At 66.6% G+C, this 83,078-nt stretch carries 58 protein-coding genes and 2 pseudogenes (1 of these 60 running past the window's edge); 38 read left to right on the top strand and 22 right to left on the bottom strand.

Annotated elements, in window-relative coordinates; all coding sequences use genetic code 11:
• Positions 1–127: 127 nt before the first annotated feature.
• From AC3A6F_RS12945 to AC3A6F_RS12920, 6 genes are all read right to left on the bottom strand, one after another.
• Positions 128–1,537: an FGGY-family carbohydrate kinase gene (locus AC3A6F_RS12945; protein ID WP_487681281.1), complete on the bottom strand. Its 1,410-nt coding sequence runs from the start codon at positions 1,535–1,537 to the stop codon at positions 128–130.
• A gap of 14 nt (positions 1,538–1,551) precedes the next feature.
• Positions 1,552–2,604 carry an ABC transporter permease gene (locus tag AC3A6F_RS12940; RefSeq protein WP_487681279.1) on the bottom strand — a complete coding sequence of 351 codons (1,053 nt, stop codon included), beginning with the start codon at positions 2,602–2,604 and terminating at the stop codon, positions 1,552–1,554.
• Positions 2,601–3,620 carry an ABC transporter permease gene (locus AC3A6F_RS12935; RefSeq protein ID WP_487681277.1) on the bottom strand — a complete coding sequence of 340 codons (1,020 nt, stop codon included), beginning with the start codon at positions 3,618–3,620 and terminating at the stop codon, positions 2,601–2,603. Before AC3A6F_RS12935 ends, AC3A6F_RS12940 begins: the two co-directional genes overlap by 4 nt.
• Complete coding sequence (locus tag AC3A6F_RS12930; protein ID WP_487681275.1) at positions 3,617–5,176, bottom strand: sugar ABC transporter ATP-binding protein; 1,560 nt, start codon at positions 5,174–5,176, stop codon at positions 3,617–3,619. Before AC3A6F_RS12930 ends, AC3A6F_RS12935 begins: the two co-directional genes overlap by 4 nt.
• Before the next feature lie 73 nt (positions 5,177–5,249).
• Complete coding sequence (rhaS, locus tag AC3A6F_RS12925; RefSeq protein ID WP_487681273.1) at positions 5,250–6,269, bottom strand: rhamnose ABC transporter substrate-binding protein; 1,020 nt, start codon at positions 6,267–6,269, stop codon at positions 5,250–5,252.
• On the bottom strand, positions 6,266–7,126 hold the full coding sequence (locus AC3A6F_RS12920) for a DeoR/GlpR family DNA-binding transcription regulator (protein ID WP_123068358.1): 861 nt from the start codon (positions 7,124–7,126) through the stop codon (positions 6,266–6,268). The genes rhaS and AC3A6F_RS12920 overlap by 4 nt, the downstream gene beginning before the upstream one ends.
• Positions 7,127–7,487: 361 nt before the next feature.
• Here AC3A6F_RS12920 and AC3A6F_RS12915 point away from each other — a divergent pair, with 361 nt between their 5' ends.
• From AC3A6F_RS12915 to AC3A6F_RS12905, 3 genes are all read left to right on the top strand, one after another.
• The gene (locus tag AC3A6F_RS12915) at positions 7,488–9,596 is read left to right on the top strand and encodes a bifunctional rhamnulose-1-phosphate aldolase/short-chain dehydrogenase (protein ID WP_487681270.1); all 2,109 of its coding nucleotides are present in this window, start codon (positions 7,488–7,490) and stop codon (positions 9,594–9,596) included.
• A 125-nt stretch (positions 9,597–9,721) separates the two neighbouring features.
• On the top strand, positions 9,722–11,017 hold the full coding sequence (rhaI, locus tag AC3A6F_RS12910; RefSeq protein ID WP_487681268.1) for an L-rhamnose catabolism isomerase: 1,296 nt from the start codon (positions 9,722–9,724) through the stop codon (positions 11,015–11,017).
• Between the two features lie 2 nt (positions 11,018–11,019).
• Positions 11,020–11,343: an L-rhamnose mutarotase gene (locus tag AC3A6F_RS12905; RefSeq protein WP_487681266.1), complete on the top strand. Its 324-nt coding sequence runs from the start codon at positions 11,020–11,022 to the stop codon at positions 11,341–11,343.
• A 50-nt stretch (positions 11,344–11,393) separates the two neighbouring features.
• Here the strand turns inward: AC3A6F_RS12905 and AC3A6F_RS12900 are convergent, their stop codons facing one another.
• Entirely contained in the window at positions 11,394–12,743 is a 1,350-nt protein-coding gene (locus AC3A6F_RS12900; RefSeq protein WP_487681264.1) for a TolB family protein, read from the bottom strand.
• A gap of 156 nt (positions 12,744–12,899) precedes the next feature.
• On the opposite strand from AC3A6F_RS12900, the gene AC3A6F_RS12895 reads away from it, so the two are divergent.
• Entirely contained in the window at positions 12,900–15,182 is a 2,283-nt protein-coding gene (locus tag AC3A6F_RS12895) for a DUF6250 domain-containing protein (RefSeq protein WP_487681262.1), read from the top strand.
• Positions 15,183–15,197: 15 nt separating this feature from the next.
• Positions 15,198–16,622: a glycoside hydrolase family 88/105 protein gene (locus tag AC3A6F_RS12890; RefSeq protein WP_487681260.1), complete on the top strand. Its 1,425-nt coding sequence runs from the start codon at positions 15,198–15,200 to the stop codon at positions 16,620–16,622.
• Between the two features lie 169 nt (positions 16,623–16,791).
• Here the strand turns inward: AC3A6F_RS12890 and AC3A6F_RS12885 are convergent, their stop codons facing one another.
• Genes AC3A6F_RS12885 through AC3A6F_RS12865 form a run of 5 tightly spaced genes read right to left on the bottom strand, consistent with a single transcriptional unit; the run spans position 16,792 to position 24,920 of the window.
• Positions 16,792–17,766: a glycoside hydrolase family 43 protein gene (locus AC3A6F_RS12885; RefSeq protein ID WP_487681258.1), complete on the bottom strand. Its 975-nt coding sequence runs from the start codon at positions 17,764–17,766 to the stop codon at positions 16,792–16,794.
• On the bottom strand, positions 17,763–19,064 hold the full coding sequence (locus AC3A6F_RS12880) for a rhamnogalacturonan acetylesterase (protein WP_487681256.1): 1,302 nt from the start codon (positions 19,062–19,064) through the stop codon (positions 17,763–17,765). The genes AC3A6F_RS12885 and AC3A6F_RS12880 overlap by 4 nt, the downstream gene beginning before the upstream one ends.
• 19 nt (positions 19,065–19,083) lie before the next feature.
• Complete coding sequence (locus tag AC3A6F_RS12875; RefSeq protein ID WP_487681254.1) at positions 19,084–21,798, bottom strand: exo-rhamnogalacturonan lyase family protein; 2,715 nt, start codon at positions 21,796–21,798, stop codon at positions 19,084–19,086.
• A 4-nt stretch (positions 21,799–21,802) separates the two neighbouring features.
• Positions 21,803–23,035, bottom strand: a complete 1,233-nt coding sequence (locus AC3A6F_RS12870) for a DUF4861 family protein (RefSeq protein WP_487681252.1) — start codon at positions 23,033–23,035, stop codon at positions 21,803–21,805.
• Between the two features lie 10 nt (positions 23,036–23,045).
• Entirely contained in the window at positions 23,046–24,920 is a 1,875-nt protein-coding gene (locus AC3A6F_RS12865; RefSeq protein WP_487681250.1) for a rhamnogalacturonan lyase, read from the bottom strand.
• 250 nt (positions 24,921–25,170) lie between these two features.
• Here AC3A6F_RS12865 and lldD point away from each other — a divergent pair, with 250 nt between their 5' ends.
• Complete coding sequence (gene lldD / locus AC3A6F_RS12860) at positions 25,171–26,304, top strand: FMN-dependent L-lactate dehydrogenase LldD (RefSeq protein WP_487681248.1); 1,134 nt, start codon at positions 25,171–25,173, stop codon at positions 26,302–26,304.
• Positions 26,305–26,322: 18 nt separating this feature from the next.
• On the opposite strand, the gene AC3A6F_RS12855 is transcribed toward lldD, so the two are convergent.
• The 5 genes from AC3A6F_RS12855 to AC3A6F_RS12835 form a co-directional block, all read right to left on the bottom strand.
• Positions 26,323–27,315 (bottom strand): site-specific integrase, encoded by a 993-nt coding sequence (locus AC3A6F_RS12855; protein WP_487681246.1) that lies wholly within the window; start codon positions 27,313–27,315, stop codon positions 26,323–26,325.
• Positions 27,316–27,516: 201 nt separating this feature from the next.
• On the bottom strand, positions 27,517–28,932 hold the full coding sequence (locus tag AC3A6F_RS12850; protein WP_487681305.1) for an MFS transporter: 1,416 nt from the start codon (positions 28,930–28,932) through the stop codon (positions 27,517–27,519).
• A gap of 47 nt (positions 28,933–28,979) precedes the next feature.
• The gene (locus AC3A6F_RS12845; RefSeq protein WP_487681244.1) at positions 28,980–29,576 is read right to left on the bottom strand and encodes a TetR/AcrR family transcriptional regulator; all 597 of its coding nucleotides are present in this window, start codon (positions 29,574–29,576) and stop codon (positions 28,980–28,982) included.
• Positions 29,577–29,680: 104 nt separating this feature from the next.
• On the bottom strand, positions 29,681–31,522 hold the full coding sequence (locus tag AC3A6F_RS12840) for a DEAD/DEAH box helicase (RefSeq protein WP_487681242.1): 1,842 nt from the start codon (positions 31,520–31,522) through the stop codon (positions 29,681–29,683).
• A gap of 98 nt (positions 31,523–31,620) precedes the next feature.
• On the bottom strand, positions 31,621–32,562 hold the full coding sequence (locus AC3A6F_RS12835; protein WP_487681240.1) for an alpha/beta hydrolase: 942 nt from the start codon (positions 32,560–32,562) through the stop codon (positions 31,621–31,623).
• A gap of 263 nt (positions 32,563–32,825) precedes the next feature.
• Here AC3A6F_RS12835 and AC3A6F_RS12830 point away from each other — a divergent pair, with 263 nt between their 5' ends.
• The 6 genes from AC3A6F_RS12830 (at position 32,826) to AC3A6F_RS12805 (ending at position 43,464) form a co-directional block, all read left to right on the top strand.
• Positions 32,826–35,024, top strand: a complete 2,199-nt coding sequence (locus AC3A6F_RS12830) for an OsmC domain/YcaO domain-containing protein (RefSeq protein WP_487681238.1) — start codon at positions 32,826–32,828, stop codon at positions 35,022–35,024.
• Positions 35,025–35,128: 104 nt separating this feature from the next.
• Positions 35,129–36,733, top strand: coding sequence for a phytoene desaturase family protein (locus AC3A6F_RS12825; RefSeq protein ID WP_487681236.1), 1,605 nt, complete (start codon positions 35,129–35,131; stop codon positions 36,731–36,733).
• 334 nt (positions 36,734–37,067) lie between these two features.
• Positions 37,068–39,353 (top strand): TonB-dependent receptor, encoded by a 2,286-nt coding sequence (locus AC3A6F_RS12820; RefSeq protein ID WP_487681234.1) that lies wholly within the window; start codon positions 37,068–37,070, stop codon positions 39,351–39,353.
• A gap of 11 nt (positions 39,354–39,364) precedes the next feature.
• Complete coding sequence (locus AC3A6F_RS12815) at positions 39,365–41,212, top strand: glycoside hydrolase family 2 protein (protein ID WP_487681232.1); 1,848 nt, start codon at positions 39,365–39,367, stop codon at positions 41,210–41,212.
• 32 nt (positions 41,213–41,244) lie between these two features.
• Complete coding sequence (gudD, locus tag AC3A6F_RS12810; protein WP_487681231.1) at positions 41,245–42,585, top strand: glucarate dehydratase; 1,341 nt, start codon at positions 41,245–41,247, stop codon at positions 42,583–42,585.
• Positions 42,586–42,741: 156 nt separating this feature from the next.
• Entirely contained in the window at positions 42,742–43,464 is a 723-nt protein-coding gene (locus AC3A6F_RS12805) for a GntR family transcriptional regulator (RefSeq protein ID WP_487681229.1), read from the top strand.
• A gap of 10 nt (positions 43,465–43,474) precedes the next feature.
• On the opposite strand, the gene AC3A6F_RS12800 is transcribed toward AC3A6F_RS12805, so the two are convergent.
• Positions 43,475–43,912: an FKBP-type peptidyl-prolyl cis-trans isomerase gene (locus tag AC3A6F_RS12800; RefSeq protein WP_487681227.1), complete on the bottom strand. Its 438-nt coding sequence runs from the start codon at positions 43,910–43,912 to the stop codon at positions 43,475–43,477.
• A 249-nt stretch (positions 43,913–44,161) separates the two neighbouring features.
• On the opposite strand from AC3A6F_RS12800, the gene AC3A6F_RS12795 reads away from it, so the two are divergent.
• Both AC3A6F_RS12795 and AC3A6F_RS12790 read left to right on the top strand, forming a co-directional pair.
• A complete protein-coding gene (locus AC3A6F_RS12795; RefSeq protein ID WP_487681225.1) occupies positions 44,162–45,064 on the top strand; it encodes an MBL fold metallo-hydrolase in 903 nt (300 codons plus the stop codon).
• 239 nt (positions 45,065–45,303) lie between these two features.
• On the top strand, positions 45,304–48,222 hold the full coding sequence (locus AC3A6F_RS12790; protein ID WP_487681224.1) for a TonB-dependent receptor: 2,919 nt from the start codon (positions 45,304–45,306) through the stop codon (positions 48,220–48,222).
• Positions 48,223–48,276: 54 nt separating this feature from the next.
• Here AC3A6F_RS12790 and AC3A6F_RS12785 read toward each other — a convergent pair whose 3' ends face one another.
• Positions 48,277–49,005: a GntR family transcriptional regulator gene (locus AC3A6F_RS12785; protein WP_487681222.1), complete on the bottom strand. Its 729-nt coding sequence runs from the start codon at positions 49,003–49,005 to the stop codon at positions 48,277–48,279.
• A gap of 633 nt (positions 49,006–49,638) precedes the next feature.
• Between AC3A6F_RS12785 and AC3A6F_RS12780 the strand changes: the two genes are divergently transcribed.
• Genes AC3A6F_RS12780 through AC3A6F_RS12770 form a run of 3 tightly spaced genes read left to right on the top strand, consistent with a single transcriptional unit; the run spans position 49,639 to position 53,559 of the window.
• The gene (locus AC3A6F_RS12780) at positions 49,639–50,367 is read left to right on the top strand and encodes a gluconate 2-dehydrogenase subunit 3 family protein (protein ID WP_487681221.1); all 729 of its coding nucleotides are present in this window, start codon (positions 49,639–49,641) and stop codon (positions 50,365–50,367) included.
• 6 nt (positions 50,368–50,373) lie between these two features.
• Positions 50,374–52,149 (top strand): GMC family oxidoreductase, encoded by a 1,776-nt coding sequence (locus AC3A6F_RS12775; RefSeq protein WP_487681219.1) that lies wholly within the window; start codon positions 50,374–50,376, stop codon positions 52,147–52,149.
• Between the two features lie 12 nt (positions 52,150–52,161).
• On the top strand, positions 52,162–53,559 hold the full coding sequence (locus tag AC3A6F_RS12770; RefSeq protein WP_487681217.1) for a c-type cytochrome: 1,398 nt from the start codon (positions 52,162–52,164) through the stop codon (positions 53,557–53,559).
• A 134-nt stretch (positions 53,560–53,693) separates the two neighbouring features.
• Here the strand turns inward: AC3A6F_RS12770 and AC3A6F_RS12765 are convergent, their stop codons facing one another.
• Positions 53,694–54,764 (bottom strand): ABC transporter substrate-binding protein, encoded by a 1,071-nt coding sequence (locus tag AC3A6F_RS12765; RefSeq protein WP_487681215.1) that lies wholly within the window; start codon positions 54,762–54,764, stop codon positions 53,694–53,696.
• 211 nt (positions 54,765–54,975) lie between these two features.
• Between AC3A6F_RS12765 and AC3A6F_RS12760 the strand changes: the two genes are divergently transcribed.
• Positions 54,976–56,166, top strand: coding sequence for a sigma-54 interaction domain-containing protein (locus AC3A6F_RS12760; protein WP_487681213.1), 1,191 nt, complete (start codon positions 54,976–54,978; stop codon positions 56,164–56,166).
• A 16-nt stretch (positions 56,167–56,182) separates the two neighbouring features.
• On the opposite strand, the gene AC3A6F_RS12755 is transcribed toward AC3A6F_RS12760, so the two are convergent.
• A complete protein-coding gene (locus AC3A6F_RS12755; RefSeq protein WP_487681211.1) occupies positions 56,183–57,223 on the bottom strand; it encodes an ABC transporter substrate-binding protein in 1,041 nt (346 codons plus the stop codon).
• A 233-nt stretch (positions 57,224–57,456) separates the two neighbouring features.
• On the opposite strand from AC3A6F_RS12755, the gene AC3A6F_RS12750 reads away from it, so the two are divergent.
• Positions 57,457–58,524: an ABC transporter substrate-binding protein gene (locus tag AC3A6F_RS12750; protein ID WP_487681209.1), complete on the top strand. Its 1,068-nt coding sequence runs from the start codon at positions 57,457–57,459 to the stop codon at positions 58,522–58,524.
• Here AC3A6F_RS12750 and AC3A6F_RS12745 read toward each other — a convergent pair.
• Positions 58,521–59,111, bottom strand: a complete 591-nt coding sequence (locus AC3A6F_RS12745) for a malonic semialdehyde reductase (protein WP_487681207.1) — start codon at positions 59,109–59,111, stop codon at positions 58,521–58,523. The two genes, AC3A6F_RS12750 and AC3A6F_RS12745, sit on opposite strands and share 4 nt — an antisense overlap.
• A gap of 213 nt (positions 59,112–59,324) precedes the next feature.
• On the opposite strand from AC3A6F_RS12745, the gene AC3A6F_RS12740 reads away from it, so the two are divergent.
• The 19 genes and pseudogenes from AC3A6F_RS12740 to AC3A6F_RS12650 all read left to right on the top strand — a co-directional run.
• Positions 59,325–60,338 (top strand): LLM class flavin-dependent oxidoreductase, encoded by a 1,014-nt coding sequence (locus AC3A6F_RS12740; RefSeq protein WP_487681205.1) that lies wholly within the window; start codon positions 59,325–59,327, stop codon positions 60,336–60,338.
• A 27-nt stretch (positions 60,339–60,365) separates the two neighbouring features.
• The gene (locus AC3A6F_RS12735) at positions 60,366–61,523 is read left to right on the top strand and encodes an LLM class flavin-dependent oxidoreductase (protein ID WP_487681203.1); all 1,158 of its coding nucleotides are present in this window, start codon (positions 60,366–60,368) and stop codon (positions 61,521–61,523) included.
• A 216-nt stretch (positions 61,524–61,739) separates the two neighbouring features.
• The gene (locus AC3A6F_RS12730) at positions 61,740–64,127 is read left to right on the top strand and encodes a TonB-dependent receptor (protein ID WP_487681201.1); all 2,388 of its coding nucleotides are present in this window, start codon (positions 61,740–61,742) and stop codon (positions 64,125–64,127) included.
• A 135-nt stretch (positions 64,128–64,262) separates the two neighbouring features.
• On the top strand, positions 64,263–65,012 hold the full coding sequence (locus tag AC3A6F_RS12725; RefSeq protein WP_487681199.1) for a class II aldolase/adducin family protein: 750 nt from the start codon (positions 64,263–64,265) through the stop codon (positions 65,010–65,012).
• Positions 65,013–65,022: 10 nt separating this feature from the next.
• Positions 65,023–66,102 (top strand): ABC transporter substrate-binding protein, encoded by a 1,080-nt coding sequence (locus AC3A6F_RS12720; protein WP_487681197.1) that lies wholly within the window; start codon positions 65,023–65,025, stop codon positions 66,100–66,102.
• Complete coding sequence (locus tag AC3A6F_RS12715; protein WP_487681195.1) at positions 66,099–66,992, top strand: ABC transporter permease; 894 nt, start codon at positions 66,099–66,101, stop codon at positions 66,990–66,992. The genes AC3A6F_RS12720 and AC3A6F_RS12715 overlap by 4 nt, the downstream gene beginning before the upstream one ends.
• A 13-nt stretch (positions 66,993–67,005) precedes the next feature.
• Complete coding sequence (locus AC3A6F_RS12710; protein WP_487681193.1) at positions 67,006–67,776, top strand: ABC transporter permease; 771 nt, start codon at positions 67,006–67,008, stop codon at positions 67,774–67,776.
• A complete protein-coding gene (locus AC3A6F_RS12705) occupies positions 67,776–68,972 on the top strand; it encodes an MFS transporter (protein WP_487681192.1) in 1,197 nt (398 codons plus the stop codon). Before AC3A6F_RS12710 ends, AC3A6F_RS12705 begins: the two co-directional genes overlap by 1 nt.
• Complete coding sequence (locus tag AC3A6F_RS12700) at positions 68,969–69,802, top strand: ABC transporter ATP-binding protein (RefSeq protein ID WP_487681190.1); 834 nt, start codon at positions 68,969–68,971, stop codon at positions 69,800–69,802. The genes AC3A6F_RS12705 and AC3A6F_RS12700 overlap by 4 nt, the downstream gene beginning before the upstream one ends.
• Positions 69,803–69,951: 149 nt before the next feature.
• Positions 69,952–71,058, top strand: a complete 1,107-nt coding sequence (locus AC3A6F_RS12695; protein WP_487681188.1) for an acyltransferase family protein — start codon at positions 69,952–69,954, stop codon at positions 71,056–71,058.
• A 334-nt stretch (positions 71,059–71,392) separates the two neighbouring features.
• On the top strand, positions 71,393–74,059 hold the full coding sequence (locus AC3A6F_RS12690) for a TonB-dependent receptor (protein WP_487681186.1): 2,667 nt from the start codon (positions 71,393–71,395) through the stop codon (positions 74,057–74,059).
• 97 nt (positions 74,060–74,156) lie between these two features.
• Complete coding sequence (locus AC3A6F_RS12685) at positions 74,157–76,073, top strand: MFS transporter (protein ID WP_487681184.1); 1,917 nt, start codon at positions 74,157–74,159, stop codon at positions 76,071–76,073.
• Positions 76,074–76,090: 17 nt separating this feature from the next.
• A complete protein-coding gene (locus AC3A6F_RS12680) occupies positions 76,091–77,314 on the top strand; it encodes an ABC transporter substrate-binding protein (RefSeq protein WP_487681303.1) in 1,224 nt (407 codons plus the stop codon).
• Positions 77,311–78,324: pseudogene (locus tag AC3A6F_RS12675) on the top strand (glycoside hydrolase family 20 zincin-like fold domain-containing protein); the annotation flags it as partial. The gene AC3A6F_RS12680 and the pseudogene AC3A6F_RS12675, both read left to right, overlap by 4 nt.
• Positions 78,310–79,548: pseudogene (locus AC3A6F_RS12670) on the top strand (family 20 glycosylhydrolase); the annotation flags it as partial. The pseudogenes AC3A6F_RS12675 and AC3A6F_RS12670, both read left to right, overlap by 15 nt.
• Entirely contained in the window at positions 79,522–79,914 is a 393-nt protein-coding gene (locus AC3A6F_RS12665; protein ID WP_487681301.1) for a chitobiase/beta-hexosaminidase C-terminal domain-containing protein, read from the top strand. The pseudogene AC3A6F_RS12670 and the gene AC3A6F_RS12665, both read left to right, overlap by 27 nt.
• A 77-nt stretch (positions 79,915–79,991) precedes the next feature.
• A complete protein-coding gene (locus AC3A6F_RS12660; RefSeq protein ID WP_487681182.1) occupies positions 79,992–81,278 on the top strand; it encodes an ABC transporter substrate-binding protein in 1,287 nt (428 codons plus the stop codon).
• Positions 81,250–81,957, top strand: a complete 708-nt coding sequence (locus tag AC3A6F_RS12655) for a response regulator (RefSeq protein ID WP_487681181.1) — start codon at positions 81,250–81,252, stop codon at positions 81,955–81,957. The genes AC3A6F_RS12660 and AC3A6F_RS12655 overlap by 29 nt, the downstream gene beginning before the upstream one ends.
• A protein-coding gene (locus tag AC3A6F_RS12650) for an ATP-binding protein (RefSeq protein ID WP_487681179.1) crosses the window boundary here: on the top strand, positions 81,920–83,078 show its 5' portion. The gene runs 353 nt beyond the window's last position; 1,159 of the gene's 1,512 nt are visible here — the first part of the coding sequence; the start codon lies at positions 81,920–81,922; its stop codon lies beyond the right edge, outside the window. Before AC3A6F_RS12655 ends, AC3A6F_RS12650 begins: the two co-directional genes overlap by 38 nt.

Below are 83,078 nucleotides of genomic sequence, written 5' to 3'. Positions count from 1 at the left end.
GAAGTTGTAGTGTCATCCATAGGACGTATTGTCTCCTATTTTGGATGTCCACCAAACCCGGGCTATCTCAGAGTCGAATTGTTTGACAACTTCAGTAAATCAATTGGTCAATAATTTTACTCTGACCCTAATTGTTGGGTTGTTGAGCGTCGGATAGTTGCGGGGTGAGTGTGGCAAGGGCGGTGCGCCAGGCGGTGCGGTAGGCGGGAAGGCCGATGACGGTGCGCGGGGGCTTGGGGTGGTGTTGGGTGGTTGGGGTGGCGTCGCGGTAGCGCAGGAGCCAGCCGCCGCAGGTGGTGCCGCTGGCGTCGTCGGAATAGGCCAGTGACTGGTGAGGGCGGAGGCTGGCCAGCAGGGGGCCGAACCAGGGGTTGGCGGTGAAGGCGCCTTCGACCGTGATCGGGCCGCGGGCGCCGAGCGCGTCGAGGCAGTAGTCGGTCATTAGTACGCAGTACAGTGTGGCGAGTGCGAAGCGTTCGCCGACGTCGAGCGGAGGCGGTCCCTTGATATGGCCTTGCCGGCCTGCGAAAGGGCCGCCGCCGTCGGCGAAGCAGGGGAGCGCCATCGTGCCGCGTGCGATCAGCCGTTCGAGTTGTTCGAACGAGCAGGAGGCCGGCTGGTCGCCGGCCAGTGCGCCGAATTCGCGTCCACCCATGAAGCGCATGCAGGCTACCGGCTGGCCGAGTGCGTTGGTATTGGCCAGCATGTCGGCATCCTCGCGCAGGCCATCCAGGCTGGCGCCGAAGGCGGCTGCGATCAGCCAGGTGCCGGTCGAGAGCACGGTGCGCGGCGCCGAGGCCCCATCGCTGCCCAGATGGCGCAGCAGCGAGGCATTGCTGTCGTGGATGCCGCACAGGACTTCGCAGGATGGCGCCAGCCCGGTGGCTTGCGCAACCTCGGGACGCAGCACGCCGAGCGTGGCCCAGGCCGGCGCCAGCGGCGGCAGCTGCGGGTCCCAACCCATGCGCGTCACCAGCGACGAATAGTCCTGGCGTACCGGGTCCCACATATCGGTATGGCAGCCGAGCGAGGTGGCCTCGCCTGCCGCCACGCCGCACAGGCGCCAGGCCCAGTATTGCGGGTACATCAGGATGTGGCGCGTTCGCGCGAAGGCTTCCGGGTGTTCCTGCTGCAGCCAGGCCAGCTGGCGGCCGAGGTTCAGGCCAGACGGCAGCAGCGGCGAGTAGGTCTGCGCATAGGCAGGCCGCAGCGCCGCATAGTCAAGCTCCGGCAGCGCCGCCTCGTAGTCGAGCACCGGCAGCATCAAACCGTCGTCGTCGACCAGGGCGGCGGTGGCGCCGTGAGTCACCGGAACGATCGCCGTCACCCGCGCCTGGCCGGCGAAGGCGCGGCAGGTCGCCAGCATCCAGTCCCAGATGCCTTCGGTATCGTGGTGCGGATAGGGGCCGTCGTGCAGGATCGCATTTGGCCGGCGCCGTTCGGCCAGCAGCCGTCCGGCGGCATCCACCAGGGCCAGCTTGACGTTCGTCTTGCCGATGTCGAGTACGATCAGGGCGTCGTCCGGGGTCGCTTGCATGGGTTCGCGCTCCATCAGTGGCGGGTCGGCTTGCCGCGCAACAGGCGCGACAGCGCGATGGTCGCCAGCAGCAGCACGCCCACCACGATCGTCATGTAGATGCCGGGCACGTTGGCCAGCGCCAGGCCATAGGTGACCGCGCCCATCGTCAGCACCGCCAGCAGCACGCCGCCGATGGTGCCGGCGCCGCCAGCGATGCTCACGCCGCCCAGGATCACCATGGTGATGATCTCGAGCTCCCAGCCCGTGGCGATGTTCGGTCGCGTGCTGCCGATGCGGCCGGTCAGCAGGAAGGCCGCCAGGCCCGCCATCGCGCCGGTGAGCATGAACAGTCCCAGGCGGTAGCGGTCGACCGCGATGCCCGAGAAGCGCGCGGCGTCAGGATTATTGCCGATGGCGTAGATGCGGCGGCCCGCCGTGGTGGCATGCAAGACCACGGCAAACAGCAGCGCGAAACCGAGCAGGATCACGAAGGCCCGAGGCACCACGCCAAAGAACGTTCCCTGTCCCCAGTCGGCCATTAGCTGCGGGTAGTTGGTGAAGGCCTGGTCGCCCAGCGCCACGCTGGCCAGGCCCCGGTACAGGGCGATGGTGCCGATCGTGACGACGATCGAAGGCAACATGAAGCGGGTGACCAGGAAGCCATTGAGCCAGCCGCAGGCCAGGCCGGTGCCGACCGCCACGAAAAGCAGGGCCCCGGCCGGCATGCCGGCGCTGTGCGCCAGGCCCATGGCCACCGACGACAGCGCCAGCGTGCCGGCCACCGAGATGTCGATCTCGCGGCAGATGATCAATAGGGCCATCGGCAGCGCGATCAGGGCCTTCTCGCTGAAATTGACCGTCCCGTCGAGCAGGTTGTAGGGATCGAGGAAGTGCTCCAGCGTGACGCCGCCAGCGACGAACACCGCCAACAGCAGCAGGGCGAGCAGGGTCTCCCAGCGCGCCAGCACGTGGCGCAGGGCGGGCCGCTGGCGATCGAGGATCGTATAACGCGAGGTGTGGCTGGATTCGTTCACGGTCTTGGTGTCAGGTGGGGTTTCGACCTCGGCGACGCTGGTCGCATTCATGCTGCGCTCCTTGCGGCATTGGGTTCGCTCTGGTGCAGCGGCAGGATCTGGCGGCTGCGCTTGCGGTTGCCGCCGGCATTGAGCAGCACGGCGACCAGGATCACGGCGCCGGTCAGCGCGCTTTGCCAGAACGGCGAGACCTGCAGCACCGGCAAGGCATTGCCGATCACCGACAGGAACAGCGCGCCGAGGACGGTGCCGAGCACCGAGCCGACGCCGCCGGCGATGCTGGCTCCGCCGATCACGCAGGCGGCGATCACGGTGAATTCGAAACCATAGGCGATCTCCGTATAGGCGACCGCGTAGCGCGCCACCCACAGGTAGCCGCACAGGCCCGCCACCATGCCCGACAGGCCATAAGTCCAGAACAGCCGGCGCGCGGTCGGAATGCCGATGTAGGCGGCGCATTGCGGCGCATTGCCGATCGCGTACAGGTCGCGGCCGAAGCGCGTGTGACGGGCCAGGAAGGCCATCGCGAGCACCGCCCCGAGGGCGATCCACACCAGGTGCGGCAGGCCGAACAGGCGCTGCAGCGGAAAGCCGATGAAGTTGGCCGGCATCTGGTGCGCCGATACCCAGGCGCCGCCCGAGATCACGAACACCAGCCCGCGGTACACGCTCATGGTGCCCAGTGTGACCACGATCGGCGGCAGCGCCAGATAGCCGATCAAGCCGCCGTTGACGAGGCCCAGCGCCAGGCCGGTGCCGGCCGCGGCCAGCATCACGAACAGCAGCGGCAGTTCCGGATTGTTCGACGCCAGCATGGCCGCGACCATACCCGACAGGGCCAGGTTCGAGGCTACCGACAGGTCGATGCCGCGGGTGACGATCACCAGCATCTGGGTCAGGGCCAGCATCACGAGCAGGGTGCTGTCGGTGAGCAGATTGGCCAGCGAGGCGGTGGTCAGAAACACCGGCGCGCGCACACCGACCAGCAGCACCAGCGCGACCACCATCACGGCCAGCAGGGCTTCGCGCTGCTTCACGATGTCCAGTAAGGCGAGTCGCTTGTTCATGGCGCGGCCTCCACACCCAGGTCGACCCCGGACGCGGCCGCGACCACAGTCTCGGGCGTGGCCAGCCCGCGCGTGAATTCACGCACGACGCGCCCTTGGCGCATCACGACCACGCGGTCGGCCAGGCCCAGCACCTCGGGCAGTTCGGACGAGACCAGGATCACCGACAGGCCGCGTTCGACCAGGCCGCTCACGAAGCGGTGCACGGCGGCCTTGGAGCCGATGTCGATGCCCTTGGTGGGTTCGTCGAGGATGATGACCTTGGGATCGGTGGCCAGCCACTTGCCGAGCACCACCTTCTGCTGGTTGCCGCCCGAGAGCTCGTCGACGTTCTGGCTCAGGTAGGCGGCCTTCAGCTCCAGCTGTTCGGCGAAGCGGCGCGCCAGCGCGGCCTCTGCCCGGGCGCGGGGAAAGAATCCAAATGTCGACAGGATCGGCAGTGTAATGTTGTGCATGATCGGCATGGTCAGGTGCGCACCATGATGTTGGCGGTCCTCGGGCACATAGGCCAGGCCGCGCCCGATCGCTTCGCCGGGGTTGCAAAATACCGCCGGCTGGCCCTCCAGCCGCACGCTTCCGGTCACCCGTGGCGTCAATCCGAACAGCGCCTGCATCACCTCCGAGCGGCCGGCGCCCACCAGCCCATAAAAGCCGAGGATCTCTCCCTTGCGCAAGGTAAAACCGACATCCCGGAATTCGGTCGGGTGACTCAGGCCCTCGACCTCCAGCAGCGGCGCGCCGATTGCTACATCGGCCTTGGGATAGGCCTGGTGTACGGCGCGCCCCACCATCAGCGCCACCAGTTCCGGCTCCTTGACGTCGGCCAGGCGGCCTTCGGCCACGAACTGGCCGTCGCGCAGCACCGTGTAGCAGTCGGCCACCTCGTAGATTTCGTCGAATTTGTGCGAGATGAAGATGACGGCGGTGCCGCGCGCACGCAGCCCGTCGATGATGCGATACAGCTCGCGGATCTCGCGCTGCGACAGCGCGGCGGTCGGCTCGTCCATGATCACCATCCGCGCATCCTGCGACAGGGCGCGCGCGATCTCGACGAAGTGGCGCTGGGCCACCGACAGGTCGCGCACCCGCGCACGCACCGGCAACGACACCTCCAGGCGCGCGAACAGCTCCTCGGCCTCGGCCTCGATCCCGGCCCAGTCGATGCGCCGCGCCGGGCCACGCGTCGGGTGGCGCCCAACATAGATGTTCTCGGCCACCGATAATTCGTCGAACATCACGGTTTCCTGGTGCACGGCGGTGATCCCGGCGGCCATCGCTTCCTGCGGGCTGCCGAAGGATACCGGCTTCCCGTCGAGCAGGATCGCGCCTTCGTCGGGACGGTGGATGCCGGTCAGGGTCTTGACCAGGGTCGACTTGCCGGCCCCGTTCTCGCCGATCAGGGCCATGACTTCGCCCGGACGGACGGACAGGCGCACGCCATTCAAGGCGCATACGCCGTTGAAGCGCTTGGTGATGCCGGTCAACTGCAGAACCGGCGCGGCGGGCGCGCCGTCATTCGGGCGCAGGGGTGGGCTTGTCAGTTGGGTCACTGGCATATTGTTGTTACGAACGGATGAATGGCGCCGCGCGCATCGACCAGGCGGTCGCGCGCGCGGCGAACGGGCCGGGTCAGAACAGCTTGGCGAACTGGTCGACGTTGCCGGCGTTGTAGGTGAACGGCGGGCCGAGGGCGGTTTCGCCATTCGCATCCAGCGTCACGGCGCCCAGGCGGCCGACCGACACGATCGCGCCGTCGCCCGTTTGCGCCTTGCCGGCCACGAACTGGTGCGCCGCGAACGTGGCGGCGTAGCCCAAGTCGATCGGATTCCAGATCGCGAACTCGCGCACCGCGCCGCTCTTGACGTGGCCAGCCATCTCGGATGGCAGACCCAGGCCGGTGACGAACACCTTGCCCACCAGGCCTTCGTCGGCCACCGCCTTGCTGGCGGCGACGATGCCGACCGTGGTCGGGGCGATGATCGCCTTCAGGTTCGGGTGGCTGCGCAAGAGGCCAATGGCTTCGCGATAGCTCTTGTCCGATTGGTCGTCGCCATACACGGTGGCCACCAGCTTCAGGCCCGCGTACTGGGGCTGTTCGAGCGTCTTCTTCATGACGCCGATCCAGATGTTCTGGTTGGTCGCCTGGGCCGACGCCGACAGGATCGCCAGCTCGCCCTTGCCGTTCAATTCGGCGGCCGCCATCTCGATCTGCTTCTGGCCGATCAGTTCCGCGTTGGAGGGATTGAGCTGCATCTGGCGCCCGCCCGGGGCCAGCGCGCTGTCGAACGAAATCACCTTGATCCCGCGCTGCATCGCCTTCTTGGCGATCGGCACCAGGGCGTTGGGGTCGTTGGCGGAGACCACGATCGCATCGACCTTCTGGCTGATCAGCGAATTGATGATCTCGATCTGGCCTTCGGCGCTGGGCGTGGTCGGGCCGGTGTAGATGATCTCGACCCCGCCGATCTCGGCGGCGGCATCCTTCGCGCCCTGGTGGGCAGCGTCGAAGAAGCCGTTGCCCAGGCTTTTCACGACCATCGCGATGCGGGTCTTTTCAGGCGCGGCTTCGGCCTTCTTGTCGGCGCAGCCGGCCAGGCCGGCGAATACACCGACCGCCGCCGCGGCCAGCAGGAGCTGTTTGATCTTCAATGCGAAATCTCCATCAGGGCTGCGGACTGCAAGTCATATTGGGGGCTGTAGCGCGTGGTGCGCAGCGCCGGCAGGTCGCCGTCGGGTTCAACGGTGACGACCTTCACGCCATACTGCTCCAGCAGCTGCACCGCCTTGTCGGAGGCATCGGTGTCGGTGATCACGGTGGACACGCGATCCAGGCCGCACAGGATCAGGCCGGCCTTGCGCGCGAACTTCGAGCTGTCGGCCAGCACCACCAGTTCCTCGGCCTGGCTGATCAGGCGCTTCTCGGCCTGGATCAGCAGCGGGTCGGCTTCCATCAATCCCAGCAGCGACAGGCCGTAGACGCTCATGAACATCTTGGTGGCATAGTGGTGCTGGGTGATGTCGTTGTCGAACGGCGAGAGGATGACGTTCTGCTCGCGGTACACGCGGCCGCCCGGCACGATGATCTCGTTCTCGCTCGAGACCAGCAGGCGCTCGGCCATCAGGAAAGAGTTGGTCAGGATCTTGAGTTGCTTCTCGGTGAGGAATTCGGCCATCATGAAGGTGGTGGTGCCACCGTTGATGATGATCGTCTCGCCGTCGTTGCACATGCCGGCTGCATGGCGGGCGATGGCGCGCTTGCGCGAGGCGAAGCACTGGATATTGTTCTGGAACGTTTCGCTGGTCAGCGGGAACTGGCGCGTCTTGGGCAGCAGGTTCTCTGCGCCGCCACGGGTGCGGGTGAGCAGATTGCGCCCCGCGAGCCAGCTGATGTCGCGCCGGACCGTCGCCGGGGACGCGTTGAGCCATTCGACAAGCTGCTGGACCGTTGCCGTCTGGTGCTCGGCAAGCAGTTTCAGCAAACGCTTGCGGCGTTTGTGATTCACCATATTGTGTCTCCTCCGTAAGCCGTCTGGTTGAGTGCGGCATGGGACCCGTCGTTCCAGGCCTCTTTTGGGCAGGAATCGCGGGGTGTTCGAAAAGAGTAGTTTCTAGATGCAATATCGTCAATCACCAAATGATCAATTGACTGATTATTTCCCCGCGCTGCAACGCACAAACGCTCAAATCGATCAAGTCGGTGATTGATTCCTACTTGGTCAGCAAGTTGATTGTTTCCGCGTTGACACCCCGTGGGCCGCTGCTTTCTACTGTCTGCCGATGCCGTAGCGCTGTTCGAGCAGCGTGCGGAAGCAGGACATGGAAGAGACGCATCGATTCGATGACAAAACAATCAACTAGGAGATTTTGATGGGCGCTTTGAGCGAAACGAAGCAGCGCGAGCCGATCACCTCGCGCTGGGATGAAGCGGTTGCGGCCACGCTGAGTGAGCCGGAACTGCTGCTGTACCGGTCCAACCTGCTGGGTTCCGACCTGCGGATCACCAATTTTGGTGGCGGCAATACCTCGGCCAAGATCGACATGCTCGACCCGCTGTCGGGCGAGCAGGTCGAGGTGCTGTGGGTGAAGGGCTCGGGCGGTGACCTGGGCAGCATCAAGCTGGATGGCTTCTCGACCCTCTACATGAGCAAGCTGCATGCGCTCAAGGGGCGTTACCGCGGCCTCGAACACGAGGACGAGATGGTCGGCTACCTGCCGCACTGCACCTTCAACCTGAACCCGCGCGCGGCCAGCATCGACACCCCGCTGCACGCCTATATCGCACGGCGCCACGTCGACCACATGCACCCGGATGCCTGCATCGCGATCGCCGCCTGCAAGAACAGCAAGGAGCTCACCGCGAAGATCTTCGAGGGCGAGCTGGGTTGGCTGCCGTGGCAGCGTCCGGGCTACGACCTGGGCCTGAAGCTCGAAGCGGTGTCGCAGGCGAACCCGCAGCTGAAGGGCATCATCCTCGAAGGCCACGGCCTGTTCACCTGGGGCGATACCTCGCAGTCGTGCTACGAAACCACGCTGGCCATCATCAAGCGCGCCGAGGATTGGCTGGCGCAGAACGTCCAGCAGCCGGTATTCGGCGGCCAGGCCAGCCCCATTTTGCCGGCGTCCGACCGCGCGGCGCTCGCTGCGCGCCTGATGCCGCTCCTGCGCGGCAAGATCAGCCGCGACGAGTACAAGCTCGGTCACTTCGACGACAGCGACGCCGTGCTCGAATTCGTGAGCAGCGCCCACCTGGCGCCGCTGGCGGCGTTGGGCACCTCGTGCCCGGACCACTTCTTGCGCACCAAGATCCGCCCGCTGGTGCTGGACTTCGACCCGAGCGCGCCCGATTTCGAGCGCCTGGAGGCGAGTCTCGACCAGGCCCTGGTCGACTACCGCGCAGACTACACCGCATACTATGAACGCTGCAAGCGCGCCAGCAGCCCGAAGATCCGCGACGCCAACCCGATCATCTACCTGATCCCTGGCGTTGGCATGCTGTCCTTCGCCAAGGACAAGGCCACCGCGCGCATCGCCGGTGAGTTCTACGTCAACGCCATCAATGTGATGCGCGGCGCGAATGGCGTCGACACCTATGTCGGCCTGCCGGAACAGGAGGCCTTCGACATCGAGTACTGGCTGCTCGAGGAAGCCAAGCTGCAGCGCATGCCCAAGCCAAAAAGCCTGGCCGGCCGCATCGCGCTGGTGACCGGCGGCGCCGGCGGCATCGGCCAGGCGGTCGCGCGCCAGTTGCTGCAGGAGGGCGCCTGCGTGATGCTGACCGATATCGACCCGGAGGCGCTCGAGCAGGCCGGCAACGATCTGGTCAAGGTGGCCGGCAAGGATAGTATCGGGACCGTGCGCGCCAACATCACGAGCGAGGATGAAGTGGCCGGCATCCTGGAAGCGGCGTCGCTGCGCTTCGGCGGCGTCGACCTCCTGATCTCGAATGCCGGCATCGCCTCGGCGGCGCCGCTGGACGAGACCACGCTGGACATCTGGAAGCGCAACCAGGACATCCTCGTCACCGGCTACTTCCTGGCCACCCGCGCGGCTTTCCGGATCATGAAGCAGCAGGGCCTGGGCGGCAGCATGGTCTTCGTGGGCAGCAAAAATGGGTTGGTAGCGTCAGCCGGCGCCTCGGCCTACTGCACCGCCAAGGCGGCCGAGCTGCACCTGGCGCGCTGCGTGGCGCTGGAGGGCGCCGAATTCGGCATCCGCGTCAATGTGGTCAATCCGGACGCCGTGATCCGCGGCTCGCGCATCTGGGACGGCAAATGGAAGGAAGAGCGCGCCGCCTCCAACAAGATCGAGGCTGACGACGTCGAGGAGTTCTACCGCAAGCGCAGCATGCTCAAGCTGTCGGTGCTGCCGGAAGATATCGCCGAAGCCGTGTACTTCTTCGCCAGCGACAAGTCGGGCAAGAGCACCGGCAACATCCTGAACGTGGATGCCGGCAACGCGGCCGCCTTCACCCGCTGAGTATCTGCGGACCGCGACCGATACGCTAAGATAGCAGGACATCACAACAAGCCGGGACGCCGACCCATCAGGGCGGGCGTCACCGGTCATCGGCGGCTTATGCCGCCTGCATCAAGGAGACGAGAATGACAAGCGTTATCGACGCTGGCCTGGTCGCGGACCAGAACGCCAAACTGGACGCGCAGCTGCAGGCCGACTACGAGGGATTGGGCGGCATGCTGGCGCGCCGCGGCCTGGACATCGACAAACTGACCGCGCTGGCGCAGACCTTCGCCGTGGCGGTGCCCAGCTGGGGCGCCGGCACCGGCGGCACGCGTTTCGCGCGCTTTCCGGGTCGCGGCGAGCCGCGCAATGTGTTCGAGAAGCTGGAAGACTGCGCCGTCATCCACCAGCTGACCCGCACCACCCCGAGCGTGTCGCCGCACTTCCCGTGGGACAAGCCGACCGACGCCTCCGAGCTGCGCGAAACGGCCCAGGCGCTGGGCCTGGCCTTCGACGCGGTCAATTCGAATACTTTCCAGGACCAGCAGGGCCAGGAGCAGAGCTATAAATTCGGCAGCCTCACCTCGACCAGCGCCGCCGTGCGCGCGCAGGCGGTGGCCCACAATATCGAATGCATCGAGATCGGCCGCGCGATCGGCTCGCAGGCACTGACCGTGTGGGTCGGCGACGGCGCCAACTTCCCCGGCCAGCACAATCTGCGCGGCGCGCTCGAGCGCTACCTGGACAGCATGCGCGAGATCTACGCCGCGCTGCCGAGCGACTGGAACGTGTTCATCGAGCACAAGCTGTTCGAGCCGGCGTTCTACGCCACCACCATCGCCGACTGGGGCACCAGCTTCGCCTGCGCCACCGAGCTGGGACCGAAGGCCAAGTGCCTGGTCGACCTGGGCCACCATGCGCCGAATACGAATATCGAGATGATCGTGGCGCGCCTGGCGCAGTTCGGAAAACTCGGCGGCTTCCACTTCAACGACAGCAAGTACGGCGACGACGACCTGGATTCCGGCTCGATCAACCCGTTCCAGCTGTTCCTGGTGTTTAACGAGCTGGCCGACGCGGCGCGGCGCGAGGGCGAGGCCTTCAAGCCGGCCTATATGCTGGACCAGTCGCACAATGTCACCGACCCGATCGAGAGCCTGATGAGCAGCGCGGGCGAGGTGCAGCGCGCCTTCGTGCAGTCGGCCCTGGTCGACCGTGCCGTTCTGGCCGGCTTGCAGGAGCAGAACGACGTGCTGGAAGCGGCGCAGACCCTGAAACGCGCCTTCCGCACCGACGTCACCCCGATCCTGGCGATGGCGCGGGTGCGCGCCGGCGGCGCCGCCGATCCGGTGGCCTGCTACCGCGCCAGTGGCTACCGCGACCGCGTGGCGGGCCTGCGCCCGGCAAAGGCGGGAGCCAGCGGCAGCGGGATCGTCTGAGCATGGGCGTTCACGCCACGCGGGCCTTCCGCATGAAGCTCAAGGCCGGCAACGAGGCGGAGTACCGCCGCCGGCACGACGCCATCTGGCCCGAGCTGGCCGCGCTGCTCGGCGACGCCGGCATCCACGACTATGCGATCTTCCTCGACGAGGCAACGCTCGACCTGTTCGCGGTGATGAAGTTGCACCCGGGGCATGAGCTAGGCCCGCTGCCCGATCATCCGGTGATGCGCAAATGGTGGGATTACATGGCCGACCTGATGGAAGTCGAGCCGGGCAACCGGCCGAAGGAGTGGCCGCTGACCCAGGTGTTTCACCTGGCTTGATTCAGACTGATCCGACGGCCTGGCATTGCCAGGCCGTTTTTCTTTCCGGGTCAGCGCGCCGGGAAGCTGCGTTCGAGCCAGGCCTTCGGCACCGGCACCACCACGATATTCATCGAACGGCCGTCTTCCGACAGCATGGCCGACTGGATCTGGATGCGGGTGCCGTCGGCATTGAAGGTGGGGTGCGGATGGTCGGCCGCGGTGGTCTTGTGGCCGGTGGTCAGCATCATCATCTCGCGGTTGCGGCGGTCGATCAGGTAGACGCTGCGGCTGAAATCGTCACCCACGGCGAAGCGGCCGTCGCTCGAGCCGTGCACGTGCCACAGGCCGCTGCCTGATTCGGTCTGGCCGACGATCTGCATCTGGCGCGTGCGCAGGTTGACGATCGCCAGGCCGGTCGGCTTTTCGCGGGTGCCGGTGGCGCCCCAGCCGTCGTCCTGGCCCGGGTTGGCGCCGCCGACGTCGGTGGCGGGGCCGGCCACCGACGCTGCCGCGCCGGGAATCGCGCGGTGCCCCATGATGGCCATCGCCACCTCGTCCTTCGTGATCACTGCCTCGTGCGTGACCCATTCGTACGGCGCTTCCGGATACAGCGGACGCAGGCCGCTGCCGTCGGCGCGCACGGTCCAGGTGCGCTGCGGCGACTTGCCGCCGGTCTCCCAGCAGAACACGATCTCGCCCGGATTCCACAGATTGGCCTGGATGTGCCCGACCTGGAACGGCACCGATACCACATGCTTGATTTCGCCGGTGCGCACGTTCAGGCGCGCGATGCCTTGCGGGCCGGCGCCCATCTTGCGCGGGCCGAAGGCCGGCTCGATCTTCGTGCCCGGCGCCAGGTGTTTGGCGGCCTGGCCCGGGCCGACCTTGAAGTAGACCCACTCTTCATCGGCGTCGAGCGCCAGGTCGCCGCCGGCTTCCAGTTCGGCCGGCAGGTTCGAGACCACGCGCTGGTAGGTGGCCGCTGGCTGCATGCGCCTGGCGGCGCTGTCGGCCAGCACGCGCGCCAGGTCGGTTTCGACGATCTGCAGGCCAGCGTCGCCTTTACGCATGTAGTACAGCTTCATCGACTTCTGCGCCAGGTTCAGCATGCCGGTGTAGCCGCCCTCGGTCACCTGCACCAGGTCGCCCGTCTCTTCGTTCACCGCCAGCGCCTCGCTGCCGGCCAGGCGCGAGCGGAATACCAGCCACTTGCCGTCGGCCGTCCATTGCGGGTGGGTCGGATAGATCTTCGAATCGCCGTGCGGTTTGCTGGTCAGGAAGGTCAGTTCGGTGCCGGTGACCGGATCCTTGACGAGCTTGCGCTCGGAGGGAAAGCGTTTGCCGATCTGGGCCGAGGCGTCGGCGCACAGCAGCAGCGCGACGGCCAGGCCGATCGCGGAATGCATGAGGGGTCGCATGAGGGTGTCTCCGTCTTGTGGATGTTGTCCGCTCATTGTTACAGTACGAGTTGCTCATTTCCAATCATATTGCTGATTCTTTCTGCGTATTGACCGCCGTGGCTGATTACGCCGCATAGAATCTGCCTATAACAACGACCGACGGAGACCGTGGCAATGACTGTTTCGCGCGCCCTGCAGCGGGTATTGGTATGGCTGGTGCTGGCCTGCGCCATGGCGTCGGGCCACGCGCAAAACCAGGCTGCCGCCGTGAATACGGACCCCGCGCGTGCCCAGGTCGTGCTGCCGGAACCGGCCAACCCGGCGCTTCCTTCGATCGTCCTGATCGGCGACTCCACCGTGCGCAACGGCCATGACGACGGCCAGGGCAAGGGCGCGCAGGGGCAGTGGGGCTGGGGGAATCCGCTGGCGGCCCACGTCGATGCGGCGCGCGTCAATCTGGTGAACCGCGCCGTGGGCGGCCTATCTAGTCGTACTTACATCAGCAGCGGGCATTGGGAGCGCACGCTGGCCCTGGTCAAGGCGGGCGACATCGTCATCATGCAGTTCGGGCACAACGATGCGTCGCCGGTCAACGACGACAAGCGTGCGCGCGGCACGATGCGTGGCGTGGGCGACGATTCCACCGAGATCGACAACCTCCTGACCGGCAAGCGCGAGACGGTGCACAGTTACGGCTGGTACCTGCGCAAGTTCATCGCCGACATCCGCGCCAAGGGGGCGACGCCGGTGGTGGCCTCGCTGGTCCCGCGCAAGGCCTGGAACGACGATGGGCCGGATCAAGGCAAGGTGCGCCGCAACCGCGCCGATTACGCGGGCTGGGCGGCCGAGGTGGCGCGCACCGAAAAAGTGGACTTCATCGACCTGAACGGGATCGTGGCGGGCCGCTACGATGCGATGGGGCGAGACGGCGTCATGGCGCTGTTCCCGGCCACCGTGCCCGAGGAGCGCGTCCATACCAACTGGGCCGGTGCGGTCCTCAATGCCCAGGTCGTCGCGACTGAGCTGGCAAAGCTGGGCGACCCGCGCATGAAGACCTTCCTGAAACCGGTGGACGACGTGCGGCCGGTGGTGGATGCGCGTACCGTGCGCGACGAGGCGCCGCGCGATCCGTCCTTGCCGACCCTGTTCCTGGTCGGCGACTCCACCGTCAAGAGCGGTGGCCAGAACGGGGCGATCGGCTGGGGCGAGCGCATCGCGCCTTACTTCGACGCCGGCAAGATCAATGTGGTTAATGCCGCGATCGGCGGTCGCAGCAGCCGCACCTTCTTCACCGAGGGCCGCTGGGACCGGGTCAGGGCGCAGCTCAAGCGCGGCGACGTGGTGCTGATCCAGTTCGGCCACAATGACGGCGGCCGCATCGGCGACCCGGCCTCGAAGAATCGCGCCTCCGCACCGGGCATCGGCCCCGAGACGGTCGAGGACACCCGGCCCGACGGCAGCAAGGAGCAGGTGCACAGCTTCGGCTGGTATATGGCGCGCTACGTTGCCGACGCCAGGGAGAAGGGCGCCACCGTCGTCATCGCCGCGCCCATCCCGCACCGCGACAAGTGGCAGGGCGAGCGCGATTTCGCCAACTTCGCCGACTGGGGCCGGCAGGTGGCCACCGCCGGCGGCGCCCACTTCATGGACTTGACGATGCTGGTCTCGAACGCCTATCGCGACGTTGGCGCGGCGACGGTCGACACCTTCTTCTCGGACGCCCGCACCCATACCAATGCCGCCGGCGCCGAATTCAATGCGCGCCAGGTCGTCGCCGGCCTCGCAGCGCTGCCGGGTAATCCGCTGGACGCTTATTTTTCGCCGCAGGCCTGCGTGCGCTGGGGCGAGCGCGGAGCCTTGCTCCATCAGGATGATTTCGATGGACCCTTGACCGGCTATGTGAGCGAATATGCGCGCAAGCCTCGCAACGTCGTCGCCAACCGCGACGGCCGCCTGCTGATCGACGTCGATTCGGGTGCCACCGTGTGGCTCGACAAGCCCCTGTCGGGCAATCTGCTGATTGCCTACACGCGCCGGGTGGTGATGGACGGCTGCCCGAACGACCGCCTGTCGGACCTGAACCAGTTCTGGATGGCGCGCGATCCGGCGCGTAACTCGCTGTTCACCCGCTCCGGCAAATTCGAGGACTACGACGACCTGGAGCTGTATTACGCCGGCATGGGCGGCAATGGCAACACCACTACGCGCATGCGCCGCTATGCCGATGGCAAGCGCGAACTGGTCGCCGAGCACCTGGGTCGCGACTTCCTGCTCGAACCGAATCGCGACTACCGGATCGAGATCGCGGTTCGTGACGGCTGCACGCGCATGCGCGTGGACGGCCGCGATCTGTTTACCTATTACGACCCGCGGCCGCTCACGCGCGGGTACTTCGGTTTCCGCACCACGTGGTCGCGCCAGACCATCGCCGGATTGACCATCCACCAAATCCAATAAAAGGAGACACAAGCAATGCACTCACCCAAGCCGCGCCACACCCTGATGGCCATACTCGTGGCGGGCCTGTTCCCGTTTTCCCTGGGCGCGATCGCGCAGGACGCGCCGCCGCCGCAAGAAAAAGGGCCAGCCCCGGCCGACGCCATGCTGCATGCGCTCGACGTGAAGTACCCGACACCTTACCGCGCGATGGAAGCGGCCGAAATCAAGGCCGTGCTCGATCGCGTGTTCGCTTACCTGGACCGCACTACGCCGGCGGAGCTGATCGACAAGACCACGGGCGCAGCCATCACCGATGTATCGACGGCCAATCCGAACGCCGTGCTCAAACCCGGTGACTTCCGCCTGAACAGCTATGAATGGGGCGTGACCTATATCGGCATGCTGGCAGCGGCCCAGGCCACCGGTGACACCCGCTACCAGGATTACATGACCAAGCGTCACACCCTGCTGTCGCAGCTGACCAAGGCTTATATGCCGGCGGTGAAGGCGGATGCGCAGAACGCGCATGCGCCGATCAAGGGCTTCCTGAACCCGCATGCGCTGGACGATGCGGGCGCGCTGTGCCACAGCTTCCTGAAGGCAAAGGTGGCCGGCTCGAAGGTCGACTACGGCCAGATGATCGGCGTGTGCGGCGACTTCGTCACCAACAAGGAGTACCGCCTGAAAGACGGCACGCTGGCGCGCGGCGGCCCGGACGGAAAAGGCGGCCGCAAGATGCGCCCGCTGCCGGACACGCTGTGGCTGGACGATATGTTCATGGGCGTGCCGACCATGGCCTACCTGGGCAAGACCACGGGCGACAGCAAGTACTATGATGATGCGGTGCGCCAGGTGCAGCAGTTCTCCAAGCGCATGTTCAATCCCAAGCTCGGCATCTACATGCACGGCTATGTCGAGGGCAAGCGCGATCATCCCGAGCTGCGCTGGGCCCGCGCCAACGGCTGGGCGGTGATGTCGATGGTCGAGGTGCTCGAAGTGCTGCCGAAATCCCACAAGGGCTACAACGTCGTGCTCGAGCAGCTGCGCGCGCATATCCGCGGCCTGGCCGGCTACCAGACCCGCGACGGCTTCTGGCACCAGCTGATCGACCGTAACGATACCTACCAGGAGACCTCGGCCACCGCGATCTATGCCTACGCGATTGCGCGCGCGGTCAACCGCGGCTATGTCGAGCCCGAGATGTATGGTCCGATGGCCAACCTGGCCTGGAACGCCGTGGCCAGCAAGGTTACGCAAAACGGCCAGATCGAAGGGATCTGCGTGGGCACCGGGATGGCGTTCGATCCGGCGTTCTATGCCTATCGTCCGACCAGCGTGAAGGCGGCGCATGGCTATGGGCCGACTTTGCTGGCCGGCGCCGAGATCATCGAGATGAACAAGAAGTTCAAGTTCGGTCTGAATGACAGCGGCTTGATGTTCCAGGGTGGGCAGCAGTAGTCTCGGTAAAAGCCCTTCGGTTGTTGGCCCAAATACGTCGTCCCCGCGCAGGCGGGGACCCAAGTCAGCACTGCAGCCACTATGATCAAGCTTGGTGGCTACGCATGAATACTTGGGTCCCCGCCTTCGCGGGGACGACGTGCGGGCGTCAACGGGAGAATCGTTCGATCTACGACGCCAGCGCCCTGAGCCGCTCCACCAGGCTCGCCGGAGCCGCGAAAGCGGTCCCATGGCGCATCTTGTGCGGAAAGCGCATGCGCGTGCTGACGTCTTCCCAGTGCAGCATGTCGCGCGAGCGTAGCGCGCCGTAGTGGACGGCGGTGTAGGCGTCGAAGTACAGCAGCACCTCGTCGCCAACCTGCAGCGCGCTCGGTCCCTCGGCCCACAGGCCTGCCGGCGTGACCGGCGCGCTCAATGGCCCGAACGGGCCTTCCAGGCTCGCTGCCTGTGCAACCTGCAGGTACTTGCGCGGCGGATGGCGGGTTTCATCCTTCACCACCAGCCAGTCTCGCCCCAGCGCCCGCACGAAGGTGGCGTCGATCACCGAGAAGCCCGGATCGTAGAACAACCGCGTCGGCGTGAAGCTGGCGAAATCCTTCGTGGTGGTGGCGTAGATGCGGTGGTCGTATTTCTTGTCGCCGGCAGCGTCGCCGCCGGCCTCGGTCCGCGGGAAACGGCCCGGGATCGTCGACGACCACAGGATCAAAAAGTGCCCGCGCCCGACGTCGTAGAACACCTCTGGAGCCCACGCATTGAGCGCGCCCGGCTCGTGCGCCATCACCGGCAAGCTGCGCTGGTCCGACCATCGGACCAGGTCCGGCGAGTAGGCGTAGCCGATGCCGGTATCGTTCCAGCCGCTGGTCCAGACCATGTGGAACAAACCGTCCGGCCCGCGCGCGATGCAGGGGTCGCGCATCAGTTTCGTCGTGCCCACTGTGGGCGCCAGGAAGCTGGCGCCGCCGCGCAGCGCCTCCCACTGGTAGCCGTCGCGGCTGGCGGCGAAATGCAGGCCGTCGGCGCCGTTGCCCAGGAAGTAAGAGAACAGGTAGGCCTGGTCCTCGCCGGTCCGGCTGGCCGGCAACGGGCCGGCGCATCCGCCGAGCAGGCCACCGGCCAGCAGGGCCAGGGTGGTGCGGCGCTTCATCGGGCACTCCCTGGCGATGCGCCAGTGGTCACTTCGCGCTGTCCGTCGTCGCCGAGGGGCCGTGCTTGCGTGCGGCCGGGGCTGGGCGGCACTGTGAAGTCGGCCACCGGATCGGGATGGGCCGGGTCGAAACCGAAGTCGGGTACGAGGTGGGCGGCCAGCGCAAGCTTTTCCTCGCGCATGCCCAGCGCGACCGCCTTGGCCAGCAGATAGCTGCCGTATGGGTTGTGATGGGTATTGTCCAGTTTCCCCGGCGCCGGCGAGGCGAATGCCGCCTTGGAGCCTTCCACGCCGAGGGCAGCGTATATGGTCTTGCTCATGGCGTTCAGGTCGATGAAGGGTACGCCAAGCTCACGCGCCGACTGGCGTGCGGCTTCGGCGTAGTCGGCGAGCGAGGGCTTGACCCGGCCCGCCTCGTCGAAGGCGCGGCGCTCGACCGGGGAGACGATCACCGGCAGGCCGCCGCGCGCACGCGCCATGTCCACGTGGGTCTCGATCTCGGCCTTGTAGGTCGTGAACGGGCCGCTGCGGCCATCCTTGATCTGCTTCTGGTCGTTGTGGCCGAACTGCATCAGCAGCAGGTCGCCCGGCTGCATCATGCTCAGGATCTTGTCGATGCGGCGGCGCGCCAGCGAGTCGCGGTAGGTCTCGCCCGATTGCGCGTGGTTCGACACCGCGACGCTGGGGCCGAAGAAACGCGGCAGCATCTGGCCCCAGCTGTTATAGGGTTCGCCCGGCTGGTCGCTCACGGTCGAGTCGCCCAGCAGGAAGATGGTCGGCACCTTGGCCGGCACGATCTCCATACGCTGGACGGCGGCAGGGGCGCCATTGAATTCCAGGGTCAGGCGCTCGTCCCAGTTCCAGGCCTCGGCCTCGGTCTCGCGCGGGGCCTTGAGGGCGACCGCGCCGGCGGCGACGCCGGGCACGGGAGCGATGCGCGCGGTGCGCACATTGGCGACGAAGGTGCGCAGCACGCGCTGTCCGCCCGCTGCCGGCACGTTCTCGAGCATCAGCCGGCGCAGCTCGGATTTTATCGTGGTCGCCGTCGGCTGCGTGGCGTGGCCCAGCACGACGGTGACGGCGTAGTTGCCCTCTGGGAGACGGACCGAATAATAGCTGCCGCCGTCCTCGAAGCCGTAGCCGCGCCCCGTGTCGTAGGGCGTGCCGGGGGCTATGCGGATATGACCGGCGGGCGCCTCGGCGTCGCCGAAGACGAAGCGGGTCGGCGCCGCAGCGTGCGCCGGCGCGGCCAGCAGCGCGCCGGCCGCTAGGCAGAGTGCGAATACAGTGTGGGTCATGGAGAATCGCATCGATGGGTCAGAGGGCGTCACCGATCAGCGCCAGATTCTGGATCGCAGCCAGGCCCCATTGCGCGGTGTCGTTGGTGGTGGCCCACGGCACCTCAGTGACTGGATTGAGCGTGGCCGCACCAGCGACCTTGGTGGCGACGAAGGGCGGATAGGGGCGCACACCCGCGAATTCGTGCCAGGCGCGGCGCGCCAGCGCCGGATCCTTGCGCCGCCAGGCCGCATACGCCGTCAGGCGCGAGTGGCCGATCACCAGCACGTCGGAGCCGCCATGTGGTTTACCCAGGCGGCGCCGCTGCTCGTCCTGCGGCGCGTTGTACAGCGCGCAATAGTCGAGCCAGGCCCGTTCGAAGGCTTGATCTCCGGTGAGGGCGATCAGCTCGTCGAACACTTCCACCGCCCCGAACACGGCGTTCAGGTGCGAGGCCTTGACGCTGTCGCCGGCCATATTGTGCAGGCGCCCGGTGCGGGGCTCGTAGCCCATGCGCTCGCCGCTGAAGAAACCATGCGGCATGGCGGCAATGTCGCGCATGCCGGTCAGGATCTTGTCGCGGTAGCGGGTGTCGCCGCTGCGTTCCCATTCGGTCAGCCAGTTGGCGGCCAGCGAGGCCCAGTCGGTGCCGAAGCTGGCGCGCACCGGATACGGGCCCTTGGGCGGCTGGTTCGACAGCTTGCGCACCGGGTCGACCGCATCCAGGCGCAGGTCGGCGTCGAGCAGCTCGCGCATCACGTCGCCGGTGCGCTCGTCGGCCGTGAGGTAATAGTACATGCGGCGGTAGACCGCGGTGCTGATGCGAACCTGCTTGGCGCTGCAGCCCCAGTGCTGGACGTTGTGGCGCGTGCCGAGGCCGGCGAAGCGGCCCAGGTGGTAGGTGTCCACGTCCGTGGTGTGGCGCACCATGGCTTCGCCCATGCGGAAGATGTCGGCGCGGCCGCTGCGCAGGAAGGCATACCACAGCCACAGGTCGGGCGAAAGTTCCGAATTGGCCCAGGCATAGCCGCCGACGTCGTAGCGCCATTCGTGGCGGTCGGTGTCATAGGTATGGCGCACGTCGCCATGGTCCCAGAAGCCGTACCAGCGGCGCTGCTCGACCTCGTCGCGATAGAAGGCGAAATGGGCGTCGAGCCGGTCTTCGATATGGGCGCGGGCCGAAGTCGAGCGGTCCGGCAGTCCATACAGATTGCCGAAGGCGCGCGTGGCCAGGATATGGGCTGGCGCGGCGCACAGCTGCGGCGGGGATTGGACCTGGGTCGCCATGCGCACCAGCTGCTCGCGCGCCGGTGTGGTGTCCAGGGCCCACAGCGTGAACTCGCTGCTGCGCGCCACGCCCACCGGCGTGCCGAAGCCTTTCTCGTAATCCTCGTAGGTGACGTCCAGTGCCTGCAGCTCGTCGGCATGCGTTTCCATGCCCATGCCGTCGTGGTAGAAGCGCAGGTCCATCGCCGGGGCGTCGGGCGACCAGATCCAGAGCGTGACCTGGGCGGCGTCCGTGTGCGCGTTGCGGATGTCGAGCTGGGTTGGATGGCGCTGCCAGAAGTCGCGCATGCCGAAGGCCAGGCCGCCTTTGGCGCCGCCGATATAGCCCAGGCCCGGCGCGCGCCGGCCCCAGGCCGCGTCGATCCAGCCGTGGCCGGCCTTGGTGCGCTTGCGGATGCGGAAGCTGTCGGGTGAGAGCTGGGCCAGGCTGTAGTCGCCCCAGGCCGGGATCAGGTGCAGCGATTTGTTTACGCGCTCGGCGATCGGCGGCACCGCCTTGCCGGCCAGCTGCGCCTTGCGCACCGCCTCGCCCGGGTCGCGCCGCAAGCCGGTCAGATTGCGTACGCCCTCGGCCCACAGGCCGCCGGCCTCGCCGCCAAAGCGCACGTGGCGGTCGTGCGGCGCGTCGACCAGGGGCACGTCGAAGCGCAGGCCGAGGCCGCGCACGAAGTCCTTCTGCTCGTCGCCGTCGAATACGAAGGTGTGCATGATGCGCACAGACTCCGCCCCGGCGTACAGGTACAGGCGCAGCGTGAACGGCAGCCAGGAACGCGCATCGTCCTGCCCACTATCCTGCGCGCGGTGCATGCCTTCGAGCTTGACCACGCTGCGCTGCGGGCCGCGCTGCTCGAGCGTGACATGTTGCAGCCGGCTCTCGAAGGCCGTCTGGCGGGTGCTGCCGTCCGGGCTGTCGTCGCAGAGGGCGACCAGCTTGCCGGCGCGCGCGATCTCGCGTCCTCCACGGCGCAGGCTGCGTACGAGCTCCGCGCCCTGGCGCGGGATCGTGCATTCGATGACGCCGGTGTGGATCACGATGGCGTCCGGGCTTTCCTTGACCGTCAGTTGCTTGCCACCTTTGGCGCTCGTGCTTCCCGGCCGCAGCCGCAGGCCTTCCGGCGCCGCATCCATGGCCGGCAGCGCGTGCGCGGTCCATTTCAGCGAGCCGTCCGGCCAATAGGCGGTCGGCCAGCTCTGGCAGGGCAGGTCGCCGTTGTCTCCCGACAGGACGAAGGCCTGGTCCTTGCGCAGCGCGCCGCGCGGCCAGGGCACGCTGCGCAGCGCGCCGCGCGGCCAGGGCACGCCGAAAGTGGTGCCGGTCATCAAACCAGGCCTGCCTTCGAGCCAGGATAGTTCCACACTGCCCGGCGCGGCCGGCGCGGCATCGGCCTGCGCTGCGTTCACCCCCAGCGGCAATGCGGCGGCCAGCGCGCCGGTCTTGAAGAAGGTGCGTCGGGAGAGCGGCGCCATGCTGTCAGCGTCCCGCCGCCAGGCTCACGCTCACCGGCGAGCGCAGGCGCGCCGCCTCGTCGGCGACGTGCTGCTGCCACAGCGCCTGGGTCGCGAACGGGCTGCCGCGGGTCCAGGCTGCGCCGACGTGGTAGCGCAGCGGCTTGCCCGACGTGACCGGCGCCGTCACCAGGCCGTTGCGCGCATCGGATGCGAAGGCCGTTGCCGACGGCACGATCACCGCCACGCCGAAGTCGCCGAAGCTGCGCTGGGTGACCCACTGCACCAGGCTGCCGTCCGCCTTTTTCTCGGCAAAGTCGACCTTGACTTCCTGGCCCTTGTCGCTTGGCGTCTTGTGCAGGCCGACGGCGGCATTGAGCGTGGCCGGACCGCTGAAGGTGAAGGTGCTGTCGATGCGGTCGAAATAGCGGCCGGCGTCGACCGTGAAGCGCTTCACTTCGGCCACCTTGGCGCCATTGGCATCCCAGGCGTCGTAGTGCAGTTCGAATACGGTGCGGATCGGGCCATTGGCCAGGATCCGCCACTCGCGGTAGTTGGCGCCGACGTGGAGCTGCTTGCCATCCCAGATGCCGGTGCCGCCGGCGCCGCGGGTCGGGCCGACGTTGTACATATCGATGCCTTCGCCCTGGTCTTCATGGTAGTGGTCGTGGCCGATGTTGTACCAGCGGTCGACCACCGGATACGGCACCCGCTTGAACCAGATATCGAGGCCGCTGGTGACCAGCACTTCCTTGTCGCTGCCCGGCGCCGCTGGCGCCTTCAGCGCGGGGCCATAGGCGCGGTGCGCCAGCTTGTCGTTTTCCCAGGCGAAGTCGTCGAGCCGCTCCTGGACGAAGCGCGCATAGGTCCTGGGCGGGAACGGCGGCACGGTGGCGCCAGCCTTCTCGATCGTGAAGGTGGCCGACTTCTCGCCGGCCTTGAAGTCGTACTGGAACAGCAGCTCGCCATAGGCGGCGCCGATCATCTTCGGGTCCTTGGCGGTGGCGTCGACATTGGTTACCTGGTAAGCGAGGGTACGGCCCGCGGCGTCCTTGATCACGATCTGCTGCGAGCGGACCTGCGGCAGGGCGTCGTTGACGCGGGTCCAGGGAACAGAGATCGTCTCGGCCGGGCGGGCGATGTCCAGCGCATGGCTGGCGGTCACGCTCAGGCGATCAAAGGCGCTGGCGTCGAAGGAGAACAGCGCGGCGGAGGCGGCCAGGGGAAGGGTCAGGCGAAGGGGAAGGCTAAGATTCATGTCGGAAGCTCTATCTGGATTGATCGGAAGTCCGCAGCGGCAGCGTCATGCCTTCGCCGAGGAAGAAGCTGGGGTGGGGCGGCTGGTTGTAGGCGGCATTCTGCGCCGCTACCTGCACCCGGTACTGGGTGTCGTGCATCAGGGTCGGGATGCGGTGCCGGGTCGGGGTCGTGGTGGAGAACACCACCAGCGCCTCGTCGTTGGCGCTGCGCCAGACCACTTCTTCGCGCCAGTCGCCGAACAGGTCGGCCGACAGCACGGGATTGGCCTTGGTGCCGTTGATCGAGGCGGCGCCGTGTTTTGCGCCGTCGAGCAGCGGGTCGAGGCGCTGCGTTTGCGGGTTCCATTTTTCGATCCGGGCGCCGTCGAGCGATTCGCGCAGCAGGTCGCCATCCCACCACAGGCCGAAGTTGTAGGCGCGCGGGCGGGTAGTCGAGATCTGCACCCCGGCGGCATTCACCAGGCCGCCGGCCGGGTCGTTGATACCGCCGATCGCGGCCCAGCACTCATTGCCAGGATGTGCGGGATCGATGTCCATGCAGATGCCCCGTCCCACGTCGATGGTGCTGGCGATGCCCCACAAGACCTTGCCGGTGGCGGCGTCGTGCATCTCGGCGCCGTTGCCGCGGTAGCACGATGGTGACTCATGCACCATGAATACCTGCAGGCCGGGGCGGCTGGGATCGTGCTTGCCGACGTGCAGCGCGTCGCCGTGACACAAGCCAGTGCTGTACATCAGGGTGCCGCCGCTCCCGATGGTGGCGGCGCCGTAGACGATGTCGTCGCGGCCGTCGCCATCGGCGTCGCCCACGGCCATCCAGTGCGCGCCCTGGCCGGCGGCGGCGGCATTGGCGGGCGTAGTGCTGTCGAATACCCAGCGCCGGGTGAGCTTGTTGTCGCGCCAGTCCCAGGCCGCGAGCACGGCGCGGGTGTAGTAGCCGCGCGCGAACACGGCGCTCGGCCGCTTGCCGTCGAGGTAGGCCACGCCGCCCAGGAAGCGGTCGACCCGGTTGCCGTAGGCATCGCCCCAGGCCGCGACGTCGCCGCGTGGCGGCGTGTAGTCGGTGCTGGCCAGCGCAGCGCCGGTGCGACCGTCGAACACGGTCAGGTACTCCGGGCCGGCCAGGATGTAGCCGCCCTTGTTGCGATGGTCCGCCGCCGCGTCGCCGATGGCCTTGCCGGCGCCATCGATCGTGCCGTCGGCGGTCTTGGCCATCAGTTCGGCGCGGCCGTCGCCATCGAAGTCGAAGGCGAGATAGGTCGTGTAGTGGGCGCCGGCGCGGATGTTCTTGCCCAGGTCGATGCGCCACATGAACGTGCCGTCCAGGCGGTAGGCGTCGATCAGCGTCGAACCCGTGTAGCCGCGATGGGCATTGTCGTGGGCGTTGGTCGGCTGCCACTTGACCAGCAATTCGTAGACGCCGTCGCCATCGAGGTCGGCGGCGGAACCGTCGTTGACGCCATAGGTATAGGCTTCGCCGTCCGGGGTGACGCCGCCAGCGGGCTTGCGCAGGGGGATGGTCTTGAACGGTTGCGGCCACGTGGCGCCGGCGCGCGCGTCGACGGCGCTCTCCGCCCCTTTGCTGACGGCGCGTACGCTGTAGGCCGCGCTGGTGGCGGCGCCGGCATCGACGAAGTTGGTGGCGACCAGCGGCGCGCCGTTGACGCGCACGCCATCGCGGTACAGGTTGAAGGTGGTGGCCGGGTCTTCCGGGCCGAGCGCGCGCCAGCTGACGAAATTGCCGTCGCCGGTGTGGATCGCGACGACGCCGCGATCGAGCGGTTCGAGCTGGCGACCCGGGGTGGCGCAGGCGGTGCAGGCCAGTGCCAGCAGCGCGAGGGCCGCGCCGCGTTTCAGTGCTTGGTAGTCGGAGGGGGACGCCATGGTTATCCTGTCGCTGATCAAGGCTTGCCCGGCCGAGTATTCATTTTCCGTTCGGGAAGTGTCAACGGGCGGGCGGCCCCATGGTCTATTTAATCAGGCGCTTGAGCGTTTGCGCTGGCTGTCAATACCGCGTGCGCGATCAGGACACTGATTATCCCGGCCCTGTCGATGGACGAGGAGGCGGGCGACGGCGTAGACTGCGGATTCGATCCGCTCATCTGCTTCTCATCCGCCCATCTCGACCCTGTACATGATCATTTCGTCCGCCACCGACTTCCGCCAGGCCGCGCGCCGCCGGCTGCCTCCCTTCCTGTTCCACTACCTCGACGGCGGCGCCGGCGCCGAGCAGACCCTGCGCAGTAACGTCGACGACCTGCAGGCGATCAAGCTGCGCCAGCGCGTGCTGCGCGGCTCCGAGCAGCTTGACCTGGGCGTGCAGTGGTTCGGCGCAGGCTATTCGCTGCCGATCGCGCTGGCGCCGGTGGGCCTGACCGGCATGTATGCCCGGCGCGGCGAGGTGCAGGCGGTGCGCGCCGCCTGCCATCGCAATATTCCGTTCATCCAGTCGACCGTTTCGGTGTGTCCGCTGGCCGAGGTGGCGGCCCAGGCCGCGCACCCGATCTGGTTCCAGCTGTACGTGCTGAAGGACCGCGGCTTCATGCGCGATGTGATGCGCCGTGCATGGGAACTCGGCTCGCGCACGCTGGTGTTCACGGTGGATATGCCGGTGCCGGGCGCGCGCTACCGCGACGCCCACAGCGGCATGAGCGGGCCGAACGCGCCGCTGCGGCGCATGCTGCAGGCCGCGTTGCATCCGCGCTGGGCCTGGGACGTTGGCCTGTTCGGGCGTCCGCACGACCTGGGGAACATCACCGCCTATCGCGGAAGCGCCACCGGCCTGGCCGACTACATCGGCTGGCTCGGCGCCAATTTCGATCCTGGCATCGCCTGGCCCGACCTGCAGTGGATCCGCGACGAGTGGCAGGGCAAGCTGGTGATCAAGGGGATTCTCGATCCGGAGGACGCGCGCGATGCGCTGGCCTTCGGCGCCGACGGCATTGTGGTGTCGAACCACGGCGGGCGCCAGCTCGATGGTGCGCCGTCCAGCGCCTCGGTGCTGCCGGCCATCGCGGCCGCGGTCCAGGGGCAGATGACGATCTTCGCCGATGGCGGCGTGCGCACCGGGACCGACGTGTTCCGCATGCTGGCTTTGGGGGCGGACGGCGTCCTGCTGGGGCGCGCCTTCGTGTACGCGCTGGCTACGCAGGGCCAGGCCGGGGTCGAGCGCCTGCTGCAGATCATGGAGAAGGACTTGCGCACCAATATGGTCCTGACCGGCGTGCGCTCGGTCAGCGAGATCGGGCCCCACCTGCTGGCGGCCTGACAGTCCTTTGGACGCCGCTTACTCTTCCGGGTCTGGCTTCACGCGCGTGAGCTTGTAGTCGGCGGCGGAACGCTCGAGCGCCAGGCCCAGCACGTCCTTCAGCTCGTCGGGGCTCGCGCCCTGATCGAGCTGGCGCTTGGCGAAGGTGTTGCGCAAGGTACGCCCGCCGGAGCGCGACAAGTTCATGCCGGCCCGCTCGAAGGTGGCGCGCATCTGCATATAGACGGTTTTCCTGGTCATCCTGGCGCCCGTCAGGTTAGCCGGGAATACGAACTCGCCCGGGATCGCCATCGTTTCCCGCTCCTCCAGCCAGGCGCGCAGCTCGTCGGCGCCTTCGCGGGGGAGGGTGACTTCGTGTTCATGACTGGTGTCGAGCTTTTCCTCAGGGGTGATCGACAGCACGATCGCGCCGTCGATCGACGCCTGGCGCCCGACTTCTGTGATCAACAGGCCGACCGCCTCCGTTACCTTCAGCCCCGCCAGCGCGATGACTACCTGCATGGCCCGGTCGCGGCGGCGCTTCCAGCCATCGAACGGCGTGTTGCGGCGTTTCCGTGGCGCCTCGGCGGGCAGCGCGGCGAAGAAGCGCTGCAACTGGTCTTCCGACAGGGTGCGTCCGGCTTCGTCCTTCGCGATGTGGGCGCGGTCGATGCCGAGGATCGCCTCTTGCGCCGGATTGGGCACGACCCCGAGATGCTCGTAGCAGCGTTCCAGCAGGCGCAGGTAGCGGTAGGCGATCTTGCTGTTCAGGACGCGCTTGCCCTTGACCGTGCGGCCGATGAAACGCAGCAGGTCGGCCTGCGTCACCCGGGAGAAGGTGAGGCGCTGTTCCTGCATCCAGCCCGCCAGGTTGTTGAACATGAACAGGTAGATCTTTGCCGACTCGGCGGACAGCACCCGCAGCGTGCCGTCGGCGCGCTGGCGCCGGCCGGTTTCGGCGAAGGCCGTGGTGGATATGAATGCCTTGAAGGATTTGACTGGGTCGGCATCCCACGAATTGGCAGTGTGCATGGCGAGACGGGTTGGATGGAGATGGCGTTACCATACCATAAAACGTAACTAACCAACATAGAAACCAGAACCACCAAACCAGCGAACGCCAACGACTACGATAAAGATAACACTCCTCAAACAAAGCTAGCAGGAGAGGGGCGCCTCACGGACGCTCCGCTCCATTCTTCCGCCTCTCTCATGCAAGCCCGCGCAAACGGGTCAGGAAGACCTGCGCGTCAGCGTCGCGCCCAGCAGCGCGCCGAGGCCGAGACAAAAGGCGATGCACAGGATCGCGACGGTGAAGGCATCGGTGATCGCCGCCGGGTCGTCGTACACGCCGCGCACGGTGTAGAAGATGCCGCCGATCAGCGCCACGCTGAGCGCAGTGCCGCTTTGCAGGGTCGAACTTGCGACGCCGGCGATCATCCCGGCATGGGCCGGCGCCACGCGGCCCGTGATCATCCGCATCTGCGACGGCAGCGCCAGCCCCTGGCCACAACCCATGACGAAGAGCAGGATGGCGAGCATTGTCCCCGCCGGAGCGACACCCACCGGCGTTGCCGCCACCAGCGCGGCCAGGCCGAGGAAACCTGCTGTCAGCAATGCCATGCCGATCGGATTGACCCAGTCGCCGAAGATGCGCCGGGCGAGCGGCGTCGCCAGGGGCCCGAGCAGGTAGCCAAGGCCGAACGGCAGGAAGACCAGGCCGGCGTCCAGGGCGCTCACGTGCAGCGCGTTCTGCAGATAGACCGAGAACAGCAGGAAAAAGGCAGCAAGTGCGTAGAACAGCAATGCGATGGCCAACGCGCGTCGCATGCCCGGCGCGCCCAGGGCGGAGGGATCGACCAGGGGTGAGCCGCCCGCGCGGACAAGTCCGCTTTCGTAGCGCCAGAAGCACCACGCCAGCATAGGCGCGGCGCACAAGGACAGCCAGGACCACCAGGGCCAGCCCGCTTCCCGGCCCTCGATCAGTGGCACGATCAGGGCGCCCAGCGCGAGCACCGACAGCGCCGCGCCACCGGGATCCAGTCTGCTCGAGCGCGGCGCCCGCGTTTCCCTCAGCAAGGGAAGGCCGAATGCGAGAGCCAGGATCGCCACCGGCAGATTGACGAGGAAAATCGTACGCCAGCCCAAACCGAACAGGTCCAGTGAAATCAGGATGCCGCCCAGCGCCTGTCCGATGACGGAGGCCAGGCCGAATACGGCGCCGTACAGGCCGAGCGCACGCGGCTTATCGGCTTCCGGAAAGATCGCATGGACGGACGCGAGCGCCTGCGGCGCCATGATGGCCGCCGTCACCCCCTGCAAGGCGCGGCCGGCGATCAGCGCCGCCGGCGACCAGGCCAGGCCGCACAGCAGCGATGCGGCCGCGAAGCCGGCCAGCCCGAGGAGGAATATGCGGCCACGGCCGAACAGATCGCCCAGGCGTCCGCCGCTGATCAGGGTGACCGCATACAGCGCGGCGTAGGATGAAATGACGAGCTGCTCGTCCGACGCCGAGGCACCCAGCTCGGACTGGATCGACGGCAGCGCCACGTTGACGATGAAAAAGTCCAGCGGCGGCAGGAAGGAACCGACCAGCAGTATGGCAAAGATCGCCCAGCGGCGCGATTCGGGTGGGGTTACGTGAATCATCAAATTCCCTTTACGGAACCAATTGGTTCCAAAATCGACAAAAAAATTTAATCGAGAATGCGCATGGCGGTGTCGACGAGCGCGGTCATATCGGCCTTGCCAACGCCGGTCTTACCCAGCACGCGCATGCCCTGGATCTGGCAGACAAGAAAATGGGCCAGCACCTGCGGGTCGCGTCGCGCAATCTCGCCGCTTCCCTGGCCGCGCGCGATCGCCTCGGCATACAGCTGTTGCAGGCGGTGGAACATGCGGCCGGTGCGCTCGGCAATGTCCGGGTCGTGCGTGCCGACCTCGGTGGCCATGGCGACGATCAGGCAGCCGCGCCGCCCCGCGTCGCCCGAGGAGAGGGCGACAAGGCGCATCAGGGAAGCGCGGATCGCTTCCCTGGCCGAGCCCGGCCGCGACAGGAGCTCGGCGGTGGCTTGCAGGCCCTTGTCCATGTACAGGTCGAGCGCGGCCAGCAGCAAGCCCTTCTTGTCGCCGAATGCCTTGTACAGGCTGCCGCGCGACAGGCCCGTGCCTTCGATCAGGTCGGGCAGCGACGCGCCTTCGTAACCCCGGTCCCAGAAAACGTTCATCGCGTCGCGCGCGGCGACGTCCAGTTCGAATTCGCGTGGGCGACCGAGACCGCTGTGGTTTGTCATCGATACTCCTTGGGGTGCGGGCCAATATGTGGACCGATTGGTTCCTATATTAGCACCACCCGTATGGACAATGCAAACGCAGACAGCTGCACGGCGCCGGAAGATCAGAGCGCGCGCAAGACGCCCATCGCACCCGTCATTTTTTCCGACAACAGGGAGGTGTCGCTATGCGTCATGACCAGCTCCTGCGTGGCGCGGGTCATCGCCACATATAGCAGCCGCGCCTCGTCGCGTTCGTCCTCGCCGTCCCTGGCCGGCGCGCCGATGCCAGGGATGCAGACGAGCGGGAACTCCAGCCCTTTGCTGCTGTGCATGGTGATCAGTTTCACGCTATCGTGCTCCGGGGCGAACGACCCCTTGCGATCCTGCTGCCACTGGAAGGGGATGCCCTTGTGGGCCAGGGCGTCGACGAGCAGCTTGCCGATGCCGTAGCGGCGGTAGACCACGGCCATATCGTTCCATGGCGTTCCCAGGCGATTGGCTTCGGCCAGGCGATCGGCCAGAAACCCGGCTTCGTCCTTCAGCGTCGGCAAGGTGACGAGCAGGGGCTTGGGGCCGCGGCGCCCGGCGCTCATCGGCAGCACGGTCGGGGCCTGGTCTTCTTCGGCATCGCTCGGCGCCAGCAGGTTGTCGGCAAAGGCGCGCGCCACCGCCAGGATTTCGGCGGTATTGCGGTAGTTCAGCTTCAGGATGGTAGTGCGGCCTTTCGCCTGGATGCCGACGCTGGAGAACGAAAACCGGGGCTTCTTGCGGTCGCCGTAGATCGACTGGGCATCGTCGTACAGCACGAGCAGCGAGCTCGATTCCGGATGGATCATCTGCACCACGAGCTTGAACCACTCCGGCTTGAAGTCGTGCCCTTCGTCGATCAGCACGGCATCGTACTGCGCCGACGGGATCAGCTTCTGGTCGACCGAGCAGATCACGCGTTCCACGCAGGCTTCGAAAAAGGCGTTGGCATCGCCGTCGTTGACCGGCTTGCCCGCGTGATAGGCGTCGAGCTGGCGCACGCACCAGGCATGGAAGGTGGCCACGTGCACCTTGTCCTGCAAGCCTTTCGTCGCCATCACGCTGGCCAGCTTGGTCGCCAGTGTCTTGTTGTAGCACAGCACCAGGATTGGTCGCGTGGAGGATTTGGCCAAATGTTCGGCCCGGTAACCCAGGATCAGCGTCTTGCCCGAGCCGGCGACGCCGTGGATGACGCGGTGCCCCTCGCCCAGGCTGCGCGCCAGCTGCTCCTGCTGCAGGTCCATGACACGCATGACGTCGGGCAGTTCGACCGTCAGTTGTCCCGGTTCGTCGAACGCATCCGGCTGGGGCGGGATACGCACCTCCGGGAAGATGTGCCAGCGGATGCGGTCGATCTGCGGCAACGTCAGTTTCCTCGTAAATTTGATCGGGAACATCTGCCACAGCCGCTGCTGGAAGCCTTCCGCGTCCACGGCTTCGGTCATCTCGTCCTGGCAGATGACGAGGTGCGGCGGAAGGACGCCGTCCAGCTCGGCCTTGTCGAACTGCTTGCGAGTAATATTGGTCAATACCACGCCGTGACCATAAGGGAATGATGGCTTGCCTTTCAGGGAGCCGCTCGGCCACACCAGTTGCGGGTCGCGTTCCAGCTTGTTGACGACGGCGTACATGTACTGGCGTGCCTGCTCCAGTGGATTCTGCACGTGCTTGACGCTGTCGCCGGCGACGATCGCCACCGTCTGCTTGTCGATACTGCGGATCGTATCGGGACGCCAGTCCTTGACCTCGAGGACCAGCAGGCCCCGGTTCGGATGAAACACGACGAAGTCCGGGTGCTGGGTGCGGTCGCCGATCGAGACGTCATACCAGCACAGGTAGTCGTCTTCCAGCTTGTCTTCGAGACGGGTAGCCAGGCGTCGTTCGCCGGGCGTCATTCGCGAGGCGCAAGCGCCGATCGAAGGAATCAGCGTTGCCATGTGCGCTCCTAGTTTTACTCGCGAACCATTCTACTTGACGCCAGAATGCGGAAAACTCGCCAATTCCCACGCTCTCGCGCCCGTACCGCCACGCTTGCCTATTTCGCCCGGTCCAGCAGCCCACGCGCCTGCAACCACTCCTCGGCGCGCCGCGGCCAGGCCGACGCCGTTCCCAGATTGGGCCGCATGCCCATGCCATGCTCGCCATGCTCGAACAAAACCATCTCGGCCGGCACCTTCGCGCGCGTGAGCGCCTGGTAGAACAGGATGCTGTTCTCGACCGGCACGGCGGCATCGGCCTGGGTATGGATCAGCAGGGTCGGCGGCGTGCGCGCCGTCACCTGGCGCGCCACCGACATCAGCTCCACCTCCGCCGCGCTGGGCGACGTGCCGAGCAGGGCGTTGCGCGAACCCATGTGGGCCGCCGGCCCGTCGAGCGCGATCACCGGGTACATCAGCACCAGGAAGTCGGGCCGGGCGCTCACCGCGTCGAGTTCAGCACCGGTGCGTCCCAGCGGATGGTCGAACAGGGTACCGGCACTGGCGGCGAGGTGGCCGCCGGCCGAGCTGCCCATCACGCCGATGCGTTCCGGCCGCAACTTGTGCTGCGCCGCCTGCGAGCGCACCAGGCGCACCGCGCGCAGCGCGTCCTGCAGCGGCGCCGGATGGCCGAATTCGCGCATCCGATACTTGAGCACGAAGGCGGTCACGCCCAGGCTCGACAGCCAGCGCGCATACTGTTCGCCTTCGCGCTCGATGGCCAGGCGCTCGTAGCCGCCACCGGGACAGATGATGACGGCGCTGCCGTTGGCGCGGTCGACCGCCGGAGGATAGACGGTGAGCGTGGGGTCGGAAACCCGGCTGATCCTGCCGTCGACATAGCGTTCCGGTTCCAGGCCGGCGCGGGCGCCGGGCACGCCTTCGGGCCAGAGCGGGATCGTGGCGGGCGAGGGTGGCCAGCTGGCTGCCGATGCAGGCGTGGCTGACAGCGTGGTCCCCGATGTGGATGCGGCCAGCATGGCGGCCCCGACTTGTTTCAAGATGCGTCTCCGTGTCGTGTGCATGGGTTACCCTTCATTATTATTATCCTCATGGTAACCCAGTGACAGCTGAGCAAGCATTGCAATGCACCATCCGGCCGGGCGGCGATGGGGCACCCGCGTGTTAAAATACGGGCGCTATCTTGGCAGTAGCGGATCGAGCGAAGCGCGACTCTCCACGAGAAATTCCGTACTGTACAGTGACCCATGAGCCCTGTCCCGACAGGGCTTTGTATTTTTACCCACCGTATCTGGATTTTTCCATGGAAATTAAAGTCAACTTCCTCGACAAGCTTCGCCTGGAAGCCAAGTTCGACGATTTCACCGTCATCGCCGACCAGCCCATCCGCTATAAAGGCGACGGCTCGGCGCCAGGCCCATTCGATTACTTCCTGGCCTCGTCCGCCCTGTGCGCGGCGTATTTCGTGAAGTTGTACTGCAATACCCGGGATATCCCGACGGAGAATATCCGCCTGTCGCAAAACAATATCGTCGACCCGGAAAACCGTTACCAGCAGATCTTCAAGATCCAGGTCGAGCTGCCGGCGGACATCTCCGACAAGGACCGCCAGGGCATCCTGCGCTCGATCGAGCGTTGCACAGTCAAGAAGGTCGTGCAGGCCGGCCCGGAATTCGTGATCGAGGAAGTGGCCAACCTGGACGCGGACGCCCAGGCCCTGCTGACCCTGCAGCCCGACGCGGCATCGCGCACCTATATCGCTGGCAAGGACCTGCCGCTGGAACAGACCATCGCCAATATGTCGGGCATGCTCGCCAGCTGGGGCATCAAGATCGAGATCGCGTCGTGGCGCAATATCGTGCCCAATGTATGGTCGCTGCATATTCGCGATGCGCATTCGCCGATGTGCTTCACCAACGGCAAGGGTGCGACCAAGGAAAGCGCGCTGGCCTCGGCCCTGGGCGAATACATCGAACGCCTGAACAACAACCACTTCTACGCCGGCGTGTTCTGGGGCGAAGACATCGCCAACGCCGATTTCGTGCACTACCCGAACGAGCGCTGGTTCAAGCCCGGCCCCGACGATGCGCTGCCGGATGGCATCCTCGACGAATACAGCCTGTCGTTCTACGATCCCGATGGCGAATTGCGCGGCTCCCACCTGATCGACACCAACTCGGGCAATGTGGAACGCGGCATCGTAGCGCTGCCCTTCGTGCGCCAGTCGGACGGCGAAGTCGTATACTTCCCGTCGAACCTGATCGAAAACCTGTATGCCAGTAATGGCATGAGCGCCGGTAACACGCTGGCCGAAGCGCAGGTGCAGTGCCTGTCCGAGATCTTCGAGCGCGCCGTCAAGCGCGAGATCCTGGAAAGCGAGATGGCCTTGCCCGACGTGCCGCAAGAAGTGCTGGCCAAGTATCCCGGCATCGTGGCCGGCATCAAGGGCCTGGAAGAGCAGGGCTTCCCGGTGCTGGTCAAGGATGCATCTTTGGGCGGCCAATACCCGGTGATGTGCGTGACCCTGATGAACCCGCGCACCGGCGGCGTCTTCGCTTCGTTCGGCGCCCACCCGAGCTTCGAAGTGGCGCTGGAGCGCAGCCTGACCGAACTGCTGCAAGGCCGCAGCTTCGAAGGCCTGAACGACCTGCCGCGGCCGACCTTCGCCAGCGAAGCGGTGACCGAGCCCTATAACTTCGTCGAGCACTTCATCGATTCGAGCGGCGTCGTCTCATGGCGCTTCTTCAGCGCCAAGTCGGAGGTCGATTTCGTCGAGTGGGACTTCACCGCGCAGGGCGACAATGCCAACGCCGAGGAAGCCGCGACCCTGCTCGCCATCCTCGAAGAGATGGGCAAGGAAGTCTATACCGCCGTGTACGACCAACTGGGCGCGGTGGCCTGCCGCATCCTGGTGCCCGATTATTCCGAGGTGTATCCGGTCGAAGACCTGATCTGGGATAACACGAATAAATCGCTGCTGTTCCGTTCCGACATCCTGAACCTGCACCGCCTGGACGACGACAGACTGGAGGCGCTGCTGGAACGCCTGGAAAACAATGAGCTGGACGAGTACTCCGACATCGCCAGCCTGATTGGCATCGAGTTCGACGAGAACACCGACTGGGGCCAGCTGACGGTGCTCGAGCTGCGCCTGTTGATCAACCTCGCGCTGCAGCGCTTCGAGGACGCGCACGAGCTGGTGGGCGCCTTCCTGCAGTACAACGACAACACCGTCGAGCGCGGCCTGTTCTACCAGGCCATGAACGTGGTGCTCGAGGTGGTGCTGGACGACGAGATGGAACTGGATGACTACGTCGTCAACTTCCGCCGCATGTTCGGCGACGCGCGGATGGACGCGGTGCTGGGATCGGTCGACGGCAGCGTGCGCTTTTACGGCCTGACGCCGACCAGCATGCAACTGGAAGGCCTGGACCGTCACCACCGCCTGATCGACAGCTACCGCAAGCTGCACGCGGCGCGCGCCAAGGCGGCCTCCAAGTAAGCCAGGCATGACCCAGCCCCTGTCCGCAGGGGCTTTTTTTTGCCACTGGCGCATTCCCTCGGTAGAATCGACGTGTTCGCTTGCACGCACCGGGGAGACGCCAGATGCGCGACGCAATCATCATCGGCGCCGGCCATAACGGCCTGGTCTGCGCCTGGTACCTGGCCCGCGCCGGCCTGAAGGTGACGCTGATCGAGCGGCGCGACGTCGTCGGCGGCGCCGCGGTCACCGAGGAATTCCATCCCGGCTTTCGCAACTCCGTGGCCGCCTACACCGTCTCGCTGCTCAATCCCAAGGTGATCCACGACATGGCGCTGGCCCGGCATGGCTTGCGCATCGTCGAACGTCCGCTTTCCAACTTTCTCCCGCTCGAAGATGGCCGCTACCTGAAGGTCGGCGCCGGCAGGACCGCGGCCGAGGTGGCGAAGTTCTCGCCACGCGACGCCGGCCGCCTGGACGACTATCACCGGCAGCTGGACGACGCGGCCGACCTGCTGCGTGAACTGGTGCTGCAGACGCCGCCGAACCGCATCCAGGGCGGTTGGCTGGCCGCGCTGCCCGAGCTGCTCAAGGCCGGCCGCCTCGGCAACCGCATGCGCAAGCTGTCGCTGGCCAGACAGCGCGAACTGCTGGACCTGTTCACCAAGTCGGCCGGCGACGTCCTGGACGGCTGGTTCGAGAGCGACCCGATCAAGGCGGCCTATGGCTTCGACAGCGTGGTGGGCAACTACGCCAGTCCCTATACGCCGGGATCGGCCTATGTGCTGCTGCACCACGTGTTCGGCGAGGTCAATGGGAAGAAGGGCGCCTGGGGCCACGCGATCGGCGGCATGGGGGCCATCACCCAGGCGATGGCGAAGGCGGTGCAGTCCCTGGGCGTCGAAATCCGTACCGGATGCGCGGTGGCCGAAGTCCTGCTGCACAAGGGGCGCGCCACCGGCGTCGTCACGAGTGGCGGCGAGCGGATCGATGCACGCGCTGTCGTATCGAACCTCAATCCACGCCTGCTGTACACCCGGCTGGTCGATCCGGCCGCGCTGCCGGCCGACTTCTTACGTCGGATGTCGGCCTGGCGTTGCGGCTCGGGCACCTTTCGCATGAACGTCGCGCTGTCCGAGCTGCCGGACTTTCGCTGCCTGCCGGGCAAGGCGATGGCCGAACACCACGGCAGCGGCATCATCATCGCACCCAGCCTGGCTTACATGGAGCGCGCCTACCACGACGCGCGCGCATCGGGCTGGTCGCAAGCGCCAATCGTCGAACTCCTGATCCCGTCGACGCTCGACCCGACCCTGGCCCCGCCGGGGCAGCACGTGGCCAGCCTGTTCTGCCAGCACGTCGCGCCGCAACTGCCCGATGGCGCGAGCTGGGACGGGCACCGCGAGCGGGTGGCCGATCTCATGATCGACACCGTCGACCGTCATGCGCCGAATTTCAGGCGCGCGGTGCTGGGGCGCCAGATCATGAGTCCACTCGACCTGGAACGCACGTTCGGCCTGGTCGGCGGCGATATCTTCCATGGCGCGCTGGGGCTCGACCAGCTTTTTTCGGCGCGCCCGATGCTGGGCCATGCCGATTACCGCGGACCGGTGGCGGGTCTTTATACCTGCGGCGCGGGCACCCATCCCGGCGGCGGCGTGACCGGCGCGCCAGGCCACAATGCCGCGCGCGAGATCCTGCGCGACTTCCAGGTTCGATCACCCGCGTGATTGAAACGTACGTCAAACCGCCGCTTCGCTCAACTTGATGACTAAACCCGCCAGGCTGTTGTGCATGGTGGGTTGGAATCCTAATATATCACCGCAGTCGGCCGATTGGATGCTTGGAGGCAACCCGGGTCCGCTGCTGTCTCTTTGCTGGCTCGCCCCTGTGCGAGTCAGCCATTTTTTTAGAGATTTCCCATGCCTGGTCCGCCAGGCGTGGACCCGCCGCAGCCAAATAGTAAGGGCAGTGCGGCGGCGATGGACGGCCGCGTGGGCGCTGAAATACTAGTCGATCACGTCGCTCGTAGAACGTATTTCATAATTATTATCAGGAGACACAATGAGTTTTCCATCCTCGCGCCGCCGCTCGGCCCTGACTGCCATCGCCCACGCCGCGGCCCTGCTGGCCGCCGGCGCCATGGCCGCCCAGGCTCAAGAAACGAACACGCAGTCGTCGGACGGCCTGCAAGTGGTCACGGTGACCGCGCAGAAGCGCCCCCAGGCGATGCAGGACGTGCCGGTCGCGGTCAGCACCGTGGACGAGCGCGCGATCGAGAACCAGCAGATCGTCGGCTTCTCGGACCTGACCCGCGTGGCGCCGGCCCTGACCATCAACGAGAACCCGAACAACAACAATATCGCGCTGCGCGGCATCGGCACCTTCGCCTTCAGCATCGGCATCGAATCGGCCGTCTCGGTGATCATCGACGACGTGCCCGTGATCCAGCAATTGCAGGCGTTTTCGAACCTGAGCGACATCGCGCGCGTCGAGGTGCTGCGCGGCCCGCAGGGCACGCTGTTCGGCAAGAACTCGTCGGCCGGCGTCATCAACATCGTCACCAAGGAATCGAGCGAGGAGCAGGAAGGCCATGCGCAGGTCACCGTGACCAGCGACGGCGAGAAGCGCCTCGAAACCGGCATCTCCGGCCCGATCAGCGACAAGCTGGGATATCGCTTGAACGCCTACACCGGCAACCGCGAGGGCGACGTCACCAATCTCGACTCGGGCGCCAAACTGAATGGCGAACGCAGCAAGGGCGCGCGCCTGCGCCTGGACTTCAAGCCCACCACGAGCCTCGATGGCCGCCTGATCGCCGACTACAACAAGCGCCGCATCGAAGGCCCGGTGACGACCTTCCTGTCGGTGCCGCCGGGCGCCAGCCTGCGCGGCGTGGCGCCGATCGGACCGGCCCTGGTCGGCATCACCCCGGGTCCGGACAACCGCGACGTGCGCATGGACGATCCGGGCTTTGCCGAACACGAGTCGCGCAGCATCGCCGGCACCCTGAACTGGAAGCTGGACAACCACACGATCACCTCGGTCACCACCTGGCAGGACTGGGAGTTCGACTTCCTGGCCGACTTCGACGGCACCAACCTCGACCAGCTCGGCCCGCAGTCGAACGGCCGCTTCCACGGCGGCGTCACCGCCGGCGGACCGTACCGCTCGCGCATGTCGACCCAGGAACTGCGCCTGACGTCCAACGGCGACGGCGCGCTCACATATCTCGGCGGCCTGTATTACGCCGACTCGCGCACCGAGCGCAGCTACCTTCGTGGTCCGGTCTCGAACCTGGCCAACTGGGAAGCGCGCTCCGGCAACCAGACCGCCGCCGCCTTCGCTCAGGCCGAATACCGCATCACGCCGGCCACCCGCGTCAGCACCGGCGTGCGCTTCAACCGCGAGACGATCGAGGTCGACTTCGCCAACCGCCTGCCGGCGGTGCCGGCCATCTTCGACGGCCGCAGCCGCGACGACGCCACCACCGGCAAGGTCGCCCTGCAGCACGACCTGGCCAAGGACGTGATGGTCTACGGCTCCTTCGCCACCGGCTACAAGGGCGCCGGCTACGACGTCTCGACCGGCTTCAACGAGGCGCGCGTGCGCCTGCCGGTGGCGCCCGAGACGTCCGACTCGTGGGAACTGGGCATGAAGAGCCGGTTCTTCCGCAACCGCCTGCAGCTCAACGCCACCGTGTTCCACACCGACTACGAGGACTTCCAGGCCCAGTCGCGCCGCCTCGATCCGCTCACCCAGGCCTACGAGAACGTCGTCACCAACGTCGGCGAACTGCGCACCCGCGGCCTGGAGCTCGAGGTGCAGGCCAAGCCGATCAACACGTTGCTGCTCGAAGCCTCGGTGGCCTGGGTCGAGGCGACGATCAAGAAGTTCCCGAACACGAACTGCTATCCGGGCCAGACCGCCGCCGAAGGCTGCGTCCTGATCGGCGGCGTGCCGCTGCAGGACCTGTCCGGCAAGCGCCTGTCGAACGCGCCGCGCACGAAGCTCAATCTGGGTGCGACCTATAACTTCTCGATCGGGGAGAGCGGCTACAGCGGGATCGCCAACATCAACGGCCAGTACCAGTCGAGCGTCAACTACGACCTGGCCGCCAATCCGCTGGCCGACCAGAAGGGCTACGGCACCGTCAACGGCAGCATCGCTTTCTTCAATCCGTCGCAGAACGTGAAGCTGACCTTCTACGTCAATAACCTGTTCGACAAGAGCTATGCCAGCTTCGTCGGCGACAACTACAATGTGTTCGGTAACGTGCACGTGCTGACCCAGACCCTGCCGCGCAACTCGGACCGCTACTTCGGCGTGCGCATGAAATACGACTTCTGAGATCCGAGGACATGAAAAAACTCATCACGGCATTCTGGATCCTTGTCGGCGCGCTGGCCTGCCAGCCGGCGCTGGCGCAGGCGGCGCAGGCCGATTCTCTGCGACCCGCCTTCCTGCTCACCGGCGCGCTGCACCGCGACAGCCAGGACCTGTCCGGCCAATGGACCTACTCGAAAGACCTGTACCGCACGGGCCTCACCGACATCAACGGCTGGGTGGCCAAGTCGCGCATGCAGCGCGCGCGCGACGTCGACGTCGCCGCCGTCGAAGCCAAGGGCGGCGTCGACTTCTACGAGTTCGACATGGACCGCGGCCCGCTCATCAACGTGCCCGGCGCCTGGAACGCGGCGGCGGCCGAGCTGCGCTACTACGATGGCCTGATCTGGTTCCAGCGCAAGTTCGACGCCCGGCCTGAAGCCGGCAAGCGCACCTTCCTGCGCTTCGAGGCGGTCAACTACCGCGCCTACGTCTACCTCAACGGCAAGGAAGTGGGCCGTCACGAGGGCGGCTTCACGCCCTTCGTGCTCGAAGTTACCGAGGCCCTGCGCGCGGGCGATAACCGGCTGGTGGTCGGCGTCGATTCGAGCCACGACGCCCAGTCGATCCCGACCCAGATCACCGACTGGGACCTGTACGGCGGCATCACGCGCAAGGTCAGCCTGGTCACCACGCCTGCGACCTTCATCGACGATGCGACGCTGACTTTGCGTTCCGATGGCCGCATCGCCGGCGAAGTCCAGCTGCAGGGACCGCAGGCCGCGAACCAGGCGGTGACGGTGGCGATCGGCGCGCTCGGCACGGCGCGCGCCACCACCGACGCCAGCGGCCGCGCGCTGCTCGAGCTCCCGGCGCCCAAGGGCCTGGAGCGCTGGACGCCAGAGAAGCCGACCCTGTACGACGTGCGTTTTTCTGCCGGCGGCGACCAGGTACGTGACCGCATGGGTTTCCGTACCATCGCCGTCAAAGGCAACCAGATCCTCCTGAACGGCAAGCCGCTGTTCTTGCGCGGCATCTCGCTGCACGAGGAAGAGTTCGGCCCGAACCCGGCGCGCAATATGACCGAGCAGGCGTCGCGCGCGCTGCTGCACGAGATCAAGCACGGCCTGAACGGCAACTATGTGCGCCTGTCGCACTATCCGCACTCCGAGACCACGGTGCGCCTGGCCGACGAGATGGGCCTGCTGGTGTGGAGCGAGATCCCGGTGTACTGGACCGTCGACTGGGACAACCCGGCCGTGCTGCGCAAGGCGCTCGTGATGCAAGCGGAGACCATCTACCGCGACCGCAACCGGGCCTCGGTAATCCTGTGGAGCGTCGGTAACGAGACGCCGGTCTCGCCGTCGCGCACGCGCTTCCACGGCGCCATGGCGGACAATGTGCGCGCCCTCGATCCGACCCGCCTGGTGAGCGCCGCGCTGCTGGTCGAGCGCAAGGGCGACGTGCTGGAGATCCAGGATCCGCTGATCGACAAGCTCGACGTGCTGGCGGTGAACGTGTATGCCGGCTGGTACGGTCCCGATACGCTGGACGGCATCGCGAAGCTGCGCTGGAACGTCCCGGGCGAGCGCCCGCTGATCCTGTCGGAGTTCGGCGCCGATGCGCTGGCCGGCCACCGCGGCCAGGGGCTCAAGAAGTTCACCGAGGAATACCAGGCCGAGTACTACCGCAAGACGCTGGCCATGGCCGAGGGCATCCCGACCCTGCGCGGCCTGTCGCCCTGGATCCTGAAGGACTTCCGCTCGCCGCGCCGCGAGCACCCGGTGTTCCAGAACGGCTGGAACCGCAAGGGCATCCTGTCCGAGACCGGCGTGCGCAAGCAGGCCTTTGACGTGCTGTCCGACTATTATCGCAGCAAATGAGCGCCCACATGATGCCTTCTCCCGTACCATCCATGCCTTTGCACGCAGGCGGCGCACCGGTCGTCACCGCGATGCGCGTCGTCCCGGTTGCCGGCCGCGACAGCATGCTCATGAACCTGAGCGGGGCCCACGGTCCCTGGTTCACCCGCAACGTCGTGATCCTGACGGACAGCGCCGGCAACACCGGCCTGGGCGAAGTGCCGGGCGGCGAATCGATTCGCACTACGCTCGAGGATGCGCGTGCGCTCGTCATCGGACGGCCGCTGGGCGACTACCTCGCGGTGCTGAACGCCATGCGCGGCGCCTTTGCCGGCCGAGATGCCGGCGGGCGCGGCCTGCAGACCTTCGACCTGCGCACCACCATTCACGCGGTGACCGCCGTCGAATCGTGCTTGCTCGACCTGCTGGGCCAGTTCATGGGAGTGCCGGTCGCGGACCTGCTGGGGGAGGGCAGGCAGCGCGATGCGGTGCCGATGCTCGGCTACCTGTTCTACATCGGCGACCGTGGCCGCACCACGCTCGACTACCGCGCCGAGCCCGACGCCGACGATGCCTGGCTGCGCCTGCGCAACGAAGAGGCGATGGACGCCGAGGGCGTGGTGCGCCTGGCCGAGGCAGCGCAGGCGCGCTACGGCTTCCAGGACTTCAAGCTCAAGGGCGGCGTGCTGGATGGCGCCGCCGAGATGGAGGCGGCGGTGGCGCTCAAGGAACGCTTCCCGGCGGCGCGCATCACGCTCGACCCGAACGGCGCCTGGTCGCTGGATGAAGCGGTGCGCCTGTGCCGTGACAAGCACGACGTGCTGGCCTATGCCGAAGATCCATGCGGCGCCGAGAACGGCTACTCGGGACGCGAAGTGATGGCCGAGTTCCGGCGCGCCACCGGTTTGCCGACCGCGACCAATATGGTCGCCACCGACTGGCGCCAGCTGGCCCATTCGCTGCAACTGCAGTCGGTCGACATCCCGCTCGCCGATCCGCATTTCTGGACCATGCAGGGTTCGGTGCGGGTGGCGCAGCTGTGCGAGATGTTCGGCCTGACCTGGGGCTCGCATTCGAACAACCACTTCGACATTTCGCTGGCCATGTTCACCCACGTGGGCGCGGCAGCGCCTGGCCGGGTGACGGCGATCGACACCCACTGGATCTGGCAGGATGGGCAGGCACTGACGAAGGAGCCGCTCTGCATCGAAGATGGCCAGGTGCGGGTGCCATCGCGGCCCGGCCTGGGCATCGAACTCGATCCCGATGCCCTCGAAGCGGCGCACCAGGCCTACCGCAATATGGGCCTGGGCGCGCGCGACGACGCGGCGGCGATGCAGTTCCTGGTGCCCGGCTGGCGCTTCGACCACAGGCGGCCCTGCCTGGTGCGTTGATGCAGGGCGGATGAAGGGCAGGGCGCGGATCGCTCATGATCGTGATTGATTCGCGCGAGGGGCGGACAGCGGGGCGCCGATCGGGAACAATGGCAGGCACTGGAACATTGAAATACCAGTGCCGCCTTCGACCCGCAAGCCATGAGAGACTCCACCATGAAGTTCGCCGCAGACAACTTTCACCTCGACCGTTCGCGCAATGCGACCATCCAGGTGTTCGAGCACCTGCGCGAACTGATCGTCGGCCTGGCGATCAAGCCGGGCACGGTGCTGGCGCGACCCCAGTTGTGCGACTTCTACAAGCTGTCGGCCAGCCCGGTGCGCGAGGCGCTGCTGCGCCTGGAAGAAGAGCACCTGGTAGACATCTACCCGCAGCACCAGACCCGGGTGCGCCGCATCGACCTGGCCCAGGCCAGGCAGGCGCATTTCCTGCGCCTGTCGGTGGAACTCGAGATGGTGCAGGTGCTGGCCCAGGACGCCGATCCGGTCCTGGCGCGCACCTTGACTGCACTGGTCGAGCGCCAGCGCGCCAGCCTCGAGTCGGGCGACCTGGGCACGTTCACCCAGGTGGACATGGAATTCCACCGCTGTCTGTACCAGGCGGCGGCGGTGCCCGACCTGTGGTCCATGATGCGCAGCCGCAGCGGCAACCTGGACCGCCTGCGCCGCCTGCACCTGCCGCTCAACGGCAAGGCGCAGTCGATCCTGGACGAACACGGCGCAATCGCCGCGGCCATCGCGCGCGGCGATTGCGCCGCGGCCCAGCAGATGGTGCGCACGCACCTGTCGGGAACGCTCAGCGCGATCGACGCGCTGCGCGCGCGCTATCCCGACCTGCTGCTGCCGCTCGACTACGGCGCGCCGGTGATGGCGGCCTGAGGGCAGCGCGTTAGCGGACGTCGAGCAGTTCGACGTCGAAGATCAGGCTCGCATTCGGCGGGATCGGACCGGCGCCGCCGGCGCCATAGCCCATCTCGGGCGGCAGGATCAGGGTGCGCTTGCCGCCGACTTTCATGCCTTGTACGCCTTCGTCCCAACCGCGGATGACCTGGCCGGCGCCCAGCTGGAAGCTGAACGGCGCGCGTCCGACCGAGGAATCGAATTGCGTACCGCGCAGCGTTTCCTTGCCCGGCTCGTACAGCCAGCCGGTGTAGTTGACGACGGCAGTGGCGCCGGCCACGGCTTCCTTGCCGGCGCCCGGGATGGTGTCGATCTTCTGGAAGGCGACGGCGGCCGCGGCCGACTGCGGCGCCGGGGCGCGGTCGCAGCCGGCCAGCGCCAGCGTCAGGCCCAGGCCGAGGACGCAGGAGGACAGCAGATGTTTCATAGGCTTCTTTCTTTCGTGGTGGTTGCCGGAGTGGGATGCCCGGGAGCATACATGGCGCCGCGCGCGCTGCCAACACCGGCGCATGCGCAGCGCCCGCGGCCCTGTCGCTTTGGTGCGTTTCAGTCAACACCGTGAGCACAGCGGCAGGCCTACCGGGCGGCGCCCACGCTGCATACGATGACATCTCGCTGCCGGTCGTCCGACTGGCCAGGCCCGCATGCAAGGGCCGCCAACCAAGGAGATGTCAAGATGAATGCCCGAGACAATACCAACAAGCCCGAAGAGCTGGTCCCGTCGCGCTACGCCCTGCGCGTCGGCGAGATCGACGTGCTGGTGGTCAGCGACGGCGTGCTGCCGCTGCCCGCCGCGACCATGGCCACCAACGCCGACCCGGCCTCCCTGGCCGTCTGGCTGGACCATATGTTCCTGCCGCCGGACGCCTTCGACTGGCCACTGAACGTGCTGGTGGCCAAGGGCGGCGAGCAGGTGATCCTGGTCGACACCGGCCTGGGCTCGCAATTCCCCGGTTTTCCGCGCGCCGGCCAGACCCCGCACCGCCTGGAAGCGGCCGGCATCGACCTGTCTGCCGTCACCGACGTGGTGATCACCCATATGCACATGGACCATATCGGCGGCCTGCTGGTCGACGGCATCAAGGAACGCCTGCGTCCGGACCTGCGCATCCACGTGGCAGCCGCCGAGGTCGCGTTCTGGGATACGCCCGATTTCAGCCAGACCGCCATGCCGGAGCCAGTGCCGGACGTGCTGCGTTCGACCGCGCGCCAGTTCATGGAGCAGTACAGCGACCATCTGCACGTGTTCCAGGAGCGGCATGAGGTTGCGCCCGGCGTGGTCGCGCGCCGTACCGGCGGCCATACGCCCGGCCACTGCGTGGTCGATATCGACTCCAACGGCCAGCGCCTGACCTTCGCCGGCGACGCCATGTTCCCGGTCGGCTTCGACCATCCCGACTGGCAGAACGGCTTCGAACACGATCCGGGGGAATCGACCCGCGTACGCATGGCGCTGTTCGGCGAACTGGCGGACAACGGCGGCCTGCTGGTCGCGACCCACCTGCCATTCCCTTCGGTGGGCCGGGTGGCACGTGAAGGCGATACTTTCCGCTGGGCGCCGGTGTTCTGGGATCACTGAGTCGTCCGTGTTGCGCATGAAACGTCGGATTCCATATCTGGCGTCAACAAGCCCGCTTTGGCGGGCTTTTTTTCGTATGTACGGGTATCCCGAAGCGCCTGTAAAAAGATGTATGAAATTTTTTGTGTATTTATGTCAACGGAATGACATGACAGAGCGTTAAGCCCGGTATCAGAGGGCGCGACCCGGCAAGTCCGGAGCACGTGCACGCAAGCCCGAATCACAGAATTGGAGAGTGAATGACCCGATTGAAAGTCAAGCCGATCTGCGCCGCCATCATGCTGATGTCGGCCTACGGCGCGCCAGCGCTGGCGCAAACCGCCGCCGAAACCCAGGCGGCGCCCGTCGCCACCGAACAGGCCGCACCGGCCGTCGAATCCACTCCCGCCGCACCTGCTACCCTTGCCGCTCCGGCCGCTCCGGCCGCTCCGGCCGCTCCAGCCGCTCCAGCCGCTCCAGCCGCTCCAGCCGCTCCAGCCGCTCCAGCCGCTCCACCTGCGCCGCCGGCCCCGGCCGTGCCGGCCGCCGCCGTGATCCAGGTCACCGGCCTGCGCCAGAGCCTGCGCTCGGCCGAAGACATCAAGCGCGACGCCCCGCAGGTCGTGGACGCCATCAATGCCGACGACATCGGCAAGTTCCCTGACCGCCAGGCGGGCGATGCGCTGCAGCGCGTGGCCGGCGTGCAGGTGGGGCGCGACCGCGGCGAAACCAGCACCGTGATCATCCGCGGCCTGCCGGACGTCGCCACCACGCTCGACGGCAACGAGATCTTCACCGCGGCCGGTCGCCGCCTGTCCTACCAGGACTTGCCGGTCCAGTCGATCGCCGGCATGGAGGTATATAAATCGGCCACCGCCAACCAGTTCGAAGGCGGCATCGCGGGCGCCGTCAACATCCGCCTGCGCGCGCCGTTCGACAGCAAGGGCTTCACCGCGACCGGCTACGTCGAGGACCGCGTCAACCAGATCAACGGCAGCGGCAATACCTCGGACAAGCACAGCCCGGGCGGCGGCTTCCTGGTCAGCAACCGCTGGGACACCGACTTCGGCGAAATGGGCGCGCTGTTCGACGTCGCCGTCAATCGCGACAACTGGGCCTTCCCGGTGCAATACGTCGACCGTCCCGACAATGTGTTCTCGGTGAGTCCGGACGGCAGCGCGACCCGCCTGGGCAACGTCGGCCCGTATGCGCCGGCGGCGCCGGGGGACGTGCTGGGCCAGTTGCCGAACATCGGCGGCACCTACAACGCCGGCCAGCGCGAGCGCCAGAGCGTGCACGGCGCCTTCCAGTGGAAGGTCAATCCGCGCCTGACGGCCAACGCCCAGTACCTGGGCATGGGCTACCAGGGCCGCACCGGCGTCAACTACGTGATGAGCAACACCACCTGGGCGCCGCGCCTGACCGACGTGGTGCTGGCGCCGCAGGGCGGCGCCTGCGCGACGCCGCAGGGCGCGATCTGCCCGATCCTGGCCGCCAGCGCGCCGGCCGCGCAGTTCGGCAACGCCTACGACTGGGATCCGTACACGGCCTCGAGCACCTGGGGCCAGAACGAGCGCACCACCACCCACTACCTCAACCTCGGCCTGAAGTACAACGACGGCCCGCTGAGCGTCGATTCGCAGTTCGGCTATACCCGCTCCAAGTTCGTCAACGACACCGTGATCGTCGACCAGCAGGTGCCGGGCGCCAGCGCCAGCGTGTATTCGTACGGCGCCGACGGCCACGGCGGCTTCAACGCCATCACGCTGCCGGGCGGCAGCGGCAATGCGCTGCAGGATTCGCGCAACTACGTCCTGCGCGGCATGGTGCAGAACTGGAACGAGCAGACCGGCAGCCAGCTGCAATGGCGCACCGACGCTACCTATCGCCTGGGCGGCGACGGCTTCTTCACGGCCGTGCTGGCCGGCCTGCGCCTGTCCTCGCGCAAGGCCGGCTACCACGGCGCCGAAGGCCACGCCGACTTCACGGGCGAGCGCCCGAGCGCCGCTGCCGCGTTGGGGCCGTCGTTCCAGGCGAGGGTGCCGGGCCTCGACCGCCTGGGCGGCGCCTGGTACGGCCCGTCGTCCGACTACCTGATCGACAATGCCGACGCGGTGCGTAACCTGTACGGCGCGGCCAGCGGCCGCGTGCCGGACGACCCGGGCCGCCTGTTCGACCAGCGCGAGCGCAACGCGACCCTGTACCTGGCCACGCGCTGGGCGGCCAACCCGGCCGGCATCGACGTCAAGGGTGAAATCGGCGCGCGCGTGGTGCGCCTGAATCGTGAGCTGAGCGGCATGACCCGGATCGGCGACGAGGTGTCGAACGTCGACCTGTCGACCTACGAAACCAACTACCTGCCGAGCGCGTTGGCGGTGGTCGGCTGGACCGAAGACCTGCAGTCGCACTTCTCGGTCGGCAAGACCATCACCCGGCCGAACTTCGGCACGCTCAATCCGGCCCTGACCCTGGTGCCGTCGACCGTCAACGTGCCCGGCAGCGGCAGCGCCGGCAACCCCTACCTGGAGCCGACCCGCTCGACCAATATCGACGCCACGCTTGAATACTACTTCCAGAAGAACGGCTTCGCCCAGGTCGCGCTGTTCCATCGCGACATCGACGGCTACGAGCAGAGTTTTACGCGCGACGAGGTCATCGACGGGCAGGTCTATCGCGTGACGCGTCCGCAGAACTCGGGCAAGGGTCGTCTGCGCGGGGCGGAATTCGGGGTCCAGAAGTTCTTCGACTTCCTGCCTGGCCCGTGGGCCAACTTCGGCGCCCAGGCCAACTACACCTGGATCGACGGCGAGAACCAGAGCCGCACCGCGTTCGACAGCGACACCTACACCACCACGCCGCTCACCGGCGTAGCCAAGAAGAGCTACAACTTCGCACTGCTGTACGAGGGCAATGGCATCACCGGCCGCCTGGCCGCCACCCGCCGCGGCGACTACGTCGAGCAGATCGCGGAACTGCCGTTCAACCAGGACCGCGTGGTCAAGGCGGCGACCTTCGTGGACCTGAGCATCGGCTACGAAATCAACGACAATGTCTCGCTGCAGTTCGATGCGATCAACCTCACCAAGGCGAAGTTCGAGAGCTCGCTGGGCCAATACATGCCGCGCGACGTGCGCTACAACCCGACGACCTATGGCCTGAGCCTGCGGTTCCGGATGTAAGCGCTTCCGGTCTTCCCGTGGCGCAGGCCACAGGAAGACCAGCAAGAACTCCGGTCAGGACACCTTGCGCGGCGGCGCGGCGTCGGCCACCATCTCCATCACCGAATTACGCTTGTCCAGCAAGTGGAGCGACAGGATCGCCGCCAGGCGCTTGCCGTCGCGGGCCTCGAGCGCCTCCATCATCTGGCGGTGCTCTTCGATCGCCTGGTCCCATTTTTCGGGGACGATATTGGACTTGAGCCGCAGTGACTGCAGCCGCCGGTTCATGTTCAGATAAGTATGGTGGAGGACAGAGTTGCGGGCGGCCTCGGAGATCTTGTTATGGATTGCCTGGTTGCGGCTGTAATAGCCGGGCAGGTCGCCCTGTTCGCGGCAGGTCAGCATCGCGTCGTGCAGCGCCCGGATCTCGGCGACTTCCTCGGGTGTGATCCGTTCGCATGCGTGTTCGCCCGCGAGGGCTTCGAGGCCGCTGACGAACTCGAAGGTTTCCCATACTTCTTGCTGCGACATCTTGTAGACCGAGGCGCCACGATTCGGCGAGATCTCGATCAGGCCTTCGGCGGCGAGCGCTTTCAAGGCCTCGCGCAGGGGCGTGCGCGAAATGCCCATGGTCTCGCACAGTTCGCGCTCATTGAGCTTCATTCCGGGCGGGAACACCGACTCGACGATCATCCGGCGCAGGTGGGAAACCACCGTGTCGTGCAGGTGCTGCCGGGCCAGCTTTGGAAGAGCGGGCGCCGCAGCGCCGCGCTCCAAAGCTGGATCAACTTTCGAGTCTTGCATCAATGTCCCCACTTCCATAATTTTGGAGGAATTCTATCATTCGGTCGTATTTGCATTGTTGAAAGCAAGCTTAACTTGTCGAAAATAATGACCTGTCATGCATAAGCCGCAGCTTCTGTATGTTTCATTTCTGCAACAAATCTGGGAACGTGACCAGGCCCGGCTGATGCTGCCTTTCGATTGACCAAGTATTAAATGCGGCGCCCTTGACGCGCGCCCGTCATGTCGGGACTCTGGCACGTTGACACATTTTTCTACCGTGCCAGCGCGCGAAAGCCCCACATTATGCAGCGACAACAAACGGGCGGACGACACGGTGGATCCAGTCAAATCAAGGCGTCCCGTCCCACCGGTCTGATAGATCAGAATCTTCTAAAGGTTCTGAACTTTCGAAATCGTGATTCTAGCAGCTGGCATGCATTTGTGTGATTTAACTATTGGTAACAATAAAATAGTTGCCGCGGGTGGCTTGGCGGGCCCGGAACGCCGTCATGATCGTGAGTGCTCTAAAAATTTCTCTACAGAAATCACCCGTCGTGGGTAGCGGGGATTGGCATACCACCCTGGTTGTTGGTACTATGTATCTTGCATTTTGCATACAAAATACATTATTTACATTGAGAGAGAGACTTCATGTCCGACGATCAGCAATCCCCATCGCGGCGGCGCCTCATCAAAAGCCTGGTGTTCGTGCCCATGGGCGCGGGCGCGGCGGCAGCCATCCATCAGGGTCTGCCCAACGCCAATGCCACCGCCACCGCGCCCGCGGAAGGCAAGCCGAATCCCTACACGCCCAAGTTCTTCAACGCGAACGAATGGAAATTCGTGATCGCCGCGGTCGATCGCCTGATTCCGCATGACGAGCACGGCCCTGGCGCCGTCGAGCTGGGCGTGCCCGAGTTCATCGATCGTCACATGCAGTCGCCGTACGCGTCCGGCAGCATCTGGTATATGCAGGGCCCATTCCTGGAAGCGACTTCCGATTTCGGCTACCAGGGCAAGCTGGCGCTGAAGGACATCATCCGCGTGGGCATCGCCAACGTCGACGCGCATTGCGTCAAGACCTATTCGGGCAAGGCGTTCGCCGACCTCGACGTGCGCATGCAGGAAGCGGTCCTCAAGGACCTCGAAGGCGGCAAGATCAAGCTCGCCGACATTTCGTCGAAGACCTTCTTCGCCGACTTCCTGTCCGAGACGCGCGCCGGCTACTTCTCCGATCCTAGCCATGGCGGCAACAAGGACATGGGCGCCTGGAAGATGATCGGTTACCCCGGCATGCGGGGCGACTACCTGGAGTGGGTGAAGATTCGCGACAAACCGTATCCGCTGGGACCGGTGGACCTGGCTGGACGGAGGGGATAAGAGAATATGGCAATCGTAAAAGAGAAAAAAGACGTCGTCATCGTCGGCGCCGGCTGGGTCGGCGCCATCATGGCCAAGGAATTGACCGACGCTGGCATGAATGTGCTCATCCTGGAACGCGGCCCTGACCGCGACACACAGACCGACTTCGCGTATCCGCGCGTGATCGACGAGCTCGAAGGCTCGGTGCACCGCAAATACCTGCAGTCGCTGGCGCAAGAGACCGTGACCATCCGCCACAACCTCTCGACCGTGGCCGTGCCGAAGCGTCGCATGGGTTCGTTCAAGCCGGGTACCGGCGTGGGCGGCGCGGGATCGCACTGGTCGGGCGTGCACTTCCGCGCGCTGCCGGAAGACTTCAACCTGCGCAGCACGATGGAGCAGCGTTACGGCAAGAAGATCATGCCAGAAGGCATGTCGATCCAGGACTTCCCGGTCACCTTCGAGGAACTCGAGCCACATTTCGACCATTTCGAATACGTGTGCGGCACCTCCGGCAAGGCGGGCGTCATCAACGGCAAGGTGGTCGAAGGCGGCAATCCGTTCGAAGGTTCGCGTTCGCGTGAATACCCGCTGGGCCCGAACCCTGACTACCTGGGCGGCGAGATGTTCTACAAGGCGGCGCGCGAGATGGGTTATCACCCGTTCCCGATCCCGGCCTCGAACACCTCGGCCAGCTATGTCAACCCATATGGCTGCCAGATGGGCCCTTGTAACTTCTGCGGCTTCTGCTCGGACTACGGCTGCCTGAACTACTCGAAGGCCAGCCCGAACATCAACATCTTCCCGGTGCTGCGCGGTCGCAAGAATTTCGAAATGCGCACGCTGGCGCAGGTGCTGAAGGTGAACCTGACGGCGGACGGCAAGATGGCCACCGGCGTGAATTACCTCGACGCGGGCGGCCAGGAATGCGAGCAGCCGGCGGACATCGTCATCCTGGGCGCGTTCTCGCTGTACAACGTGCACCTGATGCTGGTGTCGAAGATCGGCCCGGCCTACGATCCGGTGACCAAGACCGGCACCGTCGGCAGGAACTACTCATACCAGAACCTGAACCGCGTCTCGCTGTTCTTCGACAAGAATGTGCACGCCAACCAGTTCATGGGCATCGGCGGCGGCGGCACCACCTTCGACGACTTGAACGGCAACCGCAACGATCCGACCAAATCGGGCTTCGTCGGCGGCGGCGTGATCTGGGCGCGCCAACCGGGCGGCGGTCCGGTGCGCGGCATCGCGACCGCGCCGGGCGTGCCGAACTGGGGCAGCGACTGGAAGAAGGGCGCCAAGGACGCGATGCGTCACTCGTTCTACTACGAAGTGCAGGGCTCCTGCATGGCCTACGACGACGCCTATCTCGACCTGGACCCGAACTACAAGGATGCCTTCGGCCGACCGCTGCTGCGCATGACCTTCGACTGGCATGACAACGAGATCGCGGCGTCGGCCTACCTGGTCGACAAGGCGCAGGAGATGTGCAAGGTGCTGAACCCGCTGGCGACCAAGGGCGACGCCAAGAAGCCGGGGACGCACTACAACATCAACCAGTACCAGAGCACGCACACGGTCGGCGGCGCCATCATGGGCGCCAATCCGAAGACCTCGGCCCTGAACAAGTACCTGCAGTCGTGGGACGTGCCGAACGTGTTCGCGCCGGGCGCCAACGCCTTCCCGCAGAACAACGGCTACAACCCGACCGGCATGGTCGGCGCGCTGGCCTACTGGTGCGCGAAAGCGATCCGGGAACAGTACATCAAGAACCCGGGCCCGCTGGTGCAGGCATAAGAGGACGAACACATGACCAAACAAAAACCTGTCAAAAAGATCGTCCTCGGTCTCGCCATCGCCGGCGCGGTGGTCTTTGCCGGCGCCTACGGCTATGCCGTGGCGCCGACCGAGACCCGCAAGATCGAACCGGGTCCGCAACTGGCCAACCTGGCGCCCGGCGTCAAGCCGGATGCCGGCCTGATCGAGAAGGGCCGCTACGTCGCCACCGCGTCCGACTGTATCGCCTGCCACACGGCGCCGGGCGGCAAGGAGTTCGCCGGCGGCCGCGTGATCCAGTCGCCGATCGGTAATATGTACGCGACCAACGTCACGCCGGACCAGGAAACCGGCATCGGCAACTACTCGCTGGACGATTTCGATCGTGCGGTCCGCCACGGCATCGTGCCGAGCGGCGGCACGCTGTATCCGGCGATGCCGTTCCCGTCCTATGCCCGCATGAGCGACGACGACATGCGCGCGCTGTACGCCTACTTCATGCACGGCGTCGAGCCGGTCAAGCAGGCCAACCGCGACAACGAGATCAGCTGGCCGCTGTCGACCCGCTGGCCGCTGGGCATCTGGCGCAAGACCTTCGTGCCGGTGCAGGGCCCGATGGACCTGTCGAAGTATTCCGACCAGAAGATCGCCCGCGGCGCCTACCTGGTGCAGAGCCTGGGCCACTGCGGCAGCTGCCACACCCCGCGTGCGGCGACGCTCAACGAGCTGGCGCTGGACGAATCCGGTCCGGAATACCTGGCCGGCGGTCCGCTGATCGATGGCTGGCTGGCGGTGAACCTGCGCGGCGACAAGGTCGACGGCATGGGCAACTGGACTGCGCAAGACATCGTCGACACGCTCAAGACCGCCCGTAACAAGCATTCGGGCGTGCTGGGCGAGCCGATGCAGGACGTCGTCAAGCACAGCACCCAGAACATGCTTGATGCCGACCTGATGGCGATGGCGCTCTACATCAAGAGCCTGCCGGCGAGCGGCAACAAGAAGGCCACCTTCGCCGCCAGCGACGCCACCGTGCAGAAGATCATGCAGGGCAACGACAGCGAACGCGGCGTCCAGCTCTACCTGGACAACTGCGCGGCCTGCCACCGCGTGGACGGCAAGGCTGCCGGCGACGTGTTCCCTGCGCTGCCGGGCAATCCGACCGTGTTGCAGGAAGACGCAACTTCCCTGATCCGTGTGATCCTGGCCGGCGCACGCCTGCCGTCGACCCACACGGCGCCGTCCGACCTGGGCATGCCGGGCTTCGCCTGGCGGTTGTCGGATGAAGAGACGGCGCAGCTGGTTACTTTTGTCCGCAGCAGCTGGGGCAACCAGGCTTCGCCGGTCGGCGCTGCGGAAGTGGCTAAGGTGCGCAAGCTGGTCAAGGAGCACGAGCTGCATACGGCGGACAAGGGCGATACCAAGCACTGATCCGGTAGCGTACCTCTAGTTCGTATCAACGTCGTCCCCGCGCAGGCGGGGACCCAAGTGTTTCAGCGTTTCGACAGCGCTGGCATTACTTGGGTCCCCGCCTGCGCGGGGACGACGTTTTTGGGCTAACGGATTCAATGGACGTAGACGGCGCCTTGGATTGGCGGGTAGATCGGTGCGGCGTGGGCGGGTTGTCGCGCGAACTGTAGGGCCTCGGATAATGGCGCCGGATCGATCCAGTCATCGATATCGAAATCGCGCCGTATATACCCCCAATCAAGCAGGAATTCCTTCTGCGACGCCAACCCCGCCAGCCGCACCGGATCCAGCCCCGGCGTCAGGCTGCGGTGCAGGGCGGGACCCAGTGCGCCGGTGACATCAAGCGCGGTATAACCGGGATTCTCAAGCGCCGCCAGTTGCCTCACCTCGTCGGGATTGTCGCGTGCCCAGGCCCCCGCGCGCAGCAGCACGCCCAGGTAGCGGCGCACGATGCCGGGATGGCGCGCCAGAAAGTCGCGGTCGACCGTGATCGGCCGCGGCGTGCCGTTGTTCACCCGCTGCAGCGGATCTTCCAGCCGGTTCAGGTCGGCGATCACGCGCAGGGACGGATCGCGCGCTGCGGCGTGGCCCTGGGCGCCGCGCAGGAAAACCGCATCCACATAGCCCGACTTGACCGCATCGAGTTCGATGTCGCGGCCGGGATCGCGCTGCGGGAATTCGAAATCGGGCGACTCGATATGGGTCCAGCGTGCGCGGCGCGGATCAAGTCCGGCCGCGTTCAATGCGGTAGCGAAGCCGCGCTGGGCGCTGGCGCGGTGGATGTCGATCAGGGCGCGCCGGCGCAGCGGCAGTCCGAGACGCTTCGTTTTCAGGTCGGCCAGGGTCTGGATGCCGCTGCCCTTCCGCACCAGGATGCCCTGGTATTCGTCGACCCAGGTGATGCCCACCACCACCGCGCCCTGGCCCTCGGAGCGGGCCCACAGCGCCGGCACATTGCCGCCTTCGCGGAACAGGCCCGTCTGGCCGTGGTGATAATAGGACAGGCGGATGTCGCGGCTGGCCGCGTCTTCCAGCGAGCGCAGCGAAGTGGCGCCGCCGTCGAACTCGGCGTGCAGCCAGCCCTTGGCGACGGCCAGGCCGGTGGCGGTGGCGCCGCCCCGGTGGCTGTACCAGAGCTGGATCGGGGAATGCAGTGGTGATGTCATGTGTTGTTTCCAGGTTGTCGTATCCACAGTCAGAGCAAGCGCCGGGCCAGCGCGAATCGCCTGTCGGTTGCTGCTTTTTGCGCAGCTTTTGCTGGCTGGCGCGCAGTTTCGGCGCAGTGTCGAATGTAACGGGCGTGGATATGCGTAATCCGGATAAGCTTGCGTCGGACAATTCGTTCGCAGCGCGGCGGAGCGCGACTATAGTCAGGACATGAACCTGACCGCCCCCTACGTACCACCCGAATTCGCGCGCAACGCCCAGCTCGCGCGCGGCGGCCCGGACGCCGAACCGCTGGTGGCGTTCACCGACGCGCCCAAGACCAGCCTCCTGGTGCGGGCCACCGCCTTCGTGTTCGCCGACCCGCGCTCGCGCGCGCTGCAAGAGATGATCGAGCGCGTGGCGCCCAGCGAGGCGACCATCCTCGTCACCGGCGAGACCGGCACCGGCAAGGAGCTGATCGCGCGCCACGTCCACGCGCTGAGCCGCCGCAGCGGCGGCAAATTTGTGGCGATCAACTGCGGCGCATTCTCCGAAACCCTGATCGAGAGCGAGTTGTTCGGCTACGAGAAGGGGGCGTACACTGGCGCCGTGCAGGGCAAGGCCGGCTGGTTCGAGACCGCCAACGGCGGCACGCTGTTTCTCGACGAGATCGGGGACTTGCCGCTGCCGATGCAGGTCAAGCTGCTGCGCGTGCTGCAGGAGCGCGAAGTGGTGCGCCTCGGCTCGCGCCAGGCGGTGCCGATCGACGTGCGCCTGATCGCGGCCACCAATGTCGACCTGGCCGAGGCGGTACGCGCCGGGCGCTTCCGCGAAGACCTGTATTACCGTTTGCAGGTGATCGCGCTGCCGCTGCTGCCGCTGCGCGAGCGGCCCGGCGACCTGATGCCGCTCACGCGCCACTTCGTCCAGGTCTATGCCGAGCGCCTGCACCTGGGCGAGGTGAGCCTGTCTCCCGAGGCCGAACTGGCCTTGCGCCAGTATCCGTGGCCGGGCAATATCCGCGAACTGGAGAACGTGATTCACCGCGCGCTGCTGGTGTGCCGCAACGGCCGCGTCGCCCCGGCTGACCTGAGCCTGTCGCCGCTGATGCAGGCGCCGGCGCCGATGGTTGCGCCGGCTCAGCCGGCCTACTTTGCGCCGCCTGAGCCTGCGCCTGCGCCTGCGCCAACGCCGGAACCCGAGCCGCCGGCCGCCGTCGCCTGCGAATCCGAGCGCTTCCAGGCGGCCTGGCAGGCGCTGCTTGATTCGGGCGAGCAGATCACCTTCGAGGCCCTGCAGCTGCAGTTGGTCGTCGCCGCCTGGGAGAGCAGCGACCGCAATCAGCTGCGCACGGCGCGTTACCTGAACATCAGCCGCAACGTGCTGCGCACGTATCTCAAGAAGGCCGGCGTCCTGGCCTGACGCCGGCCGTATTTTTTCAAGCCGCCAGTTGCTCCCGGCTGTCCAGCAGTGCGCGCGCCGCTGCCAGCGGCCGCGCGTCGGCCCAGGCGCGCACGTCGACGTCGCGGTCGAGGAAGCCGTGGACCAGCTGGAAGTTCTTCTGCTGTTCGAACAGGGCCAGGCGTTCTTCGGACAGGTCGGGCGCCAGCGCCGTATGGAAGCCGTCGCGGTAGGCGGCGGCCACGGCGTCGCCGCCGGCCTGGGTCTCCAGCTGCAGGATCGCCCGCACCTCGTCGCGGTGCCGGGCCGCCCAGTCGGCGGCGCGGAGCGTCTGCGCCAGGAAGCGGGTCAACAGGTCGAAATGGCGCTCCAGGAAGTCGCGGTGCACGGTGATCGGCCGCGGCGTGCCGTTGTTGACGCGGTGACGGCGCTGGGGCAGGGCGTCGAGGTCGATGCCGACTTCGACGCCGGCCGCGCGCGCCGCCTCCACCGCCGCCGCGCCTTTGACGTAGACCGCATCGACGTCGCCGCGCACCAGGGCGGCGATGCCCTGCCACAGGCTGGCGCCAGGAGCCGCGCCCGGCGGCGTCGCTTCGGGGCTGCCCACTTCTTCGAGGATCACGTCGGCCAGGCCCAGGCCGACGCTGGCCAGCGCTCCGTGGTAGCCGGCCAGGCTCATGCCGCGTGCGATGCTCCGTCCGCGCCGGTTCCATTCGAGGTCATCGCGGCGAAACACGGGCAGCGCCAGCCGCTTGCCCTGCAGGTCGCGCGGGCTGCGGATGCCGGAACCGGGCCGCACCAGGATTGTTTGCCACTCGTCGATCCAGGTCAGGCCAACCAGGCGGGTGTCGGCGCCTTGTGCCCGCGCCGGCAGGGCAAGCAGGTTGCCGCCTTCGCGGATCAATGTAGTCAGGCCGTGGTCGTAGTGGTGGCGCGCCAGCTCGCCGCCGGTCTCCTGCAAGGTCTTGATGGCGATGCCGTCGGCGGCGAATTCCTCGTCCAGCCATCCCAGCTTGTAGGCCAGGCCGGTGGCGGTGGGGACGGGACATCGGGTGAACCAGATCGTGTCAATGCTCATGCGCTCAGCTCCTTCGGTGGTCAGGCCGAACGGCCCGCTGCCTGTCAGGGATGCAGGAAGCGTGCCGGTGCTGGCCACGGAGGATGTGCTGGATTTGCGGCAGCGTGTGCGGGGCGCTGCTGCGGCGTCAGCAATCGCTGCTCCGAAGCCAGTAGCTGCCTGTGGCGCAAGGATGGCACGTGTCTTGCGGTTGAGATACCGACGTCATCCAAGTCCATCACCGAGGAGAATCCATGAGTACCGAACCATCACGCCAGCTCGACACCCTGTGGTACACCCGTTGCCCGGTGCCGACCGCGCTCGGCATCGCCGTGCAGCAGGGCTGGCTCGAAGAGACGCTGGCCGTGCGCGGCACCGCCGTCAAATCGCTGCGCGAGTCGGACCAGCGCGCCGTGCGCGAATCGCACTTCGACCATACCTTGCAGAACTCCGTGCGCCACGGCGGCAACATCCCGGCGCTATGGGCGCGCGCGGCGGGCAGCGCGACGCGCCTCATCGGCCTGTCCTGGGCCGACGAAACCCAGCGCATCCTGACCCTGCCGACCAGCGGCATCCGCACCCCGCGCGACCTCAAGGGTCGCCGCTTCGGCCTGCCCAAGTGGACCAACGCCCAGATCGACTTCGCCCGTGCGCAGGCGATCCGCGGCCTGGAGAACGCCCTGCGCCTGGATGGGCTCGAGGTCACCGACGTGGAGCTGGTCGATTTCGTGATCGAGCAGGGCCAGAGCGACGCGCCGGCCGAGCGGGTGGCCGGCACCAATGTCTTCGGTGGCCAGCGCCGCAGCGGCGGCCAGGCGGCCGAGCTGGTGGGCCTGCTGCGTGGCGAGGTCGATGCGATCTTCCTGAAGGGCGCCATCGCGGCCCAGCTGGCGCAGCTGTTCGGCCTGCACACGGTGATCGATACCGGTGTGCATCCGGAGCCGCTGGTGCGCTCGAACAACGGCACCCCGCGCGCGCTGACGGTCGACAGCCACCTTGTCGAGCAGCACTTCGACGTGGCGGTGGACATCGTCGACCAGGTGCTGCGCGCCCAGGAGTGGGCGCGCGCGAACCCGGACGATACGCGCCGCTTCCTGGCGCGCGAATCGAATACCAGCGAGTACTGGGTGACCGCGGCCTACGGGCAGGATGCGCATCAGCGGCTGGACACCTCGCTGTCGGAAGCGAACATCGCCGGACTGCAGGATTTCGCGGACTTCCTGCTGCGCTGGGAATTCCTGCCGGCCGCGGTCGACGTGCGCGGCTGGATCGATCCGCGGCCGTTCGACGCCGCGCTGGCGCGCCGCCTGCGGGCAGCCTAGAGAACCGTGACGGCCTGCGCGAATTCGAGGCGTGGGCCGCGCGGGCGCAGCGACTCCGGGTCGCCGTAGCCGAGGTTGACGAGGAAGTTGGCGCGGTATCGTCCGTCCGCAAAGAACTCGCGGTTGACGGCATCCGCGTCGAAGCCGGACATCGGGCCGGTATCCAGGCCCAGGGCACGCGCGGCCAGGATCAGGTAGGCGCCCTGCAGCGCGGCGTTGCGCTGCGCCGTCGATTCGAGCAGCGCGGGGTTGGCGTCGAACAGCGCCTTGGCATCGTAGACGGGAAATTGCTCGGGAAGGTGCTCGTGAAAGCGCAGGTCCTGGGCCACGATCACGACCGCCGGCGCCGCCAGGGTCTTGTCGCGGTTGCCGGACGAGAGGGCTGGCGCCAGACGGTCCTTCGCCTCTGGCGACTGCAGGATGATGTAGCGCGCCGGCTGGGCGTTGAAGGCGGTCGGCCCCCATTTCAACAAGTCGTACAAGGCCGCGATGGTCTCTCGCTCGACCGCGCGCGGCAGGAAGCGGCTGTAGGTGCGGGCGCTGCGAAACAGCTGGTCGAGGGCGGCGTCGTTCAGTGGTGTGGACAAGGTCGGTACTCCCGGCGTTGGATGAAGGGACTGTCACTCGCACGCAAGAAGCGCTCCAGCCGCGGCCGGCGCTTGCCGCTGCGCGGGATGCAGCAGGCTGTCGTTTTGTGGCCAGTGCGCGCGCGCCAGGTGCTGCGTGGGCAGCAGCCTGGCCATCGGCCGCTTGGCATGCATCCTGCTCGACTGGAGCTTACCACTTCACAAGGATCCCGTATGACCACCGAATTCATCTGGCAACTGCCCACCAGCGGCGACGGCCGCTACTCGCAAGCGCAGCGCAGCCGGCGCGCAGAGCGCGCCGCGCCGGGCCACATTCCGTTCACGGAAGGCGTGAGCGATCCGCGCGGCGACCGCTTTAATTACTTCGACTACCTGCACCAGGTCGCGCGCGCCGCCGACATCACCGGCTTCGACGGCGTGCTGGTCCCGCATGACCTGGAAGGCGACGAATCCTGGATTGTGGCCGGCTACCTGGCGCGCGGCACCCGGCATGTGCGGCTGATCGCCGGCTTCGATGCGGGCTGGGGTTCGGCGGTCTATGCCGCCAAGAACGCGGTCAGCTTCCAGCGCGCGACCGATGGCCGCTTCGGCTGGCAGATCGTCGCGGGTGCGGACGAGGCGACGCGGCGGCGCCATGCCGACAATGTGCCGCAGCAGGATGTGCTGACGCGGATCGACGAATTCGTGACCGTCGCACGGGGCGTGCAGACGAGCGCCCCCTATGACTTCAAAGGACGCTTCTACGAGGTACAGGGCGGGGGCTTTCGTGGGCCGCTGGGCGGCAACCCCCTGCCGCCGGTGTACCTGGGAGGCACGTCGGAAGAGGCGCTTGCGCTGTCGGCGCGCCAGGCCGACGTCCACGTATTCGATGCCGCCCTGGTCGGGGAGCTGCGTGCGCCCATTGCGCGCCTGCGTGAACTGGCCCAGGGCCGGTCGCTCGCGATCGGGCTGCGCATCGACGTGCTGGCGCGCGAAGACGCCGCGGAAGCGGAACGCGAGGCGGCGCTCTACCTGGCGCAGAGCGGGCAAGAACGTGCCGGCTTCGAGCGCCGCACCCTGGTCGGCAGCTACGAGGAGGTCGAGCAGCGTCTGGCCGAGTACGCAGAGGCGGGCGTCACCAGCTTCGTGCTGGCCGCCACGCCGCATCTCGAAGAAGCATGGCGTTTCGGCGAGCACGTGCTGCCGCGCTTGCGCGCCCGCTTGAACCAAGACCGCCAGGCCGCCTGACCCTCTCCGCATTCAAGGACATCCATCATGACCATCGATATCTTCTGGCGTATTCCCACCCACGGCGAACCGAGCTCGCACCGCAGCCGCGCGCCGCACCGCGGTGACTGGTTCCCCGGAAACGACAACCTGCGCAACCCCAGCGTCGGCGGCGGCCGCGGCGGTTTCAGCTACATCGACTACATCGCCGAGATCGCCCATGCGGCCGAGATCTCCGGCTTCCAGGGCGGCCTGATACCGTCGTTTCCGATGACCGACGAGCCGTGGGTGATCTCGAGCCTGCTGGCGCGCGAGACCTCGACCTTCCGCTTCATGATCCCGTTCCAGCCGGGCTTCCTGAACCCGGTGGTGGCGGCGCGCATGACCGCCAGCCTGCAGCGCGCCACCGGCGGGCGGGCGCTATATAACGTGATCACCGGCGGCGGCGGGCCGGCGCAGCTGTGGTGGGGCGATTCGGCCGGCCACGACGACCGCTATACCCGCACCACAGAATTCCTCGACATCGTGCGCGGCGTCTGGCGCGGCGGCTCGTTCTCTTACCAGGGCAAGTTCTACCAGGTCGAGGATGCGGGCCTGGCGCATCCGCTGTCCGGCCAGGACTTCCCTGAGATTTACTTCTCCGGCTCGTCCGACGCGGCGCTGGCCTCGGCCTCGAAGCATGCGGACTACTACCTGACCTGGCTCGAGCCCTTCGAGCAGCTGCGCGAGAAGTTCGCCAAGGTCAAGGAAAAGACCGACAAGCTGGGACGCAAGATCAAGTGCGCGGTGCGGGTCGACATCGTGGCGCGCGCCACCGAAGAAGAGGCCTGGGCCGAGGTGGCGAAGGGCTTTGCCAATACCGACAAGGCCACGCTGGATGCCTTCCTCGGCGTGGACGGCAGCGATTCGGTGGGCGTGGCGCGCCAGCGCGGCAACCGGCCGACCACGGTCAACAGCTACAAGGACCTGATCGTCGAGCCGAATATCTGGTCGGGCTTCAACCTGCTGCGCGGCGGCCAGACCCAGGGCATCGTCGGCAGCTACGAGCAGGTGGCGCAGCGCCTGGACGACCTGGTGCAACTGGGCGCCGATGCCTTCATCCTGGCCAGCACGCCGCACCTCGAAGAAGCCTACCGGGTGGGCGAGGAAGTGCTGCCGCTGGTGCGGGGGCGCGCCGGCCAGCAGCTGTTGCGCGCGGTCGGATAGAACGCGTTACGTTGACGGACAAGAAGGCCGGGGCGACCCGGCCTTTTCGTTTGCTCCTTGCGCGGCAGCCGTTCGCGCTGCACTGCACCAATCCCAACACTCGCGCGCGAACTGCTAGCAAATCAACATAAAAATGCCGCGAACCGGCGATTTTCAGCGGGCACGGTGCTTGCGAATAGAACAGCGTCCAACGACTTTTTCCAATAAAGGATGCATATGCGCAGTTCGACCTCTCCCGCCGCCCCGGGGCACACCACCAATCTGAATCCAACCCTGCTGGTGCGCGCCATGCGCGCCGCCTTCGCCGTGACGCTCGGCGGCTGCGAGTTCGCTGGCATGGCGCATGCCGCGCCCGAAGACATCGACGTTGCCGACGCGCCGGTGGAAGCCGCCCCTGAACCTGCGCTGGCGCCGGTGACCTTGCAGACCGTGACCGTGACGGCGCAAAAACGCGAGGGCCGCGCCCAGGACGTGCCGAGCGCGATCACGGTATTGGGTGGGAACGAACTGCTGTCCGAAGGTGTGGGCCGTTCGGCCAGCGAGATCCTGAACTACGTGCCGAACGCTTCGGCCGGCACCCAGCAGCACAGCCGTCCGCGCTGGTGGATCCGCGGTGTCGGCGCCGGCCAGCAGCAGATCGACTTCCCGAACCCGGTCGGCTTCTACCGCGACGACGTCTATATCAGCAACTCGAGCGCGACCGGCTTTCCGCTGTTCGACCTCGAACGCGTGGAAGTGCTGCGCGGCCCGCAAGGCACCCTGTGGGGCAAGAATACAACGGGAGGCGCCATCAACGTAGTGTCGCGCAAGCCAAGCGCGCAGACCGACGGCTATTTCAAGGCCGACTACAGCAGCCATGACACGGTGCTGCTGCAGGGAGCGATCGGCGGCAGCATCAGGGACGACGTGCTCACCGGCCGCATTTCCTTCCATTCGGAGGAGCAGCACGAGGGCAACTTCAACAACGTCTTCAAGGGCACGAAGGATGGAGAGCTGAAGGACAACGCCCTGCGCGCCCAGCTGCGCGCCAAGATCAACCGCGACTTCACCGCCAATCTATCGGTGCATTACCGCGACTACCAGGTCGACGGCGCCACCACCACGGTGGCCAGCTACGCGCCCAATGGCGTGTACCGCAACGGCTACGTCCCGTCGCGCGACCCCGAGGACGTCAGCAGCAATGCGCCGTCGATCCAGAACATCGAGCAGAAGGGCGCCAACCTGACGCTCGAACACGCGTTCGGCGACTATGCGCTGACGTCGATCACGGGGTATGAGGACTTCGAATCGGACAGCCTGACCGATTCGGACAATTCTCCGCTGGAGATCAGCCGGGGCCGCACCGAGGCGCGCAGCCGCCAGTTCTCGCAAGAGCTGCGCCTGGCCTCGCCCAAGGGCGACCGCATCAACTGGGTCGGCGGCCTGCATTATTTCAGGGAGACGATCGATTCGGACTCCTCGGTGGCGCGCCTGCCGGAACCGATCGCGGCAGCGTTCCTGCCCAGCACTCAGCCGGTGGGCTTCAATAACACGGTCTATGAGCACAAGACGCGCAGCTTCGCCGCCTTCGGCAGCGCCACCGTCGATTTCACAGAGCGCCTGCTGGCCACCATTGGCCTGCGTTGGACCACCGAGACCAAGGATCTCGACCTGCGCCGCATCCAGGCCGCCTCGAACACGATCAACTTCGGCAACGCCGACAACTGGTGGAACACCCTCGTCGGCGGCAATTTCGGGGCGCCGGCGGTGGCCCGCAATAACTTCACGTCCAACCCGTCGACCACCTGGCGCGCCTGGACCTACGACTTCACCCCGCAGTACAAGATCGACGAGAACAAGCGCGTCTATTTCAAGTACGCGCACGGCATCAAGTCGGGCGGCTACAACACCAGTGCCGCCGACGTGCGTGCGCTGAACACGGTGGAGCCGGAAGAACTCGATTCGTACGAGGTCGGCCTGAAATCCGAATGGCTGGGCCGCCGCCTGAACCTGAACGCCAACCTGTTCTACTACGATTACCAGAAGGTGCAGGTCAATATCACCGGCATCTACAATGGCGACCCGACCCAGACCGTGAACTACCTGCAGAACGTGGACCGCGCCCATGTTTATGGCGCCGAATTCGAACTCGAGGCCCGTCCCACGGAAGCGCTGCACCTGCAGGCCAGCGTCGGCCTCTTGCGCACCCAGTTCGACCGCTTCGAGATCCAGAACGGCGGCGGCAGCCGCAATGGCAATGAATTCGTGCGTTCGCCGCACGTGACGGCGCTGCTGGCGGCCGACTACAAGGTCCCGCTGGCCAACGGCGGGCGGATCGTGTTCGGCGTCGACAGCCATTACACCGGCAAGCAGTTCTACTTCGTCGATCCGCAGCTCGACTCGCGCTACCTGCTGAACCAGAGCGGCTACACGCTCACCAATGCACGCGCCATCTATACGGCGCCGGGTGGCCAGCACGAGTTCCGCGTCTACGCCGACAACATCACCGACAAGGTCTATAAAAACCACTCGCTGACGGCCTTCGTGCCCGGCACCACCAACGGCGACGTCGTGTACTGGGCGCCGGGCCGCCGGGTTGGCGGATCGTACACCTACCATTTCTGATCGAGACACCGTTGCTGGCGCAGCAGCAGTGCCTCAGGCCGCCGCTGCTGCGCAGCCAACAGTTGCCGCTCCCAGGAGCTGGCATACGTCTTGCAAACCTTTGAGTATCGAACCACCAGACACCGGAGAACAACCATGAGCGACATCCTCGACGCAGTCAAACCCGACACCACCATCCGCCTGAGCGACAAGGTCCTGGCCTTCGTCGAACAAACCCGCAAGGACGCCCAGCTGGCATTTTCCGCACTGCGTGAGACAGGCAGCCTGACGGCCTTCGGCACCGTCGGCTTCGTCGAACGGGTGCCGGGAGAAGACCTGGTGGTGATCGTCAACGACCCGGGCCCGTTCCGCAAGGGCGAGCCGCTGGTGGCCACCGTCGCGGGGCTGGACGGCACCATCTACGCCGGTGACAACAAGGGCGGCGGCGGGGCCGGGCGCTACCTGAAGCTGTTCAATACCCACCCGGACGTGACCACCATCTCGCACGTGCATTCGCCGGCGCTCGGCGCCTGGGCCCAGACCCACCGCACGCTGCCGATCCGCTACGTGCCGGTGCAGCGCTTCCAGCTGATCCGCGAGATCCCGATCTATATCGACCGCCGCCAGCCGGAGGTCGACTTCATCCTCGACGAAATCGCAAAGAACCCATATGCGACGGCGATCCTGGAAGCCAATGGCGGTTCCACCGTATGGGGTAAGGGGGGCTTGCTCAAGACGGCCGAGTTCATCCTGCTGCTGGAAGAAGGCGCCAAGATCCAGATCGCGGCCGAGGCGGTAGGCGGCTCGCGTGACTTCGGCCCCGGTGTCCTGCGGCAGCAGTGGAAGATGAGCAAGCTGATCGACCAGGCGCGTTCGCTGTCGCTGCTGCCCGCGACCGATCTGTAAGGAGCCGACCATGCCTGTTCCACCATTCTCGCAGCGGCGCCGCCTGGTCGGACTGTCGGCCGCACTGATGCCGGTGCTGTTGTCTGCCAAGCAGGCCCGCGCCGCCGAACCCTTGCCACCCGCCGTTCGGATCGCCGCCGTGTCGCGAACCGGGACATCGGGCAAGACCTCGTTCGCCGGTTCCTCGGCGCTGGTGCAGGAGCAGGGCTGGCTGGCGGCCGAACTGGGTAAACTCGGCGTCAAGCTGCAGTGGGTGCCGGTCACCACCAATTCGGTGGCGGTCCAGGTCAATGAGGCCTTCGCCAACAAGTCGATCGACTTCGCCCAGTATGGCGATCTGCCGTCGATCATCGCCAATGCCTCGGGCCTGCGCACCCAGCTGGTGGTCCCGGGCGGCAGCATGAACAACACCTATCTGGTGGTGCCGGCGGACTCCAACGCGCGCTCGATCAAGGATTTAAAGGGCAAGAAGATTGCGCTGCACCGCGGCCGGCCATGGGAATTCCCGTTCTCGCGCCTGCTGGCCGCCAACGGCATGACGCAGAAGGACGTACGCATCCTGAACCTGAATCCGCAGGCTGGCGCCTCGGCGGTGGCGAGCGGCAGCGCCGACGCCTTCTTTACCCTGAGCGACGCCTTCCTGCTGGAAGATAAAAAGGTCGGCAAGATCATCTGGTCGAGCAAGCAGGCGCCCCAGGACTGGAAAATGCGCGCCGAAGTATGGGGCGACAGCGCCTTCCTGCAGAAGCAACCGCAGCTGGCGCAGCTGGTCGCCACCGCCTATGTCAAGGCGCACCACAGCGCCATCGGTCCGAACGGCCGCGAGAACTACATCCGTCATGAGGTCGCGGCCGGTCATGCGCGCAGCCTGGTCGAACGCGAGTGGGAAGGCGACAATACCGACTGGAACACGCGCTGGGCCCCGCTGTTCACGCCCGAGCTGCGCGCGCACTACGCCGCCAGCGCCGCCTATGCCCAGCAGGCGCGCCTGATCGGACGGCCGCTGGACACCAGCAAGCTGTATGCGCCGCAGTTCGTCGAGCAGGCGTTGGCCGAGCTCAAGCTGCAGAACCTGTGGGCGAGCCGATGAATCCAGGCGTGCTGTCGGCGGGCGCGCGCGGCCTGGGCCTGGCCGACCATGCGCGCAAGGTGGCGCAACCCGGACGGCCGGAGACCCCGACGCCGGTCAGGGCCGTGCGGCCACGTCCCGCGCGCTCCCTGGTCGACCGCTGGCTCGACTGGCGCTGGTCGGCCTGGACCTCGCCGCTGCTGGTGCTGGCGCTATGGGTGGCGGCCACCGAACTGGCGCTGGCGCCCGAGCAGATCCTCGTCCCGCCCTGGCAGGTACTGGTGAGCGGCTGGGAGCTGGCCGAGAGCGGAGAGCTGGGCGAGCACGTCTGGATCAGTCTCTCCCGATTGCTGTCGGGCTTCGGCTTCGGCAGTGTGCTGGGCATCGCCTTCGGGCTGGCCGTCGGCTTGTCGTCGCGCCTGGATGCGTACACGGCGCCGACCTTCCAGGTACTGCGCCAGATTCCGTCGGTGGCCCTGATCCCCCTGTTCATCCTGGTGTTCGGCATCGGCGAGACCTTCAAGGTCGTCATCGTGGCCAAGGCCAGCTTCTTCATCGTGGCGCTGGCGGTGCACGACGCCGTCAATAACCTGCCGGTGCGCTACCTCGAGGTGGCGGCGATGCTGCGTTTTTCACGGCTGCAGGTGATCCGCCGGGTGGTGCTGCCGGCTATCGTGCCGGCCACCCTGACCGGGGTGCGCATCGCGCTCGGCCGCTCGTGGATGGTGCTGGTCGGCGCCGAGCTGCTGGCGGCCGAGAATGGCCTGGGGCAGATGATGGAGATGGGGCGCCAGATGTTCCGGCTCGATGTGGTGATAGTCGGCGTCGTGCTGACCGGCCTGGTCGGGCTGGTGCTGGACCGGGGCTTCCGCCTGCTCGAGGCTTGGCTGATGCGCTGGCAGCGCCGTTGAAGGGGAAATGACGATGAAACCGATATGGCGAGCCGCCGGCGCAGCGCTGCGGCCTCTTGTGTTGCCGGCGATCCTGCTGCTGGCCTGGCAGTGGGCGTCCGGCCGCGGCGCCAGCGCTGCCTATGTGTTCGTGCCGCTCGAACAGCTGTGGACGGGACTGCGGGAGCTGCTGGCCGACGGCACGCTGGCGCTACACGTGACGGCCAGCCTGGAGCGCGCCCTGACGGGGCTGGTGTGCGGCGCGCTGCTGGGCATCGCGACCGGCGCCCTGATGGCGCAGTCGCGCGTCGCCGAGCGCCTGGTCGGGCCGCTGTACCACACCATTCGCCAGGTGCCGCTGCTGGGCCTCGTGCCGCTGATCGCCCTGTGGGCCGGCAGCGGCGAATTCGCCAAGCTGCTGATCATCGGGATCGCGGCCTTCTATCCGACGGTGCTCAATACCTTCGAGGGCATGCGCCAGGTGGACATGCGCTACCGCGAGGTCGGCGCCATGCTGACACTCACCCGCGCCCAGACCTTCCGGCGCGTGCTGCTGCCGGCCGCGCTGCCGGCCATCATCACCGGCGTGACCCACGCCCAGGTGTTCGCCTGGCTGGCCTGCCTGGGCGGCGAGCTGCTGTTCGCCGCCGCGCCGGGCATCGGTTCGCTCCTGCTCGCCAGCGAGCAGACCGGCCGCATGGACGTGGTGCTGCTGTCGGTGCTGGTGATCTCGCTGCTGGCGCTGGTGCTGAACCTGCTGTTTACGCGAGCGGCCCGCTTGCTGGTGCGCGGAAGGTCCGTCTGATGAGCGGCGTGGGGCCGGCCAGCGCGCCGCTGTTCGCGCCGCAGGAGTTGCGGCGCTTCCTGGTCGGCTTCATCGGCCTGACCATGCTGTCGGGGATGACGATCGGGATGAACAAGGTGCTGGCCACGATGTTCGGCCTGCACCTGGGCGTGACCAACTTCCAGCTGGCCCTGATCAGCAGCGCCGAGACGGCCGCCATGGCGATCGGCACCTTGCCGGCCGGGCGCATCCTCGCGCGCGGCAATCCCAAACTCCTGTACGCCGCCATCAGCCTGACCTTGTCCGGCCTATTCTGCATCTTGCCCTGGCTGCCCGGCTGGCAATGGGTGGCCGTGCTGATGTTCCTGGTTGGCCTGTGCATCGCGCTGCGCATCGTGGCGATGAGCACCGTGTTCCTGGTGCGCTTGCCCGAGCTGGGGCAGGGCAAGGCCGGCTGGTACAAGGGCACCCTCATGCTCGGCATCCAGTTCGCCGGTCCGCTCACGGGCAACTACGTCATCGCCCACCTGGGACTCACGGGCGGCTTCCATGTGTCGGCGGCGATGTTCGCCATCCTGGCGCTGCTGGGCTGGCAGGTGCTGCCGGACCATACCGGCCATCGCGCCCAGGGCAAGGGCGCTGAGGCGTCGGACTGGCGCGAGCTCCTGCGCCTGCCGGTCGTGCGCACCACCTATCTGTTCGAGGTGCTGGCCAGCTTTACCGCCTCCAGCGTGGGCGTGTTCTCGATCCTGCTGGCGATCCAGGTGCTGCACTGGCCGCAAGACCACGCGGTCTGGCTGATGGCGGTGCAGGGCATCAGCTTCGTCGCGGTGCTGCTGGGCATGGGCAATGCGGTGCTGGGCAGCCGCCATCGCGACCGCATCTATGGCGCGGCGCACCTGGCCATCATTGCGGCCTTGCTGTTGCTTGGACTGTATCCGACGACGCCAGCTTATCTGATCGCATCGGTCCTGTTCGGACTTGGCTTGGGTGTGAACGCCCTGGTCAATACCAGCCGCATCGCCCATGCGCCGGTCGACAAGGCGCGGGTATCGGCCCACCTGACCCTGTTCGGCATGGCCGCCGGCACACTCGGCGCGCTGGCCGCCGGCCGGCTGGGTGACCTGGTCGGCCTGCGCAATGTATTCCTGCTGTGGACACTGCCGTGGCTTGCGGCCTGGCTGTTCTATCAATTGAAACAAGGAGAAAGACCATGACGCTCGCCACTTTGCCTGATACTCGCAGTCAGTTGGCGCAAGCGCCGCGGCGCGGCGCCGGCCTGCGCATCGAACACGTCAGCAAATCGTTCCCCTTGAAGGGCGAGTCTTTGCTGGTGCTGGACGATATCTCGCTGACGGTCGAACCGGGCGAATTCGTCGCCATCGTCGGCGGTTCCGGCTGCGGCAAGTCTACCCTGCTGCGCCTGCTGGCCGGACTCGATCCCGACTACCAGGGCGCGCTGCTGCACGACGACGTCCCGATCGAGGGGCCGACCCTGGAACGGGGGCTGATCTTCCAGGATCACCGCTTGTTCCCGTGGCTGACGGTGGAGCAGAACGTGGCGATGGCCTTCACCAACACCGATGTTCCCGCCGCCAAGCGCCGCAGCCGGGTGGCGGCCGAGATCGCGCGCGTGGGCCTGGACGGTTTTGCCGGCGCCTATCCGCACCAGCTCTCGGGTGGCATGTCGCAGCGCGCCGCGATCGCCCGCGCCCTGGTCGGACGGCCGGACGTGCTGCTGCTCGACGAACCCCTCGGCGCGCTCGACGCCCTCACGCGCCTGCACATGCAGAAGGAATTGCGCCGCCTGTGGCAGGAGGAGGGCATCACGATGCTGATGGTGACCCACGATATCGAAGAGGCGGTGTACCTCGCCGACCACGTCGTGGTGCTCGAGGCGCGCCCGGGACGGGTGCGTCGCATCCAGGAGGTGCCGCTCGCGCATCCGCGCCAGCGCCGCGACGCCGCCTTCGTCGCGCTGCGCGATGGTTTGCTGGCCGATTTCGGCGAGCGCGACGAGGGAGACGGCCAGCGCAGTCCTGTGTAAAGAAGTGTAAGCCCGTCAGCATCAACCTGGTCCGTGAGTCGTTTAAAATCAATGGCTTGCGAATTCCAGGGCGGCATGGCGCAGGCCATTGCAGCTTGGTGTTTCCGCGTGTTACGGTCAAAGCCGTCACGTCACACGGAAACCCCGAGATGCCACCTTCGACCACTTCCCGCAATCTTTCGATCGACGTCCTGCGCGGCCTGACCCTGGCCCTGATGATCGTCGTGAACACACCCGGCAGCTGGGGCGCGCAGTATGCGCCGCTGGTGCACGCGCCCTGGCACGGCTATACGCTGACCGACCTCGTGTTCCCGTCCTTCCTGTTCGTGGTGGGCTGTGCGCTATCCCTGAGCATGAAGAAGCTGGCGGCCATGGACGATGCGTCCTTCCTGCGCACGGTGTTCCGGCGCGGGGCCCTGATCTTCCTGTGCGGCTTCCTGCTCTACTGGTTCCCGTTCTTCACGCCCGACGGCGCCTTCATTCCCTTCGACGAAGTACGCATCATGGGCGTCCTGCAGCGCATCGGCCTGTGCTACCTGGTCGCGGCCCTGGTCGTGCGCTACGGCGGCGTGCGCGGCACGCTGGCCGCCGGTGTGGTCCTGCTGCTCGGCTACTGGTGGGTGCTGTGGCAGTTCGGCGACTACACCCTGGCCGGCAACGCCGTGCGCACGCTCGACCTGGCCGTGCTGGGCGCCTCGCACATGTACACGGGAGATGGCATTCCCTTCGACCCGGAAGGGATCCTGAGCACCTTGCCGGCTGTCGTCAACGTCCTTGGCGGCTACCTTGCCGTCGCCTGGATCGGGCGCAAAGGCCGCAGCCTGCGCACGGTGGCGACCCTGCTCGCGGCGGGCGCCGTGTGCATCCTGGTCGCCCACGGCTGGGATGCCGTCTTCCCGATCAACAAAAAGCTGTGGACCAGTTCCTATGTCGTGGTCAGCGTCGGCTGGAGCCTGTCGCTGCTGGCCGTGCTGGTGTGGGCGATCGACATGCGAGGGCTACGCGCCGGGACCTACTTCTTCGACGTCTTCGGCAAGAACACGCTGTTCATCTACATGCTGTCGACGCTGGGCGTGGTGGCGCTGGTGCGCCTGCGGGTGGGCGGCATGTCGCTGTATCAGTGGCTGTACCAGGAGGCGATCCTGCCCTGGACCGAGGCGGTCCTAGCGTCCTTCCTGTTCGCGCTGGGGTACATGCTGGCCTGCTGGATCGTGGCGTGGGTGATGGACCGGCGCGGCATCTACGTCAAGCTCTGAGCACCTTGTTGCAATTACGGCACAGCGCTCTGTAATGAATTGTAAGGTTTTGAATACTTGTCTCGCTTGAAATCCCATGCCTCAGGGATTTCCCGGCGAAAAATCCCGCGCAACGTAAAGAAGTGTAAGCGCCGCATCAACGCCTAGGGAGAAAACGTATAAAAATCAGATGCTTATGAATATTCTGGAGCATTCGGCGGCCTCGTTTGGCCTGTCCTGTCAACGGTGCTACTGTCAAAACATGCAACGAAGAAAGTGGAAACGACAGCAGCACAGGCAGGTGGGATCACTCGAGATGACGGCATGACCGTCACGCTACCAAAAGGAAAACAGCATGCTTGAATCGAACCGCAGGAAGACCTTGATCAGTTCCGCCGTCGCCGGCGCCATGGCGCTGCTGGCCGCCCCCGTTTCGGCGCAGGAGGCCGTGGCGGAAGCGCCGCCGCCATCCCCGGACACCATCCAGGAAGTGATGGTCACCGCCACCCGCTACAGCACCTCGCTGCTCAAGACCCCGGTCGCGGTCTCCGCCGTGACCCAGGAAGAGCTGACCCGCAAGGGCGTGGTCAACATCAAGGCCCTGACAGGCGACATCCCGAACCTGCAGCTGGGCGGCGCGGTCGACGGCAGCTCGGGCGTGCAGATCGCGATCCGCGGCGTGTCCAATTCAGACTTCACCGAGATCGGCAACCCAGCTGTCGGCCTGCACGTGGCCGGCATCTATTCGCCGCGGCCGCAAGGCGCGCTGGCGCTGCTGTTCGACCTGGACCGCCTGGAAGTGCTGCGCGGCCCGCAGGGCACGCTGTTCGGCCGCAATTCCACTGGCGGCAGCATCAACATCATCCCCAACAAGCCCGTCATCGGCAGCAAGGAGGGCAATGTGATGCTGGACGTGGGCAACTACAACCAGCGCCAGCTCTCGGTCGTGCAGAACCTGCCGGTCAACGACCGCTTCGCGCTGCGCCTGACCGCCAGCGGCGTCAAGCGCGACGGCTGGATCGACCAGCGGCGCGACGACTACGACGTCAACATGCCCTCGAAGGGCTTCTACGCCGACGGCATTCCCGATACCGACCAGCGCCTGAACCGCGACGTGGGCAAAGGCGACTACTACACCAATCGCGACCAGTGGGCGGCGCGTATCTCGGGCCTGTGGAAGGTGACGGACAACCTGCAATGGCTGGTGGCGTTCGAGAATTACCAGAACAACGACGCCGGCGACATCGCCATGAAGGATTGCGACCAGGCGGCCGGCACCGCGTATGCCTGCACCGGGGGCAAGTACAGCGTGGCGATCAACATCCCTGGCATTACCGACATGTCGATCCGCACCGCGCGCTCGAACCTGGTGTGGAACGTCAATGCGCAGACCGACGTCGAGTACAGCTATGCGCACGCGATCCAGCGCCGCTTCCAGCAGCAGGACAGCGACGGCGGCTACCATCCGATCGAGGCCGACGTGGACGCCACCGCCACCAGCATCGGTGACCGCTGGCCGGTGTATGACAACGGCACGTACACGCTGAACTCGAAATTCGCGTCCGACGTGCACGAGCTGCAGCTGCGCCAGAACTTCGGCAAGCTGCGCTACGTGGCCGGCCTGTTCTACATGAAGGAAAAGAACACGCTTGACTACGGCCAGGACTTCCGCGGCGGCGGCCCCAACGGCTACCCGACCGCGAACTTCTACCACCAGCCGCACCGCATCTCGGAATCGAAGGCCGTCTTCGCCCAGGCCGACTGGGAATTCATCCCAAAATGGACCTTCACCGCCGGCGTGCGCACCAGCCGCGACGAGCGCGAGGACGCTAACGGCCAGTTCTGGGAAGCCTATGGCGCCGACTACTTCAATGGCCTGTACACGCCCGGCGCCCCGGGAACCCCGGGCTGGCAGGGCATCGATTCGAGCATGCTGTTGCCGGGCATGGGCGCCTATTACGGCAGCGGCGCCTTCCCGGCCGCGGCCTCGATCAGCAACCACAAGGATGCCTGGCGCAAGACCACCGGCCGCCTGGGCCTGACCTGGCAGGTCGATGCGCGCAATATGTTCTACACCTCGCTGTCGACCGGCTACAAGGCCGGCGGCTTCAACGACCGCTTCAACCTGTGCGGCAATATGCTCGACCCGAACGGCGTGCCGTATGACTGCGCCACCGGCCCGAGCGGCCCGCAGTATTCCTTCCTGCCGTACAGCCCCGAGACCGTCACCAACCTGGAGTTCGGCTACAAGGGCAAGATGCTGGACGACCGCCTGACCCTGTCGGCCACCCTGTTCTACAGCCGCTACAAGGACATGCAGATGACGGGCCAGCACACGGTGGGCCAGAACAAGCGGCCATGCGCCGCCGACGAGCCGGGCTGCAATGCGGTGATCAGCTGGTGGTCGACCCGCAATATTGGCCGCGCCAACATCAAGGGGCTCGAACTCGAAGGACAGTATCGCCCTTGGCGTGACGCGCGGCTCACCTATTCGGCCTCGCTCCTTTCCGCCAAGGTGGCCGACTACCACACCTTCAGCGACGACCTGGGTTGCGGTTCGCGCCTGGCCCAGGGCATCACGCCATGCCCGGATTACTACTCGGGTCCGGACACCTCCCTGTCCCAGCTGCGTCCATACAATGTGGTCGGCAACCGCCTGCCGTATTCGCCGCCGCGCACGATGAACCTCTCCTTCTCGCAGGACTTCCACTTCAGTAATGGCTGGATGCTGACGCCGTGGGTCCAGGCGCGCTGGCAGGACAAGATGTTCTTCAACCTGCGCAACCTGGACGAAGCCCACCTGTCGAGCGTGCAGGGCGCCTATGCCCAGGTGGATGGCTCGCTGCGCCTGAACGGACCGGACGGCGACCGCTACCCGTGGTATGCGGAGCTGTACGTGCGTAACGCCTTCGACAAGCGCGCCAAGACCTGGGCCGGCATCGGCGGCCCGGACGAGCGCTTCACACTGGCGTCCTACAACGATCCGCGCATGTTTGGACTGCGGGTTGGCACGAGCTGGTAACCTCTGGTAGAAGTAGATGGCAGGACGCAGCCGCGCGCAGGAGACCGCGCGGCTGCAGTCCTGGAACACGAAGCATAGATCTAAGCGAAGGCAAGGAATGGCCATTGACAACAAGCAACGCATGCACCTGTTCTTCCTGACGGCGATCTGCGGCCTTGGCGGGCTGCTGTACGGCGTCGACATCGGGATCATCGACCCCGCCTTGCCCTATCTGCACCGGGCGACCAGCCTGACCGAAGGCCAGCTGTCTCTGGTGGTGGCGGCCGTGATGGCCGGCTCGATCCTCGGCTCGGTGGTGGCCGGCATGCTGGCCGACTGGCTCGGCCGCAAGCCGATGCTGGTGGTGAGCGCCTTGCTGTTCGTCGGCAGCGTCACCGTGATCTACCTGTCGCAATCCTTCGTGCCGCTGCTGCTGGGGCGCCTGCTGCAGGGTTTATCCGGCGGCGTGATCGCGGTCGTGGTGCCGCTGTACCTGGCCGAATGCCTGCCGGCCGACCGGCGCGGCCGCGGATTGGCCTTGTTCCAGTTTGCCCTCACGGCCGGCATCGTGCTGGCCGCCTTCATCGGCAACCATTATCTTGGCAATGCCGAACTGGCGATCCAGGCCGCCGGCAGCGATGCCGTCGCCGCGACCGCGGCCGCCGACCACGCCTGGCGCAGCATGTTCATGGCGGTGGTGTATCCGGGTGCGCTGTTCCTGCTCGGCTGCCTGTTCGTGTCCGAGTCGCCGCGCTGGCTGATGCGAAAGGGCCGCACCGGGCAGGCCCGCGCCGTGCTGGGGCGCCTGCGCCCGGCCAGCGCCTGTGCTGCCGAAGTCGATGAGATCCAGGCCTCGCTGGCCGAAGAACGCGCGCGCCCGAAGCTGTCGCGCGGCGCCTCCCTGGCCGAGATGCTGACCGAGCGGCGCTATGTGCTGCCGTTCGTGCTGGCCTGCGTGATCCTCGGCTGCAACCAGGCGACCGGCATCAACTCGCTGCTTCAGTTCATGTCGACCATCCTGCAGCATGCCGGCCTCGACCCCGTGAGCGCGGCCAGCCACGGTACGGCGATCAAGATCCTGAACATGGTGATGACGGTCGGCGCCATCGTGCTGGTCGAGCGCAAGGGGCGCGTGTTCCTGCTCAAGATCGGCACCGCCGGCATCATGGTCTCGCTATGCCTGCTGGCGCTGCTGTTCCACCGCTTCGAGTCGGAGCGGGTCGACGTGCACGCCGAGGTGGCGGCGCTGGTAAGTAATAATGCGCTCGACCTCAACCTGGTCGACGCGAAGCTGGGCAACGCCGCCGGCCCGGTGCAGCTGACGATCCTGTACCAGTACGGCGATGCGCAGCAGGTGGCCGAAGCCTATACGCCGACCGCCGAAGCCCAGGCCGTGCTGGCGCGCGAGGCGGCGCTGGCGGCGACCTTGCCGCCAGCCCAGCGTGCACTGCTCGACGGCGCCCGCGCAGCGTGGAGCGGCCGCGGCGACCCGGCGGCGCTGGACGCGGCCCAGCAGATGATCGCGGGCCTGCCGGCCGAGGCGCGCGCCACGCTGGACGCCGCCCGCCGCGTGTACATGGCCCAGCGGGTATCGGTGCAGCCGCCGAAGGGCGCCCCGGACGGCGTGCCGCTGGAGATCGTGCGCGCCACCGTCGGCCCCACGCCGGACGAGCGCAGCGGCCAGCTGGCGGCCCTGTTCATCGCCTTCTTCATCGCCTCGTTCTCGATCGGGCCCGGCGTGTGCGTGTGGCTGGCCCTGTCCGAGCTGATGCCGACCCGGATCCGGTCGGTAGGCATGGGCGTGGCGCTGCTGATCAACCAGGGCACGGGCACGCTGATCGCCGGCGCCTTCCTGCCGATCGTCGGCAACTTCGGCTACCACATGATGTTCCTGTTCTGGGGCGCCTGCACCGCCATCTACTTCATCACCGCCACCTTCTTCCTGCCCGAAACCCGCGGCAAGTCGCTGGAGGAGATCGAACGGCTGTTCGCGGCGCCCAAGGCCAAGCGCGGTGCGGCAGGACAACACGGGTGAGGGGGATCCTGAAAGGCATGCTCGGCGCGCTGCTGGCGGCGGCTGTATTGCCGGCCACTGCCGGAACCCTCGTGATCGAGAGTTGGCGCGTGGACGACAAGGCCTTGTGGGAAAACGTCCTGCTGCCGGCCTTCGCGCGCCACCATCCCGACGTCACGGTGAAGTTCGCGCCGACCGCGCCGACCGGCTACGACGCCGCCCTCGGCGTGCGCCTTGCCAAGGGCACCGCGGGCGACCTGATCGCATGCCGGCCATTCGACGTGTCGCTGGCACTGTACCAGGGCGGCCACCTCGATCGCCTGGACGGCAAGCCGGGCCTGCAGAATTTCGACCAATCGAGCCTGGTGGCCTGGCAGACGGACGACGGCAAGGACACCTTCTGCATGCCGGTGGCCTCCGTCATCCACGGCTTCTTCTACAACAAGGACATCTTCCGGCGCCACGACCTGCAGCCGCCGCGCACGGTGGACGACTTCTTCCGCGTGCTCGACGTCCTGAAAAAGGCGGGGGTGACGCCGCTGGCGCTGGGCACGGCCGAACAGTGGGAGTCGAGCCAGATCGTCTACACGAATATCGGCCCGAATTTCTGGCGCGGCGAGGAGGGACGCAAGGCGTTGATCGCCGGGCGCGCGAAGCTCACCGACCAGCCCTTCGTCGATGCCCTCGACTTCACGGCGCGCCTGGGCCGTTACCTGCCGGCCGGAGCGGCAAGACAGACCTATGCGGCCAGCCAGGCCAGGTTCGCGTCGGGCGGCGCGGCGATCTACCCGGCCGGTTCGTGGGACATCGCGCACTTGAGCCGCACGCCCGGCCTGGCGCTGGGTGTGTTCCCGCCGCCGCTGCCCAGAGAGGGCCAGGCCTGCCACATCTCGGACCACATGGACCTGGGGCTGGGCGTGAACCGCAATTCCAGGAACAAGGAAGACGCCTACAAATTCATGGCATGGGTGGGGTCGCAGGAATTCGCCGACCTGTACACGAACCGGTTGACGGGCTTCTTCACGTTGTCGCACCACCTGATTGCGGTGCGCGACCCGGTGGCCAAGCAGATGGCCGAATGGCGCAAGCGCTGCGCATCGACGATCCGCGTCAATGCGCAAGTGCTCAATCGCGGCCAGCCGAGCATGGAAGTCGAACTGTGGGCCGTGACTTCGCAGGTATTGAACGGCAGCCTGGCGCCGAGCGATGGCGCCGTGAGGCTGCAGAACAGGGTCGAGCAAGGCCGACCAGGGCAAAAATGATATGGACGAGTGCGCATCTGCGCAATAAGGAGACACTCTTGGGCAAGACAAAGATGGTTGGCGGCGCCGTGGCGTCGACCCTGATGGCGGCCATGATGGCCTTCGCGCTGCCGGCGATGGCGCAGCAATCGCAGGCCACGACCACCTCCGCGGGCGCGGTGGCGAACGGTGCGAAACTGCACCTGCAGTGGGAGCTGCGGCGCCCCGTGGCCGGAGCGCAGCTGCCGAAGGGGACATCGCCGGCGCGCTTTACGCTGACCAACCGCGACAGCCAGGCCCTGCCGGCCCAGGGCTGGTCGCTGTACTTCAATGCGATCGATCGCATGCCCAAGGGCGTGCAGTCGAGTGGCATCCTGCTCGAGCAGATCGCCGGCGGCCTGTTCCGCCTGTATCCGGGCCCCGGATTCAAGGGCCTGGCGCCGGGCCAGACCATCGCTTTCGACTACCAGCATTCGGACTCGGTCTATACCTCCTCGAAGGCGCCGTCCGGCCCCTACCTGGTGTACGACACCGCGCCGGATACCGGCGTCGCGCTTGCCTACAGCGTGGTGCCGCTGGCGCAGCCGCCGCAAGCCGGGGTGAAGGACAGTCCGCACTCGCTGGTGACGCCGCAGGATACGTACCAACGTAATGCACGTGCAGCGCTGCTGCCCGCGTCCGCAGTGCCGAAGGTCTTGCCGACGCCATTGCAGCTGGACGCCGGGAAGGGCACGCTGGCGCTCAAGGGCAAGCCAGCAGTGGAGGCCCCAACGAACCTGGCCAACGAGGCGGCGCTGGCGCGTTCCTTGTTCCCGGCCGACTTGCCGGCTAATGGTGGCCCCGCCCTGCGCCTCTCGGTGGGCAGTGTGCCCGGCCAGAGCTCGCCCGAAGCCTACCGCCTGACGATTGCGGCCAATGGCGGCATTGCCATCGTCGGCAACAGCGCGGCCGGCGTGGCCCACGGCCTGCAGTCGCTGCGCGACCTGATGCCGCTGCCGGGAACCAGGTCGCCGACGCTGCCCGAACTCACCATCGTCGACGCCCCGCGCTTCGGCTACCGGGGCTTCATGCTGGACGTATCGCGCAACTTCCATGGCAAGGAAACGGTGTTCAAGTGGCTCGACCTGATGGCGCGCTTCAAGCTGAACAAATTCCACTTCCACCTGACCGACGACGAAGGCTGGCGCCTCGAGATCGCCGGCCTGCCTGAGTTGACCGACATCGGCGCCGTGCGCGGCCATGCCGCCAAGCCCGGCGTGCGCCTGCAACCGGCCTATGGCTCAGGACCCGACCCGAAGAACCCGAGCGGTAGCGGTTACTTCACCCGCGACGAGTACAAGGAAATCCTGCGCTATGCACAGGCGCGCCACATCGAAGTGATCCCCGAGATCGAGATGCCGGGCCACGCGCGCGCCGCCGTGCAGGCGATGGAAGCGCGCTACCACCGCCTGAAGGCGGCCGGCGATCCGGACTATGCGAAGTACCTGCTGGGCGACCTCGAAGACCGTTCGGTGTACAACTCGCCGCAGCTGTTTGGCGACAATGTGATCAATCCGGGGCACGAGTCGAGCTATACCTTCATCGCGCACGTGGTGGACGAGGTGGTCAAGCTGCACCGCGAGGCCGGCGTGCCGCTGTCGACCATCCACATGGGCGGCGACGAGCTGGCCCACGGCGCGTGGGAAAAATCGCCCGTCAGCGCCGCCATGATGAAGAAGCACAATCTGGAAACCGTGGTCGACCTGTGGGATTATTTCTATGACCGTGTCGATGGCATCCTGCGCAAGCATGGCGTGTTCATGTCGGGCTGGGAAGAGCTGGCCGCGCGCCAGACGATGCTCGACGGCCGGCCCAAGCTGATCCCCAATCCGCGCTTCCCCGAACGCGGGTTCTCGGCCTATGTGTGGAACAACACGGTCGGCAACGAAGACCTGGCCTACCGCCTGGCCAATGCCGGCTACGACATCGTGCTGACGCCGGTGACGCGCATGTATATGGACATGGCCCATAACGCCAATCCGGACGAACATGGCGTGAACTGGGGCGCCTACGTCGAGTTGGACACGGTCCACGACTTCATCCCGCTCGACATCAACAAGAATGCGCCGGAGGCGGCGCGTATCGGCAAGGACCGCCTGACCGACTACGGCAAGCGCCGCGTGCGCGGCCTGCAGGCCAATCTGTTCGTCGAGACCGTGCTCGAGCCTGGCCGCATCGATTACCTGGTGATGCCGCGCCTGGTGGCGGTGGCCGAGCGCGGCTGGGCGGCGGATCCGGCCTGGGCGCGCGAGAACGATCCGGCGAAAGCGGAAGTGCTGCACCGCGCCGCCTGGACTGGCTTCGTCAACGCTCTCGGCCAGCGCGTGCTGCCGCGCCTCGACCTGGACGGCTCGAAGGTCGCCTACCGCATCGCGCCGCCGGGGATGGTCGAGGAGCGCGGGCAGGTGAAGGTGAACCATGTCTTGCCCGGGATGGTGCTGCGCTACACGGTCGATGGCAGCATGCCCAACGCGAGCAGCCCGGTCGTGAACGGCCCGATCGCGGCGCGTGGCACGATCCGCGCCGCCGCCTTCGACCGCAACGGCAGGATGGGCCACGTCGCCAGTATCGTACGGCGCTGAGGCCCTTGCTATAATCGGTGCTTTCAGCGGGATCGTGGGTGATGGCGTCGATGAAGAAAGTGGCCTGGCCTGGTGTCATGAGATGGGCGTTGGCCCTGGCTTGCACCTGCGCCGCCGCGCCTTCTGTCGCCACCCCCGGCCCTGGCCTGCAAGTGCTGCACTGGTGGACCTCGGCCAGCGAACGCAAGGCCGCCGACATGCTGGCGACCCGGCTCGCCGACGAGGGCATCGCCTGGCAGGACGCCGCCATCCCCGGCGGCGCCGGCCTGGGCGCCGGCAAGGTCCTCAAGGGCAGGGTGCTGGCCGGCGACGCGCCTGAAGTGACCCAGTTGATCGGCCCGTCGATTGCCGAATGGGCCGACCTGGGCCTGCTGCTCGAACTCGACAACGTCGCCGATGCCGGCGATTGGCGCAGCTTCCTGTTCCCGACCATCCAGCAGCTCGTCGTGCACCGCCGCCACGTGGTGGCCGCGCCGCTCGGCATCCACCGTGTCAATACGCTCTACTACAACCGCCCGCTGTTCGCCCGCCTCGGCCTGACGCCGCCCGTCAGCTGGCGCCAGTTCGAAGAAGTGGCGCGGCGCCTGCGCGCGGCCGGCGTTGCGCCGCTGGCCCAGAGCAGCGAGGCCTGGCAGGTGGCGGCCCTGTTCGAGAACCTGGTGCTGGCCGAGAGTGGCCCGGCCTTCTATCGCGAACTGTTCGTGCAGCGCAGCCCGTCCGCCGCCGCGGACCGCCGCACCCACGAAGCCTTGCTGCGCCTGCGGACCATCAAGGGCTGGCTGCAGGGCGAAATCGACGAGCGTCCGTGGCCCGAGGTGGTGCGCCGCTTCGCGCGCGGCCAGGCCGGCATGATGATCATGGGCGACTGGGCCAAGGCCGAACTGGCCGAATACAAGGCGCTGCCGGACCGCGACTTCGGCTGCGCCGCGGCGCCGGACACCGCCGGCTACCACCTGTACAGCGTCGACACGCTGGCCATGTTCGCGGGCGACTACCGCCAGATGGCGGCCCAGGAAAAAATGGCGCGGCTGATGGTGGCCCCAAGCGTGCAGGCCGGCTTCAATGCGCAGAAGGGCGGGGTGCCGGTGCGGCGCGACGCCGACCCGGGCACGATGGACAGCTGCGCGCGTCAATCGTGGACCGTGTTCGCGCGTGGCGCGGCGGTGCAGGCGCCCAGTCTGGTGCACCGCATGGCGCTCGACGAAGCGAGCCGCGACGCCATCATCGCCGAAGTGCATCGCTTCTTCCTGGACGACCGCGTGCCGCCGTCCCAGGCCCAGCGCCGCCTCGGCGCGCTGTTCCGGCTATTCAATCTCAAACCTCTTGGAGTGGCAGGTGCGCAAGATACTGATCGTGGACGATGACCAGAAGACCCGTGAACTGCTCAAGACCTACCTGGAAAAGAACCAGTACGAGGTGATCCTGTCGCATGACGGCGAGAGCTTCCTGGCCGCACTGCAGGCCCAGGCCGACGGCTTGTGCCTGGTGATCCTGGACGTGATGCTGCCCGATACCGACGGTTTCATGCTGTGCCGCCAGGTGCGCCAGCGCTCCAACGTGCCGATCATCATGCTCACTGCGAGCTCGGACGAGACCGACCGCATCGTCGGCCTGGAGCTGGGCGCCGACGACTATATCGCCAAGCCCTACAGCCCGCGCGAGCTGCTGGCCCGTATCAAGGCGATCCTGCGCCGTTCGGCGCAAGACACGCCGGCCGCGCGCTACTACCGTTTCGTGGGCTTCACGCTCGACCTCACCGAGCGCAAGGTGCTCGATCCCGACGGCGCCCAGGTGGCGCTGACCGGGCTCGACTTCCAGCTGCTGAAGTATTTCGTCGAGCATCCCGGCATCGTCCTCGACCGCGGACTGCTGTGCGAGGAGACGCGCGGGCGCGACGTCGGGCCGACCGACCGCTCGCTCGACGTCCAGGTCAGCCGCCTGCGGCTGCGGCTGAACGACGACGGCAAGCAGCCTGCGCTGATCAAGACCGTGCGCGGCGCCGGCTATGTGTTCTCGGCCGACGTCAGCGTGTCCAGTGTCTGACGGGCTTCTGCGGCGCCTGGTGCCGGCCTCGCTGCTGGGTCGCCTGATGCTGGTGATGGCGGCGGGCCTGCTCGTCACGCAGATAGCGGCCAGCGCGATCTGGGCCAGCCAGCTGCGCTACAAGTCGCAGGTGGAGACGCAGTCGGCATCCAAATATGTGGCGCACAGCGCGGCCGGCGCGATCCGCTTCTTTCGCAGCCTGCCGCCGGCCTACCGCGCGCTCATCATCCAGCAGTTGCGCGAGATGGGCGGCACGCGCTTCTTCGTCAACCTGAACCACGCCTATGTGCCGGTCGAGCAGATCGCGCCGCATCCGCTGGCCGACAAGGCGCTCGCCGTGGTTGCCGCCACGCTCAAGAGCGACCTGCCGAATTCGCCGGGCTTCCGGCTGGCCTTCGCATGGCCCGACCGGCTGGTGGTGGCCGAACACGACGTGCGCCTGGAAGACCTGCCCAACGCCTGGGTCCAGCACGTGTTGCTGCTGCAGCCCGATCCGGCGCCGATCCTGGTGATCCAGACCGAGATCGAGCCGGGCAACTGGCTGTACATGGCGGCGCTGATGCCCAATCCTTACTTCCTGAGCGGCAGCGACCCGTTCAGCTGGGACCGATTGATGCCGCAGGCGCTGTCGCTGGCCGTGGTGCTGCTGCTTTGCCTGCTGGTGGTACGTTCGATCACACGGCCGCTGGCCGCGCTGTCCGATGCCGCCGCCGCCGTCGGCCAGGGCCACGACGACGCCACACCGCCTTTGCCCGAAACCGGCAGCCGCGAATTCGTCAACACGGCGCGCGCCTTCGGCGCCATGCGCGAGCGCATCGCCCGTTACATCGAGGACCGCGAGCGCCTGTTCATCTCGATCTCGCACGACTTGCGCACGCCCATCACGCGCTTGAAGTTGCGCGCCGAACTGCTCGACGACGACGCCTTGCGCAACGATTTCGAGGAAGACCTGGATGAACTGGACATGATGGTCAAGGGCGCGCTGCAGTGCGTGAAGGACAGCGACATCCACGAGAATCCGGCCGATATTCGCCTCGACGCGCTGCTGGGACGATTGGTGAAAAGCGCGCGCCTGGCCGGCCACGAGGTGGGCTACCAGCCGTCCGGCATCACGGTGCGCG

The sequence above is a fragment of the Massilia sp. Soil_C_3 genome (assembly GCF_057657035.1).
This window is presented reverse-complemented; position numbering and strand designations above follow the sequence as displayed.

What these genes read in the sequence shown, in the direction of transcription:
- AC3A6F_RS12945 (WP_487681281.1), bottom strand. Translation starts at nt 1,537, where the DNA reads ATGCAAGCGACCCCGGACGACGCCCTGATCGTACTCGACATCGGCAAG.
- AC3A6F_RS12940 (WP_487681279.1), bottom strand. Translation starts at nt 2,604, where the DNA reads ATGAATGCGACCAGCGTCGCCGAGGTCGAAACCCCACCTGACACCAAG.
- AC3A6F_RS12935 (WP_487681277.1), bottom strand. Translation starts at nt 3,620, where the DNA reads ATGAACAAGCGACTCGCCTTACTGGACATCGTGAAGCAGCGCGAAGCC.
- AC3A6F_RS12930 (WP_487681275.1), bottom strand. Translation starts at nt 5,176, where the DNA reads ATGCCAGTGACCCAACTGACAAGCCCACCCCTGCGCCCGAATGACGGC.
- AC3A6F_RS12920 (WP_123068358.1), bottom strand. Translation starts at nt 7,126, where the DNA reads ATGGTGAATCACAAACGCCGCAAGCGTTTGCTGAAACTGCTTGCCGAG.
- AC3A6F_RS12915 (WP_487681270.1), top strand. Translation starts at nt 7,488, where the DNA reads ATGGGCGCTTTGAGCGAAACGAAGCAGCGCGAGCCGATCACCTCGCGC.
- rhaI (WP_487681268.1), top strand. Translation starts at nt 9,722, where the DNA reads ATGACAAGCGTTATCGACGCTGGCCTGGTCGCGGACCAGAACGCCAAA.
- AC3A6F_RS12905 (WP_487681266.1), top strand. Translation starts at nt 11,020, where the DNA reads ATGGGCGTTCACGCCACGCGGGCCTTCCGCATGAAGCTCAAGGCCGGC.
- AC3A6F_RS12900 (WP_487681264.1), bottom strand. Translation starts at nt 12,743, where the DNA reads ATGCGACCCCTCATGCATTCCGCGATCGGCCTGGCCGTCGCGCTGCTG.
- AC3A6F_RS12895 (WP_487681262.1), top strand. Translation starts at nt 12,900, where the DNA reads ATGACTGTTTCGCGCGCCCTGCAGCGGGTATTGGTATGGCTGGTGCTG.
- AC3A6F_RS12890 (WP_487681260.1), top strand. Translation starts at nt 15,198, where the DNA reads ATGCACTCACCCAAGCCGCGCCACACCCTGATGGCCATACTCGTGGCG.
- AC3A6F_RS12885 (WP_487681258.1), bottom strand. Translation starts at nt 17,766, where the DNA reads ATGAAGCGCCGCACCACCCTGGCCCTGCTGGCCGGTGGCCTGCTCGGC.
- AC3A6F_RS12880 (WP_487681256.1), bottom strand. Translation starts at nt 19,064, where the DNA reads ATGACCCACACTGTATTCGCACTCTGCCTAGCGGCCGGCGCGCTGCTG.
- AC3A6F_RS12875 (WP_487681254.1), bottom strand. Translation starts at nt 21,798, where the DNA reads ATGGCGCCGCTCTCCCGACGCACCTTCTTCAAGACCGGCGCGCTGGCC.
- AC3A6F_RS12870 (WP_487681252.1), bottom strand. Translation starts at nt 23,035, where the DNA reads ATGAATCTTAGCCTTCCCCTTCGCCTGACCCTTCCCCTGGCCGCCTCC.
- AC3A6F_RS12865 (WP_487681250.1), bottom strand. Translation starts at nt 24,920, where the DNA reads ATGGCGTCCCCCTCCGACTACCAAGCACTGAAACGCGGCGCGGCCCTC.
- lldD (WP_487681248.1), top strand. Translation starts at nt 25,171, where the DNA reads ATGATCATTTCGTCCGCCACCGACTTCCGCCAGGCCGCGCGCCGCCGG.
- AC3A6F_RS12855 (WP_487681246.1), bottom strand. Translation starts at nt 27,315, where the DNA reads ATGCACACTGCCAATTCGTGGGATGCCGACCCAGTCAAATCCTTCAAG.
- AC3A6F_RS12850 (WP_487681305.1), bottom strand. Translation starts at nt 28,932, where the DNA reads ATGATTCACGTAACCCCACCCGAATCGCGCCGCTGGGCGATCTTTGCC.
- AC3A6F_RS12845 (WP_487681244.1), bottom strand. Translation starts at nt 29,576, where the DNA reads ATGACAAACCACAGCGGTCTCGGTCGCCCACGCGAATTCGAACTGGAC.
- AC3A6F_RS12840 (WP_487681242.1), bottom strand. Translation starts at nt 31,522, where the DNA reads ATGGCAACGCTGATTCCTTCGATCGGCGCTTGCGCCTCGCGAATGACG.
- AC3A6F_RS12830 (WP_487681238.1), top strand. Translation starts at nt 32,826, where the DNA reads ATGGAAATTAAAGTCAACTTCCTCGACAAGCTTCGCCTGGAAGCCAAG.
- AC3A6F_RS12825 (WP_487681236.1), top strand. Translation starts at nt 35,129, where the DNA reads ATGCGCGACGCAATCATCATCGGCGCCGGCCATAACGGCCTGGTCTGC.
- AC3A6F_RS12820 (WP_487681234.1), top strand. Translation starts at nt 37,068, where the DNA reads ATGAGTTTTCCATCCTCGCGCCGCCGCTCGGCCCTGACTGCCATCGCC.
- AC3A6F_RS12815 (WP_487681232.1), top strand. Translation starts at nt 39,365, where the DNA reads ATGAAAAAACTCATCACGGCATTCTGGATCCTTGTCGGCGCGCTGGCC.
- gudD (WP_487681231.1), top strand. Translation starts at nt 41,245, where the DNA reads ATGCCTTTGCACGCAGGCGGCGCACCGGTCGTCACCGCGATGCGCGTC.
- AC3A6F_RS12805 (WP_487681229.1), top strand. Translation starts at nt 42,742, where the DNA reads ATGAAGTTCGCCGCAGACAACTTTCACCTCGACCGTTCGCGCAATGCG.
- AC3A6F_RS12800 (WP_487681227.1), bottom strand. Translation starts at nt 43,912, where the DNA reads ATGAAACATCTGCTGTCCTCCTGCGTCCTCGGCCTGGGCCTGACGCTG.
- AC3A6F_RS12795 (WP_487681225.1), top strand. Translation starts at nt 44,162, where the DNA reads ATGAATGCCCGAGACAATACCAACAAGCCCGAAGAGCTGGTCCCGTCG.
- AC3A6F_RS12790 (WP_487681224.1), top strand. Translation starts at nt 45,304, where the DNA reads ATGACCCGATTGAAAGTCAAGCCGATCTGCGCCGCCATCATGCTGATG.
- AC3A6F_RS12785 (WP_487681222.1), bottom strand. Translation starts at nt 49,005, where the DNA reads ATGCAAGACTCGAAAGTTGATCCAGCTTTGGAGCGCGGCGCTGCGGCG.
- AC3A6F_RS12780 (WP_487681221.1), top strand. Translation starts at nt 49,639, where the DNA reads ATGTCCGACGATCAGCAATCCCCATCGCGGCGGCGCCTCATCAAAAGC.
- AC3A6F_RS12775 (WP_487681219.1), top strand. Translation starts at nt 50,374, where the DNA reads ATGGCAATCGTAAAAGAGAAAAAAGACGTCGTCATCGTCGGCGCCGGC.
- AC3A6F_RS12770 (WP_487681217.1), top strand. Translation starts at nt 52,162, where the DNA reads ATGACCAAACAAAAACCTGTCAAAAAGATCGTCCTCGGTCTCGCCATC.
- AC3A6F_RS12765 (WP_487681215.1), bottom strand. Translation starts at nt 54,764, where the DNA reads ATGACATCACCACTGCATTCCCCGATCCAGCTCTGGTACAGCCACCGG.
- AC3A6F_RS12760 (WP_487681213.1), top strand. Translation starts at nt 54,976, where the DNA reads ATGAACCTGACCGCCCCCTACGTACCACCCGAATTCGCGCGCAACGCC.
- AC3A6F_RS12755 (WP_487681211.1), bottom strand. Translation starts at nt 57,223, where the DNA reads ATGAGCATTGACACGATCTGGTTCACCCGATGTCCCGTCCCCACCGCC.
- AC3A6F_RS12750 (WP_487681209.1), top strand. Translation starts at nt 57,457, where the DNA reads ATGAGTACCGAACCATCACGCCAGCTCGACACCCTGTGGTACACCCGT.
- AC3A6F_RS12740 (WP_487681205.1), top strand. Translation starts at nt 59,325, where the DNA reads ATGACCACCGAATTCATCTGGCAACTGCCCACCAGCGGCGACGGCCGC.
- AC3A6F_RS12735 (WP_487681203.1), top strand. Translation starts at nt 60,366, where the DNA reads ATGACCATCGATATCTTCTGGCGTATTCCCACCCACGGCGAACCGAGC.
- AC3A6F_RS12730 (WP_487681201.1), top strand. Translation starts at nt 61,740, where the DNA reads ATGCGCAGTTCGACCTCTCCCGCCGCCCCGGGGCACACCACCAATCTG.
- AC3A6F_RS12725 (WP_487681199.1), top strand. Translation starts at nt 64,263, where the DNA reads ATGAGCGACATCCTCGACGCAGTCAAACCCGACACCACCATCCGCCTG.
- AC3A6F_RS12720 (WP_487681197.1), top strand. Translation starts at nt 65,023, where the DNA reads ATGCCTGTTCCACCATTCTCGCAGCGGCGCCGCCTGGTCGGACTGTCG.
- AC3A6F_RS12715 (WP_487681195.1), top strand. Translation starts at nt 66,099, where the DNA reads ATGAATCCAGGCGTGCTGTCGGCGGGCGCGCGCGGCCTGGGCCTGGCC.
- AC3A6F_RS12710 (WP_487681193.1), top strand. Translation starts at nt 67,006, where the DNA reads ATGAAACCGATATGGCGAGCCGCCGGCGCAGCGCTGCGGCCTCTTGTG.
- AC3A6F_RS12705 (WP_487681192.1), top strand. Translation starts at nt 67,776, where the DNA reads ATGAGCGGCGTGGGGCCGGCCAGCGCGCCGCTGTTCGCGCCGCAGGAG.
- AC3A6F_RS12700 (WP_487681190.1), top strand. Translation starts at nt 68,969, where the DNA reads ATGACGCTCGCCACTTTGCCTGATACTCGCAGTCAGTTGGCGCAAGCG.
- AC3A6F_RS12695 (WP_487681188.1), top strand. Translation starts at nt 69,952, where the DNA reads ATGCCACCTTCGACCACTTCCCGCAATCTTTCGATCGACGTCCTGCGC.
- AC3A6F_RS12690 (WP_487681186.1), top strand. Translation starts at nt 71,393, where the DNA reads ATGCTTGAATCGAACCGCAGGAAGACCTTGATCAGTTCCGCCGTCGCC.
- AC3A6F_RS12685 (WP_487681184.1), top strand. Translation starts at nt 74,157, where the DNA reads ATGGCCATTGACAACAAGCAACGCATGCACCTGTTCTTCCTGACGGCG.
- AC3A6F_RS12680 (WP_487681303.1), top strand. Translation starts at nt 76,091, where the DNA reads ATGCTCGGCGCGCTGCTGGCGGCGGCTGTATTGCCGGCCACTGCCGGA.
- AC3A6F_RS12665 (WP_487681301.1), top strand. Translation starts at nt 79,522, where the DNA reads ATGCCGCGCCTGGTGGCGGTGGCCGAGCGCGGCTGGGCGGCGGATCCG.
- AC3A6F_RS12660 (WP_487681182.1), top strand. Translation starts at nt 79,992, where the DNA reads ATGAGATGGGCGTTGGCCCTGGCTTGCACCTGCGCCGCCGCGCCTTCT.